This window comes from Mesorhizobium sp. B2-4-19 (genome assembly GCF_006441315.1).
Lineage (GTDB): Bacteria > Pseudomonadota > Alphaproteobacteria > Rhizobiales > Rhizobiaceae > Mesorhizobium.
In genome coordinates this window covers 279,758-391,189 of the sequence record NZ_VFUV01000004.1, presented here as the reverse complement: position 1 = coordinate 391,189, position 111,432 = coordinate 279,758, and the positions used below count along the sequence as shown (strand labels likewise).

Annotated in this window: 108 protein-coding genes, 1 tRNA gene and 8 pseudogenes (1 of these 117 running past the window's edge); 57 read left to right on the top strand and 60 right to left on the bottom strand. The window is 61.4% G+C overall.

The window, feature by feature from the left end; all coding sequences use genetic code 11:
• The 5 genes in view from FJ546_RS10480 to FJ546_RS10460 are tightly spaced (at most 18 nt apart) and all read left to right on the top strand, a layout consistent with a single transcriptional unit that may run on beyond the window.
• Positions 1-1,090 carry the 3' portion of an ABC transporter substrate-binding protein gene (locus tag FJ546_RS10480; RefSeq protein ID WP_140889245.1) on the top strand. 461 nt of this gene lie to the left of the window's left edge, so only the last 1,090 of its 1,551 coding nucleotides appear in the window; the start codon falls outside the window, past its left edge; its stop codon occupies positions 1,088-1,090.
• Positions 1,091-1,108: 18 nt separating this feature from the next.
• The gene (locus tag FJ546_RS10475; protein WP_140889244.1) at positions 1,109-2,125 is read left to right on the top strand and encodes an ABC transporter permease; all 1,017 of its coding nucleotides are present in this window, start codon (positions 1,109-1,111) and stop codon (positions 2,123-2,125) included.
• The gene (gene ddpC, locus FJ546_RS10470) at positions 2,125-3,009 is read left to right on the top strand and encodes a D,D-dipeptide ABC transporter permease (protein ID WP_140889243.1); all 885 of its coding nucleotides are present in this window, start codon (positions 2,125-2,127) and stop codon (positions 3,007-3,009) included. The genes FJ546_RS10475 and ddpC overlap by 1 nt, the downstream gene beginning before the upstream one ends.
• Entirely contained in the window at positions 3,006-4,001 is a 996-nt protein-coding gene (locus tag FJ546_RS10465; RefSeq protein ID WP_140889242.1) for an ABC transporter ATP-binding protein, read from the top strand. Before ddpC ends, FJ546_RS10465 begins: the two co-directional genes overlap by 4 nt.
• Positions 3,998-5,008 (top strand): ABC transporter ATP-binding protein, encoded by a 1,011-nt coding sequence (locus tag FJ546_RS10460; RefSeq protein WP_140889241.1) that lies wholly within the window; start codon positions 3,998-4,000, stop codon positions 5,006-5,008. Before FJ546_RS10465 ends, FJ546_RS10460 begins: the two co-directional genes overlap by 4 nt.
• Here the strand turns inward: FJ546_RS10460 and FJ546_RS10455 are convergent.
• On the bottom strand, positions 5,005-6,474 hold the full coding sequence (locus FJ546_RS10455) for a M81 family metallopeptidase (protein ID WP_140889240.1): 1,470 nt from the start codon (positions 6,472-6,474) through the stop codon (positions 5,005-5,007). The two genes, FJ546_RS10460 and FJ546_RS10455, sit on opposite strands and share 4 nt — an antisense overlap.
• A 154-nt stretch (positions 6,475-6,628) precedes the next feature.
• Between FJ546_RS10455 and FJ546_RS10450 the strand changes: the two genes are divergently transcribed.
• Positions 6,629-7,888 carry an amino acid deaminase gene (locus FJ546_RS10450; protein ID WP_140889239.1) on the top strand — a complete coding sequence of 420 codons (1,260 nt, stop codon included), beginning with the start codon at positions 6,629-6,631 and terminating at the stop codon, positions 7,886-7,888.
• Between the two features lie 98 nt (positions 7,889-7,986).
• Here FJ546_RS10450 and FJ546_RS10445 read toward each other — a convergent pair whose 3' ends face one another.
• The 5 genes from FJ546_RS10445 to FJ546_RS10425 all read right to left on the bottom strand — a co-directional run bounded on the left by FJ546_RS10445 (position 7,987) and on the right by FJ546_RS10425 (position 14,408).
• Positions 7,987-8,784, bottom strand: coding sequence for a M55 family metallopeptidase (locus FJ546_RS10445; RefSeq protein WP_140889238.1), 798 nt, complete (start codon positions 8,782-8,784; stop codon positions 7,987-7,989).
• A gap of 119 nt (positions 8,785-8,903) precedes the next feature.
• Complete coding sequence (locus FJ546_RS10440) at positions 8,904-10,574, bottom strand: serine hydrolase domain-containing protein (protein WP_140889237.1); 1,671 nt, start codon at positions 10,572-10,574, stop codon at positions 8,904-8,906.
• Positions 10,575-10,591: 17 nt separating this feature from the next.
• On the bottom strand, positions 10,592-11,464 hold the full coding sequence (locus FJ546_RS10435) for an ABC transporter permease (protein ID WP_140889236.1): 873 nt from the start codon (positions 11,462-11,464) through the stop codon (positions 10,592-10,594).
• Complete coding sequence (locus FJ546_RS10430) at positions 11,461-12,468, bottom strand: ABC transporter permease (RefSeq protein ID WP_246686802.1); 1,008 nt, start codon at positions 12,466-12,468, stop codon at positions 11,461-11,463. The genes FJ546_RS10435 and FJ546_RS10430 overlap by 4 nt, the downstream gene beginning before the upstream one ends.
• A 101-nt stretch (positions 12,469-12,569) precedes the next feature.
• Complete coding sequence (locus FJ546_RS10425; protein ID WP_246686801.1) at positions 12,570-14,408, bottom strand: ABC transporter substrate-binding protein; 1,839 nt, start codon at positions 14,406-14,408, stop codon at positions 12,570-12,572.
• Positions 14,409-14,631: 223 nt separating this feature from the next.
• Between FJ546_RS10425 and FJ546_RS10420 the strand changes: the two genes are divergently transcribed.
• The 5 genes from FJ546_RS10420 to greA all read left to right on the top strand — a co-directional run bounded on the left by FJ546_RS10420 (position 14,632) and on the right by greA (position 18,708).
• Positions 14,632-15,597 carry a LysR substrate-binding domain-containing protein gene (locus FJ546_RS10420; RefSeq protein WP_246686800.1) on the top strand — a complete coding sequence of 322 codons (966 nt, stop codon included), beginning with the start codon at positions 14,632-14,634 and terminating at the stop codon, positions 15,595-15,597.
• A gap of 241 nt (positions 15,598-15,838) precedes the next feature.
• Positions 15,839-16,765: an ABC transporter ATP-binding protein gene (locus FJ546_RS10415; RefSeq protein WP_140889235.1), complete on the top strand. Its 927-nt coding sequence runs from the start codon at positions 15,839-15,841 to the stop codon at positions 16,763-16,765.
• On the top strand, positions 16,762-17,715 hold the full coding sequence (locus tag FJ546_RS10410) for an ATP-binding cassette domain-containing protein (RefSeq protein WP_140889234.1): 954 nt from the start codon (positions 16,762-16,764) through the stop codon (positions 17,713-17,715). Before FJ546_RS10415 ends, FJ546_RS10410 begins: the two co-directional genes overlap by 4 nt.
• Before the next feature lie 155 nt (positions 17,716-17,870).
• Positions 17,871-18,218, top strand: a complete 348-nt coding sequence (locus FJ546_RS10405) for a hypothetical protein (protein WP_140889233.1) — start codon at positions 17,871-17,873, stop codon at positions 18,216-18,218.
• Positions 18,219-18,225: 7 nt separating this feature from the next.
• Positions 18,226-18,708, top strand: coding sequence for a transcription elongation factor GreA (greA, locus tag FJ546_RS10400; RefSeq protein ID WP_140889232.1), 483 nt, complete (start codon positions 18,226-18,228; stop codon positions 18,706-18,708).
• A 24-nt stretch (positions 18,709-18,732) separates the two neighbouring features.
• On the opposite strand, the pseudogene FJ546_RS10395 reads toward greA, so the two are convergent.
• The 3 genes and pseudogenes from FJ546_RS10395 to FJ546_RS31570 form a co-directional block, all read right to left on the bottom strand.
• Positions 18,733-19,225, bottom strand: a pseudogene (locus FJ546_RS10395) (LLM class flavin-dependent oxidoreductase); the annotation flags it as partial.
• Positions 19,226-19,378: 153 nt separating this feature from the next.
• Positions 19,379-19,939, bottom strand: a pseudogene (locus FJ546_RS10390) (plasmid partitioning protein RepB C-terminal domain-containing protein); the annotation flags it as partial.
• Between the two features lie 361 nt (positions 19,940-20,300).
• A complete protein-coding gene (locus FJ546_RS31570; protein WP_140889231.1) occupies positions 20,301-20,564 on the bottom strand; it encodes a hypothetical protein in 264 nt (87 codons plus the stop codon).
• 594 nt (positions 20,565-21,158) lie between these two features.
• Between FJ546_RS31570 and FJ546_RS31565 the strand changes: the two are divergent.
• A pseudogene (locus FJ546_RS31565) lies at positions 21,159-21,433 on the top strand (transposase); the annotation flags it as partial.
• A gap of 103 nt (positions 21,434-21,536) precedes the next feature.
• Here FJ546_RS31565 and FJ546_RS31560 read toward each other — a convergent pair.
• From FJ546_RS31560 to FJ546_RS10350, 6 genes and pseudogenes are all read right to left on the bottom strand, one after another.
• Positions 21,537-21,710, bottom strand: a pseudogene (locus tag FJ546_RS31560) (GyrI-like domain-containing protein); the annotation flags it as partial.
• A gap of 143 nt (positions 21,711-21,853) precedes the next feature.
• The gene (locus FJ546_RS10370) at positions 21,854-22,537 is read right to left on the bottom strand and encodes an SGNH/GDSL hydrolase family protein (protein ID WP_140889230.1); all 684 of its coding nucleotides are present in this window, start codon (positions 22,535-22,537) and stop codon (positions 21,854-21,856) included.
• Between the two features lie 90 nt (positions 22,538-22,627).
• Positions 22,628-23,581 (bottom strand): ABC transporter permease, encoded by a 954-nt coding sequence (locus FJ546_RS10365; protein WP_140889229.1) that lies wholly within the window; start codon positions 23,579-23,581, stop codon positions 22,628-22,630.
• Between the two features lie 3 nt (positions 23,582-23,584).
• Positions 23,585-24,547 carry an ABC transporter permease gene (locus tag FJ546_RS10360; RefSeq protein ID WP_140889228.1) on the bottom strand — a complete coding sequence of 321 codons (963 nt, stop codon included), beginning with the start codon at positions 24,545-24,547 and terminating at the stop codon, positions 23,585-23,587.
• An 8-nt stretch (positions 24,548-24,555) separates the two neighbouring features.
• Positions 24,556-26,067 carry a sugar ABC transporter ATP-binding protein gene (locus FJ546_RS10355; RefSeq protein WP_140889227.1) on the bottom strand — a complete coding sequence of 504 codons (1,512 nt, stop codon included), beginning with the start codon at positions 26,065-26,067 and terminating at the stop codon, positions 24,556-24,558.
• A gap of 81 nt (positions 26,068-26,148) precedes the next feature.
• Entirely contained in the window at positions 26,149-27,228 is a 1,080-nt protein-coding gene (locus FJ546_RS10350) for a substrate-binding domain-containing protein (protein WP_140889226.1), read from the bottom strand.
• Between the two features lie 322 nt (positions 27,229-27,550).
• Here FJ546_RS10350 and FJ546_RS10345 point away from each other — a divergent pair, with 322 nt between their 5' ends.
• Positions 27,551-28,201 carry an SGNH/GDSL hydrolase family protein gene (locus FJ546_RS10345; protein ID WP_140889225.1) on the top strand — a complete coding sequence of 217 codons (651 nt, stop codon included), beginning with the start codon at positions 27,551-27,553 and terminating at the stop codon, positions 28,199-28,201.
• 57 nt (positions 28,202-28,258) lie between these two features.
• Positions 28,259-29,353 (top strand): ROK family transcriptional regulator, encoded by a 1,095-nt coding sequence (locus FJ546_RS10340; RefSeq protein ID WP_140889224.1) that lies wholly within the window; start codon positions 28,259-28,261, stop codon positions 29,351-29,353.
• A 157-nt stretch (positions 29,354-29,510) separates the two neighbouring features.
• Here FJ546_RS10340 and FJ546_RS31170 read toward each other — a convergent pair whose 3' ends face one another.
• Positions 29,511-29,672, bottom strand: a complete 162-nt coding sequence (locus tag FJ546_RS31170; protein ID WP_181167894.1) for a hypothetical protein — start codon at positions 29,670-29,672, stop codon at positions 29,511-29,513.
• Positions 29,673-30,138: 466 nt separating this feature from the next.
• Between FJ546_RS31170 and FJ546_RS10335 the strand changes: the two genes are divergently transcribed.
• Positions 30,139-30,600, top strand: a complete 462-nt coding sequence (locus FJ546_RS10335) for a phasin (protein WP_140889223.1) — start codon at positions 30,139-30,141, stop codon at positions 30,598-30,600.
• 193 nt (positions 30,601-30,793) lie between these two features.
• On the opposite strand, the gene FJ546_RS10330 is transcribed toward FJ546_RS10335, so the two are convergent.
• The gene (locus FJ546_RS10330; RefSeq protein WP_140889222.1) at positions 30,794-31,027 is read right to left on the bottom strand and encodes a hypothetical protein; all 234 of its coding nucleotides are present in this window, start codon (positions 31,025-31,027) and stop codon (positions 30,794-30,796) included.
• 187 nt (positions 31,028-31,214) lie between these two features.
• Positions 31,215-31,394, bottom strand: coding sequence for a hypothetical protein (locus tag FJ546_RS10325; RefSeq protein WP_140889221.1), 180 nt, complete (start codon positions 31,392-31,394; stop codon positions 31,215-31,217).
• A 191-nt stretch (positions 31,395-31,585) separates the two neighbouring features.
• Here FJ546_RS10325 and FJ546_RS10320 point away from each other — a divergent pair, with 191 nt between their 5' ends.
• The 3 genes from FJ546_RS10320 (at position 31,586) to FJ546_RS10310 (ending at position 34,457) form a co-directional block, all read left to right on the top strand.
• Positions 31,586-33,040, top strand: coding sequence for an inorganic triphosphatase (locus FJ546_RS10320; protein WP_348641969.1), 1,455 nt, complete (start codon positions 31,586-31,588; stop codon positions 33,038-33,040).
• 263 nt (positions 33,041-33,303) lie between these two features.
• On the top strand, positions 33,304-33,915 hold the full coding sequence (locus FJ546_RS31995) for a helix-turn-helix transcriptional regulator (RefSeq protein ID WP_348641968.1): 612 nt from the start codon (positions 33,304-33,306) through the stop codon (positions 33,913-33,915).
• On the top strand, positions 33,858-34,457 hold the full coding sequence (locus tag FJ546_RS10310) for a hypothetical protein (RefSeq protein WP_181167893.1): 600 nt from the start codon (positions 33,858-33,860) through the stop codon (positions 34,455-34,457). Before FJ546_RS31995 ends, FJ546_RS10310 begins: the two co-directional genes overlap by 58 nt.
• A gap of 7 nt (positions 34,458-34,464) precedes the next feature.
• Here the strand turns inward: FJ546_RS10310 and FJ546_RS10305 are convergent.
• A pseudogene (locus tag FJ546_RS10305) lies at positions 34,465-34,665 on the bottom strand (IS5/IS1182 family transposase); the annotation flags it as partial.
• Positions 34,666-34,779: 114 nt separating this feature from the next.
• Between FJ546_RS10305 and FJ546_RS10300 the strand changes: the two are divergent.
• From FJ546_RS10300 to FJ546_RS10290, 3 genes are all read left to right on the top strand, one after another.
• Positions 34,780-35,382 (top strand): DUF6338 family protein, encoded by a 603-nt coding sequence (locus FJ546_RS10300; protein WP_140889219.1) that lies wholly within the window; start codon positions 34,780-34,782, stop codon positions 35,380-35,382.
• 229 nt (positions 35,383-35,611) lie between these two features.
• Positions 35,612-35,806: a hypothetical protein gene (locus FJ546_RS10295; protein ID WP_140889218.1), complete on the top strand. Its 195-nt coding sequence runs from the start codon at positions 35,612-35,614 to the stop codon at positions 35,804-35,806.
• A 2-nt stretch (positions 35,807-35,808) separates the two neighbouring features.
• Positions 35,809-36,156 (top strand): hypothetical protein, encoded by a 348-nt coding sequence (locus FJ546_RS10290; RefSeq protein ID WP_140889217.1) that lies wholly within the window; start codon positions 35,809-35,811, stop codon positions 36,154-36,156.
• A gap of 209 nt (positions 36,157-36,365) precedes the next feature.
• Here FJ546_RS10290 and FJ546_RS10280 read toward each other — a convergent pair whose 3' ends face one another.
• The 4 genes and pseudogenes from FJ546_RS10280 to FJ546_RS10265 form a co-directional block, all read right to left on the bottom strand.
• On the bottom strand, positions 36,366-36,707 hold the full coding sequence (locus tag FJ546_RS10280) for a hypothetical protein (protein WP_140889215.1): 342 nt from the start codon (positions 36,705-36,707) through the stop codon (positions 36,366-36,368).
• Positions 36,708-36,721: 14 nt separating this feature from the next.
• Positions 36,722-37,903 (bottom strand): sialate O-acetylesterase, encoded by a 1,182-nt coding sequence (locus tag FJ546_RS10275; RefSeq protein WP_348641966.1) that lies wholly within the window; start codon positions 37,901-37,903, stop codon positions 36,722-36,724.
• A gap of 214 nt (positions 37,904-38,117) precedes the next feature.
• Positions 38,118-38,417: pseudogene (locus FJ546_RS10270) on the bottom strand (transposase family protein); the annotation flags it as partial.
• A gap of 176 nt (positions 38,418-38,593) precedes the next feature.
• Positions 38,594-38,680 (bottom strand): annotated as a pseudogene (locus tag FJ546_RS10265) (GTP-binding protein); the annotation flags it as partial.
• Between the two features lie 98 nt (positions 38,681-38,778).
• Between FJ546_RS10265 and FJ546_RS10260 the strand changes: the two are divergent.
• Positions 38,779-39,225, top strand: coding sequence for a Fur family transcriptional regulator (locus tag FJ546_RS10260; protein WP_181167885.1), 447 nt, complete (start codon positions 38,779-38,781; stop codon positions 39,223-39,225).
• A 31-nt stretch (positions 39,226-39,256) separates the two neighbouring features.
• Here FJ546_RS10260 and FJ546_RS10255 read toward each other — a convergent pair whose 3' ends face one another.
• Genes FJ546_RS10255 through FJ546_RS10245 form a run of 3 tightly spaced genes read right to left on the bottom strand, consistent with a single transcriptional unit; the run spans position 39,257 to position 41,456 of the window.
• A complete protein-coding gene (locus FJ546_RS10255) occupies positions 39,257-40,132 on the bottom strand; it encodes an alpha/beta hydrolase (RefSeq protein WP_140889212.1) in 876 nt (291 codons plus the stop codon).
• Positions 40,133-40,153: 21 nt separating this feature from the next.
• Positions 40,154-40,474 carry a nitrate reductase gene (locus tag FJ546_RS10250; RefSeq protein WP_140889211.1) on the bottom strand — a complete coding sequence of 107 codons (321 nt, stop codon included), beginning with the start codon at positions 40,472-40,474 and terminating at the stop codon, positions 40,154-40,156.
• 19 nt (positions 40,475-40,493) lie between these two features.
• Positions 40,494-41,456: a GTP-binding protein gene (locus FJ546_RS10245; RefSeq protein ID WP_140889210.1), complete on the bottom strand. Its 963-nt coding sequence runs from the start codon at positions 41,454-41,456 to the stop codon at positions 40,494-40,496.
• 289 nt (positions 41,457-41,745) lie between these two features.
• On the opposite strand from FJ546_RS10245, the pseudogene FJ546_RS31555 reads away from it, so the two are divergent.
• From FJ546_RS31555 to FJ546_RS10230, 3 genes and pseudogenes are all read left to right on the top strand, one after another.
• Positions 41,746-42,207: pseudogene (locus FJ546_RS31555) on the top strand (hypothetical protein); the annotation flags it as partial.
• Positions 42,208-42,485: 278 nt separating this feature from the next.
• Positions 42,486-43,130: a HupE/UreJ family protein gene (locus FJ546_RS10235; protein ID WP_348641965.1), complete on the top strand. Its 645-nt coding sequence runs from the start codon at positions 42,486-42,488 to the stop codon at positions 43,128-43,130.
• A gap of 73 nt (positions 43,131-43,203) precedes the next feature.
• The gene (locus FJ546_RS10230; RefSeq protein WP_140889209.1) at positions 43,204-43,908 is read left to right on the top strand and encodes a hypothetical protein; all 705 of its coding nucleotides are present in this window, start codon (positions 43,204-43,206) and stop codon (positions 43,906-43,908) included.
• Between the two features lie 105 nt (positions 43,909-44,013).
• On the opposite strand, the gene FJ546_RS10225 is transcribed toward FJ546_RS10230, so the two are convergent.
• The 3 genes from FJ546_RS10225 to FJ546_RS10215 are packed head-to-tail and all read right to left on the bottom strand — an operon-like array spanning position 44,014 to position 46,473.
• Positions 44,014-44,790: a metal ABC transporter permease gene (locus FJ546_RS10225; RefSeq protein WP_210243102.1), complete on the bottom strand. Its 777-nt coding sequence runs from the start codon at positions 44,788-44,790 to the stop codon at positions 44,014-44,016.
• Between the two features lie 10 nt (positions 44,791-44,800).
• Positions 44,801-45,595, bottom strand: a complete 795-nt coding sequence (locus tag FJ546_RS10220; protein WP_140889208.1) for an ABC transporter ATP-binding protein — start codon at positions 45,593-45,595, stop codon at positions 44,801-44,803.
• Positions 45,592-46,473, bottom strand: a complete 882-nt coding sequence (locus FJ546_RS10215) for a zinc ABC transporter substrate-binding protein (protein ID WP_140889207.1) — start codon at positions 46,471-46,473, stop codon at positions 45,592-45,594. The genes FJ546_RS10220 and FJ546_RS10215 overlap by 4 nt, the downstream gene beginning before the upstream one ends.
• A 238-nt stretch (positions 46,474-46,711) precedes the next feature.
• On the opposite strand from FJ546_RS10215, the gene FJ546_RS31165 reads away from it, so the two are divergent.
• The 4 genes from FJ546_RS31165 (at position 46,712) to FJ546_RS10200 (ending at position 50,211) form a co-directional block, all read left to right on the top strand.
• Complete coding sequence (locus tag FJ546_RS31165; RefSeq protein WP_181167884.1) at positions 46,712-46,852, top strand: hypothetical protein; 141 nt, start codon at positions 46,712-46,714, stop codon at positions 46,850-46,852.
• A gap of 240 nt (positions 46,853-47,092) precedes the next feature.
• Positions 47,093-47,398 (top strand): ribbon-helix-helix domain-containing protein, encoded by a 306-nt coding sequence (locus FJ546_RS10210; protein WP_140889206.1) that lies wholly within the window; start codon positions 47,093-47,095, stop codon positions 47,396-47,398.
• A 175-nt stretch (positions 47,399-47,573) separates the two neighbouring features.
• Positions 47,574-48,047, top strand: a complete 474-nt coding sequence (locus tag FJ546_RS10205) for a hypothetical protein (RefSeq protein ID WP_140889205.1) — start codon at positions 47,574-47,576, stop codon at positions 48,045-48,047.
• An 85-nt stretch (positions 48,048-48,132) separates the two neighbouring features.
• Entirely contained in the window at positions 48,133-50,211 is a 2,079-nt protein-coding gene (locus FJ546_RS10200; RefSeq protein WP_140889204.1) for a sigma-54-dependent Fis family transcriptional regulator, read from the top strand.
• Between the two features lie 86 nt (positions 50,212-50,297).
• Here the strand turns inward: FJ546_RS10200 and FJ546_RS10195 are convergent, their stop codons facing one another.
• From FJ546_RS10195 to FJ546_RS10150, 10 genes are all read right to left on the bottom strand, one after another.
• Positions 50,298-50,795 (bottom strand): DUF1097 domain-containing protein, encoded by a 498-nt coding sequence (locus tag FJ546_RS10195; protein ID WP_140889203.1) that lies wholly within the window; start codon positions 50,793-50,795, stop codon positions 50,298-50,300.
• Between the two features lie 136 nt (positions 50,796-50,931).
• Positions 50,932-51,621 carry an aquaporin gene (locus FJ546_RS10190; protein WP_140889202.1) on the bottom strand — a complete coding sequence of 230 codons (690 nt, stop codon included), beginning with the start codon at positions 51,619-51,621 and terminating at the stop codon, positions 50,932-50,934.
• A 74-nt stretch (positions 51,622-51,695) separates the two neighbouring features.
• The gene (locus FJ546_RS10185) at positions 51,696-52,739 is read right to left on the bottom strand and encodes an NAD(P)-dependent alcohol dehydrogenase (protein WP_140889201.1); all 1,044 of its coding nucleotides are present in this window, start codon (positions 52,737-52,739) and stop codon (positions 51,696-51,698) included.
• A 37-nt stretch (positions 52,740-52,776) separates the two neighbouring features.
• Positions 52,777-54,408, bottom strand: a complete 1,632-nt coding sequence (locus FJ546_RS10180; RefSeq protein ID WP_140889200.1) for a molecular chaperone GroEL — start codon at positions 54,406-54,408, stop codon at positions 52,777-52,779.
• A gap of 77 nt (positions 54,409-54,485) precedes the next feature.
• Positions 54,486-55,286, bottom strand: coding sequence for an iron-sulfur cluster assembly protein (locus tag FJ546_RS10175; protein WP_140889199.1), 801 nt, complete (start codon positions 55,284-55,286; stop codon positions 54,486-54,488).
• Positions 55,287-55,291: 5 nt separating this feature from the next.
• The gene (locus tag FJ546_RS10170; RefSeq protein WP_140889198.1) at positions 55,292-56,314 is read right to left on the bottom strand and encodes an amidohydrolase family protein; all 1,023 of its coding nucleotides are present in this window, start codon (positions 56,312-56,314) and stop codon (positions 55,292-55,294) included.
• A 73-nt stretch (positions 56,315-56,387) separates the two neighbouring features.
• A complete protein-coding gene (locus FJ546_RS10165; protein ID WP_140889197.1) occupies positions 56,388-56,759 on the bottom strand; it encodes an MmoB/DmpM family protein in 372 nt (123 codons plus the stop codon).
• A 16-nt stretch (positions 56,760-56,775) separates the two neighbouring features.
• Positions 56,776-57,834 carry an aromatic/alkene monooxygenase hydroxylase subunit beta gene (locus FJ546_RS10160; protein WP_140889196.1) on the bottom strand — a complete coding sequence of 353 codons (1,059 nt, stop codon included), beginning with the start codon at positions 57,832-57,834 and terminating at the stop codon, positions 56,776-56,778.
• A gap of 48 nt (positions 57,835-57,882) precedes the next feature.
• A complete protein-coding gene (locus FJ546_RS10155; protein WP_140889195.1) occupies positions 57,883-58,944 on the bottom strand; it encodes a 2Fe-2S iron-sulfur cluster binding domain-containing protein in 1,062 nt (353 codons plus the stop codon).
• 56 nt (positions 58,945-59,000) lie between these two features.
• Positions 59,001-60,668, bottom strand: a complete 1,668-nt coding sequence (locus FJ546_RS10150; RefSeq protein ID WP_140889194.1) for an aromatic/alkene/methane monooxygenase hydroxylase/oxygenase subunit alpha — start codon at positions 60,666-60,668, stop codon at positions 59,001-59,003.
• Positions 60,669-61,235: 567 nt separating this feature from the next.
• On the opposite strand from FJ546_RS10150, the gene FJ546_RS10145 reads away from it, so the two are divergent.
• The 4 genes from FJ546_RS10145 to FJ546_RS31160 are packed head-to-tail and all read left to right on the top strand — an operon-like array spanning position 61,236 to position 63,382.
• Positions 61,236-61,712 carry a hypothetical protein gene (locus FJ546_RS10145; protein ID WP_140752291.1) on the top strand — a complete coding sequence of 159 codons (477 nt, stop codon included), beginning with the start codon at positions 61,236-61,238 and terminating at the stop codon, positions 61,710-61,712.
• Entirely contained in the window at positions 61,709-62,035 is a 327-nt protein-coding gene (locus FJ546_RS10140) for a hypothetical protein (protein WP_140889193.1), read from the top strand. The genes FJ546_RS10145 and FJ546_RS10140 overlap by 4 nt, the downstream gene beginning before the upstream one ends.
• A 13-nt stretch (positions 62,036-62,048) precedes the next feature.
• Positions 62,049-63,176: a WD40 repeat domain-containing protein gene (locus FJ546_RS10135; protein ID WP_140889192.1), complete on the top strand. Its 1,128-nt coding sequence runs from the start codon at positions 62,049-62,051 to the stop codon at positions 63,174-63,176.
• Between the two features lie 32 nt (positions 63,177-63,208).
• Positions 63,209-63,382 (top strand): hypothetical protein, encoded by a 174-nt coding sequence (locus FJ546_RS31160; protein ID WP_181166115.1) that lies wholly within the window; start codon positions 63,209-63,211, stop codon positions 63,380-63,382.
• Between the two features lie 117 nt (positions 63,383-63,499).
• Here the strand turns inward: FJ546_RS31160 and FJ546_RS10130 are convergent, their stop codons facing one another.
• Positions 63,500-64,123: a TetR/AcrR family transcriptional regulator gene (locus tag FJ546_RS10130; RefSeq protein WP_140889191.1), complete on the bottom strand. Its 624-nt coding sequence runs from the start codon at positions 64,121-64,123 to the stop codon at positions 63,500-63,502.
• 162 nt (positions 64,124-64,285) lie between these two features.
• Here FJ546_RS10130 and FJ546_RS10125 point away from each other — a divergent pair, with 162 nt between their 5' ends.
• The 8 genes from FJ546_RS10125 (at position 64,286) to FJ546_RS10090 (ending at position 73,817) form a co-directional block, all read left to right on the top strand.
• Entirely contained in the window at positions 64,286-65,455 is a 1,170-nt protein-coding gene (locus FJ546_RS10125; RefSeq protein WP_140889190.1) for a patatin-like phospholipase family protein, read from the top strand.
• 99 nt (positions 65,456-65,554) lie between these two features.
• The gene (locus FJ546_RS10120) at positions 65,555-66,340 is read left to right on the top strand and encodes an acetoacetate decarboxylase (protein WP_140889189.1); all 786 of its coding nucleotides are present in this window, start codon (positions 65,555-65,557) and stop codon (positions 66,338-66,340) included.
• Positions 66,324-67,154: a 3-hydroxybutyrate dehydrogenase gene (locus FJ546_RS10115; RefSeq protein WP_140889188.1), complete on the top strand. Its 831-nt coding sequence runs from the start codon at positions 66,324-66,326 to the stop codon at positions 67,152-67,154. The genes FJ546_RS10120 and FJ546_RS10115 overlap by 17 nt, the downstream gene beginning before the upstream one ends.
• Before the next feature lie 19 nt (positions 67,155-67,173).
• Complete coding sequence (locus FJ546_RS10110; RefSeq protein WP_140889187.1) at positions 67,174-67,476, top strand: hypothetical protein; 303 nt, start codon at positions 67,174-67,176, stop codon at positions 67,474-67,476.
• Positions 67,477-67,799: 323 nt separating this feature from the next.
• Positions 67,800-68,882 carry an efflux RND transporter periplasmic adaptor subunit gene (locus FJ546_RS10105; protein WP_140889186.1) on the top strand — a complete coding sequence of 361 codons (1,083 nt, stop codon included), beginning with the start codon at positions 67,800-67,802 and terminating at the stop codon, positions 68,880-68,882.
• Positions 68,882-71,980, top strand: coding sequence for an efflux RND transporter permease subunit (locus FJ546_RS10100; protein ID WP_281405644.1), 3,099 nt, complete (start codon positions 68,882-68,884; stop codon positions 71,978-71,980). The genes FJ546_RS10105 and FJ546_RS10100 overlap by 1 nt, the downstream gene beginning before the upstream one ends.
• 15 nt (positions 71,981-71,995) lie before the next feature.
• Positions 71,996-72,592 carry a hypothetical protein gene (locus FJ546_RS10095; RefSeq protein ID WP_181167883.1) on the top strand — a complete coding sequence of 199 codons (597 nt, stop codon included), beginning with the start codon at positions 71,996-71,998 and terminating at the stop codon, positions 72,590-72,592.
• Between the two features lie 22 nt (positions 72,593-72,614).
• Complete coding sequence (locus FJ546_RS10090; protein WP_140889184.1) at positions 72,615-73,817, top strand: patatin-like phospholipase family protein; 1,203 nt, start codon at positions 72,615-72,617, stop codon at positions 73,815-73,817.
• A gap of 892 nt (positions 73,818-74,709) precedes the next feature.
• Here FJ546_RS10090 and FJ546_RS10080 read toward each other — a convergent pair.
• Positions 74,710-75,276: a helix-turn-helix domain-containing protein gene (locus FJ546_RS10080; RefSeq protein ID WP_140889183.1), complete on the bottom strand. Its 567-nt coding sequence runs from the start codon at positions 75,274-75,276 to the stop codon at positions 74,710-74,712.
• Between the two features lie 993 nt (positions 75,277-76,269).
• Between FJ546_RS10080 and FJ546_RS10070 the strand changes: the two genes are divergently transcribed.
• The 6 genes from FJ546_RS10070 to FJ546_RS10045 all read left to right on the top strand — a co-directional run bounded on the left by FJ546_RS10070 (position 76,270) and on the right by FJ546_RS10045 (position 83,386).
• The gene (locus FJ546_RS10070; protein WP_140889181.1) at positions 76,270-76,542 is read left to right on the top strand and encodes a hypothetical protein; all 273 of its coding nucleotides are present in this window, start codon (positions 76,270-76,272) and stop codon (positions 76,540-76,542) included.
• Positions 76,543-76,688: 146 nt separating this feature from the next.
• Positions 76,689-77,729 (top strand): efflux RND transporter periplasmic adaptor subunit, encoded by a 1,041-nt coding sequence (locus FJ546_RS10065; protein ID WP_181167882.1) that lies wholly within the window; start codon positions 76,689-76,691, stop codon positions 77,727-77,729.
• Positions 77,726-78,820, top strand: a complete 1,095-nt coding sequence (locus FJ546_RS10060) for an efflux RND transporter periplasmic adaptor subunit (protein ID WP_140889179.1) — start codon at positions 77,726-77,728, stop codon at positions 78,818-78,820. Before FJ546_RS10065 ends, FJ546_RS10060 begins: the two co-directional genes overlap by 4 nt.
• Positions 78,810-81,911 carry an efflux RND transporter permease subunit gene (locus FJ546_RS10055; RefSeq protein ID WP_140889178.1) on the top strand — a complete coding sequence of 1,034 codons (3,102 nt, stop codon included), beginning with the start codon at positions 78,810-78,812 and terminating at the stop codon, positions 81,909-81,911. The genes FJ546_RS10060 and FJ546_RS10055 overlap by 11 nt, the downstream gene beginning before the upstream one ends.
• A gap of 272 nt (positions 81,912-82,183) precedes the next feature.
• Entirely contained in the window at positions 82,184-82,705 is a 522-nt protein-coding gene (locus tag FJ546_RS10050; protein WP_246686799.1) for a hypothetical protein, read from the top strand.
• Between the two features lie 264 nt (positions 82,706-82,969).
• Positions 82,970-83,386, top strand: coding sequence for a lipocalin-like domain-containing protein (locus FJ546_RS10045; protein ID WP_181167881.1), 417 nt, complete (start codon positions 82,970-82,972; stop codon positions 83,384-83,386).
• Positions 83,387-85,462: 2,076 nt separating this feature from the next.
• On the opposite strand, the gene FJ546_RS10040 is transcribed toward FJ546_RS10045, so the two are convergent.
• On the bottom strand, positions 85,463-86,071 hold the full coding sequence (locus tag FJ546_RS10040) for a hypothetical protein (protein ID WP_140889176.1): 609 nt from the start codon (positions 86,069-86,071) through the stop codon (positions 85,463-85,465).
• A 344-nt stretch (positions 86,072-86,415) separates the two neighbouring features.
• Positions 86,416-86,670 carry a hypothetical protein gene (locus tag FJ546_RS31550; protein ID WP_246686798.1) on the bottom strand — a complete coding sequence of 85 codons (255 nt, stop codon included), beginning with the start codon at positions 86,668-86,670 and terminating at the stop codon, positions 86,416-86,418.
• A gap of 385 nt (positions 86,671-87,055) precedes the next feature.
• Here FJ546_RS31550 and FJ546_RS31545 point away from each other — a divergent pair, with 385 nt between their 5' ends.
• The gene (locus tag FJ546_RS31545) at positions 87,056-87,454 is read left to right on the top strand and encodes a hypothetical protein (protein WP_246686797.1); all 399 of its coding nucleotides are present in this window, start codon (positions 87,056-87,058) and stop codon (positions 87,452-87,454) included.
• Between the two features lie 50 nt (positions 87,455-87,504).
• On the opposite strand, the gene mobC is transcribed toward FJ546_RS31545, so the two are convergent.
• The 5 genes from mobC to FJ546_RS10010 form a co-directional block, all read right to left on the bottom strand.
• A complete protein-coding gene (gene mobC, locus FJ546_RS10030; RefSeq protein WP_181167880.1) occupies positions 87,505-87,849 on the bottom strand; it encodes a plasmid mobilization relaxosome protein MobC in 345 nt (114 codons plus the stop codon).
• Positions 87,850-88,142: 293 nt separating this feature from the next.
• A complete protein-coding gene (locus FJ546_RS10025; protein WP_140889173.1) occupies positions 88,143-88,625 on the bottom strand; it encodes a hypothetical protein in 483 nt (160 codons plus the stop codon).
• A gap of 646 nt (positions 88,626-89,271) precedes the next feature.
• Positions 89,272-90,645: a hypothetical protein gene (locus FJ546_RS10020; protein WP_140889172.1), complete on the bottom strand. Its 1,374-nt coding sequence runs from the start codon at positions 90,643-90,645 to the stop codon at positions 89,272-89,274.
• Positions 90,646-90,957: 312 nt separating this feature from the next.
• Positions 90,958-92,844, bottom strand: coding sequence for a DNA (cytosine-5-)-methyltransferase (gene dcm / locus FJ546_RS10015; protein WP_140889171.1), 1,887 nt, complete (start codon positions 92,842-92,844; stop codon positions 90,958-90,960).
• A gap of 592 nt (positions 92,845-93,436) precedes the next feature.
• Complete coding sequence (locus FJ546_RS10010; RefSeq protein ID WP_140889170.1) at positions 93,437-93,658, bottom strand: hypothetical protein; 222 nt, start codon at positions 93,656-93,658, stop codon at positions 93,437-93,439.
• A gap of 1,564 nt (positions 93,659-95,222) precedes the next feature.
• On the opposite strand from FJ546_RS10010, the gene FJ546_RS10005 reads away from it, so the two are divergent.
• From FJ546_RS10005 to FJ546_RS09995, 3 genes are all read left to right on the top strand, one after another.
• Entirely contained in the window at positions 95,223-95,921 is a 699-nt protein-coding gene (locus FJ546_RS10005) for a Crp/Fnr family transcriptional regulator (protein ID WP_140889169.1), read from the top strand.
• A gap of 93 nt (positions 95,922-96,014) precedes the next feature.
• On the top strand, positions 96,015-96,260 hold the full coding sequence (locus FJ546_RS10000; protein WP_140889168.1) for a hypothetical protein: 246 nt from the start codon (positions 96,015-96,017) through the stop codon (positions 96,258-96,260).
• An 8-nt stretch (positions 96,261-96,268) separates the two neighbouring features.
• Positions 96,269-96,496 carry a hypothetical protein gene (locus FJ546_RS09995; protein WP_140889167.1) on the top strand — a complete coding sequence of 76 codons (228 nt, stop codon included), beginning with the start codon at positions 96,269-96,271 and terminating at the stop codon, positions 96,494-96,496.
• Between the two features lie 66 nt (positions 96,497-96,562).
• Here FJ546_RS09995 and FJ546_RS09990 read toward each other — a convergent pair whose 3' ends face one another.
• The 4 genes from FJ546_RS09990 to FJ546_RS09965 form a co-directional block, all read right to left on the bottom strand.
• Complete coding sequence (locus FJ546_RS09990) at positions 96,563-96,898, bottom strand: DUF2958 domain-containing protein (RefSeq protein WP_140889166.1); 336 nt, start codon at positions 96,896-96,898, stop codon at positions 96,563-96,565.
• Positions 96,898-97,104, bottom strand: coding sequence for a hypothetical protein (locus tag FJ546_RS09985; protein WP_140889165.1), 207 nt, complete (start codon positions 97,102-97,104; stop codon positions 96,898-96,900). Before FJ546_RS09985 ends, FJ546_RS09990 begins: the two co-directional genes overlap by 1 nt.
• Positions 97,105-98,003: 899 nt before the next feature.
• Positions 98,004-99,710: a hypothetical protein gene (locus FJ546_RS09970; RefSeq protein WP_140889162.1), complete on the bottom strand. Its 1,707-nt coding sequence runs from the start codon at positions 99,708-99,710 to the stop codon at positions 98,004-98,006.
• An 81-nt stretch (positions 99,711-99,791) separates the two neighbouring features.
• Positions 99,792-99,867, bottom strand: a tRNA-Ile gene (locus FJ546_RS09965).
• Positions 99,868-100,002: 135 nt separating this feature from the next.
• On the opposite strand from FJ546_RS09965, the gene FJ546_RS09960 reads away from it, so the two are divergent.
• On the top strand, positions 100,003-100,713 hold the full coding sequence (locus FJ546_RS09960) for an SIMPL domain-containing protein (protein WP_140889161.1): 711 nt from the start codon (positions 100,003-100,005) through the stop codon (positions 100,711-100,713).
• Between the two features lie 326 nt (positions 100,714-101,039).
• Here FJ546_RS09960 and FJ546_RS09955 read toward each other — a convergent pair whose 3' ends face one another.
• From FJ546_RS09955 to FJ546_RS31540, 3 genes are all read right to left on the bottom strand, one after another.
• Positions 101,040-101,426: a hypothetical protein gene (locus FJ546_RS09955; RefSeq protein WP_140889160.1), complete on the bottom strand. Its 387-nt coding sequence runs from the start codon at positions 101,424-101,426 to the stop codon at positions 101,040-101,042.
• Between the two features lie 206 nt (positions 101,427-101,632).
• The gene (locus FJ546_RS09950) at positions 101,633-102,079 is read right to left on the bottom strand and encodes a YcgN family cysteine cluster protein (protein WP_140889159.1); all 447 of its coding nucleotides are present in this window, start codon (positions 102,077-102,079) and stop codon (positions 101,633-101,635) included.
• Positions 102,080-102,169: 90 nt separating this feature from the next.
• Positions 102,170-102,982, bottom strand: a complete 813-nt coding sequence (locus FJ546_RS31540; protein WP_246686796.1) for a hypothetical protein — start codon at positions 102,980-102,982, stop codon at positions 102,170-102,172.
• Positions 102,983-103,021: 39 nt separating this feature from the next.
• On the opposite strand from FJ546_RS31540, the gene FJ546_RS09945 reads away from it, so the two are divergent.
• Positions 103,022-104,458 (top strand): OmpA family protein, encoded by a 1,437-nt coding sequence (locus FJ546_RS09945; RefSeq protein WP_246686795.1) that lies wholly within the window; start codon positions 103,022-103,024, stop codon positions 104,456-104,458.
• 466 nt (positions 104,459-104,924) lie between these two features.
• On the opposite strand, the gene FJ546_RS09940 is transcribed toward FJ546_RS09945, so the two are convergent.
• On the bottom strand, positions 104,925-105,791 hold the full coding sequence (locus FJ546_RS09940) for an NAD(P)-dependent oxidoreductase (protein WP_140889157.1): 867 nt from the start codon (positions 105,789-105,791) through the stop codon (positions 104,925-104,927).
• 85 nt (positions 105,792-105,876) lie between these two features.
• On the opposite strand from FJ546_RS09940, the gene FJ546_RS09935 reads away from it, so the two are divergent.
• Positions 105,877-106,239: a type II toxin-antitoxin system VapB family antitoxin gene (locus FJ546_RS09935; protein ID WP_246686794.1), complete on the top strand. Its 363-nt coding sequence runs from the start codon at positions 105,877-105,879 to the stop codon at positions 106,237-106,239.
• Positions 106,236-106,625, top strand: a complete 390-nt coding sequence (locus FJ546_RS09930; RefSeq protein ID WP_140889156.1) for a type II toxin-antitoxin system VapC family toxin — start codon at positions 106,236-106,238, stop codon at positions 106,623-106,625. Before FJ546_RS09935 ends, FJ546_RS09930 begins: the two co-directional genes overlap by 4 nt.
• A 7-nt stretch (positions 106,626-106,632) precedes the next feature.
• Here FJ546_RS09930 and FJ546_RS09925 read toward each other — a convergent pair whose 3' ends face one another.
• Positions 106,633-107,268, bottom strand: a complete 636-nt coding sequence (locus tag FJ546_RS09925; protein WP_140889155.1) for a helix-turn-helix transcriptional regulator — start codon at positions 107,266-107,268, stop codon at positions 106,633-106,635.
• A gap of 8 nt (positions 107,269-107,276) precedes the next feature.
• A complete protein-coding gene (locus FJ546_RS09920) occupies positions 107,277-108,149 on the bottom strand; it encodes a S1C family serine protease (RefSeq protein WP_140889154.1) in 873 nt (290 codons plus the stop codon).
• A 168-nt stretch (positions 108,150-108,317) separates the two neighbouring features.
• Here FJ546_RS09920 and FJ546_RS09915 point away from each other — a divergent pair, with 168 nt between their 5' ends.
• On the top strand, positions 108,318-109,268 hold the full coding sequence (locus FJ546_RS09915) for a trypsin-like peptidase domain-containing protein (RefSeq protein WP_140889153.1): 951 nt from the start codon (positions 108,318-108,320) through the stop codon (positions 109,266-109,268).
• Between the two features lie 3 nt (positions 109,269-109,271).
• Here the strand turns inward: FJ546_RS09915 and FJ546_RS09910 are convergent, their stop codons facing one another.
• Positions 109,272-109,697 (bottom strand): VOC family protein, encoded by a 426-nt coding sequence (locus FJ546_RS09910; protein WP_140889152.1) that lies wholly within the window; start codon positions 109,695-109,697, stop codon positions 109,272-109,274.
• 66 nt (positions 109,698-109,763) lie between these two features.
• On the opposite strand from FJ546_RS09910, the gene FJ546_RS09905 reads away from it, so the two are divergent.
• Complete coding sequence (locus FJ546_RS09905; RefSeq protein ID WP_140889151.1) at positions 109,764-110,369, top strand: TetR/AcrR family transcriptional regulator; 606 nt, start codon at positions 109,764-109,766, stop codon at positions 110,367-110,369.
• 73 nt (positions 110,370-110,442) lie between these two features.
• On the opposite strand, the gene FJ546_RS09900 is transcribed toward FJ546_RS09905, so the two are convergent.
• Entirely contained in the window at positions 110,443-111,402 is a 960-nt protein-coding gene (locus FJ546_RS09900) for a LysR family transcriptional regulator (protein WP_140889150.1), read from the bottom strand.
• Between the last annotated feature and the right edge of the window lie 30 nt (positions 111,403-111,432).

Here is a 111,432-nt window from a genome sequence, read left to right as displayed (position 1 = left end):
ACCGTTCCTGTCGGCGCTCGCCACTTCGGCCGGGTCGATCATCAATCCGAAGGCGCAAGAGCACGCGGTCAACGGCGACGACGCGAAAGCCTGGCTCGCCGAGCACAGCGCCGGCAGCGGCGCTTTCAAAATCTCGGCCTGGGAGCGCAACCAGCAGATCACGCTCGATCCCAATCCCCACTATGCCGGCAAGGCGCCGGCTTTCAAGCAGGTCATCTTCAAGATCGTACGCGAGATGTCATCGCGCCGCTTGCAACTGGAGAACGGAGACGCAGACCTGATCGACCAGGTTCCGGTCGACCAGGCCGAGGCCATGAAATCAAGCGCCGGGGTGGTCATTGAGAGCAATCCCAGCCTCTATGTCGTCTATCTCTATCTGAACAACAAGAAAGCGCCCTTCGACAATCCGAAGGTCCGTCAGGCCATATCCTATGCAGCCGACTACAAGGGGCTGGTCGATGGCGTCATGCAGGGCCAGGCCGAACAGATGCGCGGAGCTGTCCCGGACGGCATGTGGGGCCATGACCCGCAGGGCATGCAGTACAGCTACGATCTGGAGAAGGCCAAGCAGCTGCTTGCCGACGCCGGTGTTTCCAATCTGCACATCAGCTTCACCTATTCACAGGCTGACTCCGCCTGGGAGCCGGTGGGTCTTGCGCTGCAGGCTTCGCTCGCCGAAATCGGCGTCACGATGGATATGAAGAATGTCGCCGACACGACCAAGCGCGAGCTGGTCGCCAAGGGCGACTACGACATCGCGACTGGTGCCTGGACGCCGGATTTCGCCGATCCGTTCATGTTCATGAACATCTGGTTCGACCCGACCAAGATGGGGGCTCCCGGCAACCGAGCCTTCTATGAAAACCCGAAAGTGACCGATTTGATCACCCAGGCGCTCGCGACCGTCGACCAGAAGAAGCGTGAGCAGCTCTATATCGACGCGCAGAAGATCACCAACGACGATGCACCATACGTCCTTCTGTTCCAGAAGAACGACATCTTCGCCATGCGATCCTCAGTGAAGGGGTACGTTTACAATCCGATGCTGATCCAGGTCTACAACATCGCCGATATGTCCAAGTCCGAATAAGAAAACGGCGCCGAAGGTATGTCGCTCATTTCAACGATCCTTCGGCGCCTCGTCTTGCTGGTGTTCGTGGTGGCTGGTGTCGCGATCATCACCTTCACGATTTCGCATTTGATCCCCGGCGATCCGGCGCAGCTGATCGCCGGTGACAAGGCTTCAGCCCAGACATTGGCGCATGTGCGGCAGGAGCTTGGTCTGGACAAACCCGTTACCCAGCAGTTTGTCATATACGTCAAGCAGCTCCTGTCGGGCGATCTCGGCCAGTCCTTGCGGACGCGGCGTCCGGTGGCTGGCGATATTGCCCTGTTCCTGCCCGCCACGCTTGAGCTCGGCATAGCCGCGCTGGTGATGGCGATCATGATTGGCGTGCCGCTCGGTGTGCTTTCGGCAATCTACAAGGACGGACCTGTCGACCAGGCAGCGCGTGTCGTGTCGGTCGCAGGCATTTCAATGCCGGTATTCTGGTTCGGGCTGGCGCTCATCCTGCTGTTCTATGTCAAGATACCGATCCTTCCGGGAGGCGGCCGCATCACGCTTGGCATCGCCGCGCCACCGCGTATCACCGGCTTCTTCCTGGTCGACTCGCTTGTCGCCGGCGACCTGAAAGCCTTCCGGTCGTCGCTTTATCACCTCATCCTGCCGGCCTTTGTCCTCGCCTTCGCCAATCTCGGCATCATCACGCGCCAGATCCGGGCCTCGATGCTGGACGTCCTGCAGGAGGATTATGTGCGCACCGCGCGTGCGAACGGTTTGTCGCGGTCGGCGGTCATCCTGCGGCACGCTTTGCCCAATGCCCTGATCCCGTCGGTGACGCTGCTTGGCCTCGCCTTCGGGGATCTGCTCTACGGCGCGGTGCTGACCGAAACGATCTTCGCGTGGCCAGGCATGGGGAGTTATGTGGTGTCATCGATCCAGACGCTGGATTTTCCCGCGATCATGGGCTTCACCATTGTCGCTTCGCTGGGGTACGTGCTGATCAATCTCGCGGTCGATCTGACCTATATGGTGCTCGATCCACAGATCAGGGAGCTCGGCTGATGGCGGCGGATGGCATCGCCATAGCGCCCCGGCCGGCATCGCGGCTTCGCATGGGACGGTTGTGGTATCGCGTGAAGGGGAGTCCCCTCACTCTGATCGGCACAGCGATCGCGCTGGTGGTGCTGTTCGTGATCATGGCCGCACCCCTGCTGGCGCCATATCCGCCCGACAAGATTTCACTTTCAGCAAGGCTTGCCGCGCCTAGCTTCCAGCACCTCTTCGGCACCGATGAGGTCGGGCGCGATCTGTTTTCGCGGGTGCTCTTCGGCGCGCGCGCTTCCTGCGGCATCGCCTTTGCCATCGTCATCATCTCGACCGTCATCGGCTCGATCATAGGCTGCCTGTCCGGCGTTGTCGGCGGCATCGTCGATACCGCGATCATGCGGCTGATGGACGTCTTCCTGGCGCTGCCGGCACTTATCCTCGCCATGGCGCTGGCCGCCGCGTTGGGACCGAGCCTGTTCAACGCCATGCTGGCCGTCGCCGTGGTGCGGGTACCCGCCTATGTGCGGCTGGCGCGTGGGCAGACGCTGTCGCTGCGCAACCGCACCTATGTGAAGGCATCGCGCAGCTTCGGGGCTTCGCCTGCCTACATGCTGCGCTGGCACATACTGCCCAACGCCCTGTCACCCATCATCGTTCAGGCAACACTGGATCTCGGCGGCACCATCCTGACGGCCGCGGCGTTGAGCTTCATCGGCCTCGGCGCCCAGCCGCCAACGTCTGAATGGGGCTCCATGGTGTCGAGCGGGCGCAACTATTTCCTCGACCAGTGGTGGTATGTCACCTTTCCCGGCCTGGCCATTCTGATCAGCGCGATGGGTTTCAACCTGCTGGGTGACGGATTGCGCGACATGCTCGATCCGAGGCTGGGTGGCCGATGACAGAACCTTCCGGCGATGTCCTGCTCGAAATCTCCGACCTTTCGCTTGAGTTCCGTACCTATCGCGGGCCGATCAAGGCGCTGAACGGGATCAGCCTCAATGTCCGTGCCGGCGAGATCGTCGGCATCGTGGGGGAATCCGGGTGCGGCAAATCAGTGACCATGATGGCGGCGACGCGGCTCTTGCCCAAAGGGAGCGCGCACATTACCGGCGGCGGCATCCGTCTGTTCGGCAGCGATCCGATGAAGCTCGGCGAGCGCGAACTCCAGCATGTGCGCGGGCGGCTGGTGTCGACCATCTTCCAGGAGCCTATGAACGCCCTCAACCCGACCCGACGGATCGGCGAGCAGATCGTCGAGGTCATCCGCCGTCACCAGCGTCTCGACGACGCGGCAGCGACGAGCAAAGCCTCAGGCCTACTGCGCGACATGCTGATCAGCGAGCCGGAACGGATGATGCAGGCCTATCCGTTCGAGCTTTCCGGAGGCATGCGACAGCGCGTGCTGATTGCCATGGCCTTTTCCTGCGAACCCAAGCTCATCATCGCCGACGAGCCGACGACGGCACTCGATGTGACGGTGCAGGCGCTGATCCTGAACCTCATCAAACACAAGGCGATGAGCACAGGAACGGCCGTTGTTTTCATATCGCATGACATGGCCGTGGTGTCGCAGCTTTGCGACCGGCTCTACGTGCTTTATGCGGGACGGGTCGCGGAAGCCGGGACGACCGCGTCGGTGCTGGCGGCGCCAGCCCATCCCTACACGCGTGCCTTGATACGCTGTCTGCCGGGGCTGGCACCACCTAAGCAGCCGCTGGAACAGATCCCCGGCACCTTGCCTGACCTGCTTGACCCGCCTGCCGGCTGCCTCTTTCGAGCGCGCTGCCGCGAGGCGAATGATCGTTGCGTCTCGGTGCCGCCGCTGGCTGCCATAGAGCCGGCCCGCCGCGCCGCCTGCTGGCGCAGTATCGAGGAGGCGCAAGCCGCGTGACCGAGCCTCCGCTTCTCTCCGTCGAAAACCTGGAAGTCCGCTACCGTGTCACCTCGGGCTGGTTCGGTGGCACCGACGTCCATGCCGTCAACGGTGTGTCGTTCAGCGTGACCGAAGGCGAGACCATCGGTATTGTCGGGGAATCCGGCTGCGGAAAAACCACGCTTGGACAGGCGATCCTCGGCCTGACGGACATTTCCGCGGGTGCGATCAAACTCAGGGGAACTGAACGGGACCGCGCAGGGCGCACCCAGTTGCAGATCATCTTTCAGGACCCCCAATCGTCGCTTGATCCGCGTCTTCCGGTCTGGCGGCTGATCACGGAACCTCTGCACATTCGCGGCGGCTACACCCGCAAACAGTTGATCGAGCGGGCAACCGAACTGGCGGTCTCGGTCGGCTTGCGGCCGGAGCATGTCGATCGCTATCCACACGAGTTCTCGGGCGGCCAGCGCCAGCGCATCGCGATTGCCAGGGCGCTCGCCGTCGAACCGGCGCTGCTGGTCCTCGATGAGCCGACCTCGGCGTTGGACGTGTCGGTGCAGGCGCAGATCGTCAATCTGCTGCTGTCGCTGCAGGCGGAGCGCAAACTATCCTATGTGCTCATCTCGCATGACGTGTCGCTGGTGCGCCACGTGGCCGATCGTGTCGCCGTCATGTATCTCGGCCAGATCGTCGAAGAAGGCCCGGCGCTCGACGTGCTTGACGCTCCCAGGCATCCCTATACCAGGACGCTCCTCGATGCCGTTCCGAGTTTCGATCGTCCACTGACCTCGATCGCACCGCGCGCCGGCGAATTGCCGAGCAACCGTGCACTGCCGACCGGCTGCTTCTTCCGGGAGCGCTGCCCTTCCGCAACGACCGGCTGCGAACTGCCGCAGGTTCTGGTACCCGCCGACGGATTGCGAACAGTCCGCTGTCATCTGGTCACGCGCGTAGACGATACGGCGTTACCGCGCACGGCGCCGCTGCCGGTGTTTTCTCCCCCGAATGATGCGATTGCTTAAGCCGCATCTGCCGCGAATGGGTTTTCCACTTTCGGCCAATAGGGCGTCTTGAGCTTTGTGTAGGGGATCGCGGCGAAGTTGGGCTGCGTCGCACCGGGCGGAGCGCAGAACAGGATGCGCTTGGCGATCGGTGCGAAGCCAGCCTGGAAATGGTAATTGGATTTGACGATGACGATGCGTCGCTCGCTTGGATTGAGACCGAGCGCGGTCATGCAGTCCGGATGGAAGACCTGCGTGCGTACCGTGTTGATGATCAGGTCGATGCCGCCGTCGGTGGTGACCCATGCCGCATCCCCGAGTGGCCAGGGCATGGTGCCGAACAGCTGCGTCAGCTCGCGGCCGAGGCCTTTTACTGTAACGCGCAGATCGACAGGCATACCCGAGAACACGCCGCACTTGCCGCCGACCCGCAGGTTTATGGTACCGCCGATCCCCGCCTCGACGCAGAAGCGATAGGCGATCGGATCCCAGTACATGGCGCTGGCTACGTTTCCGATGCCGCGCTCTATCAGCCGGCGCAGGATGTAGGTGGAGTCCCCCGGTGCGCCGCCGCCGGCATTGTCCGAAACATCCGCGATGACGACCGGCCCTTGCGGCTCGGCGAGCGCGATGTCGAGCGCCTCGTCGATGCCTAGGAATTTCGGGATCAGGTCGTTGCGCAAGGCAAAAAGCTGCTTGCCGAACCTTTCGGCGGTCCGCTCGGCAAGCGACTTGTCATCGTCGGTGACGACCAGCATGCGGGCTCCGACGTCCTCGACGTCGCCATGCGGAAAGCCATGTCCGAGCGACACTGACAGTATGCCTGGCTCGGCTTCGGCGGCAGTCATGCCATCAACGAAGCCGCGCATCGGCTGCTCCTGCACTCGGAAGGTGCTGATCATGCGGCAGTCGTAAAGCGCCATCACCGGCCTGACCTTGCCCTCCACCGTGTCGACGATAATGCGGTAGAGCTCGCCGGCACGATCCATGATGTCGGTGTGCGGATATTCCTTGTAGGCGACGATAGCGGTGGCGTTGTCGACCATCTTCTGGGTTGTGTGGCAGTGCAGATCCAGCTCTGCCCCGATCGGGATGTCGGGGCCGACAATAGCTCGGACATGCGCGAGAAGATCACCCTCGGTATCGTCATAGCCTTCCGCGACGAAAGCGCCATGCAGCGCCAGAAGCACGCAATCGACCGGCATGGCCGCTTTAAGTTCGGCGAGGATCTCGTCGCGGAACTGCTCATAGACCTTGCGGATGGTTATGCCTCCAGGCTCGGCGCAGACGCACAGGCTCTCGACGATCTCGTGGCCGTCCGCCTCGCCACGCTGGCGCCACACGAACAGCTGGCAAGACGGCTCGTTGAGCGCCTTCGACGTAGCGTCGCCCCGCGCAATGCCCATTTCTTCGAAACTGTGGTAGCCGGTCGGGATGGGCGCGAACGTGTTGGTCTCGGTGTCCATGCCCGCTATGAAAATGCGCATTCTTTCGTCCTCATACCCATCTTTTCGTTTAAGAAAAATCTTTTCTCATCATCAAACTATTGTATGATTTCCGCAAGCACCTTGACCATGTAAGAGCTGCGCCAAGCCGCATTCGCGCGGCCTCCGGCGGGTGACCCAGAATCGGAAATTTCACATGCATCTTCACCCGCTCGACGATCTGGTGCTGGACGAAACCACCAAGGCCATTCCGCCTGGCGTCGCGGTCCGTCTTCATGATGTCGGTTCGATGGGCTGGAACCTCCTGCGCGGTGACGTGCCGCTGCCGGCAGCGGTCATCAGGGAGTCCGCGCTCGACCACAATTCGCGTTGGATGCAGCGTTTCCTCGCGAAGCGCGACGCGGTCATCGCGCCGCACGTCAAGACGACGATGTGCCCTCAGATCATGCAGAGGCAATTGCGCGACGGCGCCTGGGGCGTGACCGTCGCCACGCTGCACCAGATGAAGGTTTGCCGTCGGTTCGGCATCGATCGCATCGTGCTTGCCAACCAGCTCGTCGGACGGCTGGAACTGGACGCTCTGGTCGCCGAGCTGAACGCTTCGCACGGCCTCGACTTCTACATGCTGATCGACAGCCTCGATGCCGTGCGCCTGGCGAGCGAGGCGGTTGGACGCGCCGGAACAGCCTCGCGGCCGATCCAGGTGCTGGTCGAGCGTGGCTATCCGGGCGGCCGCACCGGTTGCCGCAACAACGACACGGCACTCGAGGTCGCGCGTGCCGCGCATGCGGCGCCGCAACTGCGGCTCTGCGGCGTCGAGGCTTTCGAGGGACTGATCAAGCCGAAGGACGGTGGCCCGGCACGGGCAGTTACGGATTTCGTCGACGAGATCGGCGCGCTCTACGAAGCATGCGCCGGCGAAAACCTGTTTGAGCGCGCGCCACCGATCGTGACGGCGGGCGGTTCGTCGTTCTACGACATCGTACTCGATCGCCTCTCCGGCAGCGGCGCGCAGGTGATGACGCGCAGCGGCTGCTATGTCAGCCATGACAGCGGCATCTACCAGGCCGAGCAGAAGCGCATCCTCGCCGCGACCGGCGAGAACGAAGGTCTGGTCAACGCGCTGGAAGTATGGACCTATGTCCAGTCCTGCCCTGAACCGGGGCTGGCCATCCTGACCGCCGGCAAGCGGGATTTCGGAACCGACTCCGGACTGCCGGTACCGCTTCTCGTGTCGCGCGATGGCGGTTCGCCCGAAACGCTGGCGGACTGTGAGATCTTCGCAAGCAACGACCAGCACGCCTATATGCGCGTCCCGGCGACGGTTTCGGTAAAAGTCGGCGATCGCATCGGACTGGGCGTGTCGCATCCCTGCACAACCTTCGACAAATGGCAGATTCTTTTCCTGGTCGATGATGCCTATGAGATCGTCGGCGCGCTCAAGACCTATTTCTGATCGCAATCCACCTGTGAGATGGTCCCCTTGCCAAGGTCGCGACGACCGATTGGCTGGCCGGCCCTGCGGACATCATGGTCGACGGCCATCCCGACGGGTCAGACGACAAATCGTATCGCGCGCTGGATGTCGAAGAAATTGTTTGCCTCGAAGCGAAGCGTGCGTGCGGCGGGATGTTCGATGCCCGGGTACCAGCTTCCTCTGTAGGCCTCGATGGGGGTGGTGTATTCGACGATGAGCTCGAACCGGTCGGCCAGCTTCGGCAGGCATTTCGACAGATCGCGCGAAAGCGAGGCCTCCACGGTCTCGCGTATGGCCTTGACCGAGCCTTGAGGCGAGAGAGACGACGTCGCCGGTCCGAAGCCTTCGCTGGTTGCGACGGTTGATATCTCGGGCACCAGTGCCTTCGCCTCACCGCACATGCCGGCATCGCCAGACAGAAAGACCGAAGGCACGCCGTAACGGGCGGCGCAGTGCGCGTTCAGCGTATATTCGGATGCCACCTCCCCGTTGATCAGCATCCTGGACACGGTGCCGGTCAACGTGTGTGCCAGCGGATTCGTGTCGGTGCCGGCCTTGTTGTGGTAGCCGGTATAGAGAGCGGCATCGAAGGTGTCATCGATGCCGAACATCATCGCATCCGGATGACCGCTCCAGCCGCGCACGATGCGGACATAGGCTGGAAGCTTGGACAGGATAAGGTTGCGCGCCGTCGAATGGGCGTCCTTGACGACGATTTCGGTCGCACCCGCAGCCTTGGCGCCTTCGCAGGCTGCGACCAGTTCGTCGGTCATGTATTCCCGGAACTCGGCATAGTCGGGATTGCCCTTGCGCGCCTCGTCCCAGTTGGTGATGCCCGCCGTGCCTTCGATGTCGGCGCTGATAAAGACTTTCATGTGCTTGCCTTTCGATTTCAGAGAAAGTCGTCGTGTCACCGCGCACGCGGCTTCAACGGCGTCCGGGCTCTTGTGGTGGAGGCGTCCCGCGCAGAGATGGCTGCCTTGGCCAAGGCGTCTCAGGCTGCCATTTCAGCCCGCCGTCGCTCCAGGAACATAGGCCCGACGCGAATGCCGCGGCGTCCATTCTCGTCGACGGCGCCCAGCTCGAGAATCTCCTCCTCGTAGAGCAGCCCGTGCATGCGGAACCGGCCGGCATCCACCGGCTCGCAGGTATGGGTACAGAAATACTCGATCAGGCATTTCAGCTGGCCATGGCTGTATGTTAGATAGGTGATGTTGAAATCCGGCCCGTACTCGCCGAGGTGCGGGGCGATCTCTGGCGGCACCTTCTCGACAGGCAGACTATCGACACGCGACCAGTTCGCTCCTTTCCAGGTCAGGTGGTTGGCCTTGGAGAAGGACAGGTTCATATGTGCGTAGTCGGCGCCGCGACCATAGATGCGTCCGTCGATGACGAAGTCGTTGCCCGAGACCGGGCGGATCTGCAGCGGCACGCCCTCCCCCATCAGATAGAGCTTGCCGTCCTTGTTCTTCACCTCGACAACCTCGCCGCCCATCTCATGACGATAGAGGCCGGGCAGGCTTGCGAACTGGTCTTCGGTGATGGCCGGCGGGATCTGGCTGCGAAGCGGCATGCGTCCCATGCCGCAATCGGCAAGAGCGATGCGCAAGCCATCGCCCGCGAGCCTGGAGGCTATCTGATTGGCGAAATCAAGCGTGGCGAAGATCAGGACGCCGAAACCGGCCCTGGGCAGAAGCATCATCTGTGACGCATAGCCATAAACCGCGCCGCCATGCCCGACGGAGGTCCATCCGTCCATGTCGCCGACGCCGAAGCACAGCCCATACCCGTTGAGGTCCTTGTTGTGACCTTCCGGGCGTTTGCCGATCGGGGTCCACATCTTGCGCAGCGATGCGGGGCTGACAATGGAATCGCCATTGGGCGCGAAGCCGCCCCGCAGCAGGCACCGCGTATAGTTGGCCATGTCGGAAGTGGTGGAGAAGATGTTGCCGGCGGGCGATCCGCCTAGATTGAACACCGGCGCGGGACTATCCCCGTCCAGCGTCCACATGTCGGCCGGCGCCAGCCTTTCACGGATGCCGGGAGCCATCCCGGACGACGTGTCGTTCATGCCGAGCGGCTTCAGGATGCTCTCGGTGATATAGTCGGAATAGCTCTTTCGCGTTACCCGCTCGATCACCATGCCGACCACGGCAATGCCGGCATTGGAATAGTGCATGATGCCGGCACTGGGGTCCTGCTTCAGCGTGGACGTGGCAAGCTCGGCGACCGTGTCGGCCAGCGGCGGCTTGTGCGAGTCCAGGTAATGTCCGCTCTTGGGCTCACGCACGATACCGGCGGTGTGGCTCATCAGCTTGCGCAGACTGACCTGGGAACCGTGAGGTCCGCTTTCACGCCCGGCGAATGGATTGACCGGGTGAAAACCGGGCAGATACTCCGAGACATCGACATCAAGGTCGACCAGTCCCTTCTCCACGAGTTGCATGATGGCGACCGATGTGAAGGTCTTTGTGATCGAGCCGATGCGGAAACAGGTGTCATCCTTCATGTCGAAGTGGCGATCGTGCCGCTGTATGTGGCCGTGCGTCATGAGGCCGTCCCTGTCGACCAGGGCATAGGAAATCGACGGGATCGCCTTGTCCTCCACCTCGTGGCGGATAAGGTCTTCAAGAAGCTCGATGGCGTGGGGGGAAAGCGAAGACACGAGGATACTCCCTGATTTCAGTTTGTATGGCGGGGATCGAGAATGTCGCGCAGAGCATCGCCGACGAGGTTCCACGCCAGCACGAACAGGAAGATCGCGGCTCCGGGGAAGGCGAGCGTGTACCAGTACTGGAACGGATTGCCGGGCTGGCCGACGATCCAGTTGCGCGCATAGGCGATGAACTGTCCCCAATCGGCATAGCCCTCCTCCGTTCCCACTCCGAGGAAGCTCAGGGCGGACGCGGTCAGCACCATCGAACCCGTGGCCATGGTAGCCAGAACCAGCACAGGGAAGAACGCGTTGGGCAGGATGTGGAACACGATCAGCCTGAAGTCGCCGGCCCCGTAGCTTCTCGCCGCATTGACGAAATCCATCTCGCGGATCCGCAGGATTTCACTGCGCACCACACGCGCATAACCCATCCATCCGAAAGTCGTCAGCGCGACGGTTATCGGTCCGAGCCCCTTGCCGAGCAGGGCAGTCAGCACCATGGCGGCGATGAGGAAGGGAACCGCCATGAAGACGTCGACGATACGCATCAGTACTTCGTCCACGATGCCGCCGTAAAAGGCAGCAAGCGATCCGATGATCGTGCCGATCAGCACTGAGATGGCGACGACGCCGAGGCCGATCTTGAATGCCGTACGGGTGCCCCAAATCACGGCGTAGTAGATGTCGTACTGGCCTTCGGTTGTTCCGAAGATCGCCTCGGGCGACGGCGGTTGCGGCGTTGCCAGGAAGCCCGCTCTCGGCGTGTCGTATACCGACATCTGGAATTCCTGCGGCGGTGCAAGCACTGGCGCGAAAATCGCAACCAGCACGAATGCCAGCAACAGCAGCACCCCGACCAGCGAGATCGGATTACGCCTCAGATAGCCAAGCGCTCTCATCGCGTCTTTACCCTCGGATCGAGCAGCGGATAGATCATGTCGACGGCCAGGTTCAGCACCACGAGAACGACCGCGAAGTAGAGCCCGAAGCCCAGCACGGCCGGAAAATCCAGGTTGGCGGCCGTCTTGGCCGCGAACTGGCCGAGGCCCGCATAGTCGAAGATGGTTTCGGTGATGACGACGCCACCCATCATGGCGGCGAGTTCCATTCCGGCGATCGTCGTGACCGGTAGCAGCGCGTTGCGCCTGGCATGATGCAGTTCCACCACGCGCCGGGGCATGCCCTTTGCGCGTGCCGTGCGGACATAGTCCTGGCGAAGCGTTTCCAGCATAGACGTGCGCATGACACGCGTCATATTGGCAAGATTGACGTAGGTCAGGGTGATGACGGGGGCAGCGAGATGCCTGAGCGAATCCCAGAAAATGGCGAGATTGCCGTTGAGCAGCGCGTCGATCGTGTTCGCGCCGGTGTAGCGGGTGAAGCCCGGCGAGGTGACGGCAGCCTGGGCCCACTGGCTGAGGCGCCCGGGCGGGAACCAGTCAAGTGCGGAGTAGAAGATCAGCAGCATCAGCAGCCCGAAGACATAGACCGGGAATGACCAGCCCAGGATGGTGAAGATACGGATCAGATGGTCCGGCCAACGGTTGAGATGGATGCCAGCCCGCGAGCCCAGGTAGATGGCCAGCAGAAAGCCAGGAATGAACGCCAGCAGGACCAGTTCCAGGGTCGCAGGCAGCAGCGAAGCCAGCGCGTGAGCAACAGGCTGGCGCGCGGTCTCGGACCAGCCCAGATTGCCGGTCAGGATGTTGCCGATCCAGCGTCCGTATTGAATGTAGAAGGGATCGTTCAGCCCATACTGCTCGATCATCCTGCGAATGCTGTCCTGGCCGCCCTTGAGGAAGTCCGGGGACGGCGCATACGCTGCCAGGCGCTGTGTCGGCGACAGCGACATCTGCAGCGCGAAAAGCATCAGCGAGAGGGCGAAGAGAACGACGGGCAACATCAGGAGCCGCCGCAAAGCGTAGTTCAGCACATCAGCATCCGCACCATGAGGAATAGCCGTTTCGCCGGGCGACGATGGCGCCCGGCGAAACCCGAAGCTCTTTAGTCGGCCTTCTTGGTGACGGGATAGAAATCCCAGGCGCCGTAGAGGATCATGTTGTGCACGTAGCCGTCGATGTTGCTGCGGGTGACGATGTACCCGAAATCCTCCCAGAGGAACTGCGTGGTGGCATAGTCGTAGGACATTTCCTGCAGCTTGGCATAGATCGGCTCACGCACGGCGGGATCGCTCGAGGCCCAGGCCTGGTCGAGAAGCGGCTTGAACTTCTCAGCCATCAGGTCGCGGTAGCCTTGGCCGAGCATGCCACCGACAAGACCGGTCGGGGACAGATAGTAGGTCGCGGCCCCCAGCGGACCACCCGGGTCGGAATAGTCCGGTCCCCAGCCCATGTAGGTGAGCGGCGAGGCGGGCTTTTCACGATTGTTGAGCTTGTCCGAGATGGAGGCCCAAGGCAACGACTGGATCTTCATCTTGAACTTCGGGTTGATCCGCTGCAGTCCCTGCTGGAGCGCGGAAAGCGCGGCCGTGCCTTGCGGCGTTCCTTCCTGCACATAGGCCGTGAAGGTGAAGCCGGATTCCCAAAGCTTGCCGCCGAAGGCCTTCTTGAAGTGCTCCGCCGCCTTCGCCGGATCATAGCCGTAGATCGGCGAGTCGGCGCGATAGCCCATGATGCCGCGGACGGTCGGGCCGCGCGCCTGGACGGTCTTGCCGAGCAGCGCCTGCTTAATCAGCGCATCGTAATTTTGGGCGTAGTTGAAGCCCTGACGAACATCAATGTCGGAGAAGAAATCCAGAGGGATCCCCTTGCCGTCCAGCTTGCCGCTGCCGATGGCGGGGTTGTCGGCATCGTCCAGTGGCCACGCAAAATAGAGGCCGCGACTGAAAACCTTGGGCAGGCCGTCGATGACCTTGACCCCGTCCGTCTTGCCGAGTTCGTCCAAGAATTCGACAGGCGCCGACACAAAGTCGGCATCGCCGGAAAGCAGTTGCAGGCGACGCGTCGTCCACTCCGGAACGGTGCGCATGACCACGCGCTCGAGCGAGGCCGGGCCCATGAAATAATTGTCGAAACGCTTCAGCGTAATGCGGCGATCCGTTCTGTCCCATTCGTCGAGCATGAACGGACCGGTCCCGTTTTCCTGGGCGAACAGCGGATCGTCACCGAGTTCGGGACGGTAGTACTTCTTCCAAGTGTCCCCGTTGCCATCCCACCCTCCGACGGAGGCGACCCATTCCTTGTCGACGATCGAGGCACCGAACGGCAGTGCCAGGACGCCAAGCGTGGCGGGGAAGGATTTCGGCAGCTTCAGCGTGACATTGTCGCCCTCGACAGTGATCTGCGAAGCGAGTTCGTCATAGACTTTTCGAAGCGCTTCGGGGCTGGCGTCCTTGATATCCGACACCTTGTCCTCAGCTTCGACCCATTTGGCGACGTCCGTGTATTTGCTCGCTGTCACCACCTCGGTGATGGCATTCGACATCCAGGATTGCCCCATGAGGATGGCGCGCAGCAGCGAGTAACGCACGTCTTCGGGTGTGATTTCGCCATAGCCGGGTTCAATCTTGGCCTTCTGCTCGTTGGTCAGCCCGTCGTAATACTGCCAGGTGATCTTGCCGTCGTCGCCCTTGATGCCGACCTTGTGGGCGTGGACGCCCTTGCGGATCGGAAAGCTATAGCTGACCGAACCGTCCGCATTCTGCTTGATCAGGCCGTTTTCGAGGCTCGGCACTTCCGAGGACAATGAAGGCACGAATTCGGAAATCTGGGAGCCGTTGTAGTTCAACAGACGGCTGTAGACGTTGAGCACGCCGTAGGAGCTCGGCGTGTTTGCAATGTAGGCCGGATCGAAGGACTGAACATCGTCGGTCCAAAGGAACACAAACGTTCCGGGATTCTTGGTTTCTGCCACGGCAGACGAGGCAAAAGCGCCTATGCCCATGCTGAACGCTAATGCCAAGGCACGTTTCATTTTCATGAATATGTTCCCACAATTGACTCGAGGTCTTTTTATCTCGAGGTCTTTTTATCGTTGCGTGCGAAAGCTAGGAGGAGGCTTGCGCCCCTGTCCAATGCGTAGATAGGATCGGTTATGCGAATAATGCATGAGGTCGATCGTGGAGCTTGCGTGGTTTGAAGATTTCCTCGAGATCGCCGCGACGCGGAATTTTTCGACTGCAGCGGCGTCCCGTAACATCTCGCAGCCAGCCTTCAGCCGCCGCATCAGGGCGCTGGAAACGTGGGTCGGCGCCGAACTCATCGACCGCAGCACATATCCGGTACACCTCACCAGCGCGGGCAACATATTTGTTCCGCGTTGCCAGGAAATGCTTCGCGACATGTATCGTCTGCGGACGGACTGCCGCAACGCCGCCGGCGCCAGTTCGCGGCTTCTCACCTTCGCCGCGCTTCATACGCTGGCTATCTATTTTTTTCCCAAGTGGATCAGCCAACCCGACATGCCCAATGCCCCGGTCCGCAGCAGCATGCACACTGGCGACTTCCTGGAATGCGTCGAGCACTTGTCGTCCGGTAAGTGCGACTTCGCCATCACTTACGATCATCCCGACGGCCCGCCGGTCCTTGAGGCTGGCCCCTTCGAATCCCTGCAGATCGGCAGGGATCGCTTGGTTCTTGTGTCAGGAGTCGACGAGACGGGAAAGCCGCTCTTCGACATCGATGTGCCGGAGGGGACCAGGATTCCATATCTAGCTTACTCGTGGAGCGACGGCTATCTGGGCAAGCTGATCTCACTCATCCAGTCGCGCTGGCGGCGCCCTCTCAATTTCAGCATCGTCTATCAGTCTTCGCTTGCCGAAGGCCTAAAGCAGATGGCGATCGCTGGACAAGGCGTAGTCTGGCTGCCGCAGATCTGCGTCCAGAAATCAATTGCCCAGGGCGAGTTGGCCCAGATTGGTGGACAGCAGATGTCACTGGAGATCGAGATCAGGATTTTCCGCCGCGTGGGCGCGCGCAGTCGAGACGGTGAGGCGTTGTGGAAATATCTCTCGCGGACTGCTGAGCAAACTCGCGGCCGCAACATGCTCGATCCGACACTGACCATGCGCTGAGCGGACTGAACAGCTGTTCGCAGGCTTAATGCGAAATCCGACAGGGCGATGCAGAGATTGCATAACTCTGTCGGAGCGGCCGGGAAGCCTGACAATTGCAGGAGCAATGCCGTCTGGCGAGGCATCCCGGGGCATTCCAAAGCACGGCTTCCAGGCGACCTGATGATGGGGCCCTATTGACAGCCCACATGCTCGCTGCGTTCGATACCGCTTGTCGCGACCATTGCGCTTGGAGTTCCTGTTGACCGTCAAACCGACTGCCACCGCGAGCCTTCCCGACGACGTAATCCTGTCGGTCGAAAATCTAGAAGTCCGCTTCGGATCAAGCGCGGCAAAGGCTGTACGGGCGGTTCAGGGTGTCTCTTTCCAGATCAGGCGCGGCGAGACGCTGGCACTGGTGGGCGAGTCGGGTTCGGGTAAATCCGTCACCGCCATGACCGTGATGCGTCTTACGGAATACGATGGCGCCAGGATCACCGGCGGGCGGATCCTGATGAGGCTCAAGGATGGCAGCATAACCGATCTGACGAAGCTCTCCGAAAAGCGCATGGAGGTGCTTCGCGGCTTCGAGTTCTCGATCGTCTTTCAGGATCCGATGTCGAGCCTCAACCCCGTGTTCACCGTCGGCGACCAGATTGCGGAGGTGATTACGCGACACCAGGGCAAGTCGCCGCGCGAGGCCCGCGACATCGCGCTGAACGTGCTCAAGCTCGTGCGTGTTCCCGACGCAGCTCGAAGGCTCGACCAGTATCCGCACCAGCTTTCCGGCGGCATGCGCCAGCGCATCATGATCGCCATAGCATTGGCATGCCGCCCCTCCTTGATGATCCTCGACGAACCGACCACCGCGCTCGATGTCACCATACAGGCGCAGATCCTGGATCTGGTCCGTGCTCTGCAGCGTGAGATCGGAATGTCCGTTCTTTTCATTACCCACGACATGGGCGTGGTCGCGGAAATCGCCGACCGCGTCTGTGTCATGCTCAAGGGAGAAATCGTCGAATCGGGCTCTGTAAACCAGATTTTTGTTGACCCCCGACACCGCTACACGCGCGCGCTGATCTCAGCGGTGCCAAGGCTGGGCAGCATGGCCGACAAGGACGCGCCGGAAAAATTCCCGCTCGTCATATACGATGCGGAAGCCTCGCAGCCGGAGGTCGCCGCATGAGCGCCGGATCGACCGCGACGGACAGGAGGCCTTTGGTTGAGGTCCGCGACCTTGCTACCCGCTTCGACCTGAAAGGCGGCATCCTTGGCGGCATCACCGGCCGGGTTCATGCGGTCGAGGGCGTTTCCTTCGATATTTTCCCCGGTGAAACGCTGGCGCTGGTCGGCGAATCGGGATGTGGCAAGTCGACGGTGGCACGCAGCATCATGCAATTGGACAAGCCCCTGTTCGGCTCCATTCGCTATGATGGCAACGAGATGATCGGTGCGGGACGAGCGACCCTTGCAGGGTTCCGGCGCGAGGTGCAGATGGTCTTTCAAGACCCCTTCTCGTCACTCAATCCACGCATGACGATCGGTCAGGCACTGACTGACCCGATGCGGGTGCACCGCATTGCGCGGCGAAGCGCCTTGCGGGAACGGGCAATCGCACTACTGGCCAAGGTACAGTTGCCGCCAGATCATCTCGAACGCTATCCACATGCCTTTTCCGGCGGTCAACGGCAGCGCATCTGCATCGCCAGGGCGTTAGCGCTCGACCCGCGCCTTCTCATCGCGGATGAGGCGGTCGCCTCGCTCGACGTGACGATCCAAGCCCAGGTTATCAACCTTCTGATGGACCTGCAGCGTGACATGGGCATCGCCATTCTCTTCATCAGCCATGACATGGCCGTAGTCGAACGCATCGCGCATCGCGTCGCCGTCATGTATCTCGGCGAGATCGTGGAGATCGGGGACCGTCGGTCGGTCTTCGGCAACCCGCAACACCCCTATACACGCAAGCTGCTTGCAACGGTTCCTGTCGCCGATCCGGCTCAAAGACAGGAAGGGCGCGAACCGATGTCCGACGAGATTCCCAGTGCGGTACGGGCCGTTGATTTTGTTCCAGTCCATCTGCCGATGAATGTCGTTTCGCCTACCCATTTCGTGCGCGAGACGTCCCCAGCCTGATCGGAGCGCTGTTGACAGTGCTTGGCTCAAAAATTCGGCGGCAAGGGCGGTCGCTTCAGATCAGCACCGGACGAATGTTCGCGAACGCGCAAGAAGGTCAATTTGGTCATTGTCGGCGTCGGTTCAGCGCCTTTCTGACATAGGCGGGTTTGGACGTGACAGTTGTCGATTCTCTGCCTCCCGGCAACGCGACATCGTTCGGCAGCGGCGGAATGGTCAGATATGATTGCGACGTGCCGGTGCGCGGCTCGTGTGTGCGCCATGGTTCACTTGCGGAAGCGCCCGCGGCAAGGCACACGCCAAGCAAATGGCAGCTTCAGGCGTTGGAAAGATGTCGTTCAACGTCCGACATAGGGCGCAATCCCGCTTGGCTGCTTCTGACGGGAACGGGGCCGGAAGCGGACAGTTTGGGTCCCGCCATCGAGGACAAGGAAGCCAGCCGTCGATTTGTTGCAGGCCTGTTGCCCGTCATCTGGTTACGAACGGCATTAGATATGGAGTAGCGACCAATTGAGCGTAGCGTTTGCCAAGGAGGAAAGTGCTGAGGCAGCATCGGAAACCATCCTGCCCGCCCGCCCCATCTCCGATCGGATCAACCTGGTCACGGAGGCAGGCCTCAAGATGCTGCAGGATGAACTGGCCCGCGCTCGGCAGGCTTTCGAGGCCGCCAACATTCTGGAAGATGTCAACGAGAGGCGACGCCAGTCGGCGGTTCCGGTTCGAGAAATGCGCTATTATGCCGAGCGCGTCCGTACGGCTCAGCTTATGCCGATGCCGACGTCAAATGAAATAGTCGCCTTCGGTCACACCGTTACCTTCGAGCGCGACGATGGCCGCACCCAGACCTTCCTCATCGTTGGCGAGGATGAGGCCAACCCGTCTCAAGCCTCCATATCGCACGGTTCACCGGTTGCCATCGCGCTGATCGGCAAAACCGTTGGCGCCATTGTCCAGCTAGGGCAGCGCGAGCTCGAGATCCTCTCAATCGCTTAGTGGGACCCTGCCAACTGCACGGCGTCACGAAGCGGAAGCGACCACTTTGGGAGGCACACCGCGCCCGAACTCGACATCCCAGCTGCGTTCCGCGGGGGCGCCCTCACCCTTCAGCCCAAGTTTGGGAAAAAGCAGTTCGGCAACATTGAACGCTTCCTCCAGATGCGGATAGCCAGAAGCGATAATCGTTTCGATGCCGATCTCCTGATGCTCGCGAATTCGCGCGGCAACATTGTCGGCATGCCGACCAGCGCTGTTCCCGCGCCACCAAGCACCAGCCCCGGCCCTGCCCAGAGATTAGGCTAAGACCGACAACCAGGCGATCGCGTCGGCCCTGGTGAAGCGCTGCCATGCGCTTTTGCCCGACGGATTCCGAAATGTTCGTGAAGCCGTTTTGCGCTTCGGCGATCAGATCGTCGCTGACGTGGCTGATCAGTCGGTCCGCCGCGGCCCACGCCTCGTCCTCCGTCTCGCGCACGATCAGATGAATGCGAAAGCCGGAAGGGCTGATCAGGCGATACGGTAGGGATGCCTTGTTCAGCTCGGTCGAGCGGGCGCTTTTGTGCCCGATCTGCGATGGCGGCGGGCCGGATCGAGGTCCACGGCCTGTCGCCAAACTGAGTGAGTTGGAAAATGCATGGCCACCCGACAACTCGTGAAACTCTTCAAAATAGCCGGGAAAAGTATGGGCCAGGTAACGCACGACCCTGGAGTTATCCATCAGCCGGTCCAAATAACGGCCGGCCGCCAACAGTTCCAGGCTCACAGGGCCAAGTCGCTCCACAGCGCTCAGAAATTCACTGCTTAGCCTGCCAAGTTCCGGTGTCATCGCGCCCAGTTGGTCTTCAGAGACGTTGGCAATCATCGCCGGATAGAAACCTTCGGCCAGCAGCGGATGCGGCGTAAAAGCGATAAGGATCTTGGCGTAGGTGAATGTGACCCGCTCCATGGCGACCATCAGTCGGGCAATTTCCAACTGCCTGGCGGGGAGCACATGCCGCAGCAAGCCAAAGATTTTCACCTTCACAGGGTAGTCTTGGAGGAAATCGAGGACGTCCGGGCAAATCCCGCTTACAGGTTGACGGCCTGCGTTCTTGCCAAGAAAGGGCTTGCTGGCATGCGCTGCTGCTCCCGGTTTGATCTTCTCGCCTTGCAACCTCTCGGCCACGGATTTTGGTATCGTGGCAAGCCCCTCGGACACCAACAACGATTGAAACCTTTTATCCCTCATTATCGGGCGAAGCGCTTCGACCAGGCTGCCCAACCGCTGTTCAGTTTCCACGGCTTCTCTTATGAAATCGCGCTTGCGTTGGCACTCTGCTTCAGGCTGCCAAGAGCTTGGGCGCGAAGAGCTTCAACTTTGACCCTGGTTGATCGGCAGCAATGCTATGGGCGTGGCTCTGGTCGCTGTTTTGCAAAGCATTGTTTGCGGCCTCGCTGGTCATAGGATGCTTCGGACTCACACTATGTTCTCCGCACCTGCTCGCTCTGCCAGCATGATGAGGGGCTGAGCGTGGTCCGCAGGGCGTGAACCGCAAGGTCGCGTCATAGCTGGTCCTAACCGTACACAAAAGGCCGCCTAGCACCCGCGCCTAAGGCACTGCGCCCGACAACATCAGAACGATGCCGACCGCTATCATTAGCAGCCCTGGCCAGTTGCGCGAGAAGCCGAGAAACCCGAGCCCACGCCGGCGCGGCTCAAGAGTTGGGCCAGACGTTGCCAGCCTTGAGGCCGACCGGTCGGCTGGAGTGCCGGGCGGTGCCAAATTGCTGAGCCGACCGTATGAGAGTGCCGCGCCTGCCATGTAGACAATGCCAGCGATGATGAGTAACGCACCGATGAGGATGACAGTCAATTTTCGTCCTCCTCTCTTTAGCTTTCCAAGCCTGGCCCCGCACATGAATGAAACGATCGTGACGGCTGACAGTTCCGGCAGGAGTGCCCTATCGGCTTGGACGTGTCGGGCCCGATGAAGTTGAGGACCGTACGAGGCCGGCGCTTTCGCCACCTACGCAGGACCGGAGGTCAGTGCCGCGGGGAGAAACTAAGCGTTCTGCCTCCAATCGGCCGAACAACTGCTCGGCGACCAGCATAAGGGCCTTGCCCACCATCGCGATGCCGGAAATTTGGCTGCGACCATTGATAGACCATGGTCTTCGCGACAATCCTGAAGCGAAGTCCTTTTGGAATATCTTAGCCAATCGAGTCGTGGCGGGAAGGGCCGCCCTATTCCTACCGATTTGGGCGGTCCTCGGCCATAACGTTATAGAGCACAAGGCACGCCAACAGTGAGATGACCCCGCCTAAGACATCATTCCCTGTCAGCCCGGAAAAATAGACGACATCGAATGCCAGTATGGCCATTGCTCCACCCTTGGGAAATCCACCAAGATAGAACCATTAGAGCGCTCTAATGTTCCGCTAAAGTGCGTGGGGTGCGTCTGCTGCCATCTGCTTCGACGCTCTGATCGCTGATAAGGCCTTCGACAGCAACGTCATCATCGCCGATCTGAGCGAGCGTGGCGCCAAGGTAGTCATTTCCCAGCATCCGCGCCGCGCAAAGCCGGTGCCGCTCGATGCCGAGATGTACAAATGGCGTCATCTGATCGAAACTTCTTCTGCAACCTCAAGGAATTCAAGCGTATTGCCATGCGCGCCGACAAAACCGACCAGAGTTTCAGTGCCATCATCCATCTCGCCGCCGCCGTCATAAACTCACGATGAATCTCGACAAGCCTTAGGCCGTGACGCATAAAGACCGAGATTGGGTGGATAGGGGCCTGTCCGTTTCCTGTGATCGGAAAGGACAGGACGCCGTCAGAGGGCGCTATTTCAGCGGCAAAAACAGTTCCGCGACCGCCACATGCCGGCACCTCCGGGAAGAAGCTCAGTCACTGGCAATAGATCGGGAAGTCGCGTGCTTCCTCGCCGCTGGCCGGAAACCAGTCGCGGTAAGGTAGAGCGCGGCGGACCCCAGATTGTCGGTGTTGCCAATGAGGCGCGCTGCAAATCTTGCCAAGTGATCGTTTGAAAGATGCGGGGTCGAACCGATGGCTCGGCCCCGCATTCGTGTATCGCGGGAGGAAGTCGCGATACACCTGCGCTCCGCGGGCCTGTGTGCCGCAAGCCGGCGGCGCGGCGGCTTCAGGCGGCGGTGCTGACCTTGCCCGGCTCGAGGATCGACCTGACCTTGCCGGCCACCGCGCGCCCCAGATCGGCGTTGTTCGCGGCGGTGAAATGGATGCCGTCGACACCGTCCGTGGTGACGAAATCGCCAGCGTTCAGGAAGTCGATCTTCATGAAATCCGCCATCGCCTTGTACTGCCTGGCCAGATCCCTGGACTTTTCGTGACCGCCCCCAAACATGCCCTCGAACCAAGGATCGGGCATCGGGGTCAGCGGCGGCGGCGCGATGACCAGCGCCGTCGGGGCCGGATAGGGCGTGCCGACGCCGCCGGCGCTGGTCAGGATCTGGCCGACCAGTTTCGCCATTCCATTGGCGATCTCGTAAGGCGTCCGGCGGAAATAGGATTTCGTGTCATTGGTGCCGAGCATCACGATGACCAGGTCCAGCGGCAGATGGCTGGCGATGGCCGAAGGCAGGTAGCTGGCGCCGTTCAGGCGCGGATCGTTGGGGTCGTCGAGACAGGTCGTGCGCGCGCTCAAGCCTTCCTCGATGATATGGTAGCCCGCTCCCAGCGTAGCCGCCATGACGCCTGTCCAGCGCTGGTCATAAGGGTAGCGGTAGGTGGGTGATCCTTCCTTGACCGGAACCCAGCCCCAAGTCAGCGAGTCGCCGTAGCACATGATGTTTTTTGGTGGTGACATCCATGTCTCTCCATCTGTTTGCCAATTGTCTGAAAGCGCGGTTGATCGATCCGGACAAGGCAGGCGCAGCCTTGCCTTTCACTGTTTCAGTCAGGGGGCTCGCACGCGCACTCCGTAGAAGATCGCCGCGCCGAGGATGATGACGCCTTGGGCGATGAGCTTGCCCGGCTCGTCGATGCCGAGCACAGTCATCACCACGAACAGCAGCGCAAAACACAGCGCGCCGAAGAAGGGACCCCAGACACCGCCGTCGCCACGGCCGAAGACGACGCCGCCGAGGATGGTCGCGGCGACGGCCAGGATCGGCAGGTCGAGACCGACCCGGACACTGCCGACGGCGATCGAACCGGTCTGCACCAGCGCCGCGATCGCCGCGATCAGGCCAGCCAGCGTGTGCGCCAGAATGACCGTGCGCTGGACCGGCACGCCGGAAAAATGAGCGGCTTCGGCATTCTCCCCGACCGAGGCGACGTAGCGGCCAAACACGGTCCGCGACAGAAGCAGCCACACCAAGGCGGTCAGCAGGATCCAGAACAGCACCGGCGTCGGAACCGACAGGAATTTCGTATTGTAGAGGTCGTTGAACAGCTTCGGCACGTCGCCGGGCGGATTGCCGCTCGACAGGAACTGCACCAGCCCGACCAGGATGATGCTGACGGCCAGCGTGACGATGACGGCCGACACCCGGCGGTTGCCGATCATGAAGCCGTTGAACAGGCCGATGGCGAGGCCGGTGGCGAGCGCCAGCGCCACGAAGAAGGGCAGCGACGCGCCCGGGAAACTGCCCGACGAGATGAAATAGTTGATCAGGAGGATGATGCCGCCGCCGGAGAGGTCGATCGACTTCACCCGCATGACCACGAGCTGCCCCAGCACCAGGATGCCGAGCGGAACGATCTGCCTGATGAAGATGCCCATGATGTTGAGGTTGAGCATGTTCGGCCGCGCGATCCACAGCGTGGCCAGAAGCACCAGGAAGACCAAATAGGACGGCGGTATGCGCAGCAGACGCTGGGCAATCGGATTTGCGAGTACGGCAGCCATCGCTCAGAGCCCCATTTTCTTGCGGGATTGCAGCCCGACCACCGCCAGCAGGATGCCGCCCTTGATCGCGGTCTGGACAAAGGGCGAGACGTTGGCGAGGTTCATGCCATTGGCCAGCAGCGCCATGACCAGCGAGCCGATCACAGTGCCGTGCAAGCTGCCGATGCCGCCGGAGAGCTGCGTGCCTCCAAGCGCCACGGCGGTGACCGTGTCGAGTTCGAAAAGCAGCCCGACATTCGGATCGCCCGACACGATGCGCCCGGCCAGAAAGACACCGGCAACGGCCGCGAAACAGGAACAGACGACATAGGCAAGGATGATGTTGCGGCGGTCGGAGACACCGAAATTGCGGGCGGCACTTTCGGCGCCCGAAGCGATGCCGCCGCCGATCGCGAACAGATGCAGCCCGTAGCGCGATCCGTAGAGCAGCTTCCAGGCCGCCAGGATCACGACGACACCCCAGAAAACCGGATACGGGATGCCAAGCAGACTGCCCGAGACGGCATCGATGACGATCCCTGGCACGGCGCCGCCGGAGACCGGACGCAGGATGCGCGTGATGCCGAGCACGATGTACTGCGTCGACAGCGTCGCGATGATCGGATGGACGTTGAAGCGGGTGATCGCCAGGCCGTTGATCAGCCCGATCATCGCGGCCAGCAGGAAGACCGCCGGGATCAGCAGGATCGCCGGCTGGTCCAGCGCCAGCACCGCGGTGGTGAAGCTGATGACCGAGCCGACCGACAGGTCGAGCCCGCCAATGAGCACGACGACGAGTTGACCGAGCGCCGCGATGATCAGCGGCATCGCCTGGGCAACCAGGTTGAAGAGGTTCTCGGCCGTCGCGAACTCGCGCGTCTGAACGGTCAGCCACAGCGAAATGAGCAGGGCGACCAGCAGCGGCAGGCCCCACAGGCCCTGCCGTGTGTTGCGGCCGCTCAGGATGTTGAAAAGCGAACGATACATGGCAGCCCCTAATGCTGGCGCGCGGAGCCGCCCGTCAGGGCCGCGTCGAGAATCTTGTGCTCGGTCGCCTGCGCTGCCGGCATTTCGGCAACGATCGTGTCGTGGTGGACGACGTAGATGCGGTCGCAAAGCCCGATCAGTTCAATCGTCTCGCGCGACAGCACCAGCACGGCGCCGCCCTTGCGGGTGAAGTCGCGCAGCAGGTGGTAGATCTCGGACTTGGCGCCGATGTCGACGCCGCGGGTCGGCTCCTCGACCAGGAGAAGATCTAGATCGGCGGCCAGGTAGCGGCCGAGCAGGACCTTTTGCTGGTTGCCGCCCGACAGGGAGCCGACCGGAGTCGACGGCCCAGCCGCCTTTATGTTCATAACCTCCATCATGCGGGCGATGACGTTCCGATACGGTCGCGCCGGCGCGAGTTCGGATCGCCTCGAATGCAATCCGATGGCGATGTTGTGGGCGATTGGCAAGGCGAGGAAGAGCCCCTCTTCCTTGCGGTCCTCGGGAACGAAGCCGACCTTCAGCTGCTGCAAATGGCGAACGCCTGATGATGCCGGGAGCGGCATTTGCAGCGCTTTGCCGTTGATGGAAATCGTCCCGGCGAAGGGGTGATAGCGGCCGATCAGCGATCGCAGGAAGCGCTGCTGGCCCTGCCCCTCCAGCCCGGCCAGGGCGACGATCTCGCCCTTGTGCAATGTCAGCGACAGTGGCTGCGATGTCTCGGTGATCCTGAGGTTCTCGACGCGCAAGATCTCGTCGCCTTTGTCATCCGTGCGATCGGGAAAAAGGTCCTGGAGTTCGCGTCCGACCATCATGGCGATGAGTTCGTCGGTGGTGATCTCGGACACCATTCTTGTGCCGACCAGTGCGCCGTCCTTCAGCACCGTCACCGTGTCGCAGAGCTCGAAGATCTCCTCCATGCGATGCGAGATGTAGACGATGGCCTTTCCCTTATCGCGCAGCCGGCGGATGTTGCGGTTGAGCACATCGACATCGGCCGCGTTGAGCGCCGCCGTCGGTTCGTCGAGAATGAGCACGCTGGCATCGGCCTGGATGCAATGCGCGATCTCGACGAATTGCCGCTCGGCTATGGTCAGGTTGGAAACGAGTTGCGACGGGTCGAGCGTGAGACCGAGTTCGGCAAGGGCCTTGGCCGTCTGGCTGTTCATGGCGGGATAGTCGATCGCGCCGAACCGGCCTATCGGCTCCCGGCCGAGAAACATGTTCTCGGCGATCGACAGGTTGGGCAGCAGCGAATGCTCCTGGAACACGGTCGAGATGCCGGCATCCAGCGCGGCGCGCGGTGACTTCAGGTCGAGCTTCTCCCCGTTCATGAAGATTTCGCCGGAATCGGGCTGATGCACGCCCGCCAGGATCTTCATCAACGTCGATTTTCCGGCGCCGTTCTCTCCCATCAGGGCGTGAACGCTGCCCGCCTTGAGATCGAGGGAAACGGAGTGAAGCGCCTTGCTCCCGCCGAATGCCTTTGAAATGTGGGACATCTCGATAAGATTGGTCACGAAAGCCTCGAACGAACCGGATTCAACAGATGGAACGGCCTGCGGGGAATGCTTGTCCACTCCCCGCCAGCCACGGCGCCGTCACTTCTTGCCGTAATATTCCTTGAGCTTGTCCTCGGGCAGTTCGCTCGGCCACCAGACATTGGCCGTCAGGTCGTCGCGATAGTATTTGGCCGCCTTGTCCTTGTCCCAGCCGTCGGGGTTGTAGACGTAGCGCTTGTAGAGCTGCTGGCCTTCGAGCAGCGCAACAGCGGCGCGTACACCGGCTGCTCCCTGGGCGGGGCTGTATTCGGGCGAGATCGACTTGAAGCCGTCGGTGATCCACTGTCCGAAATAGCCATTGTTGCCCTCGCCCGAAATCGGCGGAATGGGCGTGCCGAACTGCTTGAACACATCGACGCAGGCGCGCGTCATGTCGGCGCCGGACGACCAGATGCCGTCGACCTGCGGATTGTTTAAGTAGAGCGTCTCGCACAGCTTCTTGGCCTTGTCGTACTGCCAGTCGCCATGCTCCTCGGCGATGATCTGCACATGCGTGCCCTTGAGCGATTCCAGGAGGCCGTTGTAGCGGTTGGTGTCTTCCGGATGGCCGGCCAGGCCCCGCAGCACCCAGATCTTGCCATTGTCTCCGACGGTCTTCACCAGCCAGTCGCCCATCACCTTGCCGAAATGCTCGGCGCCGCCCTGGATTTCGGTGGTGTAGGCATCCGAATCGATGCGGCCGGTATGAAGGATGACGGGGATGCCGGCGGCGACCGCCTTGGCGATGCTGGCATTGGCCGACGTGCTGGTTACCGGCTGGACGATGATCGCGTCGACATGCTGCGCGATCAGGTCCTCGATGTCGGCGACCTGCTTCTTCTGGTCGAAGCCGGCATCGAGCAGGATGAATTTCGAGATGCGCTTGTCCTTGGCCGCGGCATTCTCGGCCTCGTGCGCCACCTGCACCGTCCAGGTGTTCGCGTTGACGCCAAAGTCGCTCATCCCGATGACCCAGGGCGGATCTTTCTTGAACGCACCGGCCGCGGTCATGCGCGTGTCGTCGGGGCGCGGCGTCACGCCGTCCATCAGCTTGACGTCTTCGGCGTGCGCCAGGGACGTGGCGGCAAGCGCGGACGCGAAGATCACTCCCAGACCGACGGTTTTCAGCAATCCTAACATTGAACTCCTCCTTGTGGTTGCTCCGGCCGTACGGATGCGCACGGGCCGCGAGACGCTCTCCCGATGCATGCTCGTCGTCGCAAACCGACCGATGCACGCAGATCTCCCGCCCCCGAACACCTGCGTGTCGAGGTCCAACCAGGGCTGGACGATGATGACGGCCGAGAACTCCTCCGGGCACTTTAGAAGCACAGCGGATTCGGCCTGTCAATAGTTAGTCATGTTGAATGATTATTCCCTTGCTTGCCTTTCACCGCTCCTCTATCCATCATGAAGGGCGCTCGCCCGCATCGGCGCGCTGTCAGTCCCGGCGGGAAAAAACATGCGATCAGTCTTGTGCTACGGCGACTCCAACACGCACGGCCAGATCCCCGGCAAGGGGCCGCTCGAGCGCTACGGTCCGGATGCGCGCTGGCCGGGAATACTGCGCGCCCAGCTCGGCCCCGATTGGTACGTCATCGAGGAGGGTTTGAGCGGCCGCACCACGGTCCACGACGATCCGATCGAGGGCGCGCACAAGAACGGCCGGACCTATCTTCGCCCCTGTCTGCAGAGCCATGCGACGCTTGATCTCGTCATCATCATGCTCGGCACCAACGACCTGAAGATCCGCTTCAACAAGCCGCCCTCGGAAGTGGCGATGGGTATCGGCTGCCTCGTCTACGACATCAAGGAACTGGCGCCCGGTCCGGGCGGCACCACGCCCGAAATCATGATCGTGGCGCCACCGCCGATGCAGGACGACGTCAAGGAATGGAAGTCCATCTTCGCCGGGGCGCCCGAGAAATCGCACCTGCTCGCGCTCGAATTCGAGGTTCTGGCCGACTCGCTCGAACTCCACTTCTTCGATGCCGGCTCGGTGGTGTCCTGCAGCGAGGCGGACGGCTTTCACATCGATGAGGACGCCCACAGGATGCTGGGCACGGCGCTGGCCCGCGCCGTCGATGCCATTGGCTGGAGCCGCTCGACATGAGCGCCTTTACCGCCGCCGGGCAACGCGCTCTTACCGACGGGGCGACCCTTGCCTGACATGAGATTCGCACCACCCAACCCCTTGCGCATCGCCGATCGTGCGAGCGGGCTGAACGCATTGAGCGTCCGCAGCTACAATGAGCGGCTGGTGCTGTCGCTGCTGCTCCAGAACGAGGGCATTTCGCGCATGGAAATCGGCGAGAAGACCGGCCTGTCGGCGCAGACGGCTTCGGTCATCGTCCGCTCGCTCGAGCAGGAAGGCCTGGTCTCGCAAGGCGAGGCGCAGCGCGGGCGCGTCGGGCCGCCCACCATCCCGCTTTCGCTCAACCCGGAGGGCGCCTATGCTGTTGGCGTCGGCTTCAGCCGGCGCAGGATCGACATCGCGCTCATCGACTTCATCGGCACCGTGCGCTTCCACACCCAGTTGCCGGCGGACGACGCCAATCCCTTTCCGCAAAGCGGCGATCTGCTGGGGGCGATCAGACAAGCCATGGCCAGCTTGCCGGTCGAGGCGCGCAGCCGCGTCGCCGGCATCGGGCTGGCCGTTCCCGACGACGTCGACGCCATGGCCGCAACCCGCAACGGATCGAGCACCTCCCTCAAGGCGTTGCAAGGCGAGATCGAGGAACAGAGCAGGCTGCCGGTTTTCGTGCAGAACGACATCACCGCGGCGGCCGGCGGCGAAAGCATGTTCGGCGTCGCCAAGCCGCTGAACGACTATCTGTTCTTCTATCTCGGAGCACGGCTGCAGAGCAGGCTCATCCTCAACCACCAGATCTACAAGGGAAATTCCAGCGCCAGCTTCGATCATGGGCTTGTGCGCCTGGAGAGCGAACTGACCCTGCGGGGGCGCCCGTCAGAAATCATCTGGAGCAGCAGCCCTGAGTGGCCTGACCTCGGCGAGGCCTACGGCGCATGGCTCGGGGAATGCTCCAACCGTCTGAAAGCGTCGATCTCCGCGCTGACCCAGTTTGTCGAGTTCAGGACGGTCGTGCTCTCCAGCTATGCGCCGCAAGAGATCGCCACGGCCTTGTGCGACGACATCGGCCGGGAATTCCCTGACATCCAGACGCTGCCGGCGCGCGTCTCCATCAGCCCGAAGGCCGTGGGAGCGGCGAGCCTGCCGTTCAGCTCGAGATTCATGATCCAGTGATCGGGCGGAACCCGCGCTGTCGCTAGCCAACGCAGGCGACGCTCCCGCGTCTGAACCCGCGTGCGAACTTTAGTAGCGTTTTTCCACAAGAGCATGTTTCGAAAGCGATACGATCTCTTGTGCTTCCGCACTAAGCGTCGCAGACATCTTCGTGTGCCTACCGGGTCGCCCACGCCGGGCGCCTGAGCCTCGCCCAGCTCAAGGTGATGTCGGCGATCGAGCATTGCGGCACCGCCGGCACGTCCGGGTGCCGCCATGAGCCGACATGGTAACCCATGTAGCGCATGGAGAGGCCCAGCTTCATCTGCTTTTTGCTCACAAGAAAACCTCCGTTGGCATGCCCGGCGACGACGATCTGGCGACCAAGCGACCTGACTCGACATGCTGCTGTTGAGAGGAACGTCCGACTTCGGCCGGACATTGTAAACGCCGAAAAAACTGCCGTTGTTGTTAAGTGGAACTTACGTCAAGTGGTTCCGGGTAGCGGCTGCTGAACTGCAGAGGGGTTCGAATTGTCGCGGCCGCCAAACAGCGGTAGTCGGACCGATAGGAGATCGTCATCACGTCTCGGAAGGGACTGGCTTCTTTCGGACGAACAATCGTAACTGCTGACGTTCAGCTCCGCCTGAGGCTGTGAATTGAATGAAGCATCGTCAACGGGGTCGCAACGGGACATTCGGTGTCGCGCGCGCAAATTAATGTGGGTTACATAAATCCGTTGCGACGGTCTCGTACATGATGGGGACGGCTTTGTTTTGAGGCCGTCCCTGGAAAAGGATGGAAAAATGTCCAAGCTCCCCGGCAAGACCGAAACGATCGAAAACGTCGAATCCCCTGCCCTCGACCCGTCCAAAGCTACGGAACAAGCTCGTGCTGTTGTCGACCAGGGCGTTGAGCAGTCGAAGCAAGCATTTTCCAAATTGAGTACGGATGCCGAAACAACACAAAAGGCTCTTGAGTCGACCTTTGAGATGGCCAAGACCACCGGCAACGAGGTGTCCCTGAAGATGATTTCGGCTCTCAGAGACAATGCCGAAGCCGGCTTCACGCACCTTGAGGCACTGGTTGCGGCGAAGTCGCTGTCCGAGTGCATCGAACTGCAGACCGCTTTCCTTCACAAGCAGATCGAAAAATCCGCCGAGCAGGCCAGAGACCTCCAGGCCGCGATGATGAGGGCCGGCGAGGACATGTCCAAGCCGATCAAGGATGCCTTCGAGAAGGCTTTGAAGGAACGCAAGGCTGCCTGATTGCCTCAGGCATCCAAGACCGAAGATCGTGCCTAGTCGCTGGGCCCATTGCGCCGGTCTTCTTCCATCTGGTCGGACGGCTTTTGTCCGTCCGACCACTTCGGAGTGATATCGCTGGTTTCGAGGTTTCTCAGCCCGTTCGCAATAAGTTGCAGACTGTTCGGCAATCATCAGGACGCAAGGGCTCGCCTCACTAAGCGTCGCTGCTCACTCGGCCCGCGATGGCGAACGCCTGTAGGTTTTTGACCTTTCCGTGGTCCTGGTCGGCGTTAGCGATAATCGAGAAGAACGCCGCGCGTGCGATGTCTTTCTTTGACGCGTCCGGGTGTTCCTTCCTTGTCGCCTTCAACAGTTGTTTCGGCGTCATATCAGGCGTCACAATCCGCATCAGAGTGTCGCTGATCGTCTGTAATTCCGCTGCATCCATTGGGAAACTCCGTTCCTGGCTCCCCACCAGCAAGTTTAGCAGAGCGCCTGTGTTAGCTGAAACTAAAATTCACGTTACAATGGGTGACGAGCCAGCGCGCGGCCCGGCTGGGTCGGCTGTCTCATAAGGGTGAAAGCGCTTTTCCGCAACGGCGCCAACGAGCCGGCGTCGAAGCCGGTCGGCCAATTCAGTCTTCCTTCAAATCTTCGGCTTCGTCCTTGAGCTTGGTCCAATCGGCACCATGCTTTCGCAACAATGCGCGCGCCTGTTTCGGCGTGACGTCGGCAATTTCCGTCAGGTGCTCTACCTCCAGCTCTTGCCCCTTCACCACGCGGCTCGCCTTCTTCTTTTTTTCTTTGGTAGCCATCTCCTGTGTCCTTCCTTGTATGATTGGATGAACGAGGACTGACAGGTGTGGTTCCAGCTCGCGCATTGTCGTCTGCCGGCTTGAGGTCCCCCACAGATGGTCGAGGCGAGCGGTTGTTTGTGACAGCTTTATGACGCACCATGCGGGTTGGGACCCCTTCGATTGTCGTGAAGTTGCGCGGCGCCGAGGACATGATGCAGGAAACGGAACTGAAGCTCGAGCTTTCGCGGTCGGGTGCGGGAACGCTCCTGAAGAAAAATCCGTTCGGATCCTCGCCTACCGTTCTCCAGCAGAGATCGATCTATTTCGATACCCCCGGATGGGACCTGTCCAAGCGCGGACTATCGCTCCGTATTCGCCAATCGGGAAATGAAAGGATACAAACCGTCAAAGCCGGCGATGGCGCTGCGGCCGGATCGTTCACACGCGAGGAATGGGAGCGACCGGTCGCCGGCGATACACCGATACTTGATGATCCGGAGATCCGAGACCTGCTTGCAGGGGCTGGCCCAAAGCTCGCGCCCTTGTTCGAGGTTCATGTCAAACGGCGTTCTTGGAACGTGATGGATGGCGACGCCGCGATCGAAGTCTCTTTGGATCTTGGCAAGGTCGTTGCGGCCGATCGCGAGGCGCCGCTCTGCGAGATCGAGTTTGAAAAGAAGGCGGGCTCGCCGAAAGCGCTGTTTGCGCTGGCCCGGAAAGTCGACCTGATCACGCCGGCGCATCTCGGGGTGCTGAGCAAAGCTGAACGGGGCTATCATCTGCTTGGTGCGGCACCCGGTGCTGTGAAATCGGCCGCGACCCCGCTCATTTCCGAGATGAGCGCGGCAACGGCGTTCGCGCGCATCGCAGCAGCCTGTCTCAAACAGTTTCGTCTCAATGAAGCGGTGTTGGGCTGGTCTCGCGATGCCGACGCCCTGCACCAGGCTCGTGTGTCGTTGCGACGGCTGCGCTCCCTTTGCTCGATCTGCAAGTCGTTGTTCGACGACAGCCGTTTTGACCACCTGCGAGAAGAATTGAAATGGCTCGCCTCGGAACTTGGCGATGCACGCAATATCGACGTAATGATCGACCGTACTTCGAGCGAGCCTCTCTTTAATCGTCTTCAAAACGCGCGCGAGGACGCCTATACGGCGGTCAAAGCTTCGCTTTCCTCGCAGCGCGCTCGTTCCCTGATGATCGATGTCACCGAGTGGATTTCCATCGGAGACTGGCGGTCCGACCAATCGGACGAAACGTTGCGCGAGCAGTCGTCGAGGGATTTCGCCTCCAGTGTATTTGATAAGTTTTGGAAAAAGGTGGTGAAGGGCGGCAGCAATCTCATCGATGCCGATGACGAGACCCGCCATAAAGTTCGCATCGCCGCAAAGAAACTGCGCTATGCGGCGGAGTTCTTCGAGCCGCTTTACACAAGCAAAGCGGAGGCCAAACGCCATCGACGGTTCATCGAGGCGATGAAGGGCCTGCAGGATCAACTGGGCAGCCTCAACGATATCGCCACTGCCCCCGATACGCTGGCAGCGCTGGAGCTTTCGGACGTGGCTGGTGCAAAGGATCTCTTCAGCGCCGACGACAAGTCCAAGCTTCTCAAGGACGCCGCTGATGCGCACGACGCCTTTGTCAATACCAGGCGCTTTTGGCGTTGAGGCAGCCTGCAGAAGTGACGAAGCACCCGGCACCGATATGCCCGCTGTTGGGTTCTCAAATGCAGTGATCGCTTCCTGCACAGACTCGGCGTAATTCCGCGATGTCCCTTCCTCTATCAACCGGACGCCTCATGGACCGTCCTATTCGCATGCCTTCGCTGCACCCTATCGCACCTATCGGTCACAGCACTTTTCGACCCAGAAGCTCTGCCGTCAACATCAAACTATGAAATATTCCTAGTGAAGCAGGAATGGAGCGTAGAATGCTGACTACCGGAAACCAATTGCGAGCCGCGCGCGCGCTTGCCGATATGGATCAGGGCACCCTTGCGAAACGCGCCGGCGTCAACGTCAACACGATCAGCGCGATGGAAAAACGCGGTGGGCACGGCTTGACCAGTAGTCTCGACAAAATACGGGCTGTTATGAAAGTGCTGGAGGCTGAGGGTGTCGAATTTCTGAACCATGGCCACCCCGGCGTGCGCCTCTCCGGTCAGGTTCGACCGAAGCCGATGCTATTCCGGCGCGATGACGTACCAGAACGGGGCTGGGTGGCCTTTGCGTTCGACTATTCAGGCAAGAGGCATGTTGCTTTCTTGCTGCACGCCGCTCTGAGAGACGGCCCGACCGACGGCAAGAACCCCAGCCAACTGTTCGACGATCGCGTTGAGCAGATATTGGCGGTGGCCGCCGAGCACGTAGATCAGGGCCTTGTCGACAGCGACGGCAAGATGATCATCGGTGAGTTGCCGCTAATCCTGGCGCATGAATTGCGAGAACACCACTTATCGCTAGCTCGCCGCCGGTGGCGCCTGGCTTGCGTGCGACAATCGAGTTCGCTCGTAAGGCGATCACCGGGTTTGATTTGCACCTGATTTCCGGCGATGGTGCTCTTCGGAATCGGGAGGCGATAATGCAGACAAAATTTCTGGGATCACCAGGTAAGCTGTCGGACTGCGCGGCAGGCGAACTTATTCGCGTCAACTGGGGCGGTCGGGACAATTTGGCGATCGTCGTCAAGCCCGTCAACGGCGGATTGGTGGTAGTTTTTCTGCCATTTGGTGCAGCGGAGCCAACAGTGGGCGTCGCTCAAGCATCGAGCAAACTCGTACTGCGGTATGGGACTGATTGGCTCCTCGAAATGATTTATCCACAGGATATGTCACCGAAAGCCACCGCTTCCGAGGTCGTCGGTTCAGTTGTCCGCTCTTCGACTGGAACGCACATTTGCGTCCTCGATAAGACCCCGCAATCCATCAACGAACCTGTATATGTCAACGTGGAGGCCAACAGCTTTGGTAACCCAGAAGGGCCGGTAGTAGAGACACAGAGGTGGAAGATCTGGGCTGCGCCCAATGATTGCGACACACCCGGGCGGTTTCCACTGTATGAATATCAGCCCCCAGCGGAGGTCTAGCAGGGTGGTCGGCGCCGAGAGTGATCGCCCGCGACCGGTCGGCGTGAGGTTCGATCATGTGCAGGGCCGCCACCCGCTCGGCACGTCCGTCGGCCAGTGTCAGACAGGCTTCGACCAGCAGGCCGTGACGGTTCTCCATTAGCCCATGTCCCATAAAGCACAACCTGGCCTCCTTGCCCCGCCCTTTGCGATAGAGCCTAGCGTCGGGGCCTTATCGATACAACCCTGCCCCCAGATTGCGAAGTGCCCTCTCATGGTTCACACGCGCGGCGGTTGACCGCTTGCCCGATGCGCGCGAATGTGGTGATGGGTTGGGGGAGCGATGCCAGACTTACAATTCGGTGACGCGCAATCGCTTGCAATGAGCCTGGCGCTTCTCGTGCCTGGCGCGCTGATCGTTTGCATCAGATCGCGCTTTCTGACTGGCCGCCGGCGCTCCCATACTGAGGAAGCGCTCTCGTATGCGATAGTCACGCTGTTTTACTTCGCAGCGACGCTCCCTCTTTTCCATGCAATCTACACCAGCGATGCGCCCTGGTGGCAGCGCTGGGCTCTTTGGGTAGCTCTCATCTTGGTGATCCCTGCACTGATCGGCCTTGCGCTGGGGGTGGCATACCAGAAAGGATGGATCGCGCGCTGCCTCAAGAGGTTCGGCATTGATGTAATCCACCCGATACCAACGGCTTGGGATTGGAAATTCGGTCAGCGGAACGAGCACTGGCTTATCATCAGGCTCAAAGATGGGACCGTCTTTCACGGGTATTATGGGATGGGGTCGTTTGCATCTTCGGACGGGGAGCGCGATATCTATCTCGAACAGATCTTCGACCGTGACGAGCTTGGCACATGGGTCCCGTTGCCGCAGGGCATGTGGGTGCAGGTTTCCGAAGTCAGCACGATCGAATTTCTTCCAGTGAGCAGATAGGAGTTAGACAATGACTGAGAAGCCTAAGGGATCACCAACGACTGAGCAGAAAGGGTATCAACCTTCGCGAGTTGAGACCCGTCCGGCGCCTGGCGGGGTCCAAGGTGGCTATACGCCAACCACGGGATCTGGCGCACCTGCAAGCAGACCGACAACTGGCAGCGGCGGCAAGAAGTGATTGGCGGCGTTTGAGCGTGTGAACTTCGGCACGCTGAAATAGGGGGGAGAATTGGGCGCGCTTATCCTCATAGTAATAGGGCTTGCCGTGGTTGCCATGGCATCAGCCAATTTCAAAAATCAGACCGGTGTCGATGCGCCGACACGGAGTGCCCTGAAGGGAATACGACGGCGCGCCAGGAAGGCCGGCGTCAGCGAAGAGCAATATTTCAACGACTGGGTTGAACGCAAAAAGCGCAGGAAATAAAGATGCCGAGACGTCTATTGTTAATGCTTGTGCCGTTCATTCTTGGAGCCGGTGCAGCTGTTGCCGACGAGAAGACCGGCGCCATGGCCGACATCAAGGCGAACTGCAAGACTGAGTGGGCGACCGACTATTCGATGCAGGAATACTGCATCAGCCAGCAGGTGGAGGCAATTAACGCAGTCTCCAAGATCTACAAATCACCACTGAGCTTCGATGAGAAGGGCATGATGGACAAGTGCCTTTCGGAATGGTCGAAGCCGCGAGGAGCCGACTGGACAATGGTCGAATACTGCTACAATCAGCAGCATGAGAGGCATCTGAATGAGTTGGATTTGGGCACCTCATCATAAGCATTGCGGTTATCGCAATGAACTACTGGGCCTATCACAAAAACCGTGATGGCTCATGGAACTCCGTGAGTACCTTCCGCCGCCGTCGTTTGACCGACGGGACGTACGCCAGCGGCGAAATGATGCGTCGATGGACTTTGCAGGGTTGGCAATACCGCCGCGAAACAGACGTCGAAACCAAACAGGCTGACGACGCAGCGGCTTGGTAATTAGTCGGGCCGCGCCCCGGCAACAGCCGTCTCCATAGCGATCCGAATCGCATTCAGTTCAGCCTCTTTGGCATTGAGGGAAGCTTGGAGATCCAGCACCTTGGCGGGCTCATTTTCGAGATCTGCCAGCACTTCGGTGTTGATCTCGGCGATGACTTGCGGGATATCCCACCCCTTTTCGATGGCTTCCGCCGCCATTATGCCCATCGGAGGATAGTTGCGGCCGAGTGGATCGGTACCTTCGACACCGATGATGACGTGCCAGCCTGTTGGCCGGTCATCATCTCTTCGCCTTCCGCGATACAGAAATTCCTCGATATAGAAATTGTCATTGGCAGGCATGAGACTTCTCCGATTTAGGAAACGATAGCGCCGTCGGGCCAGCGCCAATTGGTGCCATCGCTGATCGCCATGCGCTTGTTCGACGTGCCGTTGGAAACGTAGATGGCTTGCCCCGCCACCGATGCGCTGGGCACCGTCGCGACGGTGTAGGATCGAAAGTTCAAATGTGAATTGGCGTCGACAACCACCTGCGCGTTGTTCCGATGGATCAATGCGCCGGTGCTGTCGATCCGCAGACGCTCGGTTGCCGATGCAGCACCATCGGCGGTGGTGCTAAAGGCGAGTCGGCCAGGCATATCATTCGCGCCAGGAGTGCCATCAACGGACGCGCTGATCGTTACCGCTGGAATGGGGTTGGCCCCATCATAACCTCGCCAGGTGATTTGGCCCAGCGAATCAGCATTCTGGACGATTGTATTCGCCCCCGCGACAGCGCCACGGCTCTTCACCAATGCGAGGGTACCTGAACCGGCAGTAGCTTGATTGCTAAAGATTGCAAACGAGCTCGACCCTGCGTCTATGCCATGAATTTGAAAGCCCGCAACGGTCCCGGTAGCATTGATTGCTAGAGCCGCCGTGAAGCCTTTTACAAGGTTGCCACCGGTCAGGGTGTACTGGCCCGTGAACGGATCAATGAAGAATTTCTGCTGGACTGCCCGGGATGCTTTGGAGGAAAGCAGGCCTGCTTGATAATAGCCTTCGGCTATCAAATGTACGTGGGTGCCGGTATCCCATAGTGAAGCGGGTAGTTGCGAAGTGAATACGCACTTCCTGACGTCCGGCTCTTCCGCAGCGCATTGCGCCAGGGTGATATTGAACGTTGAATACGGCGCGCCCCCTGGCACTGACGTACCCATAATAATAATCGGTGTCGTGTAGTCGAACCATGTTTCGCCACGCAATCTCGCAACCACTGAGTTGAAATCCGAGACGTAGGTCGTCGCGCCGGCGACGGCATCTGCCTCGCCTTGCCACCAACCAATTTTGGCAATTTTGGCTCCGCCAACAACGAGCAGCGCTGCCTCGACGTTCGCTTTGACAGCAGCATACATGTCCGGAGTTGGGCCACCCGCCATCCATTTTGATATTGGGATTCCAGAATGCCCTATCTTGACCACATAAACTTGGGCCAGAGGATGATTGCGCGCATAGTCGGCGGCATCCGAAAACGACCATGAAATTGTCGTTGCGTCCATTGCCGTAAAGGCTGTGCCGACATGGGTTGTGTCGCCGTCCCAATTCCAAAGATGCAGGTTAGGCGGTGGCGCCCACGCATAGGCAAGACGATTGTCGACGTTTGATTGCCCGGTATAGACGAAGAGAACGGGCTCGACACCCGAGCCAATTGTTGCCCGCTGCCCCGCAGCGTCCGCGTCGGCAAGAATTGCCCGCCCGGCAACTGTGATGTCTCCAAGCGCTGAAGGCCACAGAGAACAGCTGCGGATCGATCCGGTTCATCAGGATCGTCAGCCAGCGGCCGCCGGGAACGCCATGGTCATAGGGCAGATAGCGGCGCAGGAACGCCAGGTGCGCCTGTCCCCATTCCGCGATCAGATCATAATCGTCGCAATCGCAGATCGTGCCGCACACCACCAGAAAAAGCACTTCCGGCAGAGGATGAGCCACCCGCCACGGCTCACGCGAATCCTCTATCTCGCCAAAACGATCGAGCAGCGCCCGCAGACGCGATGTCTCAAACCCTTCAAACAATGCGTTAAGTGTTGCTGGTGCGATAACAGAAGAACGAAACTGGACAACGTGAACGACAATTGACCAGGCCTGCCGAGCTAACTACCTGGAACGGCACACTAAAATCTGAATATTTTGGTGTAGTTCATTGATATTTATAATATGGTTGGCCCAGAGGCCGCAGTCGAATACTTAGTGTTGAGAAGTGTCGTCTTTCCTGCTCCGAGAAAGCCGGAAAGGACGGTCACCGGCAATTTGCGCCCGGGCGTCTGCCTGCATGTGATCTCCCGTGAATTTTCAATTCCCGTTGACCCCTCGGTAAGTTATGTTATTACATCGTCAACAGAAAGGTATGTTGTTTCGTAACAGAAATGCGAACCGAATGCTCGATCTCAACACCAGCACGATCCCCGGCGGTCTGACCAAGAACCAGGCGCTCGTCCTGGAAATCATAGACAAGGCGGGTAAGCCGATCGGCGCCTACGAGATTTTGGGGGAACTGCAGCCTCGGGGGATCAGATCACCCGTGCAGGTCTATCGGGCCGTCAACAGCCTTATCCAATGCGGTATCGTCCACAAGGTCGAGAGTATCAACGCCTTTGTGCGCTGTACCGATGTGCACCCCCATCGTGGACACACAACGATCCTCGCGGTTTGCGATCGGTGTGGAACTGTTGTTGAACACCACGACGAGACAGTCGATCATCGGCTTGTGGCCTGGGCTAGGCAAGAGGGCTTTCAGGTCGACACTGTCGCTATCGAACTCAAGGTGCGCTGCGCCACTTGCAGCGCCTTACCTCCGGCAACCACAAGTATGCCAGCGTCATGACGAAGGCATCGCGGGCGGTCAACAATTATGCTTAGTCGGATTCGAAGAGGAACGGGTTGATCGTCTCGCAGGTCAGATCGGGAAACTCCTCATAGAATGAGAGCTTACCGAGCGGCAATTCGATGGCCTGCACATTGGGTAGCGATGCGAGGCCCGTCATCTCCGCCCTCGACTTGCGTGGAGTTCCGTTACTGTAGACGAGGAGAACCTTCGTCGGGATACGTCGCGCGCTTTCCAGGAAGGCATCGCGATCGGTGAACGGATCGAGTTCCCCAGCGACGAAGCGGAAGGAAGCGTGGCGGGCGCCGGGCGCTTCGGTGACGGTGCGTTTTTCGGCCATGCGCTCTGGCGTCAGCCAGGCCGGATCGGCATAGACGTGGCCGCGCGCCATCATGCCGATGAAAAGGCTGTTCACATTGAGCCGATAGAGAAACGACCCGGCGAGCGGCACGTCGACGGCCTTTGCCAGCCTGCGAAACAGCGCCATAGGCCTGCCAGTCATGGTCGGAAGCGGCCCACGCCAGGTCGGCGACAGCAGGCACAGACGACCGAAGCCAGCCGGATTTTCGGCGGCTTCTGCCAGCGCATAGCCCGCGGCATGGCCGGCAGCGATGGTCACAGCAGGCTGAACGACACTCTGGGTCAGGAAGCGCAGGAATGCACGATAGAGTTCCGGGCGCCAGTTGATCCTGGGGCGAGGCAAGGTGCCGAAGCCGGGCCAGTCGATGGCCGTCGTCGCAAAGGATGTGCCGAGCCGCTCCTGCAGCGGTCGCATCTCGGTGCGGGTCGAGATCGAACTGAGCGCGGGCAGGAGGAGCAGGTTCTTGCCCGATCCAAAACGGGTCAGGCCGATGGCGACGTTTTTGCCATCAGCGCTCCATTCAATCTGATCCTCGATCCAGTCCATGCCTTCGATGCTTTTTGACGTTCAAATTTTGGGGGAACCCTCTGTCTTCTGCCTGGAAAGCCGCTGCTCTGTTTGCAGCGCGAGGGCGATGTCAGGCTCGCCAATCATTGCCGCCGCCTTGCCGACGCGCAAGGAGCGTATCGGCCGTTCCACCTCGAATATGCTGACGACGGTCTCCAGGTCGGGACAGCCGGATTCGCAGCAGCGAATCTCCGTCACGGTGATTGCAACATCTTCCTTCAGATCAAGCCGATCGCGTGCCCATTGTCTGATCCTGTCGGCACTTGACGATGAAGGCCCCCGTCTGGGCGCAAACGGATTGACGAATTTCACCAGCTTCACAGCCTCTCGTGATCGAAGGTCACGCCCGGCAACCCATGAAGCCGCGCTCGATGATGTCCTTCGGCAGATTGCGTCCGATGAAGACAAGACGACTGATCCGTTCCTCATCGGCTTTCCACGGCCGCTGATGATCCCCCTCGAGTAGCATATGGACGGCTTGCACCACAAAGCGGTCGTCGTCTTCCTTGAAGGCGAGAATGCCTTTCATGCGCAACATATCCATCCCGAACTGCTGTGTGATCATCTGCAGCCATGGTAGGAATTTTCGCGCATCGAGCGGATCCCTGGTGACCAGGGCGAAGCTGGTCACATGGTCATCGTGCTCATGCTCGTGGAACTCGACGAGGAAATCCGGCTCCACTTCTAGGATACGGTCCAGGTCGAAGGAATTGCGGCCGAGAACCTTGTCTAGATCGACATCACAACGCTGTGTGCGGTGGATGGAAACAGTGGGGTTGATGCGCCGGATGCGGCTTTCGACCTCCTTCAGGTCTTCGGCCGAGACGAGGTCGGTCTTGTTCAGCAGCACAGTGTCGGCGAATGCCAATTGCTCCTGGGCTTCGTGCGCTTCATCGATCTCGCCGAGCAGATGCTTGGCGTCAACCACAGTCACGATGGAATCGAGCCTGGTCTTGGAACGAACGTCCTCGTCGACGAAAAACGTCTGAGCGACCGGCGCCGGGTCGGCGAGGCCGGTCGTTTCCACCAGGATAGCGTCGAAACGGTCGCGACGGCGCATGAGGCTGTCGATGATGCGGATCAGGTCCCCGCGCACCGTGCAGCAGATGCAGCCATTGTTCATCTCGAACACCTCTTCGTCGGCGTCGACGATAAGGTCGTTGTCAATGCCGACCTCGCCGAACTCGTTGACGATGACGGCATATTTCTTGCCATGATTTTCGGACAGGATACGGTTCAGAAGCGTGGTTTTGCCCGCGCCAAGATAGCCTGTCAGCACGGTCACGGGAGTCTGGGTCGGCATGGCGGAGGGCTCCGTTGGGGGTCGGTTTTAATCTTGTTACCGGTTATGGTATAACGTATCAAGCACAAAGATGTGAGGTTTGGACGGATGCCCATAGAATCGCTATTTCATCATAGAGGACGGGTTCGTTCGGTCTTGAGACGTTGAAGGCGGGGCCGAAAAGGGGAAGTCCGGTAAATGGCAGTGCCTGTCGTGCCCACAAGCATGGTCGGGGATATGCCTGCAATTCTGGTGAGTTTTGGCATCGCGGCATCGATTTGAGCCACGATCCTCTTCCGGGCATCCCTGGCAACGCCGGAATCTCACGATGCGGATGCATATGCGCCGCTTTACACGCCTGACAAACGGCTTCTCAAAGAAGGTTGAAGCGCCTGCTAACGCGGTTGCGCTTCATTTCATGTACTACAATTTCGTGCGCATCCAAAAGACGCTGCGGGTTACGCCGGCCATAGCTGCTGGCGTGACGGACAAGCTTTGGAAGATTGGCGATATCGTCGCGCTGATCGAGGCAAAGGAAGCCGAAAGGCCAGTCGCGCGCGGCCATTACAAAAAGCGCATTTGTCGATTAGCCGATATCCCACAATGGAACGGTATTTTTAGTGGCGAGTTAAGGAATAAGCGGTCGATCCCTCCGGCCGCCGAGAAAATCGCAGGAAGCTCGTCGCTTACGCTCAATAGCTGCGACGGGCTTTTCTCGTGTCAATGTCGTGAATTGCCGAGCGGGCGATGGCTGCTACCTTGTCTGCCATGAGTAGGACGCTGACAATCGCTATTGTCGTTCGTGGTAATGTTGGTTGCGGTCTTCGGGTTGGTCTGGCTATTCGAGCCGCCAGATTGGGGACAGTTCTGACCAATGCTTGGATGAGCGCCGCGAAGCCCAAGTCGGCCAGCTACGGGGACAGGCTAGCCGGCGCCCAACGGCGCGGGAGTGGCGCCAATATTGATACTATCACACCGGCGTTTTAGGCGGCAAATTTCAAACTGACCCACTACCCAATTTGGCGGTTTGGCAACATGGCAGGTTCGTGAGTGGTGCAGATACTTGAAGAGAAAGCAGGGCTGCCGTCCATCAGTAGCCAAATCCGGTTTGGCTACTTTGCATGCAGCATAGCGGCGGCAGCAACAGCTCTGACGGCCGGCTCCACGATGGCGCAAGCGCATATCATTCAATCAGCGACAGGTGGATTTGGCAGCGGCTTCGAACATCCGCTGACTGGGCTCGATCATTTTCTGGCGATGTTTGCCGTTGGATTGTGGGGTGCCCAGATCGGCGGACGTTCGATCTGGACGCTGCCTGTTGCATTCCCGCTGATCATGGTCGTAGGCGGGATTGCCGGAATAGCAGGAGTTCCGCTGCCCGGTGTTGAAATTGGCATTGCGCTGTCGATCGTCGCCCTGGGGCTGGCCATTGCTTGCGCCTGGCGGCCGGCGGAATGGGTTGCGTTGCTTATGATTGCCGTGTTCGCCATCTGCCACGGACATGCCCACGGCGCGGAACTGCCGAATGCAGCCGACCCGGCCGACTATGCCATTGGCTTCGTCATCGCCACAGGCTTGATCCACCTGCTGGGTATAGGATTCGGACTTCTGCTGGGCAAGGCGTTCGGCGGACGGTTGTCGCAAGCTTTAGGCGGATTGATCGCAGCAGGAGGCCTTTATTTCCTTGTCGTCTGAAGAACACCCCAAGCGGTCGGCCAAACTCCTGCTTCGATGGTCAGGGCCTGTCGTGGCTGTCGCCGGCGTTGCCATGATCGGCGTGCTTGCAACCTCTTCCGAAAGGACGCAGACGACCTGGTGGATCCTCAACAGCGCCCTTTCTCCTGAACGCGTCTTGCCGCTGGTCGGATTGGGCCTTGCAACCGCTCTGGTAAGCGTGAGGCTTGGAGTTCTCACACTCGTGGCATTGCTGCTGGGCGAGGTGGTCGGGGCTTTGCTCTACGATCGGTTCCTTGGTGTTATGGCCGGCGTACGGGGAGCGACGACTCACGCTTTCCTTACCGCGCCGTTCTCGATGCTGATAATCGGCGTCGTCCTTGTTGTTTCTGGTCGTTTCCGAACTTGGACAATCCCTGCCGCAGCGTTGCTCATCGGCGCGTTGTTGGCCGTTGTCACAAAGCTCACCGACCCTACGTTAAACGATCTCCGAATACCGCTCTCGGGGACGATCATCGCCCTTTGGATCATTGTCGCCGTCGGTCTTATCGGGCGAATTTTCCCGCCTGCGTGGTACACGATCGGCGTACGCATCCTGGGCAGTTGGCTGGTCGCGATCGGGCTCCTTCTTGGAGGAACCGCGATCGCCACCAAGCCTCCAACAGCCATGCCCCAACCATCGGCGGCTGCTCCAGCCGATGGATTGGGAATCGGAAGATATCGCTACGAGCCCCCTGTTCAGCAATTTACGCGGCCGCGCGATCCCTTGAAGCAGGGCGAACACAAGCTGATGCCGTGAACGGCATCGCGGCCCAGAAAAACCTCTGAACGCGTGGCCGATCGAGCCGGGCTGCAGCAGGCCGGCTACTCTGGTGTTCGACGCTTTCAGCCGCTCATCAGGAAATCATCGCGCCGCCTTCAAGCGTTGGATGAAACCGGCGACCAGATAGGCGACCGCACCGAGCGACGTGATCCAGAAGCTCGTCGGCCAGTCGGTCACGAATGCAAGCCACAAGCTGATCCAGGCGATGGCAACCGCAAGCGCGATCGAGACGACGATACCTGGCATCACACCACGGGTCAGTCGCAGTGTCGTTGCCGCAGGGGCGACCATCAGCGCGAAGACGAGAAGCACTCCGACGATTTGGGTGGCTTCAGCCGTCGTCACGGCGACAATGATCATGAACAGTGTCGAAACCAAATCGAGGTTCACGCCCTTCGCCTCTGCCAGCTCGGGCTGCAAGCTGGCGAAGAGCAAGGGCCGCGAAATGAAGGTCAAGCCGACCAAGATCACCATGGACAGAACTGCAAGGATGATGACCGTCCGCAAATTTATGCCAAATACATTTCCGAACAGCACGTTGGTCGCTTGGGAAGCGAAGGCGGTATAGAAATGCAGGAAAAGCAAGCCGAGACCGAGGGAAAGGGTCAGCACGATGCCGATCGCAACGTCGCGATGTGCTCTTTCGCCCAGCAGTCCGATGCCGATGCCCGCCAGCACGGTAAAGATGGTCAACCCGAAGAATGGCGACAGGCCGATCAGGCCGGCGCCCGTTGCCCCGGGAAACCCGACGTGCGCCAGCGCATGTCCGGCGAAGGTCTGACCTCGCAGCACGAGGAAATATCCTACCGCCCCGGTTACGATTGCGACGACCGTGCATGCCGCGAAGGCATTGCGCATGAATTCATAGTCAAACATCGTGAACATGCGCAGCGCCCTCCAATTCAATGTCGTCCGCCATGACGAAGATGCGTCCGCCGGCGCGCACCACGTTGATTTGCGTTCCATAAAGCTTCGACAGGACCGGACCGTTGATGACCTCGTCGACGCTCCCGATCGCGGCGTTCCCGTTGCCGAGATAGAGCACGGCATCGACGGCGCGCAGCAGGGGGTTGATCTCGTGCGAGCAGAAGATCACCGCGATACCCAGCCGCTCGCCGACCTCATGGACGAGTTCGATAATGGTGCGCTGATGCGCCGCGTCCAGACTGATCAGCGGCTCGTCGAGCAGGAGCAGTTGAGGGTTGCCGATCAGCGACTGGGCGATGAGGATACGCTGCCGCTCGCCCCCCGACAGCTCCGCGAACGGCCTCCTGGCGATATCGGCCGCGCCGACCTCTTCAAGCGCGTTCCATGCCGCGTCCTTCTCGAGCGCCGACGCCGCCGGCCAGCGCCAGCGATGGCCGCCCGCCGCCGTGACGACGAGATCGAAGCCGCTGATGCCGGCATGGGTCACGGTGCGGCGCGCCTGCGGCATATAGCCTATTGCGGGATTGCCGCGTGTCGGCGGCCGGCCAAGAACGGAAATCGTTCCACTGGCCGGACGGAAAAGCCCGAGGACCGCGCGCAGCATCGTTGTCTTGCCGGCCCCATTGGCGCCAAGCAGCCCTACGAAGGCACCTTGTGGAATGGAAAAGGAGACATCGGAAAGAACCCGGCGTCCCCCATAGGTCAGTGTGACCCTGTCGAAGGCGATGACGTTCATTGCGTGCGCGCGGCAAGGGCTTTCTGCACGTCGCCGATCTGGCCGCCGAACCACGACTGGATCGTCTGGCCGGTCGGCTCCGTCTCGGTCACGCCAATGACGGTGACCTTGTTCTGCTTGGCAATGTCGAGAAGGCGCGTCGTCGCTTCGTCCGTCACCTGCGAATTATAGAACAGGATCTTGGCCGACCCGTCTTTCAGACTGTTCTCGAATGCCGCCACCTGTGTCGCGCTCGGCTCGGTGTCGTTCATTACCGTGACCTGAAAATCGTAATTCAGCATCTTGAGGCCGAGGGCATCGGCCATATAGCCGAATACCGGCTCCGTCGCGGTGACCTCAGTTCCGCCGTAGGCCTTCTTGACGTCATTGATCTGCTTGTTGATCGCATCCAGCGACGACTGGAATTTTGCGAGATTGGCCTGGTAGTGGACTGCATTGGCAGGATCAAGCTTCGAAAGATCGGCGGCGAGTTCCTTGGCGATCGCGGGCAGCGTCGCCGGATTGTACCACAGGTGTGGGTTGTCGCCCGACTTCTTGCCGATCAGATCCGCGGCTACGATGGTCGTGCGCTGCGTGCCGGTTGAGGCCGAAAGGAGCTTGTCCATCCACGGATCGTAGTCCGCGCCATTGTAGATGATGATCTTGGCGTCGGCGATCGTGCGCGCCGTCGAGGGACTTGTCTCGAAAAGATGCGGGTCATCGTCGGGATTGGCAAGGATGCTGGTCACCGCGACATGGCTGCCGCCGATCTGACGGGCGAGATCGCCGTAGAAATTCTCGGCCGCGACGATGTTCACCTTATCTTCGGCGCGAGCACCGCCGCCTGTCAGCAGTGCCGCTGCGAACAACAGCGCCGCCACGAATGGAAAGGAACGCATGTCTTTCTCCCTTTGCAGAGCGAGGCAACACCTGTCGCCGGAGCGATCACTGGGTAGGTTATGTTATTACGTTGGTCAACGAAAAAAGCAACGTTATGACATAACGGAAATGTGAATAAGCGCATGAGCCGATCGGCGCTTGCGAGATTTCAAGGGAACTGAAGCCTCGTAGGATTAAATCAACCCATGCAGCGGCGGCTATGATTGTGACTGCCGCCTGTCCGGCTGCGATTTCGCAATGGCGATCATTCCCGAGGCGAACAGCGTTGGGCCGCTGTTGACCGCCTTCGTCATCACCTCCGACAGCAAGCGCTTTTCCGAGGCGGTGGTCTGGCGTTACGAGCTTCAGCCGCTCAGCTCGCGCGGTCCTCCTGCCTAGAAACCGGCGGAGAGCAACCGTGACGGTTGCGGGATCAGTTCTATATGTCGACCATCCACCAATTCAATGCGGGCCGGCCTACAAAACGGGTAGCAGCCGGTTAGCACGTCGAGCGGTGTTTTTGGGCTGGACCACGCACCAAGATCCGATTGCAGTCACTGCGAATTGAGAGGAAAATGCGCGCCGGGTTGGTATCCGGAAGGTCGCGCCCAAAAGCAAAATCAAACGGGAGGTCTTCGCATGTGTAAGGTCTTTGCCGGGCAGGATCCGGAAGGGTATCGGTTAATCAATCGCTCAGTTCGAATAGGCGGCCACTCGACGAGCATCCAGCTCGAAGCCACTTTTTGGACGCTATTGGACGAGATCGCCCATGGACAGAGCATGACGGCGCCGAAATTCCTCTCGACGCTTTACGATGAAGCGATCGAGATCAACGGCCATATCCCGAACTTTGCCTCGATGCTGCGCACCACGTGCGCGCTCTACCTGCGCGATAGGCACTCTTTCAACAGCAAACCTTCGGAATCGAAGAACAAGGCGGCCTGACACGGGCACTACTCAAACGTACGAATACCGGCGCCCGTGTGGCAGCCACCTGCTACCAACGACACCCATTTCGGCGCTATCTAATATGCATGGCGGACCCCACGGTGGCAGTGTAAAGTCCGCTGCAAGAAGAGAAATTGCCGCACCGGCACTGCCGACGAATCTGGGAGGATTCATGGTTGAGATAATCTCCAAGCGCGACGGTCCGCGGCGCGAGGATGTTCAGGTCAAGCGGCTGATCGAGCAGAACCGCTCGACCATCGTTCGCCTCGCCGACCAGATCAGCGGCGGCGGCTATTCGGCTTCCAGGCAGCCTCGCCAGCAGCCCAAGGCGGAAGGGCTGATCATCCATGTTGGCGGCAGTGCCGCGACCGTGACTGATGCCACGCCGTCCATCCAGGTGACTATGAATGGTCGTGTGATCTCGAAGGATCAGAACACGGGCCGCCAGCTTCACCATATCGGCGACGTCCGCAACCGGAACGGAGACCAGATCTTCGTGCTGGCAACGAAGCAGAATGGCTTTTTCTCACCGGTCGACGAAACCATCGCCGAGGCGCTTGCCGGGTTGGATGGATCGCGGCTGACCGCGACTTATACCGAAGAGCAGCTTGCGGCCGATATCGGTGCGAAACTGGGAATCGACTAAGGACTGATATCCGGGCGTGGCTGTGCACGTCCTGTCCGCGACAGCATACAGAAATGGCATACCTCAAAGGTACTGTGATGACTGAATGAAACACGCGAGCGGCCCCAATCCGATGAAAACCGATGCTCTTCCGGCGCGTGCGTCGATGGCCACCGGACAGCTGGTTCTGGATAAGATCGACTATGATGAGCGGGCCACCATGCGCGCGTGGGAGAGTTTTCTTTCCGACGCGCCGACATGCGCGCGCGATCCGGTCCACGTTCGCTCGCTGATCCACGATTCCTGGTATCGCAGCGCCACCGGCGGCATCAATGCGCAGGGCATCGAAGCGCCGCTGAGCAGCGACCGTGACGAGATCGAATACCTGACCCGGGCCAACGCCGAACTGCTTTCGGCGGCGCGGCGATCGTTCGCTTCCCTAGGCCTGTTGCTGGAGGGAACGGGAGCGATGCTGGTACTCGCCGACAGCGACGGCGTGCTGATCGATGCCATCGGCGACAAGAAGACGTTGCATGACGGCATGGACATTCATCTGGGCATCGGCGGCAAATGGAACGAGGACGCCGTCGGCACCAATGGCATCGGCACCGCGCTGTGGACGGGCGAACCGATTTTCGTCCACGCGGCCGAGCATTTCTGCGCCGGCATCAAATCCTGGACCTGCGCCGGCGCGCCGATCCGCGACCCCCTGGATGGCAAGATCGTCGGCGTCGTCGATCTGTCGGGCTATTCGCCGATCTTCCGGCCGCACAACACGGCGCTCGTCGCCGCCACCGCCAGGCAGATCGAAAAGGCGCTCGCCGAGCAGCAGCAGGAGCAGCGCACGCGCCTGCTCGAAGCCTTCATCTCCTCGGCGCCCAGCTACCGCCGGAAGGACGGGCTGGTGATCGTCGATCATCGCGGCCGGGCGATCTTCTGCAACAACGTGCCCAATGGCGACACGACGGAGATGATGGACGGTCCGCTGGAACCGGGTCGCGGCCGCTGGCTCATGAACCTGCCGGCCTCCGGCTCGGAGAGCGATCTCGCCAAGGCGCTGCCGGCGCATCTGCGATCCTGCCATGTCACTCCGCTGAAGCTCGATGGCGACCTTCGTGGCGCGGCCCTGGTGTTTCCCTCGGTACCTGCCGTCTCCAGCGCGACGGTGATTCGTCGGGAGGGGGACAAACATCTGCGGACAGCCGCGGCGATGATCGTCGGCGAAAGCGAAAAATTGCTGGCCGCCGTCGATGTCGCCACCCGGGTAGCCGGGTCGAACGGTATCACCTCGTTGCTGATAGAAGGCGAAACCGGTGTCGGAAAAGAGCTGTTCGCACGGCTTGTCCATGCCGGCAGCCGGCGCACCGAAAACGACCCGTTCATCGCCATGAACTGTGGCGCGATCACCAAGGAGTTGTTCGGCAGCGAATTGTTCGGCCATGTCGCCGGCGCCTTCACCGGGGCCTCGCGCGACGGCAAGCTGGGCGTCTTCGAACTTGCCAATGGCGGCGTGCTCAGCCTTGACGAAATCGGCGAGTTGCCGCTCGAGATCCAGCCCTTCCTGCTGCGCGTCCTAGAAGAGCGCGTGGTCCACCGCATCGGCGACTCGAGGGGTCGGCCGGTGGACGTGCGGCTGGTCGCCTCGACCAATCGCGATCTCAAGCAGGAGGTCGCCGCCGGCCGCTTCCGCAGCGATCTCTACTACCGCATCGGCGCGGTCTCGATTCATGTCCCGGCTTTGCGCGAGCGCGGCGAGGATGTGATCCTGCTGATCGAGCATTTCAACCGCAAGATCGCGGCGCAAACCGGCAATGAACCATTGGAGTTTTCAAACGAAGCGCTTGACGCGCTGCTGGCCTATCGCTGGCCGGGCAATGTGCGCGAACTGAAAAACCTGGTCGAGCGTCTGCATGTGCTGGCGCGCGGCGGCGCCGTCGAACTCCAGGATCTTCCCGGGGAAATCAGTGCGGGCAACCGCAATGATACGGCCGTGCACGGCGACCATCCCACGGCCATGCTCGAGGCACCGGTGTGCTCGTTCGAGGATGCCGAACGCCAGGCGATCAAGAATGCGCTTGCCGCCGAGGGCGGCAATCTCAGCAAGGTCGCCCTCAGGCTCGGTGTTTCGCGGCCGACGCTCTATCGCAAGCTCGGCCAATACGGCATCCGGCGCGGTTTCCTCTAATTTATATCCGTCCATCGCACAAAAATCCCGCGGCATTCGCGCCGCGGGATTGGGGAAGGTCGCCTCAGGCGGCGGTCGCCGAGAGATCAGCTCCTTACGACCGCTCCGGTCACTTTCTCCGAGACGTAGCCGAGGATGTTGCCGATGATCAGCGAGATCACCACGGCGGCCGCGACCTTGACGATGCCGCTGGCGCCTTCGCCATAAGCAGCGGCACCAAGCAGAAAGAGCGCGGCGGTCGTGGCATAGCCGTAGACCGCCGACGGAATGGCGCTCAGCAACGGCAGCCTGGCAGCCAGAATCAGCACGACGATTGAGATGCCGACGCAAATACCCGCCATGATCGCCGTAACCCCGATGGACGTCAGCGCAATCAAGGCGCCGGCCGCGCAGATCGCGCCCCAGAGGTTTGCCACCGCCGAATTCCTGAACCCGGCTTCCTTGCCGCTGCAGTGATAAAAACTCCCCCAGCCGACAAACACCGCCCAGATCAGCAGATAGGGACTGCCGATCGTGATCGACGCCCATGTCGCAATGCCGCCCATGATGCCGATGACGACGGCCAGCCCTGTAATAAGATCCATGTTGTCCTCCCGTTTTCCAAACCTCGAAGCCAAGAACTCGTTTCAGGATCGCGCTTCGCTGACGTCCTGACACCCAAAACACGGTGGCGGCAGCCACGCGGGTTCGAGAAAAGAGCTTGCCGGGTCCTGCAAGCGATCAGACCGGCTGCGCCGCTGCTTCGCCCGCACCGATCACGCCCGCGCGCAACGCCAGCCCCGCGGCAGCGGCACCGAGGCACGGTGCGACGATGTAGAGCCAGAGCTGCGACAGCGCCGCTCCGCCGGCGAACAGTGCCGGGCCGAGCGAGCGGGCCGGATTGACCGACGAGCCGGAAACCGCGATGCCGGCAAGATGGATCATGACCAGCGTCAGCCCGACCGCTAGGCCAGCCAGAGGACCGGCGCCGCCTTCGGCGGTGGCACGCAGGATGATCAGCAGGAACAGGAACGTGGCGACCGCCTCGAACAGGAACGCGGAACTCGCCGAATAGGCCGACCAGCCATTCTGGGCGAAACCATTGGCCGCGATGTCAAAGCCGCCCGCCTTGCCTTGCGCGATCACGTAGAGCACCGCCGAGGCGACGATCGCACCCGCGCATTGTGCGACGATATAGCCGATGAGATCGTTCGATTTCATTCGTCCGGCGACGAAGAAGCCGAGGCTTACAGCCGGATTGAGATGAGCCCCCGAAACCGGTCCGATCGAATAGGCCATCGCCACCACGGAAAGGCCGAATGCCATGGCCACGCCCAGCAGGCCGACCTCGGAGCGCATGAAAAGAACCGTGGCGCAGCCAAAGAATACCAGCGCGAAGGTGCCGACGAATTCACAGACGTATTTGTTCATTTTTTCCTCTCCGGATTTGTGACGATGAGGACCGGAGCCGCACCCGTTCCCGCGCGGCGTCCGGTCCGGATGCTTCAGGGAACGATGACGCCGCGGCCGGTGAACCGCCGGTTCTTGAAATCGTCGAGCGCGGTGTTGATGCTGGCGAGATTGTACTCGGTGTAGTGCATCTTCACCTTGCCGTCGGCGTTCAGCTCCATCAGCTCCACCAGCTCGGTGAAATTGCCGACCAGGCTGCCGCCGATGTTGATTTCCTCAATGACGAGATGGGCAGTCGGCACGTTGACGGCGCCCCCATAGCCGACGACGAACAGTTGCCCGCCCTTGCGCACCATCTTCCAGCAGATGTTCTCGACGCCGAGTTCGCCGACGAAGTCGATCACCACATGGGCGCCGCCGCCGGTGATCTGCTGGACCTCCTCGATGACATTAGGCCCGCCATCGAGCACGAAGTCGGCGCCGAGATCCTTGGCCAGCACCTGCGCCGCCGGCTCGCGATCGACGGCGATGATGCGGCAGCCCGAGATCGCGTGCAACGATTGCAGCGCGATGTGGCCGAGCCCGCCGATGCCGAGCAGCACGCAGTAGCTTCCCGGTCGCAGCAGTTTGGCGGCGCGCTTGGCGGCGCGGTAGGCGGTGATGCCGGCATCGGCCAGCGGCGCCACCTCGATCGGCGTGACGTTGGCGTTCAGCTTGATCAGCGAGCGTTCGCTGGTGATGAAATACTCGGCGAAGCCGCCATTCATGCCAAGGCCGGGGAATTGGCCGTTGTCGCAGTACATGTCTTCGCCATGGCGGCAGTTGAGACAGATGCCGCATGAACGGAAGGGATGGCAGATCACGGCGTCGCCGCGCTTGACCGATTTGACGCCGCTGCCGACTTCCTCGACCCAGCCGGCATTCTCATGGCCCATGATGTAGGGCAAAAGCGTGCCCTCGGGATCCATCGTCGGCTTCCACACGCCTTCGATGATGTGCAGGTCGGTGCGGCACAGACCGGCGGCACCCACCCGCACGATCACCTCGTCCGGGGCCGTGATCGTCGGTGCCTTGACCTCCTCGATCTTGAGCTGAACATTCATTTTCGGGTCGTATTCGTACAGTCTGGCAGCTTTCATCGTCGTGTCCTTTCAACGTCGAAATTGTTGCATTGCGTCAGGCGCGGCCGAGCTTTTCGGAACCGCCGCCACGTGCCGGTCCGGCCGTCGGATCCTCATCCTCGGCGAGATCGCCGATCAGCGTTTCGGTGGTCAGGATCAGCGTCGCCACGGAAGCCGCATTGGCGAGAGCCGTGTAGGTGACGCGGACGGGATCGATGATCCCGGCCTCGAACATGTTCTGGTAGCTGCCGGCCGAGGCGTTGTAGCCGTAGCCGCCATTGATGCGCGTCACCTCGGCGACGACCGCTTCCGGATCGGCGCCGGCATTGGCGGCAATGCGCCACAGCGGCCGCGACAGGACCGACCGCACCAGGCGCACACCCTCGGCGACATCGCAGTCGTTGCCGGTCGCCACCTTGTCGAGCAGCGGTGCAATCTGGGCGAGCGCCGAGCCGCCGCCGGCGACCACGCCCTCTTCGGATGCGGCGCGCACCGCGTTCAGCGAATCCTCGAGGAGCTGAATGGTCCGCTTCTGCTCGACCGGCGTGACGCCGCCGGCATAGAGGATCGCGGTGCCGCCGGAGAGCTTCGCCAGGCGTTCGCGCAGCTTGTCCTGGTCGATGTTCGGCGGCGAGGCTTCGTATTGCCGCTGCACCTGGGCGCGGCGCGACGCGATTGCCGCATGGTCGCCGCCGCCGCGAATGATCGACGTATAGGACGAACTGGTTTTCACCCGGTCGGCGGTGCCGAGATCCTCGGCGGTGATGTCTTCCAACCGGCCGCCGAGATCGCGCGCGATCACCTTGCCGCCTGTGATGATGGCCAGATCCTCCATCATCGCCTTGCGCCAATGGCCATATTCCGGCGGATGGACGACGAGGTATTTTCCCGGCCCTTGCTTGCCGAGCAGCGTCACCACCACTTCCGGCGACATTTCCTCCGACACAATCAGCAGCGGCCGCCCGGCCTGGTCGGCGATCCGGCGCGCCGCATCGAGCGCTTCGGGCTCCTTGATCTTGAGGTCGGTCATCAGGATGCAGGGGCGTTCGAGAACGGCCTCCATCTTCTCCTGGTCGGTGACCATGTGATGCGAGAGATAACCGCGTTCGAAGGACATGCCCTCGACCACGTCGAGCGTCGTCTCTGTCGTCACGCTGAAGTCGGTGGTGATGACGCCCTCGGCGCCGACGCGCTGATGCGCTTCCGCCACGAGCCCGCCAAGCTTGGTGTTGGTCGCGGCGATGTTGGCGACGGCGGCCAGGATGCCGTTGCTTTTGGCAGGTTTTGCCGATGCTTTGAGCGCCGCCACCACCGCCGCCACCGCAAGGTCGATGCCTTTGCACAGATCGACCGACTTGGCGCCACGCTCATTGGCTTCAATGCCGGCCTGGATGAGCGCGTTGGCGAGCACGATGGCGGTCGTGGTGCCGTCGCCGGCGACCTCGTTGGTCTGCATCGACACTTCGCGGACCACTTGCGCGCCCATGTTCTCGAAACGGTCATGCAGTTCGATCTCGGAGGCGATGCTGACGCCGTCTCGGGTCACCATCGGCGTTCCGATCGGCCGGTCGATCATGGCGTTCATGCCTTTGGGGCCAAGCGTCGGCTCGACGGCGGCGGCCAATCGAAAGACGCCACGGGCCAGAGCACGACGGGCGTCGGAATTGTGAAGCATTATTTTGGGCATGATTCCTCCTTCCGCCTTACGGGCGGGTTGTTGGTTGGGGGCCTCGTGCGAGGGAGGCCGTTGCTGTCAGTTCTGCTTCAGGCGGTCGGCGCGGCTCGATCGGGCACGCGATCCAGAATGAAATCGACCAGCGCCGGTTCGCCGTCGACCACATCCAGTTCCTTGTATCTCGTCTGTTTGAGCCCCCGGCAAAGCGCGCCGTTGAACTCCATGTTGATGCGCACTGAGCGCAATTCGCCGAGATAGGCAGTCAGCGCCATGGGTGGTATCTGCTGCCCATCCCATGTAACGAAGACCGGATCATCCGCCCGGCGGTCGGGGAAACGCTCAAGCAGGGCGGCCCTGTATCTCGGCTTCTGCTTGGCTGCTTCGCCCGCTTCGAACCGCGCTGCGTCATATGCAGGCAACCCAATGCCGAGGATTTCCCGATCGGTCAGCCCGTGCGCCTTGAGGCCGCGCAAGACTGCCTCCTGGCGCCGCTTGAATGCCTTCATCCGGAAGGTTTCGCGCAAGGCGCCGAGATCGCGATCCTCGGCAAGTTCGGCGAAGATGTCGCCGAAGGATTTGCCCGCCTCCATGCCGCGGTTGACCTCTTCTGCAAACATGTGATCGTGCAGCTTGACGCAATAGGCAGGCGACCAGGACAGCTGGTCCAGCACCTGGCGGACGCCGTCCAGCATGAGGAAGGCGAAGTTGGGCGAGCACCAGTAGGTCGGCAAGCGGAAGTCGACCTCCACGCTGCCATCGCTCGTCACCTCCGCCCGCTCGACAAAGCCCATCTCGGTAATGGCCTCGTCGAGTTCCGGGTCGTTGACCTCTCCAAGGCGCCGCCAGAGTTCCTTCTGGCGGCCATCATCGGAAATGCTGGCCGTTGCCATGGCCCTTACTCCGCCGCGATGCTGAAGGGCGAGCTGGCAAGCGCCTTCTTCTTGGCTTCGACGTCGATGTTGTAGAGACGCGCGGCGTTGAGGCCGAGTATCTTCTCCTTGATCTCGTCGGTCAGCTGCACACCGCGTTCCGCGGCGATGTCCTCGGGGATCTGGTAGGCCCAGAATTTCTCGACCAGCCAGCGCGGCGTCCAGATCGCGTAGTCGGAACCGAACAGGATCTTGTCCGGCCCGAGCCAGAACAGCAGCTCGGCGATGACCTCGCCGAAATAGCGCGGACGCGCATGAATGAAGGGCAGCGCCACCGCCAGGCCGCCATAGACATTGGTTTCCTGCGTCGCGATCCAGCAGAAATCATCGAGGCGCGGCAAGCCGCAATGCTCGACGATCCAATTGAGGTTCTGGAAATCCGTCGCCGCGTGGTCGACGTCATGCACGTCGAAGGCGTCCTTGCTGAGCGGGATGATCGTCGGGCCCTTGTGGACGTGAATGTTCCTGATGCCGAGCTTGTCGCAGAGCTCGAAGCATTTGTACGCATCGGGGTCAGTGAGCTTCCAGCCCTTGGAGGCGCCGTTCCATTCGGCCGTGTACATCTTCACGCCCTTGACGTCGTAGGTCTCCTTGAGGAAGTGGATGTACTCCAGCGCCTTCTCACCGTCGCGCGGATCGAAAGCACCATTGACGATGAAACGCTCACGATAGCGCTTGGCCACCTCGGCGTTGCGCTCGATCGTGTTGAAGCCGTTCTTGTAGAAATCCTTCAGATAGGTCGACTGGACGATCGCCACATCGTCGGGACCGTCGATGAACAGGTCGCGATAGAGATCGTCGGCGCTGTATTTCTCGAACTTCCTCTTCTCCCACAGCTGGTCCTTGGGGCTCAGCCCCGTGTGATAGGCATAGAAGCACTCGATGAACTGCTTGCCGTGGACATTTTTCTGGTTCTCGGGGCTGCCGTCCCAGAAATGGGTGTGGCCGTCGACCACGAAAATATCCTTGCCTTCCGGTGTCCTAAACATTCTTCCCTCCGCGAGATGGGTGTTGATCGGTTCGGCGCGCCGTCACCTGGCGGCGCGCCTGATTCTTTGGCGTCTATTCGATGTATTCGAACATCTCGTCCATGTTGCCGAACAGGATCACGGTGTTGTCGTCGATGCGCACCATCCGCCCGTAGTGGGTGGAGCTGTTGACCTCGAAGGTTTCCGCCGTCATCTCGCGGCCGAGATATTCGCTGATCTCATCCATCTTGAAGATCAGCTTGCCGCTGCCATCGATGCGGATCATCGCCGGCTGGTAGGTGATCGTCACTCCAGGCTTCTGGCCCATGAATTCGGCGATGGCCCTGGCCTCGACCGAGTCGTTCATGGTGACGCCGCACTGATGCGAAATCGTCTGTTCGAAGGTGATGTCCTTCATCTCCTTGAAGATGTTGGAATGAGTGGCGTCGCGTGCTGCTAATGACATGACAATTTCCCCTTTTTCAGCGCTTGAGGCCGAGTTCGCCAAGGATCTGGCCAATCCGTTCCTCGGATTTGGCACGGACGTCCGCGAATGCGACCGGCTTGGAATGCGGCATCGACCAGATCGGCTGCAGGCCGGTGGCTGCCTTGTCGGCGAGCGCGCCGTGTTTCTTGACCCAACCCTGGAAAAGCTTTCGGTTGGCGGCGCCATGCGTCTCGTCATTGGCGAGGAGGTGCATGAGGTCGATCGTGTTGGCGAGGTTGCGCTCGTAGTCGGCTTCGGCAGCCGAAATCACCGCAGGCGTGATGAAGTCGTGGTTGGCGGCGGCGATTTGCATCAGGAAGCCGGAGCGGAACACTTCGCCGACCAGCGGTTCGAAGATAATGTTGATGGTGAAGTACTGCTCGAGATAATCGGACGCGCCCATGATGGTCTCGACCGCTTCGCGGGTGCCTTGCCAGTTCTTGTCCTCAAGCCATGCTTTCTTGCCAAGTTCGTCGTCCCAGCCAGGCAGGTCCATGCCGATTTCGGCAAGGTAGAGCGTGATGTCCTGTGCAAGCCTGAGCTTGTATGACGAGTTGGTCAGCGTCGCGTTGTTGATCATCTGGGTATAGCCGTAACGCTGCGCCTGCATCAGCGAAGTGCCGAGCCCGAATTCGGCGTGCTTCCAGGCGCCGAGCTGCGTCTGCAGGATCTTGATCCAAGCCTTGTCGAAGATCTTCGGCGCGCCCGACTTGCGAGCATTGTTGATGACGCTCTGCACCATCGTCTCGATCTTCGACTGGCGCTGGTAGTGCGTGCGCTCCCATTCCTGGTCGGGAGCGCGAAAGGCATGCCAGTTGGAGCTCTGCGCGGCGGTATTCTGCTTGACGTAGGCGCCCTTGCCGTCGGCGAAGGAGATGATCCAGTCCTGGATCAGGTAACGCTCAGGATCGGGCTGCACGTCGACCGTCATGTCCTCATAGTGGGTGGCACGCTGACCCTTCGGGTCGAAATACCGGTACTTCCGGCTGTCGGAGTCGGCAAAGATCGCCGCGCCGGCGGCTCCGGATCCGACTGAACTTGAAATAGCTGCCATAGTTCTCTCTCCCTTGTTGCAGTTGCGATGGGCTTTGCGTGGCCGCCCTCAATGGGCCGGCGTTGCACCTACCGATGTGGTGAACTTGTCGAAGAAGATCCGCTCCGTTTCGAACCCGTTCATGAACAGGACCGGCTGCAGCGCATCGATCATCGGCGGCGGGCCACAGGCATGGACGTCGCCCTGCCCGTCGACCGCCAGTTGCTTGAGCGTGGCGTCGACACTCTGGTGTACGAAGCCGCGTTCGCCCTGCCATTCGGCGTCGTCGTTCGCGTGCGACAGCACGGGAATGAAGGTGACGTCCGAATGATTGCCAACCAGCTCGGCGATCCTGTCGAGATAGAACAGGTCGTTGCGCGTCCGGGCACCGTAGAAGAAATAAACCGGACGCTTCTCGCCGCTCTTCAGATGGTCGTTGAGGATCGACCAGATCGGCGACATGCCCGAGCCGGCGCCAACCAGGATCAGTGGTCCTTGCCGTGCGTCGCGGCGGAAACAGGTTCCGTAGGGTCCGACGACGGTGACTTCGGCTCCGGCGCTGATGCCTCCGGAATCGAGTTCTCCGGAGAATTTTCCCTCAGGGTATTTTTTGATGATGAAGCAGAGTTTTTCCGTTTGGTCCGGCGTATTTGCCATGGAGAACGGGCGCGTAATCGTCTCCCCTTTTTGCGTGGTAACCGTGATGTCGACATATTGCCCCGCCCAGAACTTCATTGGGGAGCCGAGTTCGATCTCGATGCCGCGAATGTCATGGGTCAGTTGCTCGACCCGAGCAATCCGGCCCTTGTACGTCTTCACGGCGATCGCTTTCGCCAAAATCTCCTCGTCGTAGTTGAGAAGCTCGACTTCCAGATCGGAGTACGCGATGCAGCGGCACAAAAGGACGTGGCCGCTCTCCTTCTCCATGTCATTCAGCGCGAAGGTCGAGTATTTCAGCATTTCGGCTTCGCCATCGAGCAACACGCTTTTGCAGGCCGAGCATTGCCCTTCCTTGCAGCCATGCGGCAGGGCAATCCCCTGGCGAAACGCGGCGTTGAGCACCGTTTCGCCATGCTCGACCTCGAAATCGACGCCGACCGGGCTAAGCCTGACCGTGTGGGTTTCCGACATGCGGACCTCCAGTGAGATGAGCCGGGGGGCGGGACGAACCCGCCCCTTTGGCCTGATTAGTTGCAAGGGGTGATGGTGAAGCCCTTGGCGTAATCCGCCAGGTGCTTCTCGCGGTCCGCGGGCGACATACCGCGCAGCGCGTTCAGCGGCGATCCGAGCTTGTTGCCGCGCACGTCGTCGAGCGTCCACATCTCCTTGTCGTCGAAGCGCATATGCGGCTGCGGAACCAGCGTCTTGCCGTCGGAACGGACGAAGTTCAGGTCCTTGATCGCATCGGCCAGATCCCAGCCGTCATAGAGCGTCTCCCACTCGCGCTTGCCGCTGAAGCGGCCCATGGCGGGCGTCGGACGGCCCTGATACTCGTCGGCGAAGGCCACCGTCGCGGTCCACTTGTCGAGTTCGTGGGCGAAGGTGTGCAGCTGGCCGTCGATCTCGCCGACCACCATGTCCTCGCGGATCAGGCAGGGAACGAGGCAAGACCAGCAGCGGTGCGGATAGACGTAGCCGACGTCGCTGTTGAACAGGAGCACCTTCTCGCCCTTGTGGCTGAGCTTGGCATACCATTTCCAGAAATCGCCGAACTCGGCGTACCAGCCCGGATATTTGTGCTCGAACCACTCGAAGTCCTTGTCGGTCTGGGCTTCGATGCGCCAGAAATTGACCGGCCAGCCGACCGCGAAGAACTGTCCGACCTTGTGGACGTAATTCTTCTTGGTTATGCGTTCCCAGGCCGCCTGGACGTCGTCGTGATGGACCTTGATGCCGTATTTCTCGAGCGGCAGCATGTAGGTGCGGTAGTAGTCCTCATAGATCCAGCGGTGCCACATTTCCGCGTAGGACTCCTTGTTCTTGTCGCGGTTGGTGGTGCCGTATTCGATGAAGGTGCCGATTGCCGCATCGACGATCGCGTGGTTCTGCCAGAAGGCGTAACGCAGGTCGCGTTCGAGCAGGAGGTGGTTTTCCGGCTCCTTGAGCGCTGCCATCAGCAGTGAGTGGCCATTGCCGATATGCCGGCTTTCGTCCGACTGCACCGATAGGAAAACCGTCGGCAGTGCGTAGTCGCCGTTGCGGGCGGCTTCCGAAGGCATGGCGACGAACAGCGTGTTGGTGAAGGCGGTCTCGGCCACCACGGTCAGATACATGCAGGCGGCGGTCATCGTGTCGCCGGTGATGAAGCCCTCGGCGAACTGGCGGCCGATGGTGGTGGCGTAGCATTTTCCGAAGGCTTCCTCGGTGATGTCGAAGCCGGCCGGATCGATGTAGTTCTCCATGTACCATTTCTTCAGATTCATCTGGATCGTCGAGTGACGGAACTCGTCGATCATCTGCATGGTGAAGCCAGTTCTGAGTTCCTCGCCGGGCGCGATGCGGGCGACCATCGCCATCGAGCGGGCAGCGGAGATTTCCGGGAAGGGAATGATCGCCAGGAACAGCTTCATCCACTCGACCCAGCGCGGTTCCACATTGCGGAACATGTCGCCGCGCAACGCCGCATCAAGCGCGCCGTAGACGCGATTGTCCTTCTCTTCCTGCATCGGGAAATAAGACCGCAGGACCTGCTTCATCGGGTCGCGCGGCGTCTTGTTGATCTTGTAGTCGGTCGGAAACGTCATCGCTTCCTGGACGTAGGAAGGATTCCAACCGAGGTCGGCGATCTTCTTGGTTGCTTCGCCCACGGAGATTCCGCGTTGCGAGGTGATCTTGTTGAGCGTCAGAGACGTCATCGTCATAAGCCTCCACCAGGTTTGAGCCAAAGGTCCCTTGACCCCGGCATGGAGCGGCGCACGGCACCGCCAGTGAAATTGCGAATGGCACGACAAAGGGTTGCGCATTCAGGCGCGACTCGTGGTCCGGCCATTCAAGTGGATCGCGGCAAAGGTTTTCGAGGCGTCTGGCAGGGAGACGCGAGACGCCGACCGCATGTGCGATGGCGTATCGAAGCGAATGTACCCTGCCCCTGCTTCCTCCGGTCCTTCGTTCTTTTGGCACCGCTTCAAGCGCGATGGCTTCTTATGCAAATACGCAAAGCAATCGCCGTGCCAGTTTGAAAAACGGAGCCTCTGACCACCGTTCAAAGCGAAACTTCAGGCATTCCGCCCATAAACGCTGGCGCAACTGTAACGTTATTTTACAAATGTATATTACGACTGTAACATTTAAGCATGTTTGCGGTGCAATATAACTTGTTCGCTTGCGCAATATAATCAAACTCTGTCGACATCTATTCATTTTCTCTTTCTTCTCTAATATCTATGAGGCAAGCCTTAAACGGTACAATGCCGGAGAAGATGATGCCGAACGACAAAGACAACCGGGGTCCGGCCCAGCCAATGTCCAACCAGGCCGACGGGGTGACCGGCGACTTGGTCAGGCTGATGCCGCGCGACCTGGTTTTCGTCATGCGCTTCATGGGCGAAAGCCAGTACCGGCTGCAGAGCCATTTTCAGGACTTCATCCGCGCCGAGCTCGCCGCCGGCGGCGTCACCACGCAAACCCATCCGATGATCCATCTGTTCATCGAGAACCACGCGATCCTGCTGCGCGACTTCGTGTTTTCCGGCGTTTCGCTGACGCGCCAGTTCCACGTCGACGAGATCGAGCGCCTCACCGGCGACACCACATCGATGATCCGCGTCGATATCTGGGATCAGCTCAAGAGCCACATCGAAACGGCCGAGAAGCAATTCCAGTCGCAGGCCCACACGCTGCCCAAACTGCTCTCGGCCTTCGAAAAGCCGACCGGGCCGACAGCCCAGGAGGAAAAATGATGGCGACTTCAGTGAAAGCCGCTACGCGTGAGGTGCTGCTCGACCGCCGGCTGGCACTTGTCGGCAATGTCTCGGCACTCACCGCCGAGGCATTGCGGCTCAATCAGAAGCTCGCCGGCGTCGAGATGGAGGTGCTGCGCGTGGAACTCGAGATCGGCAGGAGCGGCACCAGCGCGCAACTGGTGCAGGATTTGCATGAGGCGGAAGAGAGCGCCGAGGCGATCGTGAACGCGCGCGCGGCGTGCGAGGACCATATCGCCGCTGCCGAAGGCGAGGTCGCGGATGTCGATCGCGAGCTTGCGGCGACGGTGAACGAGGACTGACGGGAGAGGCACAATGAACCAGCAAACGATGCAAAACCTGACTCTGTTCGACCTGCTGGCACGCAGCTGGCGATGCCCGTCGGCGATCGCCGACCTCTGCTTCAGCGCCGATGGTTCGACCGTTGCTTTCACATCCGTGGATGGAACCGTCGCCATTGCCGCGGTCGCCGACCAGGAACCACCGGAATCGCGGATCCGGGTGAGCGGCGACCTCGGCCAGATGACGATCCGCCCGCGCGAGAGGCCGCCGGTGCCGTTGATCGCTTCCGCGGCATTTGGCGATGGCGATGCCCCCCTCGCCGCCTACCTGCATTCAGGCTTCCTTATCGGAACGGCGGCCGGCGAAGTAGTGCATCTGACAGCTGACGGCGACGTTGCGGAAACGCTAATCAAGATCGAAGGGCCCGTCGTCGCCATCGATCATAGTGCCCGGACGGCCGTGACGGCGGTCAGTGACGGGCACGATGTCTTCCTATCGCGCAACCGCGGCGATGTGGCGAGACTGGAACACGCTGCGACATCGTTGACGGGTGCACTGGCCTTCTCGCCGGACGGACGCCGCCTAGCCTGCGGCTCAAGCAATGGGCTGTCGATCTGGGCGATCGAAGGGCCTGCCAGCCTGATACGGGACTTTTCCTTTCCGGCGCGCCCGACATCCATTCGCTGGAGCGGCTACGGCACATGGCTGGCTTGCGGGTTGGAGGCAGGGGGTTTTGCGCTGATCGGCCTTGCCGATGGTCTGACCGATACCGTCGCGGGATTTCCCTCGCCGGTACGCACGGTGTGTTGGAGCCCGCCTGCGAATGCGCTGCTTGCGTCGGGCGCGTTCCGGATCGCCGGCTGGTCGATGACCGCACCGCCACTTGACGGCGAAACGGCCGGAGCATTGGAAACCGGTCGCGCCGGTCTCGTTCTGGTCGAGACGGTGGCGGCGCACCCCCAGAAGAAACTTGTCGCGGCTGGTTACGCCAACGGTCGGATCACCGTCGCCCAGATCGGCGGACGCGACGAACTTCTCGTCAGGCCCTTGGGCAGCGGGGTAACGGCGCTTGCCTGGTCCGCCGACGGGCGGCATCTGGCTGCGGGCATGGTCGACGGCACCGTGGCGATCATCACCTTCCCGGCGCAGATGTTCAAATAGCGGGCGCAGTCCGCGTGAAACAGGAGGATAGAGTGCAGACCGAAATCACCACCGAGGAAGAGAGCAAGGACGCGTTCTTCGAACAACTCGCCAAACTGTCGGAAGAGATGGTGGCCAAGCATGGCAAGGATTTCAGCATGGGCGCATTGGTGCTTGCCGCGCGCTGGATCGCTGAGGGCCGGGTTGGCCAGTTGAAGACGAACTAGGCAGCTCCGTTGGCTTTGTGGCTGGCCGGACGTCCCGGTGAGCAACGGTCGCAAGCAAAGTCACCGCGTGAGCAGACATCGCCATGGCGAAAAGGCAGAACATCGTGGATGGCAATATCATGACCATTTTTTCCAGGCGTTCTGCTGGTCCGATCGCGACGCACCCAAGGCCCGAAGCGCCGCCTCGACAGTCTGTTGTGTCACTTCGGGCCTAGCGCCCCGATCGAGGATACCCCGCGTCACCTGCAGCCATATGCCCATCACGATGTCCACTGCCAGCTCCGCGTCCCGTATGCTCACACGCTCTTGAACTATCGCCTGCGCGATATCGGCCTTGAGGTTCGTCCGGACACCTCGCGCATACTCGCCGCGCGATTGAGAACTTTGAACGACCAGACGTGCCCAGTTCGCGTCCGAGATCGCCTTTTCCAAGAACTTCGTGAAGGCAAAGGATAGGCGTTTGAGTGGATCCTCCAGTGCGCGGCGCGCGTCCCCCAACACTGCGTCAAAGCTCTCCCCGAGTTTTTCCCCCACAGCTGCAGCCAGTTCGTCGATGCTCTGGAAGTGGTAGTAGAAGGTACCCTTCGCGACGCCGGCTGCCTCGACTACCGCATCGATCGTAACCGCCTCGCGAGGCCGTTCTGCCATCAGCATCGTCCCGGCATCCAGGATCAGGGCACGCGTTTTTTCTCGCTTCTCCCGTCCGATCTCCGCCCTGCGCGCCAAATCAACCTTTGCCATCCGTCCTGCCTTTTCTGCATTGCACCATTACGCAAATGTCATATTGACTAAATAGTCGATTTGACCTAGTTGTGCAATATGAAAGTTGTTCGGCCAACCGGGCAGCACTCGATTTCCCGTTTTCGCAACCCAAACGTATCCGAACTACAAGGAATGGCATCTATGAATGTTCAGTCCCAGCACTTCAAGTCAGGGAGCCGGCCGCTGCCGTTCGAATGCATTGCCCTGGTGCTGCAAGGTGGAGGCGCGCTTGGGGCCTACCAAGCGGGAGTCTATGAAGCTCTTGCGGAAGCCGACATTCATCCGGGCTGGGTCGCCGGCGTCTCCATCGGTTCCATCAACGCGGCAATCATCGCCGGGAATGCGCCTTCCGAACGGGTCTCAAAGCTGCGTGCGTTCTGGCGCGAGATTACGGCGAACCCCCTGCTCGACTGGGCTGCCGCTGCAGGCGCGCTCGCTCCCAAAGGCGACCTGCCCCGCGCGATCTTCAATCAGTTCAGCGCAGCCTGCGCGGCCATTGCTGGCGCGCCGGGCTTTTTCAGCCTCCGGCAACCTGCTCCCTGGCTCCGCCCGGGTGGTGCAATCGAGGGCACAAGCTTTTACGAAACCACCCACCTGAAGAGCACGCTTGAACGACTTGTCGACTTCGACCGGATCAACGCAGGCGGCATGCGTTTCAGCGCAGGCGCCGTCAACGTGTGCACGGGTAATTTCGTCTACTTCGACAATCAAACCCATACGATCCGCCCAGAGCACGTGATGGCCAGCGGCTCACTGCCGCCAGGCTTTCCGGCAGTTGAGATCGAGGGTGAATTCTACTGGGACGGCGGCCTTATCTCGAACACTCCATTGCAATGGGTGGCCGAGCACGGACCTCGACAGGACACGCTCGCCTTCCAGGTGGATCTCTGGAGCGCCCGGGGTGATTTTCCTCGCAATCTTGCCGACGTTGCGACCAGGCAGAAAGAAATCCAGTATTCCAGCCGCACGCGCGCCAACACCGAGCAGTTCAAGCAGCATCAGCGGTCTCGGCACGCGCTTGCGGGCTTGCTTGCAAAGCTTCCCGCCGACCTGCTCGGCAGCGATGAAGCCACCATACTGAGCTCTCTTGCCGACCACAAGGTCTACAAATTGGTTCACCTGATCTACCGGTCCAGACAGTACGAGACGCACTCAAAGGATTACGAATTTTCGCGGCTATCGATGGAGGACCATTGGCAAACGGGCTACTTCGACGCGGCGCGCACGCTGCGTCACCCCGAGGCACTAAGCAGGCCGAACAACCTGGAGGGAGTCAGCACGTACGATCTCGCCGAGGACGGGCAGGAATAGCAGCCGCAACGCAAACGCGACTGAGACTGCGATCCAAACCCCAAGCTTCAAACGGGCTGTTTCTGAGCCCAGCAGACCTCTCCACCAAGGAATTCCACCATGAAGCAAGACAGCGTCCGGGAAACGGCCTTCGCCATGCCTCTGACCAACCCCGCCTATCCAGTCGGCCCTTATCGCTTTCGAAATCGCGAGTATCTGATCATCACCTATCGGACGGATCCGAGGAAATTGCGCGAGCTTGTGCCGGAACCGCTCGAGGTGCCCGACCCATTGGTGAAGTTCGAGTTCATACGCATGCCCGACTCTTCGGGCTTCGGCGACTACACGGAAAGTGGACAGGTCATTCCCGTCTCCTTTCGCGGCCGCCATGGCAGCTACACCCATTGCATGTTTCTTGACGATCATCCGCCGATCGCAGGTGGCCGCGAACTGTGGGGTTTCCCAAAGAAGCTAGCCAGTCCCACGCTCCGGGTGGAGACCGATACTCTTGTGGGCACGCTCGACTACGGCCCGGTCCGGGTCGCCACCGCAACGATGGGCTACAAGCACCGGGCTGCCGAACTCGCACCCGTAAGGGCCTCGCTCAGTAACCCCAACTTCCTGCTGAAGATCATCCCCCATGTCGATGGCAAGCCGCGTATCTGTGAACTGGTGGAATACCGTTTGGAAGACATCGATCTTAAGGAAGCGTGGCACGGCCCGGCGTCGCTGGAACTCTGGTCGCACGCGCTCGCCCCGGTTGCCGAACTGCCCGTCTTGGAAGTGATGTCGGCGATGCACATCATTGCCGATCTGACCCTGCCGCTCGGGACGGTCGTCCATGACTATCTTGCTAAGACGAAGCCCTCATACAGCAAAGGAAAAACCCATGCACTCGCGGATTGAAAGGTTGTCGACCAGGCAGGCCGCAAGTCCCGACGGCCGGCTCGTGGACCAGGTGGCTATGATCACTGGAGCGGCGAGCGGCATCGGCAGGGAAATTGCACTCGCCTTTGCCAGTGAGGGTGCAAAGGTGGTCATCGCCGATCTCGATCGGCAGGCGGCCCAAAGAACCGCGGCCGAGATCGATCCCGAGGGCAAACGTGCGCTCGGAGTCGCGATGGACGTCGGCGATGAGGAGCAGGTCGAAATCGGCGTCGGCCAAGCGATCCAAGCCTTCGGCCGGTTGGACGTCCTGGTCAGCAATGCCGGTGTCCAGATCGTCGGCCCTCTTGTCGAATTCGAATTCGCAAAATGGAAAAAACTCCTTTCCATCCACCTCGATGGCGCCTTCCTGACCACCCGCGCCGCCCTACGGCAGATGTACAAGCAGAACAGCGGCAGCATCATCTACATGGGATCCGTACATTCCAAGGAAGCATCGCCGCTCAAAGCGCCGTATGTGACAGCCAAGCATGGCTTGATCGGTTTGGCTAAGGTCGTAGCGAAGGAGGGTGCCGCCCACGGAGTTCGTGCCAATGTGATCTGCCCCGGTTTCGTTCGTACGCCGCTGGTTGAAAAGCAGATTCCCGAGCAGGCGCGCGAACTCGGGATATCCGAAGCGGACGTCGTCAAAAACATCATGCTGAAGGAAACCGTCGACGGCGAGTTCACGACTGTGCAGGATGTGGCGGAGGCGGCGTTGTTTCTCGCGGCCTTCCCCTCTAACGCTCTGACTGGCCAGTCGCTCGTGGTCAGCCATGGGTGGTCGATGCAGTAGCCCTTTGGAGAGCATGTCGATGGGCAAAGAGGTCTGGCTAGTCCGGGCCTGGTCGAAGACATGGACGCATCGCTCGCGCTGGACATTAGAAGTTGATTATTTCAATCCTTTTCAGATCGGCACCACAGGCACTATCACTATGACTTGTATAGTATGCGAACAAAACTTCCTGGCGCGCCCTGTTCGCTATTACTTCTGCTCCAAGGTGTGTTGGGATGCAGCGATGAAAAACACTGCTTGGAAGATCCTGTCGGAGAAAGACTTCGGCCTGTTCACGCCTGTCAAGCTTACCACTCCCACCCGCTATCCTCGGCCATCCTGACCCGACCAGCCCAGACATGCGACCAGGTGGAAGCACCCCATGGCCGCGAATGCTGATCAGGCGTTTCAAAGTCACACGGCTTCCATGCCTAGCAAGCACCCCGTGAAGCGCCGCAGAACCCGGCCTGTTGTTCAGGTTCTCCACTCCGTCTCCTTCGAGCCCTCCTCTCATTCGCCATGCCTTTTTGCATGGCACGATTGCGCGCAACTCATATTGACTACATAGTCGATTTGACTTAATAGCCTAAATCGAGATTGAGCCACTCAGCTTGGCTCGCCCTCTCTCAGTTCCCTGCAACCTCGACCTTTCGAGCGGAGGCTTCCATGCGCCTGTCGTGGCGTCATTTCCTTTTGGCCGGTATCGCCGGCCTTTGTCTTGCCGGTTGTTCACAAAAGGAGGCCGAGGCGCCGGCAGCGCCACGAACGGCCCGCGTGGTGGTGGTAACGCCCCACAAGTTCAAGCTGGTAACGCAAGGCGCCGGCCGCATCCAATCGCGCTATGTCAGCCAGGTTGGCTTCGAGGTCGGCGGCCGGCTCGTCTCACGCGATGTCGACGCCGGCGCAACAGTCAAAAAGGGCCAGAAGCTCGCGGAACTCAGCGCGGTAGACTACCAGAACAAGGTGACCGCCACGGCGGCAGACCTTGATGCGGCCAGGGCCGCGCTCGCTCAGGCCGCCGCCCAGGAAGACAGATTTCGGCTCCTCCTCGGCAAGGGCTTTGCCACGCATTCGCAGTATGATGACGCGCTGAAGTCATTGCGGAGCGCGCAAGCGCAGGTTCAGGCGGCTGAGGCCAATCTGCGCATCGCACAGAACCAGCTTGCCTATACGGAGTTGAGGGCGCCCGACGACGGCATCGTGACCGCGACCGGGGCAGACCCCGGCCAGGTGGTGGTTGCCGGACAGATGGTGATCGAAATTTCGCGCAATGACGAGCGCGAAGCCGTCTTCGCCGTGGCGAGCGAGGACATCGTCAGGGCAAGCCTTGGCATGCCGGTGAATGTTGCGCTCCAGGCTCACCCTGAAATCGCGGTGACAGGCACGATCCGCGAAATTTCGCCCGAGGCTGACAGCGCCACCGGCACCTATCAGGTGAAAGTTGCGGTACCTGCTCCGCCCCCGCAAATGCGGCTGGGAGCAATCGTTGTTGGTCGTGTCGAAAGCGACGAAGGTCACATGGTCGCGACACTTCCCCCGAGCGCACTGCTGCAGTCCGGAGACCAGCCACAGGTTTGGGTGGTTGGCAAAGGCGACAAGGTAGAGCGGCGCAAGGTCCAACTGCTCGAGTTCGATGCAAGTTCCGTCACCGTGAGCCAGGGGCTGGCCACGGGCGACAAAGTGGTGGTCGCCGGGGTGAATTCCCTTGCCGACGGCGAAGTGGTCAAGCCCAATGCGGAGGTCGAGTGATGGCCAGCTTCAATCTTTCCGAATGGGCCGTGCGCAACCGCTCGATTGTCATCTTTCTAATGCTCGTCTGCGTTGCGGCCGGCATCACTTCTTACGAGCGTCTCGGTCGTCAGGAAGACCCGGATTTCACGGTGCAGACCATGGTGGTCCAGGCAAACTGGCCGGGAGCAACCGCCGCGGACACGCTGCAGCAGGTGACCGACCGGATCGAAAAGAAGCTCGAGGAAACCCCGAATCTCGATTACCTCAAGAGCTACACCAAGCCAGGCCAGGCGACGATTTTCGTCTACCTTAAGGAGTCCACCAAGAAACGCGACCTCGACGGCATCTGGTATCAGGTCCGCAAGAAGGTGAACGACATAAGGCAGACGCTGCCGCAAGGCGTGGTCGGCCCCTTCTTCAACGACGAGTTTGGCGATGTCTTCGGCACCATCTACGGCATAACCTATGACGGTTTCAGCCCACGTCAGGCACGCGACTTCGCCGAGACCGCACGGGCCGAATTCCTGCGTGCTCCCGATGTAGGCAAGGTCGACATCTACGGCGACCAGGATGAGAAGGTCTATCTGAATTTCTCACCGCAGAAGCTCGCCAATCTGAAGCTCAGCCTGGATGACGTGCTGACGGCGATCGCCCGCCAGAATGCCGTTGTGCCTGCCGGAATCATCAACACGCCCAGCGAGAATGTGCTGGTCGACATGACTGGTTCCCTGTTGGCACCTAAAGACATAGCCAAGCTCAATCTGTCGGTGGGAGGGCGGTTCTACAAGCTCTCGGACATCGCCGAGGTGCAGCGCGGCTACAGCGATCCGCCCGGCAAGATGTTTCGCGTCAACGGCAAGCCGGCCATCGGTATCGGCATCAACATGCGCGATGGCGGCAACAATCTCGATTTCGGCAAGGGTCTCCACGCAGCGGCCGAGCGGCTCAAGCAGCGTTTCCCGGTCGGCATCGAGCTCAATCTGGTATCGGACCAGCCCGAGGTCGTGCGTGAGGCGATCGGCGAATTCACCAAGGCGCTCCTCGAAGCAGTCGCAATCGTGCTCGTCGTGAGCTTCCTCAGCCTCGGCCTGCGCGCCGGCCTGGTGGTCGCTTTGTCCATCCCGCTCGTCCTTGCCATCGTCTTCGCATTCATGGAATTCGCGGGTATCAGCCTGCAGCGCATTTCGCTTGGTGCGCTCATCATCGCGCTCGGCCTTCTGGTCGATGACGCCATGATCACGATCGAGATGATGATCTCCAAGATCGAAGAAGGCATGCCGAAGATCAAGGCAGCAACCTTTGCCTACACGTCCACCGCCTTCCCAATGCTGACGGGAACGCTGATCACGCTGCTCGGCTTCCTGCCGATCGGGTTCGCGGACAACAACACCGGGCAATACACCTTCTCGCTGTTTGCCGTCATCGGGGTGGCGCTCATCGCCTCATGGTTTGTGGCCGTGATCTTCGCTCCGGTACTCGGGCTGACCCTCTTGCCCGCGCACATGAAAGCGCATGGGGCGGCCGAACCTGGACCGTTCATGCGGCTGTTCCGGCGCCTGCTGGCGTTCACCATGCGGCATCGTTTTCTCACCATCGCCGCATCCCTCATTGCCTTTGGCGTCTCACTTTACGGCATGGGCTTCGTCCAGCAGCAGTTCTTCCCGGCCTCCAACCGGCCTGAACTGCTGGTGACGATGACGCTGCCCAAGAATGCCTCGATCGCCGCTACCGAGGTGCAAACGGAACGGCTGGAGAAGGCACTTGCTGGCGACGCCGATATCGAGCGCTTCTCCTCCTATGTCGGCGGCGGCGCCATCCGGTTCTATCTGCCCCTGGATGTGCAGCTCGACAACGACTTCATGGCCGAGACCGTCGTCGTGGCCAAGGACCTCCAGGCGCGCGATCGCGTGCAAGCCAAACTGCAGGCGCTGTTCGCGGACAATTTTCCGGACGTGACTGTGCGCATTTCACGCCTGGAATTGGGACCTCCCGTCGGCTGGCCGGTGCAGTACCGGGTGAGCGCGCCCACTCCCGAGGATGCCAGGAAGTACGGTGAGCAGGTTGCCGATATCCTGCGGGCTTCCGGCCTTGTGGAGACCGTCAACTTCGACTGGGGCGAGAAGAACAAGGCGCTGCGCATCGTCGTGGACCAGGACCGTGTCCGGCAGGCGGGGCTAAGCTCCGAACAGCTTTCCCAGGCGCTCAACCGGGTGCTCAACGGCTCGACTGTTACGCAACTGCGCGATTCCATCTACCTGGTCGACGTGGTCGCGCGTGCTCAGAACGACGAGCGTTCCACCATCGAGGCGCTGCGCAACCTCCAGATCACCACGCCGACGGGTGCATCCGTTCCGTTGCGCGAGCTCGCCGATTTCAAATACGAACTCGATGAAGGCTATGTCTGGAGGCGCCAACGCCTGCCCACCATCACGGTGCAGGCACAGCCGCTGCCGGGACTGCAGCCCGCCTTCGTTCACCAGCATGTCGCCGCGGCGCTGGACACGCTTTCCAAGTCGATGCCCGCGGAAACATCGATCGAGACCGGCGGCACGGTGGAAAAAACCGCGCTTAGCAACGCCGCCCTGATGGCCCAGTTCCCGCTGATGATCACCTTGATGCTTACGGTGTTGATGGTCCAGCTCGGGAGCTTCCGACAAGTGGCCATGGTCGTCAGCGTGGCGCCTCTCGGGCTCATCGGAGTTGCCATCGCGCTGCTGACGACCAGCACGCCGATGGGCTTCATCGCGACGCTCGGGATCATTGCGCTCGCCGGCATGATTATCCGCAATTCGGTAATCCTGGTGCACCAGATCGAGCATGAGCGGGCCCAGGGGATCGAGCCATGGAAGGCGGTGATCGACGCGACCGTCCACCGGTTCCGGCCGATCATGCTCACCGCGGCGGCGGCAATCCTCGGCATGATCCCGATCATGCACGATGTTTTCTGGGGCCCGATGGCCTACGCCATCGTGGGCGGGCTCGCCGTCGCCACCATGCTGACGCTGGTTTTCCTGCCGGCCCTTTATGTGACGGTGAACCGGATCCGGGAAAGCGAGCCATCGGCAGCGCCTGAGCCAAGCATTAGTGCAATCCCGATCCTGGCCTTGTCGGACTGAGAAAGGAGAACAGCCATGCTGGAAACACGCCCCACTCTCCTTGACCGCTTTCTTGGGACCGATGCCACCATGTGTGCAGAACCCGACGAGACGACACGGCAATATGTCGACAAGATGCTGGCCGCAGCGCTGCAGGAGGCGCAGTCGGTCGCGCGTTCCTACGACACCAAGGCTCAGATCGTGGGCGTGGGCTACATCCTCGCCCTCAACTTGATCCTGCGATTTGGTGATCTGCTGCCGTCGCACGCTCCACTCGGACCGCTGTTCTACGTGGCGGTCTGGGGGATCGTCATCATGCCGATCATGCAGTTCGGACAAGTGCTCTATCCGAGCCGAAAGCGAGCGGACAAGGAACTCAACCGCAAAATAGCCGGTGCCTGCGCTATCCCGCCCGTCTACCATGTGGATCCCAAATTTTTCGCCGATGTGCGCGAACTGGTCCACTTGGCCATGCAATCTGATTGGACCTCGGTGGTATCGGCTGAATTGCTGAAGACCTCACGCGTGAGGGAGATCAAACAGGCGCGTTTCCATCGCGCCCTGCTGATGACCGTCGTCTCCTTCGCCGTGCTCGGAGGCGAACAGCTTTTTCGCAGCTTCGCCATAGCTTGAAACCACCAGGAGCTTGAAAGCTATGTTGAGGATCGTCCTCCTTGGCCTGTGTGCAGTTCAGCTTACCGGCTGCATCGCCGCCTATCCACGCGACGGCGTGCCGACGGCACACATGGCTACAGCCGAAGTGAGTGGCTATCCCAGCGACATACGTGTCTGGGGCGATTCCGGCGATAGTTTTCCGCCCGATCGTCTCATCGCATTCCGCGACGAGAGAATTCAGGCGGCAAAGGCCGATCCGTCTATCAGGCTCCGGCAACTCGACGCGCTCACGATTTCGGGCGGCGGCAGCAGCGGCGCCTTCGGCGCCGGGATCCTCGCAGGCTGGACCAAGGCCGGCACCAGGCCCAGGTTCGACATTGTCACCGGCATCAGCACCGGATCGTTGATTGCGCCGTTCGCATTTCTTGGTCCGGCTTATGACGATCGCTTGAAGCATGCCTTCACCACAATCAAGGACGCCAACATTTATACGGAACACAGCTTCCTCGGCGTCCTGTCGAGCGCCTCCTTCACAAGCAACGCCCCCCTTGCCAGGATGCTGGACGAAGAAGTCACCGAAGACATGCTGGACCAGATCGCCGCGGAGTCCGGAAAGGGGCGGAGGCTCTTCATCGGAACGACCAATCTTGATGCGGATCGGCCGGTGATCTGGGACATGGGCGCCATTGCGGCGAGCCATCGGCCGGACCGGCTGCAGCTCTTCAAGCAAGTTATCCTGGCTTCCACCGCTATTCCCGGGATTTTCCCGCCCGTCGAGTTGAAGGTCACCGCCGCTGGCAAAACGTACCACGAAATGCACGTCGACGGTGGCACCAGCAACCAGGTCTTTCTGATGCCCGCGGGCCTGAGCTTGCGCGAGCTTGATCGGACGTTCCACGCTCGGGTCAAGGCGCGTCTCTACATCATCCGCAACGGCCGTACGACGCCGGTGCCGGGGATCGTCAAGGCCACATTGCCCGATATCGCGGAAAAGGCGGTCTCCTCCCTGATCAAGACGCAAGGGATCGGCGACCTTTACAGACTCTACGCCATCTCCAGGCGCGACGGCATCGCCTACAACTTCATAGACGTCCCGGCCGACTTCACCAGTGAGCCAAAAACCCCATTCGAGAACAAATTCATGCGGGCGCTGTTCGAAAAAGGCTATGAAATGGGCCGTGCCGGCGTGCCCTGGAAAAATGTGCCGCCCGGATTTTCGCGAGGAGCCGGTTCAAGCCGCTGATGCGTCGTCATGCGGCTTAGGCAAGGCATGAAGACGCCGACCAAGCACGGCCTGAGAGCGTCTCTGTCCGAATGTCTGGAGCGCGCCGATTTCGCCGAAACGGGACAACGATCGCTCAAGTTCAGCACTCGCGATAATTGGCTCGATTCGATGTCCTTGAAATGCGTAAAAACGCTTCGAGGTTCTTCAAACGAGAGGGGGTTCGAGTCCGTATTGTGGGCGACTCTCAAAAAATTCAGCGAAAGCAAATGGTTATGCGGATGTTTTGGTGGGCCCGGAGGACGTATTAAGATCGTTGATTCTGTAGAGTTTTTCGTGGGCCAAAATCAGAAAGCTTCCCGTATCGTTCCGTATGGTTCCGCCGCCCAACGCATAGTTGATTTTGACGAGCCCAGGTCTTCTTCGCGTCCGAAAACGGCTCGCGGGATAGGAGGTAATGACTGCAATGGGGCCGGAACCCGACTGGCCGGGTCTCGGATCGAACTCGCAGAAAGCTGACAGTCCGCCTCCGACCCGTTGAGTCGCCGAGACGTTCTTGTCCCCTCACCAGGAACGGACGTAGAAGCGGTCCGCACAGGAGCTACCGCCTTACATGGGCGACATAACCTTCGGGCTGGCCATTGCAATCGCCTGGCGAAGACGATCACGGCGTCTAAGCAGGATCAAGGCCAGACCTTTCGAGTAGGAAATCCTTGCCGCATTTGCCCCTTGACCAGATCAGATGGCGCGGAAAAGCTTTTATGGCGAAGCGGCCGTTGATGCGCCTGCGCAGCAGCTGCTGCACCTGACACCATGTTCGCCGACAGTCCGCGGCCGGCGTTGACGCCCCGGCACATCATCAACATCCGACCAATTGATTGAAGCATCGGCCTGATGGCGGTCGCAGAGTGCCTCAACCTTCTGCACTGGTCCCGTCTATCGCCGCTATTGCGCGGCCGACCAGGCTCGAGATTTCGGCCGTCTCTGCTTCCAAGAGTGCGGTGATCCCAATTACATTTCTCATAATGCCCACTCCCGCCAGGAGGGCCAGGACGAGAGCAGCGCGCAGTTCGGATCGATGGGGCGACATTTCCGCAAGAGGCCTTACGAACCCCGTCGTCGCAAGCTCCTTCAGCACCCTTGAGACTTCAGGGCTCGAAACTGACCGAATTATTATATCCACGGGCTTGACCTCGCCCTCCTCGCGTGGCCGCAGAACGTCCTCGATCATTGCATCGACCGGACTGCGATCGTTGGTCGCGACCCTGATTTGCCGATCGAGGGTCGACTTCACGCTTTCGACAAACAACCGCTCTTTCGATCCGAAACTGCGATGCACCCACGCCACGTCGACGCCGGCGTCGGCAGCGATCTCGCGCAAGCCTGTCGTCTGGTACGACTGGGTCGAAAATTTCCTGACAGCCGCCCGCAGGATGCGTTCGCGCGTCGTTTCGCCAGCCTGAGTGCCATTTGCGTTCACTGGTCATCACCTCCCTTTAAAAATCTTCCCCAGCATAGCTACGCGCAAATTGTTCGTCAACAGCTGTTGACTTCTTGGTCAACGTGTGTTGACTAGCGAGCGTGAACTCGCCCGGCAGAGCTGGAATGCGGATGATCACAAGTCGAACGTAGCAGAAGGGTGGTGTGCAGCATGTCCAGGACTGGCGATCAAGAACCCTGGTTCACGCGAGGCAGGCAGCCGCGCTGCCGCGGACAACATTCATGCGTCTGGGACGCAAAGGAGAACTGAAATGAAGAGGCACTCTAAAACCGTCGCGGCGGCAGTCGTTGCCGGTCTGACGACTTGCCTGATCGCCACAGGCCCGACGGCTGCGGCTGCAGCGATGTCGGGCGTCGTCGTCGGGCAGGTAAATATGCGCGCGGGTCCGGGCACGAAATATCCGGTTGTCGTCACGCTTCCGGCGCGCGCGGGGCTAACGGTCTACGGATGCACGGCAAACGTGACATGGTGCGACGTAAGCTGGGGCCACGACCGCGGCTGGATAGCGGCAAGCTATGTAAGCGTATCCTATGGCGGCACTGCCGTTGTTGTGACTCCCGCGGTCGCACCGGTGGTCGGGCTCACCGTCGTCAGCTTCAACAGGGCCTACTGGGACAGCTACTACGCCGGTCGTGCCTGGTATGGGCAGTGGGCCGCCTACGCAGGCCCGTACGGCCCGGCCCCATACGGCAGAGCGGTTACGGGCTGCGTCGACGGAGCTTGCGGCGGGGCGGTTGCCGGCCCAGGGCGTGCTGCGGCAGGATTTTGCGCCGATGGAACATGCAGAGGCGCTGCAGTCAACCGGGGCCCCTATGGCGGAGTGTGGCTGCGTCACGGCTCCATCTCGCTCCGTTGAGCATCGAACATCGTACTCTGCTTCCGATGTAGCAGGCGGCCGAAGACAAAATCCGTGTATTCGGAAGCAACGGCAGCTTGCTCCAGCACTATCAACCAGCAAAAAAGGTAACAACTATGAAAATCTCTCGCGCATTGATCATGGGCGTCGTCGCTTCCCTGGCGACTCCCGCCTGGGCCGCCAACGCCGCCTCGAACCCCTGTGCCGCAAGTCTCAGTCCCGATGCAAAGCTGATCTATGGAGCGGTCGTGAAGGAGGCGCCCACTCCGTCGACCCTGAAGCAGATCGTCACCGACAAGACGCGCGAACTGGTTCTTTCGAGCACCATCGCGATGTCCACGGCGCGCTCGAACGCGAAAGCGGCCGCTGACTGCATCGCCGGCAAATAGCGTCCGTCGCGAGAAGGCGGAGGTAAATACCTCCGCCTTCAGGGTCGTTCATTTCGGGATACGGGGACATGGGATTGCTTCACAACATGGGACTGACAGTCTCCGACCGCCACGCCTTTGCCGCTGCCGTCACGGCAGCGACTGCCTTGATCGTTGCCGGCTTCACGGTCTCGGTCGAAGCGGCCGAACGGCCTGCCAGGCCGGTCGACGTCATGCAGGTCAGAGCGCAGGACATTCCTATGACGGCGTCGATCTCCGGTTCGATCGCCGCCCGCAACCAGCACGATCTCTCGTTTCGCGCAGGCGGTCAGGTCACAGATATCCTGGTCGATGTCGGGGATCGTGTCAGCAAGGGTCAGGTCCTTGCGAGTCTGGACACCCACGCGCTGCAGGCCAGCGCCGATCTCGCCGCAGCCTCCGTCAGCTCTGCTGAGGCGCAGCTGACCCAGGCGCAGGCAGACTTCAATCGGCAGAAGACCTTGTATGCCGACGGAAACGCGACGCGTGCGGCGCTGGATGCGGCCCAAGCATCGCTCGACACCGCAAAGAGTGGCCTTACCGGCGCAGAGGCCCTCGCCGCTTCCGCCAAGGAAGTCCTCAGCTATGCGCAGTTGCCGGCGACCGCCGATGGCATCATCGTCGCCCGCTCCGTCGATGCGGGCCAGGTGGTTCAGGCCGCCCAGCCGGTGTTCACGGTCGCCGAGGATGGTCCGCGCGACGCGGTTTTCCAGGCATATGAACGGGCTCTCGAGGGCGTGCCACGGGATGTGCCGGTCAAGGTCGAGCTTCTGGCAAGCTCCACTGTCGTGGCAACGGGACATGTACGCGAGATTTCGCCGACCATCGATCCCTCGTCCGGAACGATGCGCATCAAAGTTGGACTGGATCCTGGCTCGCCATTCATGCCGCTGGGGGCGTCGGCCACCGGATCCATACCGCTTCCGCCGCAGCACGGCTTTGCCCTACCCTGGAGCGCGTTGTTCCGCGACCGCGACGGTCCGGCGGTCTGGATGGTCGATACAGCTTCCGACACGGTGTCGCTGCAGCCGGTCGTGATTGGCCGCTATCTCGACAAGATCGTCATCATTGCCTCCGGACTGAAGGACGGCGCGACCGTTGTGACGAAGGGCGCGCAACTGCTGTGGCCCAACGAGAAGGTCAGTCCCAAGGCGGAGGTGTCACAATGACCGCAACTCTCCGGTTGCTGAGCGTCGGAACGCTCGCAATTCTCGCGCTTGCCGGATGCGACGATCGGACCGACGAAGCCGCCGCGCCGGTGATCCGCCCGGTACTTTCGATCGTCGTGCATCCGGTAAGCGATGAGTTGGTCGGCCCCTATGCCGGGGATATTGAAGCGCGCTACAAGACCACCTTGAGCTTCCAAACCTCGGGGCGGATCATCAGCCGTTCCGTTCATGTGGGCGACCTGGTCACAAAGGGGCAATTGCTGGCCTCGCTGGACGCCACGACCGACGAGGCCCAACTGGCCTCGGCACAGGCCGATGTGGCGGCCGCGCAGGCGACGTACCACAATCTCGCCCTTGTCGAAGAGCGCGCCAAGGCACTCTTGCAGACCGCCGCCGCGCCGCAGGCCCAACTCGACAGCGCCATCAGCGCGCGAAAAACCGCACAGGCGCAATTGAACCAGGCGCAGGCGAACCTTGCGAAATCCGAGAACGAACTGACGTTCACCGCGATAAAGGCCCCGTTCGACGGTGTGGTCACGTCGACCGATGCCGAAGTCGGACAGGTCGTGAGCGCCGGCCAGTCGGTCGTCACCGTGGCGCGACCGGACGTGCGCGAGGCGGTGCTTGAATTGCCCGAAGCACTTGCCTCGCTGGCAGTGCCCGGCACGCCCTGGGGCGTCACGGTCGTCGGGGTGCCGGACGAGAAGACCACGGGCATCGTGCGCGAAGTTTCGCCGCTCATCAGCGCGTCCACGCGCACGCAGACGGTGAAGCTGTCCCTGACCAATCCGCCGCAGGCATTCCGGCTCGGTGCAACCGTCGACGTTTCCCACGAACGAAGCGTGCCGTCTGAATATCTCTTGCCCTCGAGCGCCATATTGAAGCGGGACGGGAGGACGCTCGTCTGGACGGTGGATCCGAAGTCGCTGAAGGTTTCCTTGAGGGTCGTAGGGCTGGGCGCAACAACCGATACGTCGGTCGCCATCACCAGCGGGCTTCGTGACGGCGACCGCGTGGTGAATGTCGGCGTAAACAGTCTTGATGAAGGTCAGCTGGTAAAACTCGAAAGTGAGGGCTCCAATGCGCTTTAATCTCTCCGAATGGGCCCTCGAGCACCGCTCCTACGTCTGGTTTCTGATGGCGCTGGCCGTGGTCGCCGGCATCTTTTCCTACGAGCGGTTGGGACGTGAAGAGGACCCGAGCTTCACGATCAAGACGATGGTGATACAGGCCTACTGGCCGGGCGCCTCGCTTAACGACACCACAAACCAGGTGACCGATCGGATCGAAAAGGCGCTACAGAGCCTCGACACGCTCGACTATACGCGAAGCCAGACGACACCGGGCAAGAGCACCGTATTCGTCAATCTGAAGGAAGCAGCGCGCGGCCGCACCGTAAGCGATTCCTGGTATCAGGTCCGCAAGAAGATCGACGACATCCTCAACCAGTTCCCCCAAGGCATTCAGGGGCCCTATTTCAACGACGAATTCGGCACTGTCTACGGCAATGTCTACGCCTTCACCGCCGATGGGCTCAGCTATCGGCAGCTTCGCGACTACGTCGAACAGGTGCGTACCGACATTCTGACCATTCCCAACATCGGCAAGGCCGACCTGATCGGCACACAGGACGAGGTCATCACGATCAATTTCTCGACCGAAAAGCTCGGGACGCTCGGCATCAGCGCGCAGCAGGTGATGGACCAATTGCAGGCCCAGAACGCGGTGACGCCGGCCGGCGTGATCAATGCGGGCGCCGAACAGGTGCAGCTACGCGTCGGCGGCCAGTTCAAGTCTGAAGACGATCTGGAGCGGGTGAACCTCAAGCAGGGCAACAACTTTTTCCACCTTGCCGATGTCGCGACGATCACCCGCGACGACAAGGATCCGCCCGATCCGCTGTTTCGATTCGACGGTCATCCGGCGCTAGGGTTGGGCATTTCGATGACGCCGAACGGCAATCTTCTTAAGTTCGGCGAAGCGCTCAAGGCCAAGATGGCCGAGATCGAGAGCCGTCTGCCGATCGGGGTGGGGATCCATCTGGTGTCCGACCAGCCTGCCGTGGTCAAGAAGGCGGTCGGCGGCTTTACCAGCGCCCTGTTCGAGGCTGTGGTCATCGTCCTCCTGGTCAGCTTCGTCAGCTTGGGGCTGCGGGCGGGATTCGTGGTGGCCTTGTCGATCCCGATCGTGCTCGCCGTGGTTTTTCTCTTCATGTATGCAGACAGTATCTCGCTGCAGCGCATCTCACTGGGTGCCCTCATCATTGCGCTGGGCCTGCTGGTCGACGACGCCATGATCACTGTGGAAATGATGGTTTCCCGGCTGGAGGCGGGTGATAGCCTCAGGAAGGCGGCCACTTTCGCTTATACCTCGACCGCCTTTCCGATGCTGACGGGCACTTTGGTCACGGTCGCCGGCTTCAGCCCCATCATTCTCAATACCAGCACCGCGGGCGAGTATGTGGCATCGCTGTTCTGGGTGATTTTTGTCGCGCTGCTCAGTTCCTGGGTTGTGGCGGTCCTGTTCGCACCCCTGATTGGCGTGCAGATCCTGCCCAAAACTATGAAGTCCGCATCCGAAAGGCCGCAGCGTCTTGCCAGATGGTTCGCGGCGAGCCTGAGACTGTCACTACACTATCGTTGGATCACCATCGGCAGCACCCTGGGCCTGTTCGTGGCGGCGGTCATCGGCCTCGGTTCGGTGCAGCAGCAGTTCTTCCCGGCCTCCGACCGACCGGAAATCCTGGTCGACATAACATTGCCCGAGAACTCCAACATCCAGCAGACCGAGCAACGGATGGACGCGTTCGAGGCGAGCCTGAAAGGCGATCCCGACCTCGTGCGCTGGAGCTCGTATGTCGGCGAAGGTGCGGTGCGGTTCTACCTGCCGCTCGACACCCAGCTATCCAACCCGTATTTCGGCCAGATCGTCATCGTCCCCAAGGACCTCGATGCGCGGGCCCGCGTGAAGACCAAGCTCGATAAGCTCGTTGCCGACAAGTTCTCCGATATCGACGTCTTCGTGCACTTTCTCGATATGGGCCCGCCGGTCGGCCACCCCATTCAGTATCGGATGAGCGGTCCCGATATTCAGGCCGTCCGTGCCTACGCGCTGGACCTCGCCGGCGTGGTGGATACCAATCCGCATATCGGCAACATCAATTTCGACTGGAACGAGCCCGGCAAGTCGGTCGAAATCGATGTCCTGCAGGACAAGGCGCGGCAATTGGGCGTGACCTCGCAGAGCGTCGCGCAGGTACTCAACAGCGTCATTGCCGGCACCACGATCACGCAAGTTCGAGACAACATTTATCTCGTCGATGTCGTCGCCCGCGGCGAACGCGACCAGCGCGATTCCATCGAGACGATCCAGAACCTGCAGGTGCCGACCGCGAGTGGCGTGGCTGTGCCGCTGGCCTCGTTTGCCGACATCGTGTACGGGCTCGACCAGCCGACCGTCTGGCGCCGCGACCGGCTGCCCACGATCACGGTGCAGGCCACCCTCAACGATGCGATCCAGGCCGCAACCGTGAACAAGCAGCTCGCGCCGCAAATCGCCGCGTTCAGCGCGAAGCTCCCGCCGGGGTACAAGGTTGCGGCCGGCGGCACGCTTGAGAGCAGCGACAAGTCGCACGCCGCCCTGGCGGCGACGCTGCCTATGATGGTGCTGCTGATCGTCTTGATCCTGATGACCCAGATGCAGAGCGTGGGTAAGCTCCTGCTGGTGCTGAGCGTCGCCCCGCTCGGGCTGATCGGCGTCGTCGCGGCTCTACTGTGGAGCGGCCAGCCGCTCGGCTTCGTGGCGATTTTGGGCGTGCTGGCGCTTGGCGGCATTCTCATCCGCAATTCGGTGATCCTGATCAGCCAGATCGACGCCTTCCGGGCAAGGGGCGATGATCCCTGGCACGCGGTAATCGCGGCAACCGAGCACCGCATGCGGCCGATCCTGCTGACGGCCTCGGCCGCGAGCCTGGGGATGATACCGATCGCCCGCGAGGTGTTCTGGGGTCCGATGGCCTATTCGATGATCGGAGGCATCATCTTTGCAACGGTGCTGACCCTGTTCTTCCTGCCGGCGCTCTATGTCGCTGCGTATCGCATCGAACCGGAGCCCGAAACCCCGGCGTCGAGCGAACACCCCGCGGAAGTGCCAGCTCCGAAGGCCATCTGCAACGTGCACTGATCCTAGCGCGGCGGCGAGCCCCACAGGTTGGCGTCGCACGCCCCGGGCCGACAACATCCCGGCATCGGACCCGGCAGGCAGCGACTTCACTCGCCCGCCCCGGGCGGAGGCGGTTTCGGCGGCGCACCTCGGCTCGGCGGGTCAACCGGGGACCGCCCGCCCGCCCATGCCGTTCGCCGGTGGCCCTCCACATTTGTAGATCATAACGGTGGCGGGAATTTTTCTTTCGCGCTGCGCTTCAGTCGACAAGCGTCCAAACGGGACAGCGGCGTATGAATATGGCCACGCATTCGGGGCGTTCCCGGCAGTCGGGCCGATGCACGGCCGCCGGAGCGAATGGCAAAAAAGAAGGGTACACGACAATGGATCCGGGCACGATCTCGGCCCTCTCCGCACTAGCCGGCTCTTTCATCGGTGCCCTCGCATCTGTGGGTACGACTTGGCTCACACAAAACCACCAGGATCTTGTGGAACGGATGAAACAGGAAGGCGCGCATCGCGAGCGGATTTTTGGCGAATTCATTGATCAAGCCTCGAAAACCTACGCGGACGGCGTGGTTCGAGAAGGCTTGGATGACCCGGCCAAGCTTGTCCCCATGTATGCGACCATCAACAAGCTTCGCCTTTTCGCGACACCGGATACGATCGCCGCGGCAGAGGCGGTTCTGGAAGGGATCGTGGAAACCTATGAATCGCCCTCTCCCGCTCCGCAGGCGCGCAGGCAACTCGCGGCGCACGACATACTACGCACGTTCGCGGATTCGTGTCGTGCAGAACTTGCCCGCCTGAGATGACGTGAGGAAATGGGCACGAGCGACCTTTGATGCGTGCGGACGCGAATCTTTTGACTCGTAAGTTGCGGTTTTGGGCGAACGCCCGCGAGTAAGCGCGCCGAGGAAGGCCTCTTCGCCTTGAGTATCGACGAAACGGGTGGGAGAGGCGGCGTTGTTCATTTGAATTTGCCTCCCCCGGTCCCTTCACGATCTTCCGGCGGTGAACGGCCCCTTTGGTGGCGACGGCATGGCGGACCGCTGGACCGTGTGGTAATGTTGACCAGAATGTCCGAGTTTGAAGGCACCTGGCGGCTGCTGAGCCGCATTGACCGCGCTACTGACGGCAACGTTCGAGATGAGCCCTCGCTGGGCTCCGATCCCATCGCCATGATCACGTACGCGACGGGGCACTTTTCGGCCCAGTTCATGAAGCGCGACCGGGCGACGGCAAAGACGATGCCTGCCTCGTCGAACAACACAGGGACTGTAGGGGGCTATGACGCATATTTCGGCACCTACCGCATCCGCGATGACGGGCTCGTCGAGCACCGCCTGATCGCCGCACTGACACCCCAGAACGTCGGCATGGTCGTGATCCGCCGTCTCGGCACGCGAGATGGACAGCTCGTCATCGAGCTCGATACGACAACCGCCTCTGGTGAGCCCGTAATGCGAACGCTCACCTGGGATCGGATTGCTTGAGGCGTTGCAGGCCATACGCCCTGGACCTTGTCTGCCCGTCGCTAGTATGTTGGCTCGCCTAAGCGATGACCTCGCGCTGCTGCTGGAAATGCGCAGTGCTAAAATCTAAGAAAAGTCCGTCAACTCCAAATTAGCGAGATGTTGATACATTCGACGAAACCAGTTGTTGTTTCAATAACTTGGTTTTTGAAATTGGCGGAGAAGCGGGGATTCGAACGCATACGCCTAAATAATCAGCTGGCACGCGGTTGTGTGATGGGAACGTCCGCTTTTGGAGGTCGGCCAACGCAGCTTTAACGACCGACCTTGGGCGCAAGGCTGCCATTCGCCAGAACATAATGCGATCGACGAGTGGCGGGGCCGCTCCTTGAATCGACTTTGGCGGACCGCGTCGTAAGCCATTGATAGATAACGATTATATTAGTTGCGGAGGGTGTCGTATTAACGCTTCGAAGTTCTCAAACGAGAAGGGGGTTCGAGTCCACACCGTGGGCCATTCTCAAAAAATACAGTGATAACAATAGCTTATATGGGTCTTTTGGTGGGCCCGGAGGGAGTTTGCCCGCCCCTGCCCCACAAGTTATTGATTCGACAGCACGATTCGCCCTAGCGAAAATCGCTTGAATCTGGACCGTACACCTACAGGTGTACGGCGAGGTGTATCCCACCAAGGATTCCCCTGTCAACAATAGCCCTTTTCAGGCTCCTCATGCCTCGGTCGGGATATCTGGAACTGATCGGCCAAGGAGGACGGCAAATGAACGTCGGGGCCATGCATCTCGGCAAGGCCGGTAGACCTTCCTTCCTGACGTTGCGCTACATCAATCGGCACTTGCGAATTCGGTCACCCACTGAACCGGTGACATCCGGCCGGAATGACTGAAGCCGACCCTTTGCAGACGAACCTGAAGGGGGGAAGATAGGTCCGGCTAGGCCCTCAATCGGAGAAGGCGAATGGCGTGGACTAAAATTGTTCGACGTATCGGTTTCCGAGTTTGCCCGAAGTGCGGAAATCCCGGCTTCGACCTTGAGCCGGGCGAAGACATCGATGACGTAAGCGCCAAGGTCAGATGTGGCAAATGTGGCTATGTTTGCTTTGCCGATGAGCGGCCCATGGTATCGGAAGACAAACCGGAATCTCCATAGTTTCCTTCGTCCGCTTACCACTCATGCCGTCTCTGTTTTACTGCCTGCGCCTCAATCCGGCTCTAGCAGATTTGTTGCGCTTCGATGGTTTCTTCCAACTTCTGTACCACCGAAGCTTTTGGGTGGGAGCGCCAACCAATCGATAGCCAACGTTCTGCGCAACCTGGATCACAATTGCAGCGAGCCAAATCCCGCTGAGAAAACCCAAAGGACCGAAAATCCTCCCCAGCGTCGGCCCTCCAACGCTCCGGGCCAAGTTCGCGATGGGGACACCTAAGCTCAATACGAGGAAGAGGTAGGCTATCATAAAGAGGGGCAAGAACCGGACCAAGCCATTCTTCGATGCCGATGGTCGGCTGAGCCAAGCGCTGAGAGCAATGATAACGACAATGGCAAAGATCGAGAAAGCCACCGATTTGACAATCATCTCAGCGCTTGGTGGGGCCACTTTGTTACCTCATAATTCGGCCGCCAAGCATACCATGCTCATCGGGCGGAAAGTACACCATTCGCCTGGCGCCGATTTGCCGTGGTGTTGGGCCTAGTTGCTTTGGCACTGTGTATGGGCACCAAGCGAGCGTTCGTCTTGCCCCGGACTTCACTCGCTGATCGTGTGGCCAATTAAAACGGCGCGCCGCCATGGCGGCGGCAACACTGCCCTCGTGAAGGCAGTCGAAGTGATGGACGACCCCGCTGCTCACCGACGCGGAGTAGGTGTGGGGTAGGACGGAGACGAATATGAGTATGAGCGGTAGCCGCTATAGCGGCTTAGTGCAAAGCGACGTCGCCCGCTCGGCTGTGGCCCCGGCCTGATGCTCCGATCCGGTAGGCCAAGCCAAGTCGGTGGCATTCAATATCGAGGGCAAGGCGCTGCTTGGTGAAACCGCTCGCGACCCAAAATCGTGACTCTTGTCACGAAATCATGCCCCGTCACCGTGGCGGCTTTCTTTTCGTATTGTCGTCCGGCGTAGGTTCGTCGGGCTCAGTGGCTTCCTGCAACCTGGCATCGCGCGCGGCCTTCAGAAGCGCGGCATCCGCCTCGGCGTCGGTCATTCCTGGTTGGACTATCTGACGGAGACCTCGCCAATCTGCTTCCTTGATTGCCATATAGACCCAGTCGAGCGCCTCCATGGGCACGCGTGCGAGGAAGGTGGCGGCGGCGGCGGCGCGGGCGGCGGGCGCGGGCCGCGACAGGTCGCGCAGGATCCTCGAATAAGATGGCCGGGAACGATAGCGCCCATGCGCTGCCCGTGGCCGCATCGGCATCTGTCCGCCTTCTCCGCTCTCCCTGTCTCCCTGCTCCGCCGAGACATCCGTACGAGGGGGCAAGGGCTGCGGTGCCGGCACAGCTTGGGGCACGGGGACAGGCAGGGTCGGCGCGCGACCGATCAGGAACAGCAGGAGCGCGGAAAATTTCGCCGTGAAGGACGTCGCCGGATCGGCGAGCCTCCGGCGATGCTGGTGCCGGCGGTAGCGCCAGCGGTCCCGGCAGGTCCTGCGTCTGTTCCGGTCATCCTTCTTCATGAACTGCTCGGTCATGGTTTCACCCTAGAAATGCGGCCTGTAGGCCGGAACCGGATCGACATCGGGAGCGGTGACAGACGCGGACGAGCGATGTCGCTTCCCTCCTGCTTGGTAGTAGTCACGCAACCGGACCAATGCCTCGGCGCGGGTTTCCCGTGGCGGCTCGGCCGTCCCGATAAGGAGCCCCGCGAGCCGACGGCCAATTTTCTCAGCGAGGCGACGAAGCTCGTCGAGGTCCAGGCGGACAAGTCGGCGTGCGTCCTGAAGGTGATGCAAGCGCGAATGCTGTCGACGCCGCGTCCGCCACAATGCATGCCGGATCCGATGGTCGCGCGCGGCCCGCACGAGCACGGAGAGGGTCAGGTTTTCCTGGACGTGGCGTCGATGCGCGCCGTCAATCCCTCGATCGCGGCGAGCGTGGACTCCTGGTTCCTCAAGATGGCGGTCAGAAGGTCCGTCACTTCCGCGAGCGGACCCGCCTCGCCCGCTTCCGGAGGCTCCAGCAAGGCCAGCAGCGGGCCCAGCGCCTCGGCCGCCTCGCGGCCGGCGCGGGCTTCGTCGTAGGTCGCTTTCAGGGCGCGCATGGCGGGCGGCTGCTGTGTCGGTCGAGTCATGTGAATCCCCCTGTTGCATTCGTTTCGCCACCGCCCGGCGACGCTCTCCCGACAGACGGTCGAGGGCTCCGAGCGTCACGCCGTCCGGCCCGGTGACGATCCACACACCTGGCTTGTGGCCAGGTGCGATGTCGAGACCGTGTTCGGCCAGCGCCGCGCGAAGTGCTGCGGGTCCGTCACTGGCTTTCCAGGCCCGGCGCACGACATCGCGGACGTCCGCGAGATCGATTCCGTGGCGCGCTGATCGGGCGCGCTGCCGCGACGACATCGCCGACGCGGGCGGCTCTGGCGGAACCTCGCCCCGCACCTGCGCAGCAACATTCGGGCGGCCGATACGCTCAAGTTCCGAGGCCACGGCATCGGCATGGCGGCTCGGCGTGACCCCGTGACCAAAATCGAATTCAAGAGAACGGGCTGCGGCCTCAAGCCGGACATAAGACCGTCCGTCATCAAGGGCGCGCCCGTCCGGCCCGACATGCGCGACGACGATGTGGTAGTGCGTATCGACGTCGCGGCCGCGCCTGTCCTTCCCCCCGTGCTCCCATACGACATACGCGTGGTCCTCGACCTCCATGGCAGCGAGGACACGCGCAACCGCCTCGTCCCGCTGCCGATCGGTCATGGGTTGACCGGGAGACAGGCTGAGATGGTGACAGGCGACCGTGGCGCGCGACCCGTCCCGCAGCGCCTGCATGTAGTCCAGTGCCTCGGAAGCGGTGTCCACCGGCGCGGCGACACTCACGACGCGCGACCGCTGCCCGTCCTGTTTCGACAAGTGGGCTAGCAGGTAGCGGACGTCCTTGCTGGTGCGGCCGTGGCGGGTCGTCGTGATGATCATCCCGAGCGCTCCTGCCTGAGCGCGAGGATGGTGGCCGTCAGGCAAGACAGTTCCCGCCTGCAACCTTCCAGCGCCTGCGCCGGCACGTATCCGCCGACATGGGCATGACGAGCCATCTGGTTCAGGAGGTTGCCGATCCGCCCGAGATCGCCGAGCGCCCGGCCTATAGCCTGAGCGAGACCGTCAGGCCGACGCCGCACGGATGCCGCGCGCCCCACCGCCCGCATGACAGCCTGCCTGGCGTAGCTGCTCGGGCCGAGTCCTGCCGCGTCGGCAGCGGCATCGAGCGCGGCTCGCTCGTCGGTCGACAGACGCAACGTCGTGGTCGTCGTCCCTGACATCGCGGCTCCTTTTACGCGCGCCAACGGCGGCGTCGTGGGGGTCAACGGGGGAGGTCTTCCTCCCCCTTGCCAGCGGGCGGGCGTAGCACCGCCCATTGCTGGCTTCTTTCACTACCTTCACTTTCTTCAAGGCTGACGCCGATCCGTGTGCGCGGCAAGCGCCGGCGCATTCATGTCGCCCGAAGCGGCTTCGGATGGAGCTGGGGATCGAAGGAGGCGGTTTCGCCGTGCCATGCGTGTCGGCAAAACACAAAGGCGGGCGACCGGAGCCACCCGCCTTTGTCATGGCCCGCTTATGCGTGTCGGTCGATGAGCATCTGTGCCCACTGGAGCACGCCGCGCTTTGCGGACCACTCGTCCGGATACTCTTCCCGGAACACGTAGCTGCCCAGCTTCACCACGCCCTCCACATGGTCATCGTCCAGGACATTGACGCCGCAGGCGACGACAATGCCTTTGCCCTTGAGGATGGCTTCCAGACGCGTCGACTTCCAGATCGACTGGGGCACGTCGCGCTCGACAGCCGGCAGCTCGATCAGAGCGACCGTCGGCCAGTACCCAAGCCGCTTGAAGGCAACCCTCGACGCAAGCTTGGCACCTCGCACGGTGGGGTATTTCTCCCCCATCCAAACGACCTGCTGGGTGCGGAGATCGCACACGGCAGCGTCGAACATGCCGCCGCGCGGTGCAACCAGCGCCTCGGCAACGCCGGGAATCACCAGCAACCACGCGTCGGGCGGGAGCTGCGTCCAGTTAGGGGAGTTGGTCTCGGACATGGTAAGCCTCCTTTCGTCCAGAGGCCCGGCGCGGCGATCGTCGCCACGACGGGCCCTTACCCGGCGCGAAAGGGGACTCATGTCCCAAGCTGAGGCTGGACCTGGCGGAGGGGATGCAATGTGAAACAGTCATTTGCGTGTGCCCTCCTTTCCGGCCACGAACCACTGATTGCCGCGACAAGGCGCGACGGTGAAGTTACCCCCTTCTATCCGAACAGAACTTTCGAAATGCCGGATAAGGATCCTAAAAGTCGAGGGATCGGGAATTTTCGCCATGACATAGCCGTTTCCCGCATTCTCATGGGAGTGGCGACCGCAGGTCCGGCAACGGGCGTGAAGACGTCACCGGGGTGCGGAGCTAAGGTGCCATGCGGGACGAGGGTAGTGCGGTTGCGCATCAGGACTTGACGCGATGCTCCCCGACCGTCGGGAGCATCGTGACGAGGCAAGCCGAGGGAAACCTGCTGCACGTCGCGGAATGGTGCCCACCCGCGCAGGGGGGAGCATGGCCAGGCACCACCGGCAGAGCCAAGCATTCCAGCCCCATTATTTTCGTTGAGCCGGGTCGCTTCGCTCCGTATCGGTAGGGCTACGCCACCATATACCGTGACGAACCGCTAACGCGTTGTTTTTACAGCGGGACCCATCACCCCTTCGCGTTGGCTTCGGTGATCGCTTTCGAGACCTGGAAAGCGGAAACGCCGAGCATGTCCGCGAGCTCGCGCACGGTCAGGCCTTTGCTCACCTGGAGGAAACGTGCCTTGCGGCCGAGTTCCAGACGAGCCGCCTGCAAAGCGGTCCGGTCCTGCGCACCCTTCCGACGTCGGGAGTCCCGCTGCCGCTCGGCCGTGATCTCGCGGGCGCGATCGGACTCGACAAGCATCCTGAGCCCCGCCTCCCGCATCTCGCCAGATTCAATTTCGAGCCATTCGACGACCGTCGACGCCTTCATGCGATAGCGGGGATCGACTTCGCGTCCGTCCCACTCTAGCCGTTGGCCGGCCGCCGCCATGCGGGCGCGCGCCAGCGCCGACGACATCCTGCCGCGCGTCTCCTTCCCTTCCCAGCCGGCGGCCTCGTGCGCGAGCGCGGAGAGTTCCCGCTCAAGCACCTGATGTGGGCAGAGCCATGCCATGGCGGTGGCGGCGCAGAACAGCCACCTGTCGCGTTCGCCGGGATGGATCGCGCCTTCCGGATAGCGGTGCGTGCGAAGCCGCTGAAGGTCCGACAGCATGGTCTCCGCCCACGTGGCGACCGTCAGTGTCCGCGCCGGTCCCCCGACCTGCATTCCCTCGGCTTTACGCCTTGCCCGCTCCGCCGAAAGGCTGAGGAGACCCGTCCGCGTGTGGGGCAGCACCTCGTCGGCGAGGTCCGAGAACACATGCCGGAACGGCTCGCCCACGCTGCCGTTGCACCAGATCATCCGCACCTCCGCGTCGAGCGGATCGGCGCGCGAGTTGAGAGATCCGGAGACGCGGAAAACGCGTGCGGCATCCAAGGCCGCCTTATCCGATCCGAACGGGGTCAGGATGTCGGCGAGGCGCTTCTGCACCGCCTGCCAGCGCGGCAGGGCGTTGCGGGGAAGAAGTTCGTGCAGCCAGACCAGGCACAGGCCCCGCCCCGTCTTCATGACGAAGGAAGGCGATGGGATGCCGGTCTCGTCCAGCGCGGCAAGCGCCCCCTCGGCGACGACGCGCGGGTCCTTGCCGGCGTGGGTCGCCCGTCGCTGGTAGTCGAGATCCTGATAGAGCGCTCCCAATGTCGAAAGCTGCGCCAGACGTCGCCAGCCGTGGAATGCGTTTTGCGAGAAATAAAGATCGATAGCCTCGTCCCGCCGGATGAGATCGCGGGCGGCAAAGGGAGCTTCGGATATGTCGACGCTCCATTCTTTCCAGTGTCGTCCGCCCGGCTCGGCAATCCGCTGGCCGAAAGAGACGGTGCCGCGACGCCTGCCACCGTCGAGGCGGCCGTTGCGTGGGTGCAGGGCCACAACGTGCGCGAGAGCGTCGAACGCGTCCAAGCCCAAGGAAACGACGTTGCCGCTGGTCGCCTCGAACCGGGCGGGCGCTGATATATCTAATTGTTGACATGCTTGGGTAGAGACGGGCTCTGGTGAGGCTGGGACATGTCCCAGCCGGGCGCTCACCCGAGGCGCGCCTTTCTGCTATTGACCACGATATAGGATAATCCGAACATCGTCCTGCCACCTCAACCCCGCCGAGGCCTGCCAGCCGTTGACGCGGGGTTTTTCTTTTCTGGCATCGATGGTCATACGACCGAGAGAATGGCGCAAGCCGGCCGATCAACCGTTCCGCAACCGCAACGATGAAGCTCAGTACACAGGGCGGGCAGCGCCGAGCTTGTCGATGGCATCCGCCAGGATCGCCAGCCGGAATTCGACGTCCACCGAGGGCCTGCCGATCAGTTCCCGCAGATCCGCGACATGAGACAGCAGCCCCATCTTGGTGTGGTAGTCCAGCGGCGGCTTGCGGACCGTCGAGCCCTCGTCTTGTCCCCGCAACTGTTCGCGGCGTCGCCGCTGGCGCTCGGTGGCGGTCATGGCGCGCTGGCCCTTGGTCGGCCGGCCGCGCTTGCGGCGCAAGACATCGGGATCATACTGGACCGTGTGCATCATATCCATGTGTGCGTGCAGCGCATCTCCGATGAAGGACATGACGGGGCACGGCATCGAGTTGCCGATGGCCTTGTATCGGTGACCGTCCGCCACCAGTTCCCCGCGAAACGGGACGTCGGTCCAGTAATCGGGAAAAGCCTGCAAGCGCTCGCATTCCAGCGGCGTGAAGCGCCGCACTGTCCACTGTTCCGGAGGAGTGTCTTCCTCGTCCTTGGTGATGACGAGGAAGTTCTGCTCCGACGACACGCCCGCAGGCTGTGCGCCGCGCGCGTAAAGCGTTCCCGAATTCTGCACGCCCACGATGATGGGGGAGGTTTTCGTGACAGGTTCCGTCACCGCTGCCGAATCCGTCTCGGCGGCGTTTCCGGCGGTGCCCTCGGTGCCGGCTCCGCTTCCGGCTTCGCGCGGGTGAACGACCTTCTGGACGATCATCTGCCTGTGTCCGCCCCCGGTGGGCGATCCCGCCATCAGGGCAAATGCCGTGTCCTTCGACGCCTTGGGCGCGTAGTCGTCTGCCAGCGCGTAGGCGACGACCTGGGGATTGCTCTCGTTGCGGGCCGTCAGAGCATAGGCCTGTCCGCTCGCAGCAGGCTGGGACTTCATGTCGAGCGCGAACGCGGCGTTTTCCGGCAGGCCCTTCCCTATCCAATCCTTCGATGCCTCGGCATCGAGGCGGGCGATCACCTTGGAGTCTCGGAGTCGTCTTTCCGCGCTACGGTATTCAAGGCGATCACCACGTCGGTAGGTAGAGCAGACAGCCTGTCGCGTTTTGAGGCCCTGTTTAGGATGCCAGAGGCTGCTTTCGGGCTCAAAAAGTATCTGGTCAGGTATCCCGAATCCTTTGTGGGTTCCTCCAATATTTGCGACAAGGAAGACTCTTTTGCGCCTTTGGGGGATACCCCAATGAACCGCGTCCACGGTTCGCCAGGCAACCTGCCGCTTTTGACGTCCAAACACTCGACCCGCGTTCGACCATCTTTTCCCTGGTGGCTCCAGCGGACCCCCGGTTTCTCCCGCGAGCGATGCCAGGAGACATCCGAAACCGTTGGTGTCGTCTTTGAAAACGCCATGCACATTCTCCCAAACTACGAATTCCAGTTCGTTGATTTTCCGCATCCGCTCGGCCAACAGGCAGAAGGCGAGCAGCACGTTGCCACGGTGGTCGTTCAATCCCCTGCGCTTGCCGGCGAAGCTGAAGGCCTGGCACGGGCTGCCGCCTTCCAGCACATGCACCTTGCCCAGCGTGGCCAGATCGTCGTCGGTGATCTGGGTGATGTCGCCCCAGTTGACCGTCCCGGTTTCCGGCAGGTCGACGACGTTCTTGACATCGAATAGCCGTTGTTCCCGTTCCGGCTCTGAGAGTCCCGCCTGTTCCGGATCGGGCATGTATCTCGGCCGCCCGGCGCCGCGACGGTAGTGCAGCACATGCGCCGGAAAGGCGGCCGGCTCGGCATAGGCGACGAACTCGAACAGGTTGCTGTCCCAGGAGATCGACGCCGCGCCGATGCCCGAGAACGTCGACATGACTCGATAGCGAAAGCCTTCCTCGTCGGGGCAGACTCTGTTTCGGAAAATCACGGACATCGCAAACCCCGGTTTTCGTGATCTGTGTCACGAAAACCCTTGCTCGATGATGAATCCCATCCGAGGTGTCGCGACGATACGAACAAAAAGCAGCGCATTAAGCACAGCGGCTCCGGACACCTCCTCGAAGAGAGAAACTTCGATAGGGTAGATGCGCGATAGACAACGGCGGTCAGCGTTGTAGGCTGGTCATGCCTGCCAGGCTGAAGGGTAGAGCGGTCAACAGGTGGAAGGGAGCGTTGGGCACCCCCGGCCCCTCCCTTTCTTGTGCAGATCGCGGGGCTTTCCTTCGGCGAAAGAGGCGATAGGATAGGAGTGCCTGCTTGATGCCCCCTCTATCTCGGCAGGCAAAACGAAGGCGACTCGCCCCCAGTCGCCTTCGTCATTTCGAAGGCCAAGAATCGCGCACAACGGTCGCACCGCTTTCAGTTAGTGCGACCGACCCAAGTTATGGCCCTGACGGGCCATCACATGGGGACGGTAGAGCGCAAGAGCCGCCTCCGGGGTGATGAAAAGCTCCCCTTCAGCCTCGAAAATCGATCCTGCCAGGCCTCCGACGCGATGTCGGATGGAAGAGATATGCGAGGCCCGGTCACGTGCCGGATTTTCGTTTGATGCGGCCGTCGTCGAGGGTAAAGGCGCCGTGCAGGCCTCCTTGGTTTTCGAAATCCTCCTGCAACTCGCCCCATGTCCCGAGGAATTTTCCGCAATCGCTACACGTGATCGGCGTCTCCCAAGTCGCGTCCTTCGGGATGCGCAGCCTGATCGTCTTGCAATGGGGGCATTCAAGCAGATGGTCCAGAAATTCTTCCATGGGAAGCGCTCCGACTATCCCGGCGAGGGGCCTTCTCGACAGGAGCAATGAATGCCGGAATATAGGCATCCGCCACGATGAAACCAGATTAATTATCGCGAGGCAGGACGTCGGGAGGAATGATCCGGTTGTGCAGGACATCGAGGGCACCTTTTGCCGCCTCTTCCACAAGGCCGGAAAGGAGCAGGCCGCCCAAGCTCACAATCTGCCCGCTGAGCACATCGAAAACCTCCCACCGGCTGTCAGGAGATTGACGCGTGTCATATCGCGAGTGTTTGGAAACGAAAAGTAACGCGCCGAAACACAAAGAAGTTCCGAAATGGAGTAGACTGTCCGACGCAAAGGTACATAGAATATCGCTGGACGCACTGTTTCGTAGGCCGGGGCAAGGTGATATGAAAGCCATCTAAGCAATTCAAGGTGCAGAATGGGCGAGGAAAAGGCCGCTTCACGGACGGGGAAAGAAGATCCGCGGCAAACGCGAAAAGTGCTATGCGCCGTCTGCGGTCGTTGCGGCAAGCCCGCCGCTGTGCTCGTCCTTGTGCCGCCCCATGTCTACCTGTGCCCAGCTTGCGATTCGCCAGAATTGGGAACCCGCGCCTGACGGCCTTCCGGCTCGCGTCCTTACTGCAAGAGCGCCTTCCGGAGCGCAGTCGTTCCCTGCTCAACGAAGCCCGGAACGCGACTCTTCAGCGCCGGTTGGACGGCATCCGAAGATGAGATGTTCCGAAGGAATACGGCGGCATCCCCGGAGGCGGCCGGGCTTCCGTTTCGGCGTTTCGAGGTTGACAGGCAAGGGAGGCTCCTCAGGTTTAGTGACCTACTAAATGAGGACTTGCTCCCCGAACGGTTTCAAGAGGTTTTCCTTCCGGGGGGAACTCTCCCGTCTCCTCCGCATGGCCCTTTTCCGACTTGGCACCTGTCGCCGATAGGGTCGCCGCCGTGTGGCTCAAGGGGACCGAGTTGGCGCTGCGCGCCTGCCCGCACCACTCTCCTTCCCCTGCCGTCGCCATGCGCCTGTATGGTCGCGGGCGAAGCGGCGGCGACGGGAGAGGACAGCCGGTTTCCGCCGACAGCCGTGGTTTCTGCCCGTCCATGCAAGGAAGCAGCGTATAAAGCGGAGGCATCAGCACGTCCAGCAGGACGATATTGCTGGGACGGTGCCGGAGGCCAATTCGCGACCCTGAGCTCGGTTAACACGGTGCGCCGTAGGAGGTTCAGCATAGCGCCGCGCCAGCGGGAACCGGAACCGACGGACCCCGACGAAGGGACCGTATGAAGAAGGGCGGGTACCCCTGACAAGGCGGAAATCGCTAATTTTCGGCTTCGCACAATAATCTGTCGCGTTTAGGGCCCCATACGCTGCCTCGGCGAAGTCAGGCGGTATCCGAACTCACGGAAATCAACGATCTTTGACGGCGACACGGGGATTTGACGGGATGCCGTGTCGGCCGGGGTTTGCTAATCGCGAGTGGGGCGCCTATGCTGTTGCATCGGCGCCAGTGCGTTTCGGATGCCGCCGACAGTGAGAGGTACGTGCTCTTGCCCGTTAGGGAGCAGAGCCATGCCTCAATCCAATTTTCGCAACGATATTTTGAAAACCCTCGCTCCCGAGGATTTCGCACTCTTGCAGCCGTCGATGCATAGGGTCGAACTGGCTATCAAAGCCCGTCTGGAGGTTTCCCATCAGCCGATCGAACACGTGTATTTTCCGGAGACGGGTATCGCGTCAGTGGTCGCCACCATGACCGGAGGGCGGCAGAGCGAAGTCGGCATCATTGGTCACGATGGCGTGACGGGAGTCGCGGTCATTCTGGGGCAAGATAGGTCTCCCAATGAAACCTATATCCAAGTCGCCGGTTATGGCTGGTGCTTGCCGGTTGAGGACCTTCGCCTTGCGATTACACAAAGCCAGACGCTTCGCGAGCCGCTGCTTCGCTACGCTCACGCATTCCTGGTGCAGTCGTCCCGAACGGCGCTTGTCAACGGCCATTCGAAAATCGAGGAAAGACTGGCCCGATGGTTGCTGATGGTCCACGACCGGACTGAGGGAAAAATCTACCTGACGCATGAATTTCTGGCGACCATGCTCGGCGCTCAGCGTCCCGGCGTAACGACAGCCCTGCAAATGCTTGAATATCGGGGCCTCATTCACGCTAGGCGCGGCGAGATCACGATTGTCGATCGCCCCGGAATGATAAAACTCACACGCGGAGCCTATGGGGAGGAGGAGCAACGCCACTTCGGCATAGCGTCAGCCTGATTGTCCGAAACCGGACAGAGGCTTGAAGGAACTTGAAGGCCACCGAATGTTGCCCTTAAATCGTGCTGGTTTGGGTTCAGGGAGGAATTCTTGATGACCAATGCTTTTCACGCCATCACGCTTGAGAAAGCGGCCGAAGCCTATGTTCGTTCAAGAGGGAAGGCCCGATTCCTTTCCATTGCGCAGGCAATCCGCGCCATCCGAACACTGATGCCAGCCTGCAAGGCCTCCGATCAGGAATTGGAGGAGATGTTGGCGGCGGAATGCATCGTTCACGGTGTTCCCGTCGCTTTCGATGCGACAACAGCCGACAGCGCGGAAACGCGGCTCTATTCATAGGGTCCGAGATGCCCGCGCTCGCCCCGATGCCTACTTCATCGGACGTTCGCCAGGCGATCGTCCTTTACCTGATCGACAATGTCGAAAACCCGAGCATTTCGATGTCGGAGGTCATCCGGGCCATGAGGGAGATGTTCCCGCTTTGCGAACTGACGGATTGGGAACTTGGCAATCTGATAGCGCGAGCCGCGATCGATGCCAGGTTTGCGATCGAGTTCGACGCTGAGGTTCCCTAATCGAGTCCTGCACCGATCGGTGCAAAACTCGATTTGAGATAAGTCGCCGGGGGAGTGGATCGCCGTTTAGGCGACGATCCGGCGATGCCTCCAGGCGTCAACAGCGTATTCGGAGAGCGGCTTGGTCGCCAGGAAATGGCGGTCGCGTTCGACCAGGAGGCGGCCGGGGCCGCGAAGGCTCTGAAGTTCGGCGAGGCTGGCATAGCCAAGCTCGGGAGTACCGTGGCCAAGGTCGCAGAGGCCGAAAAGGGTGTCTCCGTCCTCGGCGAGTTCCGTGAAAAGCCAAGCCGCAGCCGTGTTCGGGAGGAAGAATTTGACGACGGGACAATGATCGCGCTCACGCTGGCGGGAGAGGTCGCTGTTGCGGCGGAGGGCCGTCCGGAGTTCGCGGGTGAGGAGCATTAGCGCTGCTCCTCTTTGCGGGCGCGGATGACGATCCGGCCGTTGACCGGCAGGGCCGAGAGGATGACGTTGAAGCCGTCGCCGTCCTGATGGGGCCATGCGGCGCCAACCTTCGTCCAGTGGGCTTTCTCGTCTTCGCCCTCGACCACAAAGACGCCGTGGGAAGGGAAGTTCTTCGGCGCTGCGGTTTCCTGTTTCTTTGCCATTCCGGCCTCCTGTCGGCCGCCCTGTTGCGGCCGTTCTGGAAGCCCCTGACGGCGGCTCTAGCGACGTAGTTGGATGACCGAAGGGAACGCTTGCGCCTGTCCATGAACGTTGCGGAGCGGACCGCCGTAGGAAGGCAGCAGGAACGGCGCGGGAGCGGTTGGGGAGCAGGCCAGGGCAAAGGGTAGGAAGGCAGCGACCGGACCGAACCCCCCATTCGGGAACCCATAAGATGAAAACAAGTTGCCCGAGACAGAAGAAGCTTCGTTGCACAAGAAGCCGTGGATGTCGAAATGATAGAGCGACATAGCGCCCCAGCTGAACGGCCTTTGATTGTTAGGCTTGGAAATGCGTGCTCGGGGTCATCTCGCGCCCCGATAGATGGGCTCCCCTCGACTCTACCGACCGTTGAAGGTTATGATGCGCGTGGGGTGAAGCATGCCTATCCCGACTGAGCTGAGAAACGTGGTATTCGAGTACGAGTGCCCGATTTGCCGTCACCCTATCGTCAGGACCGGCTCATGGTTCAAATCGGTTTCCAAGTTCGTGTGCGACGAGTGCGGAGCCAAGCTCTGGCTTACCTATTCCGACAAGCTCGCAATTTTCGAGAGGTACAAGCACGTAGAGCGCTCGCGCTCGCCTAGGCGTGACGCTTAGGGAGCTCCGCACGTTTGTCTTCCTTCGCGGAGACCTTCGGCGCGTTTGCGTCCCTGATGAGCTTGAGAGCTTCGTCTATTGTGATGCCGACCTTCCGGGCGAAGTACGCAGCCTCAATCGCCCGATCGCGATCTATTGGCGTTTCCACTTCCCGCTTGGCTTTCTTCCCCATGGCAAGCGACCGTACCACGCCGTGGCGCGATCGGTGCCAGTTATGCGCGTTATTAACAATGTTGCTGTGCTCCTAGCGCCGCCCCCGCTCCGCCTTCACAGGCGTAAGGAAGACACTGAAATCGACGCCCTTGGGCAACGGCAGCGCCTCGATCTGCTCGATCTCATTGGATTGCAGGACGGTGAATCCGTAGCCGTCGCCGACGCTGCCGGGAGCGTGTCCGCATTGCTTGTCCGCGATGAGCTTGGTGGTGTCGCGCAGCCAGTGCTTGGCGTTGTGCCGGAGGGAATGGAAAACGTGCTGTTGCTCGGTATGGATCCCAAGCCCGCGCATCCAGACACCCATGCGCTTTTGCGCCGCATCGGATGGGTCTTTGGCACGATGAAACTCACCAAAAACCCAGACGCGCCGTGACCGCGCGAAGTCGACGAATCCGGCCTCTTTCAGGAACGGGTGCAGCGCGACGACGCGCGGCGACGTTTCCGTTTTCAAGGCGCGGTCCACATCCTTCCCGTTCATGAGCAGCGGCTTCCGAAGGTCGATGACCGTGTGACCGTCGATCTCCACGATGTCCTTGGGCTGGAGCCACACAAGTTCGCCCTGACGCATCCCCGTCAACAGGGCAGCGAGCGGCAGGAACTTCTTGAAGTCATCGCGCGGATACAGCGCGGCGGCGGCCTTCATCCACGTATTGAGGGAGGTGACGGGAAGGCCTTCGCGGGTGGCGCCCTTGCGCGCTGCGGCAGGCATGGTCACGCGGTAGGTCTTGAGATCCCTGACCCCGGAGACGCCGGCCGTCACCTTCCCCCAGAGATTCACGGTCTCGGAGACAAGGCTGCTGACGGCCGATGTCGAAAGGGTCGGTATCTGCTTCTTCGATTTCGCGTTGACCTCTCCCATCCTCCGGATCGAAAGCCCCTTGAGGTGAGGGTGCTGGGTCCGGTTCTTCGGGCACTTCGCCATGACCGTGGCGAATTCCTGCACGTGCAGAGGCAGGTAGTAGCGGAGTGGCTTGTCGCCGATGACATCGACAAAGGCCGCAAGCGCATTTTCCAGCCGCTCCTGATAGCGGTCCTCGTCACCTTTGCCTCCGCCTTCCTTGGCTTTCTTCCGGAGGTCGAGAATGGTCTTGCCGCCCACGCTCAACAGGGTGTCGGCGGTAATCTCCCGTTCGTCGCGGTGCTCGTCCACGGCGACGGCGACAGGCGCGACGACGGTGGGGACGGCGACGGCGGGAGCCGAAAGCGGCAACGGCTCCGCCGTCGCGGCGGGCCGGCCGATGGTGGCGACGGTGGCGATGGCATGGGCATAGGCGGCCCGCTCGGCCGTGAGGGCGGCGGCATCGCCTTCGAGAACCTGTCCGACTGCCTGGAGCCGCTGGCGAATCGCCGCCACAGCTTCCTTGCGACCTTCCGCCCGCGCTTCCTTTGTACGGTAGTAGGCAACAAGCTCTGGCTGGGCGCACTCTCCGTAAGCCAATTCTTCCTTCGCCGCACTGCGCGCACTGGTGGCGGAGAGACTTGCGGAGAACTCTGTCTTTCGAAGCGCCTCAAGCTCCTGCGCCAGCGCCTTCAGGCTTCGCGTCAAAGTCTCCCGGTCCATGTTCATATCCAGCCCCTCGCCCGCGACGACGGCGAGCGCCAAAGCCCGCCGCTGCGCCTCACGCTTCTTCAGTGGCCCAAGCCATACGCGTAGAGGAGTTGAGCCTAGGTTTACGGCCCGCGCGACAGGGATTCGCATCTGGAAGAAGAAGCCCGAATCCTTTTGCCATAGGTACATGGTACGCTCCGGTGTACGTTCGGGTGTACGGTCCGGGCGAGCTCGAAAAAATAAGCAGTAAAATCAATAACTTACGTGGGCTGGTGGGCCTGGAGGGACTCGAACCCCCAACCAAGCGGTTATGAGCCGCCGGCTCTAACCATTGAGCTACAGGCCCCACGCGGGCTGGATTAATGTTTTTCGCTTTCCGGCACAAGGCTTTCCCGACGGGGCTTTCGTGGATCGCCCAAATCCACCCATAATCGCGCTCTACGCGACCTGTGCGACTGGATCGCAGACCAAGGAGATTTTCATGACCAGACATCTTTTGCCCCTCGCGCTCGCCGCTGCAATCGCTTTTCCGGCGATGGCTGGAGCCGCCGATTCGCCGACGCCCGCCCGCATCATTGTTTCGGGTGAAGGCGAAGCGACCACTCCTCCCGACCTGGCTTTGCTGTCGCTCAGCGTGATGCGCGAAGCCAAGACGGCGCGTGCCGCACTCGATGCCAACAACGACGCCATGGCCGCCGTGATCGCTGCGATGAAGGCGGCGGGCATCAAGGATCGCGACCTGCAGACGGCGGGCATCCAGATCAACCCGCGCTACAACTACACCAACAAACCCGATGGCAGCCAGGAAGCCGAGCTCGTCGCCTACCAGGTGACCAACACGCTTTCGGTGCGCGTGCGCGACATCGACAAGACGGGCGAGATCCTCGACAAGGCTGTTTCGCTCGGTGTCAACCAGGGCGGCGGCATCGCCTTCACCAATGACGATCCGGCGGCCACCGTCACCGAGGCGCGCAAGAAAGCCGTTGCCGACGCCATGGCCAAGGCCAAGACGCTTGCCGCGGCGGCCGGCGTCAGCCTCGGCAAGGTGCTCGAGATCACGGATCAGAACATCAGGCCGGCACCGATGCCGATCAACGCCAAGGCTTTCGACGCCGCGGCAGGCGCCGCGCCGGTGCAGGCCGGCGAGAACGCCTATAACGTCCAGGTGACCGTCACCTTCGAACTGAAGTAACCGGCTTCGACAATCCATCGCCGGGCTCTTCGCCCAGCCATGGTTTGTCCGCCGGCGCGCATGAAAAACCCCGCGGGAGCGATCCCGCGGGGTTTTTTCGAGCCGCACCCGCCCGATGGGACAGGAGCTCCACTAGTCCAGACCGACCTTCGCAGAAGGTCGTGTCTCCAGACTGACCCCATCGGGGTCATGTCTCCAGGCTCATCTTCAAAGAAGATGATGCCTCAGACCGACCTTCGCAGAAGGTCGTGTCTCCAGACTGACCCCATGGGGTCATGTCTCCAGGCTCATCTTCGAAGAAGATGATGCCACTCCGATTTGCAGCCTCAGCGATAGATAACCGGGCAACCGCGTTGGTTGGCGAACACGATGACGACGCGGTCGCCGTCCTGGCGGCCCATGACCTTGACCACGCGGCGGTTGACGTCGACGATGCGGGCTCGGTAGAGGCCCATGCGCTCCGCCTTGTCGAGGGCGCGATCCGGCGAGCAGCCGCGGCGCCAGCCGTCGCGGCGCCAATCGTCACCGCGCCAGTCGTCACGGCGCTCATCGCGGCGATGCCGATAGCCGTCGTCGCCGGTGTAGACGCCGAAGCGCGGATCCTGGTTGTTGCCGAAGCCGAGATAGAGGCTGTCGGCATGGGCAGGAACGGCCGTCAGCGCGCCAAGGCCGACAAGGGCCGAGAGGGCTGCCGTTTTCACCGTGTTGAACATGGTCTTCTCTCCTTGTTGCGGGCTTGTGCCCGTCCTGTTGAAAGCGATGATGGGAGAATGCGCCAGCCTGCCTGAACTGTTTACGAACCCGGCGTTCATCTGCGGTTCATGTGGCGGGGAAAAGGAAATCTTCGCCAGGTTTCGAACGATGCGTGCCCAAAAATTCCTGTTCGTGTTCCTTGTCGGGAGCCGTATTGAGGCGGACCTCAAGGCTCGTCGTCGAGCATATAGTCAAAATAATCTTCGGGCTCGGCCAGATCGGTCTCGCTCGCCTTGACCCGGCCGCGCATCGAGATGCCGGCCTCGTGCACGGTCTCCGCACTGCCCGACACCAGCCGGTGCCACCAATAGAGGTCGCGACCCTCGGCCACCAGCCGGTAGGCGCAGGTGCTTGGCAGCCAGCTGATGGTGCGCACATTCTGCGGCGTCAACCCGACGCAATCGGGGACGCGCGCCAGCCGGTTGGCGTAGTCTGAACAGCGGCAGGTCTGCGCGTCGAACAGCCGGCAGCCGACACTGGTCCAGTAGATCTCGCCGGTATCCTCGTCCTCGAGCTTCGACAGGCAGCATTTGCCGCAGCCATCGCACAGCGATTCCCACTCGGCCGGGCTCATCTGCTCCAGCATCTTTGTTTTCCAGAACGGCGTTTCCATTTTGGGGATGTGGCCCCAGCCGCCGCCGAGGTCAAGCGCGACGACGGTTGAAATGCGGCCGCAACCCGCCCGAATGACATGAAGTTGCCTTCAAAAGGCCGGCCAATCGCCCCGTACGGTGTCTATCCCCGCCAAACTGGAACCAATCGGGTTAAGATCGGTTTCGGCAAGGATGGGACCCCACAAGGAGAGTTTTCGATGAAACGCCAACCATGGATTCTGGCAGGCACCGCACTTGGCCTGTTGATGGCATCCGCGCCGTTGGGCGCGTTCCCGCTTCAGGGAAGTGCCGCGTTCGGCCCCATGCAGAGCGGGGCAACACCATTGATCCTGGCTCAGGCGGCGTGCGCCGAGGGCGAATCGGCCGAAGCCTGCGCACAGAGACAGCAAGGGGAACAGAAGCCCGAGCGCAAGAAGCGCGAACAGCAACAGCAACAGACCGAGCAGGCACCGGCCCAACAGGCCGCCCCGGCCGAGGAGCAGCAGCCGCGCAGGAAGAAGCGCGATCAGCAGCAGCAGACCGAGCAGGCGCCCGCCGAGCAGGCGGCACCCGCCGAAGAACAGCAGCCGCGCAGGAAGAAGCGCGAACAGCAACAGCAGCAGACCGAGCAGGCGCCCGCAGAACAGGCGGCACCCGCCGAAGAGCAGCAGCCGCGCAGGAAGAAGCGCGACCAGCAGCAGCAGACCGAGCAGGCGCCCGCAGGACAGGCGGCACCCGCCGAAGAGCAGCAGCCCGGCAAGAAGAAGCGCGATCAGCAGCAGCAGACCGAGCAGGCGCCGGCCGAACAGGCTCCAGTTGGTGAGACACAGCCCGCCAACGACAACCAGCCAGTCAAGCCCGGCAGGAAACACAAGCAGGATCAGCAGAAGCAGGCGCCTGCTGCCCCGGCAGTGACGCCGCAAGCCGCCCCTGCGCCGAAAGAAGCTCCGACTGGCGAAGCAGTGACGCCGAAGGTTGAACCCGCGCCTGCCGGCGAACAGCCGGTCCAGGGCGAGCAGCCCCAGGACAAGACAAAGAAGCACGGCAGGAAGCCGGCGGGCGAACAGCCCGCGAATGGCGAGCAGCCGGCGACAGGCGAACAGCCGCAGACCGGCAAACAGCCCGCGACGGGCGAGCAACCGGCCAATGGCGTGAAGCCGGCAACCGGTGAACAGCCCGCCAATGGCAACACGGCCGCGCCTGCCCAGGGCGAAAACCCCGTGCAGGGCGAAGCGCCCGCCGACAAGAACGCTGCGCCCATCCTCGACAGCCAGAAGGATGCCCAGCGCAAGGGCGGCGGCCGCAAGCATGGCGACCAGAATGGCGAACAGCAGAATGGTGGCCAGAACGCCCAGCAAGGCGGCGACCAGGGCCAGAAGCCGGCGGTCGCTCCTGTCGACCAGGGCCCGCCTCCAACCGACGACAAGTCAGCCCAGCAGGCGATCAAGCCTGAAACGCTCGTCCCGGTAACGGAAGAGAAGGGCAAGCGCCTCGACCGGGCGCCCGACGAGAACATCCGCGACCGCCGTCGTCCCAAGGGCGTCGACGTCCTCAAGGAGATCGGCGACCGCGTCATCATCCAGCTCGGCGGCCAGACGATCGTGCAGAGCAATGAGGGCTCGCGGATGAACCGCGGCGCCAAGGACGTCTATTACGAAGATCTGTCGCAGGGCCGTACACGCGAGACGGTCCAGCGCGACAATGGCGTCCAGATTGTCACCATCCGCAACCGTTACGGCGATGTCATCCAGCGTTCGCGCATCACGCCGGATGGGCGCGAATATGTGCTGAGCTATGTCGACGAGCGGGACTATCAGGATGAGGGCGACTGGCGCGATCCCGGCGACGACCTGCCGCCGATGCGGCTGACCATCCCACGCCGTGATTACATCCTGGATTCGGAGGATGTCCAGAGTCCCGACGACTACTACACCTTCCTCGACCAGCCGCCGGTGGAGAGGGTCCAGCGTCTCTATTCGATCGACGAGGTCAAGCGTTCGGCCCGCGTGCGCGACATTGCACGCCGCGTCGACCTCGACACGCTGAACTTCGAATTCGGCTCCTCCTCGATCTCCGACACCGAGGTGCAGAAGCTCGAGGGCGTCGCTAGCGCCATGGAGAAACTGCTGAAGAAGAACCCGGCCGAGACCTTCCTGATCGAGGGCCACACCGACGCCGTCGGCACGCCGGAAGCGAACCTTGCTCTGTCGGACCGCCGCGCCGAAGCGGTTGCCGAAGCGCTGACCAATGCCTTCGGCATCCCGCCGGAGAACCTGACGACGCAGGGCTATGGCGAGCAATATCTGAAGGTCAACACCCAAGCGCCCAACCGCGAGAACCGGCGTGTCGCCATCCGCCGCATCACCTCGCTGGTGGCACCGGTCGCCAGCAACAATTAGGTCATGATTTCAAAACCATGACCTGGTTTGCGGACTCAATGCGAAAAAGCACCCATCCCCGGCTCGATCGGGGATGGGAAAGCTTCGGATCCAGCCCCCGGCTCAAGAAGATTTGTATCGGCATCGGAACCGGCTCATTGAATCACAGGCTTGCTGACCCCAGATTCAGGGCTGGGCGTTCCCTGCCCCGTCCCGACTCCAGCGGGACGCATTGAGCCCCGCCGGCCCTCTCCGGCGGGGTTTTTTGCTTTGGATCTATCTTGCAAAGAGCGACTGACTGGTCTGACCATCATCCACCTCGCCTTCGTCGTCTCTGCGCTGATGCTGGCCTATGCCGATCGGCTTATGGGTCTGAGCAAAGGCAAGAAGGGCGAGGCAGGCTGACACGCGTCACAGACTGGCCAAGGCCTCCCGAAACCATACCTGTTGGAGCCAATCTCGAAGTGATGTGGCCTGCATTGAAGAGCTAGTAGATGCTCTTGATCTTGCTGTCCGTGTGGGCAAACACCTCGTCCGGCACGAAAAAGTCGCCTGCCAGCGGCCCGGTCGCGCCGGGCGCATAGATCGAAAAGTCGCTGATGCCCTCGGCGCGAAGCACCTCTTCGTCGATGTAGAAATTGCCGGATGCCTCGCGCGACGGCCGCATGAAGATGGCGTGCGCGGCGTCGGCCATGATGTCGGGCGAACGGCTCATTGCCGCGACCGTCGCACCGCCGAGCAGGTTGCGCACCGCCGCCGTGTCGATGGTCGAGATCGGCCACAGCGAATTGACCGCGATGCCGTCCTTGGCGAACTCCGCGCTCATCCCCAGCGTGCACATCGACATGCCGAACTTGGCCATGGTGTAGGCGACATGGTTCTTGAACCACTTGGCCTTCATGTCGAGCGGCGGCGCCAGATTCAGGATGTGAGGATTATCGGCCAACTTCAGGTGTGGAATGCACATTTTGGAGACCAGGAAGGTGCCGCGCGTGTTGATCTGGTGCATCAGGTCGTAGCGCTTCATGTCGGTCTCCAGCGTGCCGGTGAGCTGGATGGCGCTGGCATTGTTGACGCAGATATCGATGCCGCCGAATTTCTCCACCGTCTTTGCAACAGCGTCGGCCACCTGCACCTCCTCGCGGATGTCGCACAGCACAGGCAGCGCCTTGCCGCCGGCCTGCTCGATCTCCTGCGCCGCACTGTAGATCGTGCCCGGCAGCTTGGGATGCGGTTCGGCGGTCTTGGCGGCGATCGTCACATTGGCGCCGTCGCGCGCCGCCCGCAGCGCGATCGCCAGCCCGATGCCGCGCGACCCGCCGGAGATGAACAGCGTCTTTCCCTTGAGCGACATTTATCCTCCGCTTCCCTGATATCTCTTCGTCCGCGCGATCCTTGCCCGTGCCGTTGCCGGATACAAGAGCCTGGGGTGCCGTCGGATGGTGACGTTGGGGAGGCTTCTTTCGCTGCCGACCCGTTGGACTTTCGCAATCGGTCCCTATATATATCTTCTATACAAAGAGGTGGAATATATAATGGCTCTATCGATCAAGAACATGGAAGTTGAGCAACTGGCGCGCGAGCTTGCCCGCCGCCGTCGCGTCTCGGTGACGGAAGCGATCCGCCAGAGCCTCGAGCGTGAGGTGGCGCGCGAGCGGCTGGTGCCACGCGACAAGGGCGATGATCTTTTCCGGCGCTTGATGGCGATCTCTGACAGCGCCGGCCAGATCCCAAAACGCGAAAATGCTATGACTGAGGACGAGATTCTCGGTTACGATGAGCTTGGAATCCCGACGCGATGATTATCGATTCCTCCGCGCTTGTCGCTGTTCTGCGCGCCGAACCAGGTCGCGACCAATTTGTCCAAGCTATCACCAGTGCCCAGAGAAGGCTTATTGCCTCTCCAACCCTGTTGGAGACAACGATGGTGCTTGTTGGAGGTTGGCAGGACGAGATTGTCGATCGTCTCGATGCCTTCCTCCGCGTTGCCTCGATCGAGACAATCTCGTTCACGGCCGACCATGCAGCCGTGGCCCGTCAGGCCTTCCTGCGCTACGGGAAGGGTCGGCATCCGGCCGCGCTCAATTTCGGCGATTGCATCGCTTATGCCGTAGCCCGGCTCGAGGCCATGCCGCTACTGTTCAAAGGCAATGATTTCCGCCTGACAGATATCGAGGCGGCGGTTTGATCTGCTGCTAAACCAGCACCAGCCCCTGCCGCATCGCAATCGCAATGGCATCGGTGCGGTTGGCCGCGCCCAGCTTGATCAGGATCGCCGCGACGTGGAATTTCGCCGTGTGCACGGAAATATTAAGTCGCCGCGCGATCACCTTGTTGGGCGCGCCTTCGGCGAGCAGCGCCAGCACTTCGGCCTCGCGCGGCGACAGCGCTGGCCGTGCGGCATGCTCGTCCAGGACGTCATCCTCGAACGGCTCGCTTTCGCCCGTATGGAAATCCTCATGGTGTCCGCTTCTGCCCTCGCCGGTGACGCGATAGCCGGCGGCCGCCAGCCGCGCCGCCGCGGCGATCAGCAGATCGTCGGCGCCCGCGGGCATGACCGCAAACACCTCACCGGCGGGCCGCCCGCCGCCGGTGCGTCCTGACAGCAGCACGCGCGGTGTGGAGGCCGGCACGGCATCTCCGCTCCCGTCATCGATGATTGCGACATCGGCCCGGCCGCCGCCGGCCGCCACCGGCAGCAGGTCGTCGCTGGCGGCAAGCGTGGCGGCCAGGCGCTCGGCGCGCGCGGCATCGCCAAGCGCAATCAGCACCACCAGTTGCCGCGAAGCGGCCCTGTTGCTCACGATCCGGTCGCCGGCGAGCGTTTCCATCAATCCTCTCAGCTCAGCGGCTTTTCGCCGATGGTCAATGTCACGTCGCGCTGTTCACCGCCACGCACCACGCCAAGCGTCACGGAAGCACCGGCGCTGTCAGGGCCGAGCCGACGGATCAGGTCGCGCGGGCCATGCACGGCCTCGCCGTTCCACGCCACGATGATGTCGCCCAGCGACAGGCCGGCGGCCTTGGCCGGACCGGCGTCGTCGAGGCTCATCACCATCGCGCCATGGGCGTCGCGGTCGCGCACCGGATGGAGGCCAGCGCCGAGATAGCCGCGCGCGACATGGCCCTTTTCACGCAATGTCGCCACTGCCCGCTCGATCGTCTCATAGGGCATGACCAGTGCACGGCCGCGCGGCCCGAACAACAGCATGCCGATCAGCGCGCCCTTGGCGTCCAGCACCGGGCCGCCCTCGAAGCGGCCGCCGGCGCCGACAGCCAGATGGATGCGCCGGTCGATCGTGCCGCCGCGCATCGAGCGCCAGGCCGGCCCGACTTCGCCGACCGAGCCCGACACCGCCAGCGCCGAGCCCTGGCTGTTGCCGATGGCAATGGCAATGTTGCCCGGCCGAACGGCATCGGCCCTGGCAAGGACAGGCACGCCGGCCGCATCCGCGGGCTTCAACAGGGCAACGCCCGTCGACGGGTCGCGGCCGACCAGTTCGGCCTTCACCGTCCCGCCAGAGGCCAGCGTCAGCTCGATCTCCTCGCCGGCCTCGACAGCCTCCTCGGCGGTGACGAAATAGCCGTCGCTCCAGTGGAAGGCGCTTGCCGTGCGATGGTGGTGGGTGGCGAAGCTCGCCATTGCTGGCGCCGCCTTGGCGGCAAGGTCGGCAACGGCTTGCGAAAATGCATTCAAATTGAAATCGCTCATGGATGTCTCCTGGGGTTCGTCATGTCCCAGATATCGCCCGACGGCGCCCCTGGAGGTACTCGCCTGACGGCTAGTTGGCGGTTTGACTGGCCATCTGGTCAGGTCGCGGCGGTTCCAGCCGCTCCGCACATATAGTCACGATCAAGCCTGAAAACACGGAGCCCATCCATGGCCCTCGCCGCCGCCAATTTCCAATCTGACGAGACGCTGCTCGACGCCTATTCGATGACGGTCGCAGACGCGGTGGACCGCATCGGCCCGGCCGTCTGCCGCATCGAGCGCATTGGCGGCCAGGGCGGCCATGGGTCCGGCTTCGTCATCGCGCCGGACGGGCTGGTCGTCACCAATTTCCATGTCGTCGGCGACGCCAGGACGGTGCGCGTGTCGATGCCGGACGGCGCCTCAGGCGAGGGTCGCGTGCTCGGCCGCGATCCCGACACCGATATCGCGCTGGTGCGCGCCGATGGCAGCTTCACTGACGTCGCGCCGCTCGGCGATTCCAAGCGGCTGCGGCGCGGCCAGATCGCCATCGCCATCGGCAATCCGCTCGGCTTCGAATGGACGGTCACCTCGGGTGTCGTCTCGGCGCTCGGCCGCTCGATGCGCGCTTCGACCGGCCGGCTGATCGACGACGTCATCCAGACCGATGCCGCGCTCAACCCCGGCAATTCCGGCGGGCCGCTGGTGTCGTCGTCCGGCGAGGTCATCGGCGTCAACACCGCCATGATCCACGGCGCGCAAGGCATTGCCTTCGCGGTCGCCTCCAACACCGCCAATTTCGTCATTTCGGAGATCATCCGCTTCGGCCGCGTGCGGCGCGCCTTCATCGGCGTCTCCGCCGACACCACCAATCTGCCGCGCCGCGCGGCGCTGTTGTCGCAAGTGTCGACCAGCACGGCGGTGCGGCTGCGCAGCGTCGAAAAGAACGGCCCGGCGGCCAAGGCGGGGCTGAAGGAGGGTGACATCATCGCCGCAATCGACGGCCGTCCGGTCACCGGCGTTGACGACCTCGTGCGCATGCTCGACGCCGAGCGCATCGGCCGCGAGACGCTGTGCACGGTGGTGCGCCGCAGCGGCGTCAGCCAGGTGGCGGTAACGCCGGTGGCAAGGGCGGGCTGAGGCTCAAACCCCTGCCGCGCCCTCGGCGTACTGCGCCAGAAACGCCTCGCTGGGCGGGATCGGCTTGATGACATCGATCAACACGCCGTTGGGGTCCCGGGTGATGAAATGGCGCTGGCCGAAGGGTTCGTCGCGCAGCGTTCGCAGGATCGGCAGGCCGGCGGCGAGGATCCGCTCATAGACCGCATCGGGGTCGCGCACCTCGAAATTGATCAGCAGGCCAAAGGTGCGCCCCCGCCCCTCTTGCGGGATCGTCTCGTGGTCGCCCTGGACGATGCCGAGATTGACGCGTTTGCTGTCCACCGATTGCAAATGCACATACCAGTCGCTTTCGAACAGCGGCTGGAAGCCGAAATGCTCGACATAGAAGGCCGCCGTCCCGGCGACGTCGCCGGTCATCAGCACGGGGTAATAGCTCGTGGTCTTCATCTTTCCTTCTCCGTGGACATAACATACAGTCTGTATGTTAATCGAATTAACATACAGGCTGCATGTATGCAACAGGAATCCGCGCGCCGTTCCAACCGCGACCGCACCGAGGCGACGCGCGCCGATTTGATCGCGGCGGCGCGAAAACTGTTCACGGAAAAATCCTATGCCGAGACCGGCACGCCGGAGATCGTCACCGCGGCCGGCGTGACGCGCGGCGCGCTCTACTATCACTTCGCCGACAAACAGGCGCTGTTCGCCGCCGTGGTCGAGCAGGAGGCACAGGCGGTGGCGCAGGAGATCGAGCGCGCTTCGACATCCTCGCTCGAAGCCCGCGATGCGCTCATCGCCGGATCCGACGCCTATCTCGACGCCATGCGCGCGCCCGGCCGCACGCGGCTGCTGCTGCTTGATGGCCCCGCCGTGCTTGGCCGCGCCGCCATGGATGCGATCGACAACCGCCACGGCAACCGCTCGCTGCGCGAGGGCCTGGTCGCGGCGATGCGGGCCAACACGATGACGAGATTGCCGGTGGATGCACTGACCGCGCTGCTCGCCTCCGCCTTCGACCGCGCCGCGCTGGCCATCGAGGCCGGCGCCTCGGCTCAGGATTACCGCGCCGTGCTCATGGCGCTGATTGATGGATTGTCTCCGGCTCGTCCTGGTGCATGACCCCGAACCAAAGCTTCGCATCAGCAAAAGTCGCAATCGATTTTCGCTGGGGATCATGCGCAAAATCAAAGTTCTACAGCGTCTTTTGCGCGCCCTCGGGGACGCGCGGCGCTGTCGGCACCTCGCCCGGCTTAAACTCGTTGAAGCAGCCGAGTTCGCTTTTGAACCGTTCGATCAGCCAGGCGGCGGCCGGCTTCGGGCTGCGATCGTTGCGATGCATGGCAAACAGTGGCGAACTGATTTCCTCGTAGGGTTCGAGATCAAGTTCCACCAGGCGGCCGGTGGCCAGGTCGTCGGCGATCAGCCAGCGCGGCAGCCCACCCCAGCCCAGCCCCTCGCGCATCAGCGTATGCTTGGTGCGCATGTCCGAAAGCCGCCAGGTGCGGTAGGCAAAGACGCCATAGTCGCGCCCCTTGGTGCGTTCCGACTGATCGGTGACGACAAGCTGCGTGTGCTCGCGCACATCCTCGATCTTCACCGGCTTCGGCAGCAGCGCCAAAGGATGGCTGGGCGCCGCCGCCGGCACCATCGACATGAAGCCGATGCGCACGAGATGAACGTCGACCTTGCCCAGCAGGCCGCCAATGCCGAGATCGGCCTGTCCATTGACGACGTGGTCGGGGATCAATCCAAGCGAGCCTATATGCAGGCGCAGCATCACGGTCGGAAACTGCGCCTCGAACGCCTTCAGCACCCGCACCAGCACGGGCGACGGCAACGACGCATCGACCGACAGCGACACTTCGGCCTCCAGCCCATGATGATGGCCATCGACGCGCGAACGCATACGCTGCAGCACGCCGATCATGCGCCTTGCATCCTCCAGCATCGCCCGGCCGATCTCGGTCAGTTGCGGCTCGCGCGTGCCCTCGCGTTCGAACAGCTTCAGCCCCAGCTGCGCCTCGAGATTGGCGATGCCATAACTGATGACGGATTGCGCCCGGTTGAGCTTGCGGCCGGCGGCCGAGAAACTCCCGCTATCGGCGACGGCAACGAATATCTGAAGCTGGTCGAGTGTCGGATTAGGCTGCATCGATGTACCTAATTTATGGATGGATCGTAT

What these genes read in the sequence shown, in the direction of transcription:
- FJ546_RS10475 (WP_140889244.1), top strand. Translation starts at nt 1,109, where the DNA reads ATGTCGCTCATTTCAACGATCCTTCGGCGCCTCGTCTTGCTGGTGTTC.
- ddpC (WP_140889243.1), top strand. Translation starts at nt 2,125, where the DNA reads ATGGCGGCGGATGGCATCGCCATAGCGCCCCGGCCGGCATCGCGGCTT.
- FJ546_RS10465 (WP_140889242.1), top strand. Translation starts at nt 3,006, where the DNA reads ATGACAGAACCTTCCGGCGATGTCCTGCTCGAAATCTCCGACCTTTCG.
- FJ546_RS10455 (WP_140889240.1), bottom strand. Translation starts at nt 6,474, where the DNA reads ATGCGCATTTTCATAGCGGGCATGGACACCGAGACCAACACGTTCGCG.
- FJ546_RS10450 (WP_140889239.1), top strand. Translation starts at nt 6,629, where the DNA reads ATGCATCTTCACCCGCTCGACGATCTGGTGCTGGACGAAACCACCAAG.
- FJ546_RS10445 (WP_140889238.1), bottom strand. Translation starts at nt 8,784, where the DNA reads ATGAAAGTCTTTATCAGCGCCGACATCGAAGGCACGGCGGGCATCACC.
- FJ546_RS10435 (WP_140889236.1), bottom strand. Translation starts at nt 11,464, where the DNA reads ATGAGAGCGCTTGGCTATCTGAGGCGTAATCCGATCTCGCTGGTCGGG.
- FJ546_RS10430 (WP_246686802.1), bottom strand. Translation starts at nt 12,468, where the DNA reads ATGTTGCCCGTCGTTCTCTTCGCCCTCTCGCTGATGCTTTTCGCGCTG.
- FJ546_RS10420 (WP_246686800.1), top strand. Translation starts at nt 14,632, where the DNA reads ATGAGGTCGATCGTGGAGCTTGCGTGGTTTGAAGATTTCCTCGAGATC.
- FJ546_RS10410 (WP_140889234.1), top strand. Translation starts at nt 16,762, where the DNA reads ATGAGCGCCGGATCGACCGCGACGGACAGGAGGCCTTTGGTTGAGGTC.
- FJ546_RS10370 (WP_140889230.1), bottom strand. Translation starts at nt 22,537, where the DNA reads ATGTCACCACCAAAAAACATCATGTGCTACGGCGACTCGCTGACTTGG.
- FJ546_RS10365 (WP_140889229.1), bottom strand. Translation starts at nt 23,581, where the DNA reads ATGGCTGCCGTACTCGCAAATCCGATTGCCCAGCGTCTGCTGCGCATA.
- FJ546_RS10360 (WP_140889228.1), bottom strand. Translation starts at nt 24,547, where the DNA reads ATGTATCGTTCGCTTTTCAACATCCTGAGCGGCCGCAACACACGGCAG.
- FJ546_RS10350 (WP_140889226.1), bottom strand. Translation starts at nt 27,228, where the DNA reads ATGTTAGGATTGCTGAAAACCGTCGGTCTGGGAGTGATCTTCGCGTCC.
- FJ546_RS10345 (WP_140889225.1), top strand. Translation starts at nt 27,551, where the DNA reads ATGCGATCAGTCTTGTGCTACGGCGACTCCAACACGCACGGCCAGATC.
- FJ546_RS10340 (WP_140889224.1), top strand. Translation starts at nt 28,259, where the DNA reads ATGAGATTCGCACCACCCAACCCCTTGCGCATCGCCGATCGTGCGAGC.
- FJ546_RS10335 (WP_140889223.1), top strand. Translation starts at nt 30,139, where the DNA reads ATGTCCAAGCTCCCCGGCAAGACCGAAACGATCGAAAACGTCGAATCC.
- FJ546_RS10330 (WP_140889222.1), bottom strand. Translation starts at nt 31,027, where the DNA reads ATGGATGCAGCGGAATTACAGACGATCAGCGACACTCTGATGCGGATT.
- FJ546_RS10325 (WP_140889221.1), bottom strand. Translation starts at nt 31,394, where the DNA reads ATGGCTACCAAAGAAAAAAAGAAGAAGGCGAGCCGCGTGGTGAAGGGG.
- FJ546_RS10320 (WP_348641969.1), top strand. Translation starts at nt 31,586, where the DNA reads ATGATGCAGGAAACGGAACTGAAGCTCGAGCTTTCGCGGTCGGGTGCG.
- FJ546_RS31995 (WP_348641968.1), top strand. Translation starts at nt 33,304, where the DNA reads ATGCTGACTACCGGAAACCAATTGCGAGCCGCGCGCGCGCTTGCCGAT.
- FJ546_RS10300 (WP_140889219.1), top strand. Translation starts at nt 34,780, where the DNA reads ATGCCAGACTTACAATTCGGTGACGCGCAATCGCTTGCAATGAGCCTG.
- FJ546_RS10290 (WP_140889217.1), top strand. Translation starts at nt 35,809, where the DNA reads ATGCCGAGACGTCTATTGTTAATGCTTGTGCCGTTCATTCTTGGAGCC.
- FJ546_RS10280 (WP_140889215.1), bottom strand. Translation starts at nt 36,707, where the DNA reads ATGCCTGCCAATGACAATTTCTATATCGAGGAATTTCTGTATCGCGGA.
- FJ546_RS10275 (WP_348641966.1), bottom strand. Translation starts at nt 37,903, where the DNA reads ATGGACGCAACGACAATTTCATGGTCGTTTTCGGATGCCGCCGACTAT.
- FJ546_RS10260 (WP_181167885.1), top strand. Translation starts at nt 38,779, where the DNA reads ATGCTCGATCTCAACACCAGCACGATCCCCGGCGGTCTGACCAAGAAC.
- FJ546_RS10255 (WP_140889212.1), bottom strand. Translation starts at nt 40,132, where the DNA reads ATGGACTGGATCGAGGATCAGATTGAATGGAGCGCTGATGGCAAAAAC.
- FJ546_RS10245 (WP_140889210.1), bottom strand. Translation starts at nt 41,456, where the DNA reads ATGCCGACCCAGACTCCCGTGACCGTGCTGACAGGCTATCTTGGCGCG.
- FJ546_RS10230 (WP_140889209.1), top strand. Translation starts at nt 43,204, where the DNA reads ATGATCGGCGTGCTTGCAACCTCTTCCGAAAGGACGCAGACGACCTGG.
- FJ546_RS10225 (WP_210243102.1), bottom strand. Translation starts at nt 44,790, where the DNA reads ATGCGCAATGCCTTCGCGGCATGCACGGTCGTCGCAATCGTAACCGGG.
- FJ546_RS10220 (WP_140889208.1), bottom strand. Translation starts at nt 45,595, where the DNA reads ATGAACGTCATCGCCTTCGACAGGGTCACACTGACCTATGGGGGACGC.
- FJ546_RS10215 (WP_140889207.1), bottom strand. Translation starts at nt 46,473, where the DNA reads ATGCGTTCCTTTCCATTCGTGGCGGCGCTGTTGTTCGCAGCGGCACTG.
- FJ546_RS31165 (WP_181167884.1), top strand. Translation starts at nt 46,712, where the DNA reads ATGGCGATCATTCCCGAGGCGAACAGCGTTGGGCCGCTGTTGACCGCC.
- FJ546_RS10210 (WP_140889206.1), top strand. Translation starts at nt 47,093, where the DNA reads ATGTGTAAGGTCTTTGCCGGGCAGGATCCGGAAGGGTATCGGTTAATC.
- FJ546_RS10205 (WP_140889205.1), top strand. Translation starts at nt 47,574, where the DNA reads ATGGTTGAGATAATCTCCAAGCGCGACGGTCCGCGGCGCGAGGATGTT.
- FJ546_RS10200 (WP_140889204.1), top strand. Translation starts at nt 48,133, where the DNA reads ATGAAACACGCGAGCGGCCCCAATCCGATGAAAACCGATGCTCTTCCG.
- FJ546_RS10195 (WP_140889203.1), bottom strand. Translation starts at nt 50,795, where the DNA reads ATGGATCTTATTACAGGGCTGGCCGTCGTCATCGGCATCATGGGCGGC.
- FJ546_RS10190 (WP_140889202.1), bottom strand. Translation starts at nt 51,621, where the DNA reads ATGAACAAATACGTCTGTGAATTCGTCGGCACCTTCGCGCTGGTATTC.
- FJ546_RS10185 (WP_140889201.1), bottom strand. Translation starts at nt 52,739, where the DNA reads ATGAAAGCTGCCAGACTGTACGAATACGACCCGAAAATGAATGTTCAG.
- FJ546_RS10180 (WP_140889200.1), bottom strand. Translation starts at nt 54,408, where the DNA reads ATGCCCAAAATAATGCTTCACAATTCCGACGCCCGTCGTGCTCTGGCC.
- FJ546_RS10175 (WP_140889199.1), bottom strand. Translation starts at nt 55,286, where the DNA reads ATGGCAACGGCCAGCATTTCCGATGATGGCCGCCAGAAGGAACTCTGG.
- FJ546_RS10170 (WP_140889198.1), bottom strand. Translation starts at nt 56,314, where the DNA reads ATGTTTAGGACACCGGAAGGCAAGGATATTTTCGTGGTCGACGGCCAC.
- FJ546_RS10165 (WP_140889197.1), bottom strand. Translation starts at nt 56,759, where the DNA reads ATGTCATTAGCAGCACGCGACGCCACTCATTCCAACATCTTCAAGGAG.
- FJ546_RS10160 (WP_140889196.1), bottom strand. Translation starts at nt 57,834, where the DNA reads ATGGCAGCTATTTCAAGTTCAGTCGGATCCGGAGCCGCCGGCGCGGCG.
- FJ546_RS10155 (WP_140889195.1), bottom strand. Translation starts at nt 58,944, where the DNA reads ATGTCGGAAACCCACACGGTCAGGCTTAGCCCGGTCGGCGTCGATTTC.
- FJ546_RS10150 (WP_140889194.1), bottom strand. Translation starts at nt 60,668, where the DNA reads ATGACGTCTCTGACGCTCAACAAGATCACCTCGCAACGCGGAATCTCC.
- FJ546_RS10145 (WP_140752291.1), top strand. Translation starts at nt 61,236, where the DNA reads ATGCCGAACGACAAAGACAACCGGGGTCCGGCCCAGCCAATGTCCAAC.
- FJ546_RS10140 (WP_140889193.1), top strand. Translation starts at nt 61,709, where the DNA reads ATGATGGCGACTTCAGTGAAAGCCGCTACGCGTGAGGTGCTGCTCGAC.
- FJ546_RS10135 (WP_140889192.1), top strand. Translation starts at nt 62,049, where the DNA reads ATGAACCAGCAAACGATGCAAAACCTGACTCTGTTCGACCTGCTGGCA.
- FJ546_RS10130 (WP_140889191.1), bottom strand. Translation starts at nt 64,123, where the DNA reads ATGGCAAAGGTTGATTTGGCGCGCAGGGCGGAGATCGGACGGGAGAAG.
- FJ546_RS10125 (WP_140889190.1), top strand. Translation starts at nt 64,286, where the DNA reads ATGAATGTTCAGTCCCAGCACTTCAAGTCAGGGAGCCGGCCGCTGCCG.
- FJ546_RS10120 (WP_140889189.1), top strand. Translation starts at nt 65,555, where the DNA reads ATGAAGCAAGACAGCGTCCGGGAAACGGCCTTCGCCATGCCTCTGACC.
- FJ546_RS10115 (WP_140889188.1), top strand. Translation starts at nt 66,324, where the DNA reads ATGCACTCGCGGATTGAAAGGTTGTCGACCAGGCAGGCCGCAAGTCCC.
- FJ546_RS10110 (WP_140889187.1), top strand. Translation starts at nt 67,174, where the DNA reads ATGGGCAAAGAGGTCTGGCTAGTCCGGGCCTGGTCGAAGACATGGACG.
- FJ546_RS10105 (WP_140889186.1), top strand. Translation starts at nt 67,800, where the DNA reads ATGCGCCTGTCGTGGCGTCATTTCCTTTTGGCCGGTATCGCCGGCCTT.
- FJ546_RS10100 (WP_281405644.1), top strand. Translation starts at nt 68,882, where the DNA reads ATGGCCAGCTTCAATCTTTCCGAATGGGCCGTGCGCAACCGCTCGATT.
- FJ546_RS10095 (WP_181167883.1), top strand. Translation starts at nt 71,996, where the DNA reads ATGCTGGAAACACGCCCCACTCTCCTTGACCGCTTTCTTGGGACCGAT.
- FJ546_RS10090 (WP_140889184.1), top strand. Translation starts at nt 72,615, where the DNA reads ATGTTGAGGATCGTCCTCCTTGGCCTGTGTGCAGTTCAGCTTACCGGC.
- FJ546_RS10070 (WP_140889181.1), top strand. Translation starts at nt 76,270, where the DNA reads ATGAAAATCTCTCGCGCATTGATCATGGGCGTCGTCGCTTCCCTGGCG.
- FJ546_RS10060 (WP_140889179.1), top strand. Translation starts at nt 77,726, where the DNA reads ATGACCGCAACTCTCCGGTTGCTGAGCGTCGGAACGCTCGCAATTCTC.
- FJ546_RS10055 (WP_140889178.1), top strand. Translation starts at nt 78,810, where the DNA reads ATGCGCTTTAATCTCTCCGAATGGGCCCTCGAGCACCGCTCCTACGTC.
- FJ546_RS10050 (WP_246686799.1), top strand. Translation starts at nt 82,184, where the DNA reads ATGAATATGGCCACGCATTCGGGGCGTTCCCGGCAGTCGGGCCGATGC.
- FJ546_RS10045 (WP_181167881.1), top strand. Translation starts at nt 82,970, where the DNA reads ATGTCCGAGTTTGAAGGCACCTGGCGGCTGCTGAGCCGCATTGACCGC.
- FJ546_RS10040 (WP_140889176.1), bottom strand. Translation starts at nt 86,071, where the DNA reads ATGACCGAGCAGTTCATGAAGAAGGATGACCGGAACAGACGCAGGACC.
- FJ546_RS31550 (WP_246686798.1), bottom strand. Translation starts at nt 86,670, where the DNA reads ATGACTCGACCGACACAGCAGCCGCCCGCCATGCGCGCCCTGAAAGCG.
- mobC (WP_181167880.1), bottom strand. Translation starts at nt 87,849, where the DNA reads ATGTCAGGGACGACGACCACGACGTTGCGTCTGTCGACCGACGAGCGA.
- FJ546_RS10025 (WP_140889173.1), bottom strand. Translation starts at nt 88,625, where the DNA reads ATGTCCGAGACCAACTCCCCTAACTGGACGCAGCTCCCGCCCGACGCG.
- dcm (WP_140889171.1), bottom strand. Translation starts at nt 92,844, where the DNA reads ATGTCCGTGATTTTCCGAAACAGAGTCTGCCCCGACGAGGAAGGCTTT.
- FJ546_RS10010 (WP_140889170.1), bottom strand. Translation starts at nt 93,658, where the DNA reads ATGGAAGAATTTCTGGACCATCTGCTTGAATGCCCCCATTGCAAGACG.
- FJ546_RS10005 (WP_140889169.1), top strand. Translation starts at nt 95,223, where the DNA reads ATGCCTCAATCCAATTTTCGCAACGATATTTTGAAAACCCTCGCTCCC.
- FJ546_RS10000 (WP_140889168.1), top strand. Translation starts at nt 96,015, where the DNA reads ATGACCAATGCTTTTCACGCCATCACGCTTGAGAAAGCGGCCGAAGCC.
- FJ546_RS09995 (WP_140889167.1), top strand. Translation starts at nt 96,269, where the DNA reads ATGCCCGCGCTCGCCCCGATGCCTACTTCATCGGACGTTCGCCAGGCG.
- FJ546_RS09990 (WP_140889166.1), bottom strand. Translation starts at nt 96,898, where the DNA reads ATGCTCCTCACCCGCGAACTCCGGACGGCCCTCCGCCGCAACAGCGAC.
- FJ546_RS09985 (WP_140889165.1), bottom strand. Translation starts at nt 97,104, where the DNA reads ATGGCAAAGAAACAGGAAACCGCAGCGCCGAAGAACTTCCCTTCCCAC.
- FJ546_RS09970 (WP_140889162.1), bottom strand. Translation starts at nt 99,710, where the DNA reads ATGTACCTATGGCAAAAGGATTCGGGCTTCTTCTTCCAGATGCGAATC.
- FJ546_RS09960 (WP_140889161.1), top strand. Translation starts at nt 100,003, where the DNA reads ATGACCAGACATCTTTTGCCCCTCGCGCTCGCCGCTGCAATCGCTTTT.
- FJ546_RS09955 (WP_140889160.1), bottom strand. Translation starts at nt 101,426, where the DNA reads ATGTTCAACACGGTGAAAACGGCAGCCCTCTCGGCCCTTGTCGGCCTT.
- FJ546_RS09950 (WP_140889159.1), bottom strand. Translation starts at nt 102,079, where the DNA reads ATGGAAACGCCGTTCTGGAAAACAAAGATGCTGGAGCAGATGAGCCCG.
- FJ546_RS09940 (WP_140889157.1), bottom strand. Translation starts at nt 105,791, where the DNA reads ATGTCGCTCAAGGGAAAGACGCTGTTCATCTCCGGCGGGTCGCGCGGC.
- FJ546_RS09935 (WP_246686794.1), top strand. Translation starts at nt 105,877, where the DNA reads ATGGTGACGTTGGGGAGGCTTCTTTCGCTGCCGACCCGTTGGACTTTC.
- FJ546_RS09930 (WP_140889156.1), top strand. Translation starts at nt 106,236, where the DNA reads ATGATTATCGATTCCTCCGCGCTTGTCGCTGTTCTGCGCGCCGAACCA.
- FJ546_RS09925 (WP_140889155.1), bottom strand. Translation starts at nt 107,268, where the DNA reads ATGGAAACGCTCGCCGGCGACCGGATCGTGAGCAACAGGGCCGCTTCG.
- FJ546_RS09920 (WP_140889154.1), bottom strand. Translation starts at nt 108,149, where the DNA reads ATGAGCGATTTCAATTTGAATGCATTTTCGCAAGCCGTTGCCGACCTT.
- FJ546_RS09915 (WP_140889153.1), top strand. Translation starts at nt 108,318, where the DNA reads ATGGCCCTCGCCGCCGCCAATTTCCAATCTGACGAGACGCTGCTCGAC.
- FJ546_RS09910 (WP_140889152.1), bottom strand. Translation starts at nt 109,697, where the DNA reads ATGAAGACCACGAGCTATTACCCCGTGCTGATGACCGGCGACGTCGCC.
- FJ546_RS09905 (WP_140889151.1), top strand. Translation starts at nt 109,764, where the DNA reads ATGCAACAGGAATCCGCGCGCCGTTCCAACCGCGACCGCACCGAGGCG.
- FJ546_RS09900 (WP_140889150.1), bottom strand. Translation starts at nt 111,402, where the DNA reads ATGCAGCCTAATCCGACACTCGACCAGCTTCAGATATTCGTTGCCGTC.